86 protein-coding genes, 4 pseudogenes and 1 riboswitch are annotated in these 113,222 nt (G+C 71.2%); of the genes and pseudogenes, 60 read left to right on the top strand and 30 right to left on the bottom strand.

The window, feature by feature from the left end:
• Positions 1-1,084, bottom strand: a 1,084-nt coding sequence (locus ACZ5VD_RS18075) for a homocysteine S-methyltransferase family protein (protein WP_468682677.1), incomplete at its 3' end; no start/stop codon positions are given.
• Between the two features lie 527 nt (positions 1,085-1,611).
• On the opposite strand from ACZ5VD_RS18075, the gene ACZ5VD_RS18070 reads away from it, so the two are divergent.
• Both ACZ5VD_RS18070 and ACZ5VD_RS18065 read left to right on the top strand, forming a co-directional pair.
• Positions 1,612-3,669, top strand: a complete 2,058-nt coding sequence (locus tag ACZ5VD_RS18070) for an APC family permease (RefSeq protein WP_468548306.1) — start codon at positions 1,612-1,614, stop codon at positions 3,667-3,669.
• A gap of 57 nt (positions 3,670-3,726) precedes the next feature.
• Positions 3,727-5,079, top strand: coding sequence for a class I SAM-dependent RNA methyltransferase (locus tag ACZ5VD_RS18065; RefSeq protein ID WP_468682676.1), 1,353 nt, complete (start codon positions 3,727-3,729; stop codon positions 5,077-5,079).
• 17 nt (positions 5,080-5,096) lie between these two features.
• Here ACZ5VD_RS18065 and ACZ5VD_RS18060 read toward each other — a convergent pair.
• Positions 5,097-5,406 (bottom strand): annotated as a pseudogene (locus ACZ5VD_RS18060) (hypothetical protein); the annotation flags it as partial.
• Between the two features lie 154 nt (positions 5,407-5,560).
• On the opposite strand from ACZ5VD_RS18060, the gene ACZ5VD_RS18055 reads away from it, so the two are divergent.
• The 5 genes from ACZ5VD_RS18055 (at position 5,561) to ACZ5VD_RS18035 (ending at position 8,983) form a co-directional block, all read left to right on the top strand.
• Complete coding sequence (locus ACZ5VD_RS18055; protein ID WP_468548304.1) at positions 5,561-5,770, top strand: hypothetical protein; 210 nt, start codon at positions 5,561-5,563, stop codon at positions 5,768-5,770.
• Positions 5,771-6,202: 432 nt separating this feature from the next.
• Positions 6,203-6,406: a cold-shock protein gene (locus ACZ5VD_RS18050; RefSeq protein ID WP_023586116.1), complete on the top strand. Its 204-nt coding sequence runs from the start codon at positions 6,203-6,205 to the stop codon at positions 6,404-6,406.
• 276 nt (positions 6,407-6,682) lie between these two features.
• A complete protein-coding gene (locus tag ACZ5VD_RS18045; RefSeq protein ID WP_468548303.1) occupies positions 6,683-8,176 on the top strand; it encodes a DEAD/DEAH box helicase in 1,494 nt (497 codons plus the stop codon).
• 44 nt (positions 8,177-8,220) lie between these two features.
• Positions 8,221-8,625 (top strand): CBS domain-containing protein, encoded by a 405-nt coding sequence (locus tag ACZ5VD_RS18040; protein ID WP_468548302.1) that lies wholly within the window; start codon positions 8,221-8,223, stop codon positions 8,623-8,625.
• A 49-nt stretch (positions 8,626-8,674) separates the two neighbouring features.
• Entirely contained in the window at positions 8,675-8,983 is a 309-nt protein-coding gene (locus ACZ5VD_RS18035; protein ID WP_468548301.1) for an SCO5918 family protein, read from the top strand.
• A 108-nt stretch (positions 8,984-9,091) separates the two neighbouring features.
• On the opposite strand, the gene ACZ5VD_RS18030 is transcribed toward ACZ5VD_RS18035, so the two are convergent.
• Positions 9,092-9,451, bottom strand: coding sequence for a hypothetical protein (locus ACZ5VD_RS18030; RefSeq protein ID WP_468548300.1), 360 nt, complete (start codon positions 9,449-9,451; stop codon positions 9,092-9,094).
• A 46-nt stretch (positions 9,452-9,497) separates the two neighbouring features.
• Positions 9,498-9,665 carry a hypothetical protein gene (locus ACZ5VD_RS18025; protein WP_468682675.1) on the bottom strand — a complete coding sequence of 56 codons (168 nt, stop codon included), beginning with the start codon at positions 9,663-9,665 and terminating at the stop codon, positions 9,498-9,500.
• Positions 9,666-10,196: 531 nt separating this feature from the next.
• Here ACZ5VD_RS18025 and ACZ5VD_RS18020 point away from each other — a divergent pair.
• The gene (locus ACZ5VD_RS18020) at positions 10,197-10,400 is read left to right on the top strand and encodes a cold-shock protein (RefSeq protein ID WP_164320436.1); all 204 of its coding nucleotides are present in this window, start codon (positions 10,197-10,199) and stop codon (positions 10,398-10,400) included.
• A gap of 139 nt (positions 10,401-10,539) precedes the next feature.
• Here ACZ5VD_RS18020 and ACZ5VD_RS18015 read toward each other — a convergent pair whose 3' ends face one another.
• Positions 10,540-10,716, bottom strand: coding sequence for a hypothetical protein (locus ACZ5VD_RS18015; protein ID WP_468548298.1), 177 nt, complete (start codon positions 10,714-10,716; stop codon positions 10,540-10,542).
• Positions 10,717-10,982: 266 nt separating this feature from the next.
• Here ACZ5VD_RS18015 and trhA point away from each other — a divergent pair, with 266 nt between their 5' ends.
• Positions 10,983-11,813, top strand: a complete 831-nt coding sequence (trhA, locus tag ACZ5VD_RS18010; RefSeq protein WP_468548297.1) for a PAQR family membrane homeostasis protein TrhA — start codon at positions 10,983-10,985, stop codon at positions 11,811-11,813.
• Between the two features lie 148 nt (positions 11,814-11,961).
• On the opposite strand, the gene ACZ5VD_RS18005 is transcribed toward trhA, so the two are convergent.
• The 5 genes and pseudogenes from ACZ5VD_RS18005 to ACZ5VD_RS17985 all read right to left on the bottom strand — a co-directional run.
• On the bottom strand, positions 11,962-13,188 hold the full coding sequence (locus ACZ5VD_RS18005; RefSeq protein ID WP_468548296.1) for a PP2C family protein-serine/threonine phosphatase: 1,227 nt from the start codon (positions 13,186-13,188) through the stop codon (positions 11,962-11,964).
• Positions 13,189-13,663: 475 nt separating this feature from the next.
• On the bottom strand, positions 13,664-14,692 hold the full coding sequence (locus ACZ5VD_RS18000) for an L-idonate 5-dehydrogenase (protein WP_468682674.1): 1,029 nt from the start codon (positions 14,690-14,692) through the stop codon (positions 13,664-13,666).
• A 49-nt stretch (positions 14,693-14,741) separates the two neighbouring features.
• Entirely contained in the window at positions 14,742-15,512 is a 771-nt protein-coding gene (locus tag ACZ5VD_RS17995; protein WP_468548294.1) for an SDR family oxidoreductase, read from the bottom strand.
• A 266-nt stretch (positions 15,513-15,778) separates the two neighbouring features.
• Positions 15,779-18,097, bottom strand: a complete 2,319-nt coding sequence (gene metE, locus ACZ5VD_RS17990) for a 5-methyltetrahydropteroyltriglutamate--homocysteine S-methyltransferase (RefSeq protein WP_468682673.1) — start codon at positions 18,095-18,097, stop codon at positions 15,779-15,781.
• A gap of 178 nt (positions 18,098-18,275) precedes the next feature.
• A riboswitch (cobalamin riboswitch) is annotated at positions 18,276-18,473 on the bottom strand.
• A 102-nt stretch (positions 18,474-18,575) separates the two neighbouring features.
• Positions 18,576-18,725 (bottom strand): annotated as a pseudogene (locus tag ACZ5VD_RS17985) (3-hydroxyacyl-CoA dehydrogenase family protein); the annotation flags it as partial.
• On the opposite strand from ACZ5VD_RS17985, the pseudogene ACZ5VD_RS17980 reads away from it, so the two are divergent.
• Positions 18,721-19,002: pseudogene (locus ACZ5VD_RS17980) on the top strand (short-chain fatty acyl-CoA regulator family protein); the annotation flags it as partial. The pseudogenes ACZ5VD_RS17985 and ACZ5VD_RS17980 sit on opposite strands and share 5 nt — an antisense overlap.
• 94 nt (positions 19,003-19,096) lie before the next feature.
• On the opposite strand, the gene katG reads toward ACZ5VD_RS17980, so the two are convergent.
• Positions 19,097-21,313 (bottom strand): catalase/peroxidase HPI, encoded by a 2,217-nt coding sequence (gene katG, locus ACZ5VD_RS17975; protein ID WP_468682672.1) that lies wholly within the window; start codon positions 21,311-21,313, stop codon positions 19,097-19,099.
• An 82-nt stretch (positions 21,314-21,395) separates the two neighbouring features.
• Complete coding sequence (locus tag ACZ5VD_RS17970; RefSeq protein WP_468682671.1) at positions 21,396-21,839, bottom strand: Fur family transcriptional regulator; 444 nt, start codon at positions 21,837-21,839, stop codon at positions 21,396-21,398.
• Between the two features lie 235 nt (positions 21,840-22,074).
• Here ACZ5VD_RS17970 and ACZ5VD_RS17965 point away from each other — a divergent pair, with 235 nt between their 5' ends.
• The 3 genes from ACZ5VD_RS17965 (at position 22,075) to ACZ5VD_RS17955 (ending at position 24,947) form a co-directional block, all read left to right on the top strand.
• Entirely contained in the window at positions 22,075-23,385 is a 1,311-nt protein-coding gene (locus ACZ5VD_RS17965) for a phytase (RefSeq protein WP_468682670.1), read from the top strand.
• Positions 23,386-23,540: 155 nt separating this feature from the next.
• Positions 23,541-24,191: a hypothetical protein gene (locus tag ACZ5VD_RS17960; protein WP_468682669.1), complete on the top strand. Its 651-nt coding sequence runs from the start codon at positions 23,541-23,543 to the stop codon at positions 24,189-24,191.
• A 33-nt stretch (positions 24,192-24,224) separates the two neighbouring features.
• Entirely contained in the window at positions 24,225-24,947 is a 723-nt protein-coding gene (locus ACZ5VD_RS17955; RefSeq protein WP_468682668.1) for a YcnI family protein, read from the top strand.
• Between the two features lie 51 nt (positions 24,948-24,998).
• Here the strand turns inward: ACZ5VD_RS17955 and ACZ5VD_RS17950 are convergent, their stop codons facing one another.
• Positions 24,999-25,499, bottom strand: coding sequence for a MarR family winged helix-turn-helix transcriptional regulator (locus ACZ5VD_RS17950; RefSeq protein ID WP_468682667.1), 501 nt, complete (start codon positions 25,497-25,499; stop codon positions 24,999-25,001).
• A gap of 154 nt (positions 25,500-25,653) precedes the next feature.
• Here ACZ5VD_RS17950 and ACZ5VD_RS17945 point away from each other — a divergent pair, with 154 nt between their 5' ends.
• The gene (locus tag ACZ5VD_RS17945; RefSeq protein ID WP_468548286.1) at positions 25,654-26,169 is read left to right on the top strand and encodes a YceI family protein; all 516 of its coding nucleotides are present in this window, start codon (positions 25,654-25,656) and stop codon (positions 26,167-26,169) included.
• On the opposite strand, the gene ACZ5VD_RS17940 is transcribed toward ACZ5VD_RS17945, so the two are convergent.
• Together ACZ5VD_RS17940 and ACZ5VD_RS17935 are read right to left on the bottom strand one after the other, a co-directional pair.
• Positions 26,150-27,874, bottom strand: coding sequence for a hypothetical protein (locus ACZ5VD_RS17940; RefSeq protein WP_468682666.1), 1,725 nt, complete (start codon positions 27,872-27,874; stop codon positions 26,150-26,152). The two genes, ACZ5VD_RS17945 and ACZ5VD_RS17940, sit on opposite strands and share 20 nt — an antisense overlap.
• Positions 27,875-27,954: 80 nt before the next feature.
• Positions 27,955-31,995, bottom strand: a complete 4,041-nt coding sequence (locus ACZ5VD_RS17935) for a molybdopterin-dependent oxidoreductase (RefSeq protein WP_468682665.1) — start codon at positions 31,993-31,995, stop codon at positions 27,955-27,957.
• 193 nt (positions 31,996-32,188) lie between these two features.
• On the opposite strand from ACZ5VD_RS17935, the gene ACZ5VD_RS17930 reads away from it, so the two are divergent.
• The 4 genes from ACZ5VD_RS17930 to ACZ5VD_RS17915 all read left to right on the top strand — a co-directional run bounded on the left by ACZ5VD_RS17930 (position 32,189) and on the right by ACZ5VD_RS17915 (position 34,853).
• The gene (locus ACZ5VD_RS17930; RefSeq protein WP_468548283.1) at positions 32,189-32,584 is read left to right on the top strand and encodes a cell division protein SepF; all 396 of its coding nucleotides are present in this window, start codon (positions 32,189-32,191) and stop codon (positions 32,582-32,584) included.
• Between the two features lie 83 nt (positions 32,585-32,667).
• Positions 32,668-33,867, top strand: coding sequence for an AAA family ATPase (locus ACZ5VD_RS17925; protein WP_468548282.1), 1,200 nt, complete (start codon positions 32,668-32,670; stop codon positions 33,865-33,867).
• The gene (locus ACZ5VD_RS17920) at positions 33,864-34,190 is read left to right on the top strand and encodes a nucleotide pyrophosphohydrolase (RefSeq protein WP_468548281.1); all 327 of its coding nucleotides are present in this window, start codon (positions 33,864-33,866) and stop codon (positions 34,188-34,190) included. Before ACZ5VD_RS17925 ends, ACZ5VD_RS17920 begins: the two co-directional genes overlap by 4 nt.
• Positions 34,191-34,394: 204 nt before the next feature.
• Positions 34,395-34,853 (top strand): DUF6099 family protein, encoded by a 459-nt coding sequence (locus tag ACZ5VD_RS17915; protein ID WP_468548280.1) that lies wholly within the window; start codon positions 34,395-34,397, stop codon positions 34,851-34,853.
• 26 nt (positions 34,854-34,879) lie between these two features.
• On the opposite strand, the gene ACZ5VD_RS17910 is transcribed toward ACZ5VD_RS17915, so the two are convergent.
• Positions 34,880-35,074: a hypothetical protein gene (locus ACZ5VD_RS17910; RefSeq protein ID WP_468548279.1), complete on the bottom strand. Its 195-nt coding sequence runs from the start codon at positions 35,072-35,074 to the stop codon at positions 34,880-34,882.
• A gap of 248 nt (positions 35,075-35,322) precedes the next feature.
• Between ACZ5VD_RS17910 and ACZ5VD_RS17905 the strand changes: the two genes are divergently transcribed.
• The 7 genes from ACZ5VD_RS17905 (at position 35,323) to fxsT (ending at position 48,787) form a co-directional block, all read left to right on the top strand.
• Positions 35,323-36,246 carry an LLM class F420-dependent oxidoreductase gene (locus ACZ5VD_RS17905; RefSeq protein WP_468548278.1) on the top strand — a complete coding sequence of 308 codons (924 nt, stop codon included), beginning with the start codon at positions 35,323-35,325 and terminating at the stop codon, positions 36,244-36,246.
• 100 nt (positions 36,247-36,346) lie between these two features.
• Positions 36,347-37,273, top strand: a complete 927-nt coding sequence (locus ACZ5VD_RS17900; RefSeq protein WP_468682664.1) for a DUF4232 domain-containing protein — start codon at positions 36,347-36,349, stop codon at positions 37,271-37,273.
• 131 nt (positions 37,274-37,404) lie between these two features.
• Positions 37,405-38,883 (top strand): 3' terminal RNA ribose 2'-O-methyltransferase Hen1, encoded by a 1,479-nt coding sequence (locus tag ACZ5VD_RS17895; RefSeq protein WP_468682663.1) that lies wholly within the window; start codon positions 37,405-37,407, stop codon positions 38,881-38,883.
• Positions 38,880-41,432, top strand: a complete 2,553-nt coding sequence (locus ACZ5VD_RS17890; RefSeq protein ID WP_468548275.1) for a polynucleotide kinase-phosphatase — start codon at positions 38,880-38,882, stop codon at positions 41,430-41,432. The genes ACZ5VD_RS17895 and ACZ5VD_RS17890 overlap by 4 nt, the downstream gene beginning before the upstream one ends.
• 210 nt (positions 41,433-41,642) lie before the next feature.
• Complete coding sequence (locus tag ACZ5VD_RS17885) at positions 41,643-43,139, top strand: VMAP-C domain-containing protein (RefSeq protein ID WP_468548274.1); 1,497 nt, start codon at positions 41,643-41,645, stop codon at positions 43,137-43,139.
• A complete protein-coding gene (locus tag ACZ5VD_RS17880) occupies positions 43,136-44,218 on the top strand; it encodes an AAA family ATPase (RefSeq protein WP_468682662.1) in 1,083 nt (360 codons plus the stop codon). The genes ACZ5VD_RS17885 and ACZ5VD_RS17880 overlap by 4 nt, the downstream gene beginning before the upstream one ends.
• Complete coding sequence (gene fxsT / locus ACZ5VD_RS17875) at positions 44,219-48,787, top strand: FxSxx-COOH system tetratricopeptide repeat protein (protein ID WP_468548272.1); 4,569 nt, start codon at positions 44,219-44,221, stop codon at positions 48,785-48,787. It begins immediately after the preceding gene.
• Between the two features lie 371 nt (positions 48,788-49,158).
• On the opposite strand, the gene ACZ5VD_RS17870 is transcribed toward fxsT, so the two are convergent.
• A complete protein-coding gene (locus ACZ5VD_RS17870; protein ID WP_468548271.1) occupies positions 49,159-50,481 on the bottom strand; it encodes a cation:proton antiporter in 1,323 nt (440 codons plus the stop codon).
• Between the two features lie 150 nt (positions 50,482-50,631).
• On the opposite strand from ACZ5VD_RS17870, the gene ACZ5VD_RS17865 reads away from it, so the two are divergent.
• From ACZ5VD_RS17865 to ACZ5VD_RS17850, 4 genes are all read left to right on the top strand, one after another.
• Positions 50,632-51,813, top strand: a complete 1,182-nt coding sequence (locus ACZ5VD_RS17865) for a hypothetical protein (protein ID WP_468682661.1) — start codon at positions 50,632-50,634, stop codon at positions 51,811-51,813.
• The gene (locus tag ACZ5VD_RS17860; RefSeq protein ID WP_468682660.1) at positions 51,810-52,937 is read left to right on the top strand and encodes an effector-associated domain 2-containing protein; all 1,128 of its coding nucleotides are present in this window, start codon (positions 51,810-51,812) and stop codon (positions 52,935-52,937) included. The genes ACZ5VD_RS17865 and ACZ5VD_RS17860 overlap by 4 nt, the downstream gene beginning before the upstream one ends.
• 106 nt (positions 52,938-53,043) lie before the next feature.
• Positions 53,044-53,280, top strand: a complete 237-nt coding sequence (locus ACZ5VD_RS17855) for a hypothetical protein (protein WP_468548268.1) — start codon at positions 53,044-53,046, stop codon at positions 53,278-53,280.
• Between the two features lie 90 nt (positions 53,281-53,370).
• A complete protein-coding gene (locus ACZ5VD_RS17850; RefSeq protein ID WP_468682659.1) occupies positions 53,371-55,236 on the top strand; it encodes an aKG-HExxH-type peptide beta-hydroxylase in 1,866 nt (621 codons plus the stop codon).
• Between the two features lie 18 nt (positions 55,237-55,254).
• Here the strand turns inward: ACZ5VD_RS17850 and ACZ5VD_RS17845 are convergent, their stop codons facing one another.
• Positions 55,255-56,154 (bottom strand): NAD(+)/NADH kinase, encoded by a 900-nt coding sequence (locus ACZ5VD_RS17845; protein WP_468682658.1) that lies wholly within the window; start codon positions 56,152-56,154, stop codon positions 55,255-55,257.
• Entirely contained in the window at positions 56,151-57,155 is a 1,005-nt protein-coding gene (locus tag ACZ5VD_RS17840) for an SPFH domain-containing protein (RefSeq protein WP_468682657.1), read from the bottom strand. Before ACZ5VD_RS17840 ends, ACZ5VD_RS17845 begins: the two co-directional genes overlap by 4 nt.
• Before the next feature lie 130 nt (positions 57,156-57,285).
• On the opposite strand from ACZ5VD_RS17840, the gene ACZ5VD_RS17835 reads away from it, so the two are divergent.
• Complete coding sequence (locus ACZ5VD_RS17835; protein ID WP_468682656.1) at positions 57,286-58,509, top strand: arginine deiminase; 1,224 nt, start codon at positions 57,286-57,288, stop codon at positions 58,507-58,509.
• 95 nt (positions 58,510-58,604) lie between these two features.
• On the top strand, positions 58,605-59,612 hold the full coding sequence (gene argF / locus ACZ5VD_RS17830; protein ID WP_468548263.1) for an ornithine carbamoyltransferase: 1,008 nt from the start codon (positions 58,605-58,607) through the stop codon (positions 59,610-59,612).
• Positions 59,613-59,630: 18 nt separating this feature from the next.
• On the opposite strand, the gene ACZ5VD_RS17825 is transcribed toward argF, so the two are convergent.
• A complete protein-coding gene (locus ACZ5VD_RS17825; RefSeq protein WP_468682655.1) occupies positions 59,631-60,083 on the bottom strand; it encodes an ATP-binding protein in 453 nt (150 codons plus the stop codon).
• Between the two features lie 312 nt (positions 60,084-60,395).
• Here ACZ5VD_RS17825 and ACZ5VD_RS17820 point away from each other — a divergent pair, with 312 nt between their 5' ends.
• On the top strand, positions 60,396-61,223 hold the full coding sequence (locus ACZ5VD_RS17820; RefSeq protein WP_468682654.1) for an enoyl-CoA hydratase family protein: 828 nt from the start codon (positions 60,396-60,398) through the stop codon (positions 61,221-61,223).
• Positions 61,208-63,613: a bifunctional salicylyl-CoA 5-hydroxylase/oxidoreductase gene (locus ACZ5VD_RS17815; protein WP_468682653.1), complete on the top strand. Its 2,406-nt coding sequence runs from the start codon at positions 61,208-61,210 to the stop codon at positions 63,611-63,613. Before ACZ5VD_RS17820 ends, ACZ5VD_RS17815 begins: the two co-directional genes overlap by 16 nt.
• A gap of 379 nt (positions 63,614-63,992) precedes the next feature.
• On the opposite strand, the gene ACZ5VD_RS17810 is transcribed toward ACZ5VD_RS17815, so the two are convergent.
• A complete protein-coding gene (locus ACZ5VD_RS17810; protein ID WP_468548259.1) occupies positions 63,993-64,811 on the bottom strand; it encodes a PaaX family transcriptional regulator in 819 nt (272 codons plus the stop codon).
• A 15-nt stretch (positions 64,812-64,826) separates the two neighbouring features.
• On the bottom strand, positions 64,827-66,530 hold the full coding sequence (locus tag ACZ5VD_RS17805) for an AMP-binding protein (protein WP_468682691.1): 1,704 nt from the start codon (positions 66,528-66,530) through the stop codon (positions 64,827-64,829).
• Positions 66,531-66,591: 61 nt separating this feature from the next.
• Between ACZ5VD_RS17805 and ACZ5VD_RS17800 the strand changes: the two genes are divergently transcribed.
• Both ACZ5VD_RS17800 and ACZ5VD_RS17795 read left to right on the top strand, forming a co-directional pair.
• On the top strand, positions 66,592-67,956 hold the full coding sequence (locus tag ACZ5VD_RS17800) for an acyl-CoA dehydrogenase family protein (RefSeq protein WP_468682652.1): 1,365 nt from the start codon (positions 66,592-66,594) through the stop codon (positions 67,954-67,956).
• The gene (locus tag ACZ5VD_RS17795) at positions 67,953-68,351 is read left to right on the top strand and encodes a RidA family protein (protein ID WP_468682651.1); all 399 of its coding nucleotides are present in this window, start codon (positions 67,953-67,955) and stop codon (positions 68,349-68,351) included. Before ACZ5VD_RS17800 ends, ACZ5VD_RS17795 begins: the two co-directional genes overlap by 4 nt.
• A gap of 132 nt (positions 68,352-68,483) precedes the next feature.
• Here the strand turns inward: ACZ5VD_RS17795 and ACZ5VD_RS17790 are convergent, their stop codons facing one another.
• A complete protein-coding gene (locus ACZ5VD_RS17790) occupies positions 68,484-68,678 on the bottom strand; it encodes a DUF5999 family protein (RefSeq protein ID WP_468548255.1) in 195 nt (64 codons plus the stop codon).
• 226 nt (positions 68,679-68,904) lie between these two features.
• Between ACZ5VD_RS17790 and ACZ5VD_RS17785 the strand changes: the two genes are divergently transcribed.
• A complete protein-coding gene (locus tag ACZ5VD_RS17785; protein ID WP_468548254.1) occupies positions 68,905-69,351 on the top strand; it encodes a DUF6299 family protein in 447 nt (148 codons plus the stop codon).
• 76 nt (positions 69,352-69,427) lie between these two features.
• Here the strand turns inward: ACZ5VD_RS17785 and ACZ5VD_RS17780 are convergent, their stop codons facing one another.
• The 3 genes from ACZ5VD_RS17780 to ACZ5VD_RS17770 form a co-directional block, all read right to left on the bottom strand.
• On the bottom strand, positions 69,428-69,880 hold the full coding sequence (locus ACZ5VD_RS17780) for a flavodoxin family protein (RefSeq protein WP_468548253.1): 453 nt from the start codon (positions 69,878-69,880) through the stop codon (positions 69,428-69,430).
• Between the two features lie 393 nt (positions 69,881-70,273).
• Positions 70,274-71,803, bottom strand: a complete 1,530-nt coding sequence (locus ACZ5VD_RS17775; protein WP_468548252.1) for a helix-turn-helix domain-containing protein — start codon at positions 71,801-71,803, stop codon at positions 70,274-70,276.
• 84 nt (positions 71,804-71,887) lie between these two features.
• Entirely contained in the window at positions 71,888-72,085 is a 198-nt protein-coding gene (locus tag ACZ5VD_RS17770; RefSeq protein ID WP_468548251.1) for a DUF4236 domain-containing protein, read from the bottom strand.
• A 533-nt stretch (positions 72,086-72,618) separates the two neighbouring features.
• Here ACZ5VD_RS17770 and acnA point away from each other — a divergent pair.
• The 6 genes and pseudogenes from acnA to ACZ5VD_RS17740 all read left to right on the top strand — a co-directional run bounded on the left by acnA (position 72,619) and on the right by ACZ5VD_RS17740 (position 83,440).
• On the top strand, positions 72,619-75,336 hold the full coding sequence (acnA, locus tag ACZ5VD_RS17765) for an aconitate hydratase AcnA (RefSeq protein ID WP_468548250.1): 2,718 nt from the start codon (positions 72,619-72,621) through the stop codon (positions 75,334-75,336).
• A 180-nt stretch (positions 75,337-75,516) separates the two neighbouring features.
• Entirely contained in the window at positions 75,517-76,242 is a 726-nt protein-coding gene (locus ACZ5VD_RS17760; RefSeq protein WP_468682650.1) for a response regulator transcription factor, read from the top strand.
• Positions 76,239-77,813 (top strand): HAMP domain-containing sensor histidine kinase, encoded by a 1,575-nt coding sequence (locus tag ACZ5VD_RS17755; RefSeq protein WP_468682649.1) that lies wholly within the window; start codon positions 76,239-76,241, stop codon positions 77,811-77,813. The genes ACZ5VD_RS17760 and ACZ5VD_RS17755 overlap by 4 nt, the downstream gene beginning before the upstream one ends.
• Before the next feature lie 94 nt (positions 77,814-77,907).
• Positions 77,908-78,373 (top strand): annotated as a pseudogene (locus tag ACZ5VD_RS17750) (protein kinase domain-containing protein); the annotation flags it as partial.
• A gap of 279 nt (positions 78,374-78,652) precedes the next feature.
• On the top strand, positions 78,653-79,747 hold the full coding sequence (locus tag ACZ5VD_RS17745) for a lytic polysaccharide monooxygenase auxiliary activity family 9 protein (protein ID WP_468682648.1): 1,095 nt from the start codon (positions 78,653-78,655) through the stop codon (positions 79,745-79,747).
• A 363-nt stretch (positions 79,748-80,110) separates the two neighbouring features.
• Positions 80,111-83,440: a GH92 family glycosyl hydrolase gene (locus tag ACZ5VD_RS17740; protein WP_468682647.1), complete on the top strand. Its 3,330-nt coding sequence runs from the start codon at positions 80,111-80,113 to the stop codon at positions 83,438-83,440.
• A gap of 217 nt (positions 83,441-83,657) precedes the next feature.
• On the opposite strand, the gene ACZ5VD_RS17735 is transcribed toward ACZ5VD_RS17740, so the two are convergent.
• Positions 83,658-84,011, bottom strand: a complete 354-nt coding sequence (locus tag ACZ5VD_RS17735; RefSeq protein ID WP_468682646.1) for a DUF4333 domain-containing protein — start codon at positions 84,009-84,011, stop codon at positions 83,658-83,660.
• Between the two features lie 427 nt (positions 84,012-84,438).
• Here ACZ5VD_RS17735 and ACZ5VD_RS17730 point away from each other — a divergent pair, with 427 nt between their 5' ends.
• Genes ACZ5VD_RS17730 through ACZ5VD_RS17720 form a run of 3 tightly spaced genes read left to right on the top strand, consistent with a single transcriptional unit; the run spans position 84,439 to position 86,731 of the window.
• Positions 84,439-84,843, top strand: a complete 405-nt coding sequence (locus tag ACZ5VD_RS17730; protein ID WP_468682645.1) for a hypothetical protein — start codon at positions 84,439-84,441, stop codon at positions 84,841-84,843.
• Complete coding sequence (locus ACZ5VD_RS17725; protein ID WP_468682644.1) at positions 84,840-86,189, top strand: hypothetical protein; 1,350 nt, start codon at positions 84,840-84,842, stop codon at positions 86,187-86,189. Before ACZ5VD_RS17730 ends, ACZ5VD_RS17725 begins: the two co-directional genes overlap by 4 nt.
• A 44-nt stretch (positions 86,190-86,233) precedes the next feature.
• Positions 86,234-86,731 carry a hypothetical protein gene (locus tag ACZ5VD_RS17720; RefSeq protein WP_468682643.1) on the top strand — a complete coding sequence of 166 codons (498 nt, stop codon included), beginning with the start codon at positions 86,234-86,236 and terminating at the stop codon, positions 86,729-86,731.
• A gap of 91 nt (positions 86,732-86,822) precedes the next feature.
• Here the strand turns inward: ACZ5VD_RS17720 and ACZ5VD_RS17715 are convergent, their stop codons facing one another.
• Positions 86,823-87,812, bottom strand: a complete 990-nt coding sequence (locus ACZ5VD_RS17715; RefSeq protein WP_468682642.1) for an acetylxylan esterase — start codon at positions 87,810-87,812, stop codon at positions 86,823-86,825.
• Between the two features lie 248 nt (positions 87,813-88,060).
• On the opposite strand from ACZ5VD_RS17715, the gene ACZ5VD_RS17710 reads away from it, so the two are divergent.
• The 6 genes from ACZ5VD_RS17710 to ACZ5VD_RS17685 all read left to right on the top strand — a co-directional run bounded on the left by ACZ5VD_RS17710 (position 88,061) and on the right by ACZ5VD_RS17685 (position 94,638).
• Positions 88,061-89,047 carry an ABC transporter permease gene (locus ACZ5VD_RS17710; protein ID WP_468548244.1) on the top strand — a complete coding sequence of 329 codons (987 nt, stop codon included), beginning with the start codon at positions 88,061-88,063 and terminating at the stop codon, positions 89,045-89,047.
• Positions 89,048-89,049: 2 nt separating this feature from the next.
• Positions 89,050-89,922, top strand: coding sequence for a carbohydrate ABC transporter permease (locus tag ACZ5VD_RS17705; protein WP_468682690.1), 873 nt, complete (start codon positions 89,050-89,052; stop codon positions 89,920-89,922).
• A 97-nt stretch (positions 89,923-90,019) separates the two neighbouring features.
• Entirely contained in the window at positions 90,020-91,675 is a 1,656-nt protein-coding gene (locus ACZ5VD_RS17700) for an ABC transporter substrate-binding protein (protein WP_468548243.1), read from the top strand.
• Complete coding sequence (locus ACZ5VD_RS17695; protein ID WP_468548242.1) at positions 91,672-91,833, top strand: hypothetical protein; 162 nt, start codon at positions 91,672-91,674, stop codon at positions 91,831-91,833. The genes ACZ5VD_RS17700 and ACZ5VD_RS17695 overlap by 4 nt, the downstream gene beginning before the upstream one ends.
• Positions 91,834-91,933: 100 nt before the next feature.
• Positions 91,934-92,617 (top strand): hypothetical protein, encoded by a 684-nt coding sequence (locus tag ACZ5VD_RS17690; RefSeq protein ID WP_468548241.1) that lies wholly within the window; start codon positions 91,934-91,936, stop codon positions 92,615-92,617.
• Complete coding sequence (locus ACZ5VD_RS17685; protein WP_468548240.1) at positions 92,614-94,638, top strand: beta-galactosidase; 2,025 nt, start codon at positions 92,614-92,616, stop codon at positions 94,636-94,638. The genes ACZ5VD_RS17690 and ACZ5VD_RS17685 overlap by 4 nt, the downstream gene beginning before the upstream one ends.
• A 36-nt stretch (positions 94,639-94,674) precedes the next feature.
• Here ACZ5VD_RS17685 and ACZ5VD_RS17680 read toward each other — a convergent pair whose 3' ends face one another.
• Both ACZ5VD_RS17680 and ACZ5VD_RS17675 read right to left on the bottom strand, forming a co-directional pair.
• Positions 94,675-96,675, bottom strand: a complete 2,001-nt coding sequence (locus ACZ5VD_RS17680; protein ID WP_468548239.1) for an alpha-glucuronidase — start codon at positions 96,673-96,675, stop codon at positions 94,675-94,677.
• 33 nt (positions 96,676-96,708) lie between these two features.
• Positions 96,709-100,539 carry a GH92 family glycosyl hydrolase gene (locus tag ACZ5VD_RS17675; RefSeq protein WP_468682641.1) on the bottom strand — a complete coding sequence of 1,277 codons (3,831 nt, stop codon included), beginning with the start codon at positions 100,537-100,539 and terminating at the stop codon, positions 96,709-96,711.
• A 407-nt stretch (positions 100,540-100,946) separates the two neighbouring features.
• Here ACZ5VD_RS17675 and ngcE point away from each other — a divergent pair, with 407 nt between their 5' ends.
• The 9 genes from ngcE (at position 100,947) to ACZ5VD_RS17630 (ending at position 113,098) form a co-directional block, all read left to right on the top strand.
• The gene (ngcE, locus tag ACZ5VD_RS17670; RefSeq protein ID WP_468682640.1) at positions 100,947-102,401 is read left to right on the top strand and encodes an N-acetylglucosamine/diacetylchitobiose ABC transporter substrate-binding protein; all 1,455 of its coding nucleotides are present in this window, start codon (positions 100,947-100,949) and stop codon (positions 102,399-102,401) included.
• Between the two features lie 16 nt (positions 102,402-102,417).
• Positions 102,418-103,344: a carbohydrate ABC transporter permease gene (locus ACZ5VD_RS17665; RefSeq protein ID WP_468548236.1), complete on the top strand. Its 927-nt coding sequence runs from the start codon at positions 102,418-102,420 to the stop codon at positions 103,342-103,344.
• Between the two features lie 4 nt (positions 103,345-103,348).
• A complete protein-coding gene (locus tag ACZ5VD_RS17660) occupies positions 103,349-104,272 on the top strand; it encodes a carbohydrate ABC transporter permease (RefSeq protein WP_468682639.1) in 924 nt (307 codons plus the stop codon).
• A 183-nt stretch (positions 104,273-104,455) separates the two neighbouring features.
• A complete protein-coding gene (locus ACZ5VD_RS17655) occupies positions 104,456-105,655 on the top strand; it encodes an ROK family transcriptional regulator (RefSeq protein ID WP_468548234.1) in 1,200 nt (399 codons plus the stop codon).
• 132 nt (positions 105,656-105,787) lie between these two features.
• Positions 105,788-106,870, top strand: a complete 1,083-nt coding sequence (locus tag ACZ5VD_RS17650) for a sugar ABC transporter substrate-binding protein (RefSeq protein ID WP_468548326.1) — start codon at positions 105,788-105,790, stop codon at positions 106,868-106,870.
• A gap of 233 nt (positions 106,871-107,103) precedes the next feature.
• The gene (locus ACZ5VD_RS17645) at positions 107,104-107,892 is read left to right on the top strand and encodes an ATP-binding cassette domain-containing protein (RefSeq protein ID WP_468548233.1); all 789 of its coding nucleotides are present in this window, start codon (positions 107,104-107,106) and stop codon (positions 107,890-107,892) included.
• The gene (locus ACZ5VD_RS17640) at positions 107,889-109,208 is read left to right on the top strand and encodes a sugar ABC transporter permease (RefSeq protein WP_468548232.1); all 1,320 of its coding nucleotides are present in this window, start codon (positions 107,889-107,891) and stop codon (positions 109,206-109,208) included. The genes ACZ5VD_RS17645 and ACZ5VD_RS17640 overlap by 4 nt, the downstream gene beginning before the upstream one ends.
• Positions 109,209-109,498: 290 nt before the next feature.
• Positions 109,499-111,427 (top strand): 1-deoxy-D-xylulose-5-phosphate synthase, encoded by a 1,929-nt coding sequence (dxs, locus tag ACZ5VD_RS17635; protein ID WP_468548231.1) that lies wholly within the window; start codon positions 109,499-109,501, stop codon positions 111,425-111,427.
• A 147-nt stretch (positions 111,428-111,574) separates the two neighbouring features.
• Positions 111,575-113,098 carry an amino acid permease gene (locus tag ACZ5VD_RS17630; RefSeq protein ID WP_468548230.1) on the top strand — a complete coding sequence of 508 codons (1,524 nt, stop codon included), beginning with the start codon at positions 111,575-111,577 and terminating at the stop codon, positions 113,096-113,098.
• The last annotated feature ends 124 nt before the right edge of the window (positions 113,099-113,222 follow it).

Genomic DNA, 113,222 nt, shown 5'->3' with positions numbered 1-113,222 from the left:
ACCCGTTCGCGTTCGTCCGCTCACCGATCGCCATATACGCCGTGTCCTGACGGAACGACACCGTCTGATACAACGACGCCGCACCCGGCTCAGGGCGCGGATCACGTGGCGTCGGCGTCAGGTCCCGGACCCGCTCGACGACTTGGCGCAGGTGCTCCGGGGTCGTACCGCAGCAGCCGCCGACCAGGGACAGGCCGTAGTCACGGACGAACGTCTCCTGCGCGTCGGCGAGCTCGGGAGCCGTCAGCGGATAGTGGGCGCCGTCCTTGCCGAGGACCGGGAGGCCCGCGTTCGGCATGCAGGACAGGGGGATGCGGGAGTGGCGGGCGAGATAGCGCAGGTGCTCGCTCATCTCGGCCGGGCCGGTGGCGCAGTTGAGGCCGATCATGTCGATGCCCAGCGGCTCCAGCGCGGTCAGCGCCGCACCGATCTCCGAGCCCAGCAGCATCGTGCCGGTCGTCTCGACGGTCACCGAGACGATCACCGGCAGGTCGACGCCGAGGGTGTCCAGGGCCCGGCGGGCGCCGATGACCGACGCCTTGGTCTGCAGCAGGTCCTGCGTGGTCTCGACGAGGAGGGCGTCGGCGCCGCCCGCGATCATGCCTTCGGCGTTCTGCTGGTAGGCGTCGCGCAGGAGGGTGTAGGGGGCGTGGCCCAGCGTGGGGAGCTTGGTGCCGGGGCCCATGGAGCCGAGGACCCAGCGCTGCCGCCCGGTCGAGGCGGTGAACGCGTCGGCGGTCTCGCGGGCGATGCGGGCACCGGCCTCGGAGAGTTCGTGCACGCGGCCGGCGATGTCGTACTCGGCGAGGGCGGCGTGGTTCGCCCCGAAGGTGTTGGTCTCGACGCAGTCCACACCGACCTCGAAATAGGCCTCGTGGACGGAACGGACGATGTCCGGACGCGTCAGGTTCAGGATCTCGTTGCAGCCCTCAAGATTCTCGAAGTCCTCCAACGTCGGGTCCTGAGCCTGCAGCATGGTCCCCATCGCTCCGTCGGCCACCACCACACGAGTGGCGAGCGCGTCCCGGAGCGCGGACACACGGGTCCCGCTGTCGGCGGAAGGGGTCAGCGGCACAGAGGCCATGAAAAAGCTCCCTCGGATGCGACGGCTGTCGGCTTAGCTGCCGGGGCGGCCGGCAGACTCGGTGCCACGGTACTCGTCGCCCCCGACGGTGTCGCCAAGGAGATCCCCTCGGTGTCCCGGGGACGATCCGGTCGGTGGAGCGGCCCGATCCGGTCGATGCGGCCGGGCCGACCCGCGGTCGATCCGGGGCCGATCGTGGGGGGTCAGCGCCGGCTGATGCTTCTGACGCTGATGAGCGTGAGGATTCCGAGGCCGACGAGGGTGCCGGCGGCGCCGATCAACTCTGCGGTGGTGTGCATGGACCCTCCAGCGGGCGGCAACAGCCTGGGAAACGGTCGGGGTTTAGTCATATAGACACGACGACCGCACGGCCTGCGGAATCCGCAGCCGCCCCGCCCCCGATTTCACTCGGAGGGCAGACAGGGGCGTGCCGGGGAGCGGACAGACGCGTGCCCGGGACAGGCCCGCGCGCGGAAGTGGGGTGGCGGGTGGGCGAGCCCACGTTCGAACGCCTACGATCCTCTGTTGTGTCCAAACTGACCGACGTGCCCAAACGGATCCTGATCGGGCGCGCACTGCGCAGTGATCGGCTCGGGGAAACGCTCCTGCCGAAGCGCATCGCACTCCCTGTCTTCGCCTCCGACCCGCTCTCCTCCGTGGCGTACGCGCCGGGCGAGGTGCTGCTGGTCCTCTCCATCGCGGGCGTGTCGGCGTACCACTTCAGCCCCTGGATCGCGCTCGCGGTCGTCGTGCTGATGTTCACGGTGGTCGCCTCCTACCGACAGAACGTGCACGCCTACCCGAGCGGAGGCGGCGACTACGAGGTGGCCAACACCAACCTCGGGCCCAAGGCGGGCCTCACGGTGGCCAGCGCCCTGCTCGTCGACTACGTGCTGACCGTCGCCGTGTCGATCTCCTCCGGCATCGAGAACCTCGGCTCCGCGGTGCCCTTCGTGGTCGAGCACAAGGTGCTCTGCGCGGTCGCCGTGATCGTGCTGCTGACACTGATGAACCTGCGCGGGATGAAGGAGTCGGGCTCGCTGTTCGCGATTCCGACCTATGTCTTCGTCACGGGCGTCTTCGTCATGATCGCGTGGGGGGCGTTCCGCGGGCTGGTCCTCGACGACACCATGCGGGCACCGACGGCGGACTACCAGATCAAGCCCGAGCACCAGGGCCTGGCCGGGTTCGCGCTGGTCTTCCTGCTGCTGCGGGCGTTCTCGTCCGGCTGTGCCGCTCTGACCGGTGTCGAGGCGATCTCCAACGGAGTGCCGGCCTTTCGAAAGCCCAAGTCGAAGAACGCGGCGACCACGCTCGCGATGATGGGCCTGCTCGCCGTCACCATGTTCTGCGGGATCATCGCGCTGGCCACGGTGACCAAGGTCAGGATGGCCGAGAACCCGGCCGTCGACCTGATCCACAACGGTGTCGCGATCGGCTCCGACTACGTCCAGAACCCGGTGATCTCGCAGGTCGCCGAGGCCGTCTTCGGCAAGGGCAGCTTCCTGTTCATCGTGCTGGCCGCGGCCACCGCGCTGGTGCTGTTCCTGGCCGCGAACACCGCGTACAACGGCTTCCCGCTGCTCGGCTCGATCCTCGCCCAGGACCGCTATCTGCCCCGTCAGCTGCACACCCGCGGCGACCGGCTCGCCTTCTCGAACGGCATCGTGCTGCTCGCCGGCGCGGCCGTCCTGCTGGTGTGGATCTACGGTGCCGACTCGACGCGGCTGATCCAGCTGTACATCGTCGGCGTGTTCGTGTCGTTCACGCTCAGCCAGACCGGCATGGTCCGCCACTGGAACCGCCACCTGGCCAAGGAGAAGAACCAGGCCAAGCGCCGCCACATGGTCCGCTCCCGCGCGATCAACGCCTTCGGCGCCTTCTTCACCGGCCTGGTGCTCGTCGTCGTCCTGGCCACGAAGTTCACCCACGGCGCCTGGGTCGCGCTGCTGGGCATGTGCATCTTCTACGCGACGATGACGGCGATCCGTAAGCACTACGACCGCGTCGCCGAGGAGATCGCGGCCCCCGACATCTCCGAGCCGCCGGCCGACGACCTGGTACGGCCCTCCCGTGTGCACTCGGTCGTCCTGATCTCCAAGATCCACCGGCCGACGCTGCGGGCCCTCGCCTACGCCAAGCTGCTGCGCTCGGACACCCTGGAGGCGCTCAGCGTCAACGTGGACCCGGCCGAGACCAAGGCGCTGCGCGACGAGTGGGAGCGGCGCGGGATCGACGTACCGCTGAAGGTTCTCGACTCGCCCTACCGCGAGGTCACGCGGCCGGTCATCGAGTATGTGAAGAGCCTGCGCAAGGAGTCGCCGCGCGACGCGGTGTCCGTGATCATCCCCGAGTACGTGGTCGGCCACTGGTACGAGCATCTGCTGCACAACCAGAGTGCGCTCCGCCTCAAGGGCCGGCTGCTGTTCACGCCCGGTGTGATGGTGACCTCGGTGCCCTACCAGCTCCAGTCCTCCGAGGCGGCGAAGAAGCGGGCCCGCAGGCGACAGGAGTGGAACGCGCCGGGTGCGGTGCGGCGCGGGCCCGCCGAGGAGCGGGCGAAGGAGTCGTCGACACCGACGTAGACTGGTGGGCTGTTGTCCGGCCGTCCCACCCCCACTCGCATCTGGAGTCACCCCGCCATGCAGGCAGAACCGAACACATCGCAGGCGGGGCCGCTCGTGAAGTCGCTCGTGGGGGAGGAGTACGAGGTCGAGGTCGGCCCCGTCGCCCACGGCGGGCACTGCATCGCCCGGACCGACGAGGGCCAGGTGCTGTTCGTCCGGCACACGCTGCCCGGCGAGCGGGTCGTGGCGCGGGTGACCGACGGCGAGGAGGGGGCCCGGTTCCTGCGCGCGGACGCGGTCCGGGTGCTGGACGCCTCCAAGGACCGCATCGAGGCGCCCTGTCCCTACTCAGGACCCGGCCGCTGCGGCGGCTGCGACTGGCAGCACGCCAAGCCGGGCGCGCAGCGCCGCCTCAAGGGCGAGGTCGTCGCCGAGCAGCTCCAGCGGCTCGCCGGGCTCACGCCCGAGGAGGCCGGCTGGGACGGCACGGTGCTGCCCGCCGAGGGCGACAAGCTTCCCGCGGGGCAGGTCCCGCAGTGGCGGACCCGCGTGCAGTACGCCGTGGACGCCGACGGCAACGCCGGACTGCGCCGGCACCGCTCGCACGACGTCGAGCCGATCGACCACTGCATGATCGCGGCCCCGGGCGTCAGCGAACTGGGCATCGAGAAGCACGACTGGTCCGGCATGGAGTCCGTCGACGTGATCGCCGCGACCGGTTCCCAGGACCGCATGGTCATCCTGGAGCCCAAGCCCGGCGCCCGCCTGCCCCTCGTCGAACTCGACCGGCCCGTCTCCGTCATGCGCGTCGAGGAGCACGACGGCGGCATCCACCGCGTCCACGGCCGCGCCTTCGTCCGCGAGCGCGCGGACGGCCGTACCCACCGCGTCGGCAGCGGCGGCTTCTGGCAGGTCCACCCGAAGGCCGCGGACACCCTCGTGACGGCCGTCATGCAGGGTCTGCTGCCCCGCAAGGGCGAGATGGCGCTGGACCTGTACTGCGGCGTCGGCCTGTTCGCGGGCGCGCTGGCCGACCGGCTCGGCGACCAGGGCGCCGTCCTCGGCATCGAGTCCGGCAAGCGCGCGGTCGAGGACGCCCGGCACAACCTCGCCGCCTTCGACCGCGTCCGCATCGAACAGGGCAAGGTCGAGGCGGTGCTCCCGCGCACCGGCATCACCGAGGTCGACCTGATCGTCCTGGACCCGCCCCGGTCGGGCGCCGGCCGCAAGACCGTCCAGCACATGGCCTCACTGGACGCCCGCCGCATCGCCTACGTGGCCTGCGACCCGGCGGCGCTGGCCCGGGACCTGGGGTACTTCCGGGACGGCGGGTACCGGGTGCGGACGTTGCGGGTGTTCGATCTGTTCCCGATGACACATCACATGGAGTGCGTGGCGATTCTGGAGCCCGTGGCGAAGGGTTCCTGACCCGGAGTACCTCGCGATCAGCCGACGTCCGGCTCTTCGAACTCCTCAAGAAGCAGGGCCACAAGGGCATCGGCCCAATCCACGGCCCAGGTGCGCGGTGCGCTGATGGTGGAGTCATCGAGGCCGTAGGGGGGCGAACGCCTCGTCGTCGGTCCACTCGGCTCTTGTGAGGCTGGCCTGCAGGTCTTCCCGTTCACAGCGGCCACGGGCGTGCCGACGGCCGAACTCTTCGAGGTCGGCCGTACTCCAGCGGCGGGATGCCGCTGAGACGTCGATCAGGTCGCGGGGCGCTCCGCGGTCGGCGAGGGCGCGGACCTTGGTCCCAAGGGCGCGCAGGGGACACACGAGGCAATAGCGTTGTCGGCGCTCCGACGCGCCGCCATTTCGGCTGGTTCGGCCGGAGACGCACTGGCCGGGACGGAGGCCTTCCCGCTACTCACGGAGGCTTGGGCCGGGGAGCGGGGGTCCGATGCTGCTCGTCATGGCCTTGCTGGTGATCGGCGGCACCGCCCTGGTGTCGCGTTGTGGAGGTCCGGCAGTCTTCCACCGGCCGTGTCGGCGCAGGCGCAGGGGACGGCTCGCGCGCTGCCGGGACCACACCATCACCTTGATCACGGTCACTGACCTGGCGGGCCTCGCGCTGTACGGGCCGGCCTTCGGCATGTGGGCGCTCTTCGGCCCGGCCGCCTGACGCGGCGCAGGCGGAGTCAAGGAGGCCGGGCGGCCGGCCGGCGCCGGGCTGACCACCACACCGATGGTGTCCGTCACAGTGGAGCAAGCTCAGCCCTCGCCTGTGCGTCAGGGGGCGACACCGTTTTTCTGAAACAGTGCACTCCGAGTGAATTAATACCTGTGCCCGCGAGATGAGGGTTTCACGGTTCGTGGCGGTGAGAATTCCGCCGCTATGAGCGGAGTGGAATTAGGTGATGTGCGTGGACCGCTCCAGCGTGCTACTGTCGTTCTCGGTTGCGGTTGTGGTTCCCAAACTTCAAGTGCCCTCACTCGGCTTCTGTCGGTGGGAGCGCTTTTCTATTTCCGGTCATTTCCGGGCGGGGTAATCATCGCGGCGACACGGTGTCCGCGCAGTGCGGATTCCGATGTACTGCCCCAAAGGAGATATGACATGGCTGCTGGTACCGTCAAGTGGTTCAACGCGGAAAAGGGCTTCGGCTTCATCGAGCAGGACGGTGGCGGCGCTGACGTGTTCGCCCACTACTCGAACATCGCCGCTCAGGGCTTCCGTGAGCTGCTCGAAGGCCAGAAGGTGACCTTCGACATCGCGCAGGGCCAGAAGGGCCCGACGGCCGAGAACATCGTTCCGGCCTGACGCACACTTCGTAGCTGGGGCCCGCATCCTTCGGGGTGCGGGCCCCAGCTGCACGCATTTCCCGCAGCGGGTTCACCCGCCGGGCGACTCGGAGGAATCCGCAGTCGACGTTCTGGGGCACGTCCCCATCGCGTCCCCCATTTCGGCATCTGTGCCCGCGTGAATTTCCGTCGGCCAGATGTGATCTCTTTTGTCTTCGGTCCATACCTGTAATTCTCTGTGCTGCTCATCGCTGCGGGAATTCCTTGATATGCGCCGTATCGAGGAAGGCTCCACATGAACCGCACACGTACGAACGACCGCTTCGGCCGCACCCGTAACGGCAGTGCTGACGCCGGAAAGGGCGGCAGCCGCTTCGGCTCGTCGGCACCGCGCCGTTCCGGCGGGCCGGCCCGCTCCGGTGGTTACGGCCGCCGACCCGCCGCAGTGCAGGGTGAGTTCGCGCTTCCCAAGACGATCACCCCCGCGCTGCCCGCCGTCGAGGACTTCGCCGACCTCACCATGCCCGATCAACTGCTGGCCGAACTCGGTAAGCAGGGTGTGACCAGTCCGTTCCCGATCCAGGGCGCGACGCTGCCGAACTCCCTGGCGGGCCGTGACGTCCTGGGCCGCGGACGCACCGGCTCCGGCAAGACCCTCGCCTTCGGCCTCGCCCTGCTGGCCCGCACCGCCGGACAGCGTGCCGAGGCCCGCCAGCCGCTGGGCCTGATCCTCGTACCGACGCGTGAGCTGGCGCAGCAGGTGACCGACGCGCTCACTCCGTACGCCCGCTCCGTCAAGCTGCGACTGGTCACGGTGGTGGGCGGGATGTCGATCGGCAAGCAGGCCAGCGCGCTGCGAGGCGGGGCCGAGGTCGTTGTCGCGACCCCGGGCCGGCTCAAGGACCTCATCGACCGTGGCGACTGCCGGCTGAACCAGGTGGGCATCACGGTGCTGGACGAGGCCGACCAGATGGCCGACATGGGTTTCATGCCGCAGGTCACCGCACTGCTCGACCAGGTGCGTCCAGAGGGACAGCGGATGCTGTTCTCCGCGACCCTGGACCGTAACGTCGACCTGTTGGTGCGCCGTTATCTGACCGACCCCGTCGTGCATTCGGTCGACCCGTCGGCTGGTGCGGTCACGACGATGGAGCACCACGTCCTCCACGTCCACGGCGCCGACAAGCACGCCGCCACGACCGAGATCGCCGCCCGCGACGGCCGCGTGATCATGTTCCTGGACACCAAGCACGCCGTCGACCGGCTGACCCAGGACCTGCTCAACAGCGGAGTACGGGCCGCCGCGCTGCATGGCGGCAAGTCACAGCCGCAGCGCACCCGCACGCTGGCGCAGTTCAAGACGGGGCACGTCAGTGTGCTGGTGGCGACCAATGTCGCGGCCCGCGGCATCCACGTCGACAACCTCGACCTCGTCGTCAACGTCGACCCGCCGACCGACCACAAGGACTACCTCCACCGCGGCGGCCGGACCGCCCGCGCCGGCGAGTCCGGCAGCGTCGTCACCCTCGTCACACCGAACCAGCGCCGCGACATGGTCCGCCTCATGTCGAACGCCGGCATCCAGCCGCAGACCACCCAGGTCCGCTCGGGCGACGAGGCCCTGAGCCGGATCACCGGCGCCCAGGCCCCGTCCGGCATCCCGGTCGTCATCACCGCACCGGTGGTCGAACGCTCCAAGCGCGGTGCCACCTCCCGAGGCCGACGCCGCCCCTCGTCGGTTGCCCGGCGCGCGCCCGTACGCCGGCCCGCCCTCGATGCGGCGGCCTAGAACCCTCGTACTCAGGAAGCTGACCATCTCTGCAGGAGGCACCTTTGACGCTGGTTCAGACGCAGCCCCGCCCGGCGGGCGCCAACCCCGAGCACAGGACGGTGGTCGAGGTCATGGACGCGGCCGGACCGCAGGTCTGTGACGACATGAGCGTCGAGGTGGCGCTGGCCGTCATGGCCGCCGCCCGCACGGCCCGACTGGTCGTCTGCGACCAGGACGGCGAGTGCACAGGCCTGGTCACCCGGACCGACCTCAACGCCTTCCGCGACAGCTCTGCCTACACGGACCGCGTCCGCCTGCGCGACATCCTCGGCGGTCACGGGCCGTTCACCTCACCCGTGACCACCGCCTCCGAAGCCGAGCACGTGATGCGCTCCCGTCGGCTCGGTGCCCTGCCGGTCGTCGACGGGCAAGGCAGTGCCCTGGGCGTCCTCGCCCTCTCCCGCTGAGCAGCCTCACTCTGGTCGGAACGTTCTCCTCCTCTCCTTGTGAGGCCACATGCGCTGCGTCATCGCCCGCTTCCCCTTCGAGCTCACCAAGATCGGCGTGCTGGAGTCGATGAAGGGCATCAAGCCCGAACCGGTCACGGGCGAGTCGGTGATCATCGGCCGCCGCCACTACCCCATGAAGCAGGTCGGCCAGGTCGTCACCCGCCAGGACCGACGTGACTTCAGCGCCGCCGAAGTCCTCCGGGCCATGACTCGGCTCGGCTTCACCTGCCGTGACCTCCCCACGGCCGCGCCCGTACGCATCCTCGGCTCGCTCCAGGGAGCTGCCGCGATGCTCGGCGCCCCTGTATCCGTCTGACCGAGGAAACAGCGGCGCGAGCCGACACCTGAACAGCGGTAGGGGCCCGACCGGCGCGCGCCGGTCGGGCCCCTACCGCGTGCGGCGGGTTCCCGTCCTACTGGTTGCTCAGCGGTCGGAATAGCTGAAGTCGCCCACGGTCCAGGCACTGACGTCCTCGATCGCGGCACGGTACATCCCACCCGTCTCCGGGATGCCCACCGCGCCCTGCAGGATCCGGGCGACATGGAAGTGCAGATACGTAGGCGGCCCGTCCTTCTTCAGAGGGGTATCGAAGACGGCGGAGAACTCTCCCAAGCGATCCGAATCCGTCAGTACCTCCGACACCCTCTGCCTCCACACTGCTTCGGGAGCCAGCCGACCGGTGATGACAGCACCACCGGTGACCACGGTGAGGGACATCTGGTTGCTCTGCCCGGATTCCACCAGGGCAGCGAGGTCAACGAGCAGCTCGTCAGGCTTCGACATGAAGCAGATTGTATTCACCGGCCGTCCAGCTGCTCCAGCGGCGGTGCTACCGGGGAAGACGGGCGCTCACGGTCTTGCCGCCGCAGGCCCGGCGAGTGACCGTGGGCCGGAGGAGCCGATCCTCGTCGAGGCGCTGACGCGGCAGCAGGAACGCCGGTCCGGATGTCGCGGCAACAGCGCCGGTCTGTAGCGCTTCCAGGAGCTGCTCCGTCATCGGTCCGGGATCCTCAAGGCCGGTGCGGTCCCCCGTGCCACGCCCGTCACCGGCCGACCTGCCGGGTATCCGAAGTGCCACACCCGGAGGCGGGAATGCCCAGGGGCGGCCGGTACCCGACCGTAAGGGCTGTGCGGCTGTGGGTCACTCCGGGTACCTGACCAGTGAAGTGAGTGAGTGGTACCTCGGTGAAGGCGTCGGCTGCGGGCGCGCGCACCGGGAGGTTCGGCAGTGGGGTTCCAAGCCGGAGCAGACGCAGGACGGGCGACGGGGCCGGCCGCGGCGTGAGATGAGCGTGCCCGCCGGTCTCGACGGCCATCGCCCGCAGAGTCCCGGTGTTTGGTGTGATCGTTCCTCTGGTGACGTGGCGTGCGGACAGGTACCGTCTGTGTCAGCTGTCGTGGTTCGGAGTTCCCCTTTGCCCATGCTTTTGGCGTGGGCTTTTTTGCTGTGCTGTGCCGCAGGGACCAGGGCGATCACCTCTGCCTTCCACATGGAGTGGGAGGCCTTCATCGGTTGGAAGGCATGACTATGGCTACGGGAACTGTGAAGTGGTTCAACGCGGAGAAGGGCTTCGGCTTCATCGCCCAGGACGGCGGCGGCCCGGACGTCTTCGCGCACTACTCCGCGATCAACTCCTCGGGCTTCCGTGAGCTTCAGGAGGGCCAGGCCGTGACGTTCGACGTCGTCCAGGGCCAGAAGGGCCCGCAGGCCGAGAACATCACCACGGCCTGATCTCACCAGCCTTTCCCGAGGGCGCACACGCTCAGGGCCGTGCAGCAGTGGCTGCGCGGCCCTGAGCTGTTCGAGTTCTGGGGCGGGCGCGACCGCCCATGCCCAGTGCGGCTGTCGTGCAACTCGGAGGAGCCGACGTTCACACGCTGGTCCAGGCGTCGAGGAAGGCCTTCCGTCCGGCCGGATCGTCCGACCTGCGGTCTGCGTGCAGGACGCGCCAGGCGGTGAGCTCGAGATCTCGAATCCACAGTTCGCCGATGACCTGTGTCTTGAGGTCGGGAAAACGGTCGGACTCGGCGAGGGCTCGACCGGTCACCTCCCGGGCGGCGACGCGTTGGGGCGGACCTCAGGAAGCATCGGCGATCCTTGTGCGTAGGCGAGCGGAGATGCCAGTTCGGGAGCGCCCTGATCGTTCCCATGGCCAGCCGATCCACTCGGCTTCGGCAGGCCCCGATCGGCGGCCGGATCACCGGGGTCCCGAGTTCACCCGCCGACGGAACAGCCCATGGCCGGCGACTGGGCCCGGGCACCCGGACCGACCTCCCGTCATGCCGTCCGGGTGAGGTCTCCTAGCATGACCGCATGGTTGCCAGCGAAGCCCAGGAGTCCGAGGGAGGACGAGAAGCCGCGTCCCGCGACGCCGCTGAAGTCGAGAGCAGTCAGGTCACCTCAGCGCCTGGAGAGCGCCGTGAAGACGGGCTGCCCGGCGGATCACAAGGTGACGACGCGGGGGAGAAGGCTCACCCGGTTGCCGCTCTGATGGAGCGGGCGGCCGACCTGGCCGAACCGATCAAGCCGAAGTTGCGTGGCTGGCTCCATGCCGGAATGGTCCCCGCCGCACTGATCGCAGGCGTCGTACTCATCTACCAGGCCCGTACTCCGCAGGCGGTCCTGGCCTGCGCCGTGTACTCGGTCACCGCCTGGCTGCTGTTCGCCACGAGCGCGGTCTACCACCTCGGCACCTGGGGGCCGCTCGGTGAGGCTCTTCTACGTCGTCTCGACCACGCCAACATCTTCCTGATCATCGCCGGCACCTGCACCCCCCTGGCCGTACTCCTCCTCACGCCGGACCAGCGGTCCGTGCTGCTGTGGATCGTGTGGGCGGGCGCGTTGGCCGGCATCGCGTTCCGGGTCCTGTGGGTCGGAGCTCCGCGCTGGCTGTACACCCCGTGTTACCTGGCCCTGGGATGGGCACCGGTGCGTTATCTGCCCGACTTCCTGCACACCGGCGGAGCGGCCGTGCTCACTCTGATCGTTGTCGGCGGTCTCCTCTACAGCGCGGGCGCGGTGGTCTACGCCCTCCAGCGGCCCGACCCCGCACCCCGCTGGTTCGGTTTCCACGAGGTGTTCCACGCGCTGACCGTGGCGGCCTTCACCGCGCACTACGTCGCCATTTCCCTGGCCACCTACTGACCGCGACAACGTTCCGCCTCGCCCCGGACCTGTTTCACTCGTTGGTCATCGGCGTAGTGGTCCTGGTCGCCGGCCTCGGCCTGCTCGGCCCGCGCCTGCGCCGCCCGGCCAGGGGTTGGCCGTGGTGGGTTGCCGGAACACCCTCGAGTCATCGCCCGGGGGGCCGTGATGCTGCGGAGGCGTCGGCGAGGTCGGCGCCGGTGGCGGCGTCACGCCGGGAGTGGTTGACGCCGTGCCAGTCCAGGCACATGACGGTCGCGTCGTCCTGCAGATGGCCGTGGTTGGCGTCGACGATCGTCGCGATGAGTGCGCGGGCGGCCTCGCGGGGATGCAGCGCGCGGGTGCGCACGATCAGATCGGACAGGTCCAGGCTGTTGGCATTGCGTTCCAGCATCCCGTCGGTCAGCATCACCAGCCGGTCGCCCGGTTGCAGGTCAAGCGACTGGACCCGGTAGGTGTGTGGGGCATGGAAGCCGAACGGCATGTCGATCTCCGGGGTGATCTCCCGCACCTGTCCGTCGCGCATGCGCAGTGGCCAGGGGTGCCCGGCGTTGACGAACTCGGTCGTGCCGTCGATCAGGCTGATGCGCAGGAGCTGGCCGGTGACGTAGCTCTGGCGGCCGTGCTCGCGCATGGCCCGGTCGGCCTGGCGGGCCTGTTCGGCGAGGTCGGCACCGGCTCGCCGGGCCCGGCGCAGGGCGCCCACCAGGAGGGTGGCCAGCAGTGCGGCGTCGACATCGTGCCCCATGGCATCGGTGACGGAGAGCTGGACCGTGTCCCGGTCGATCACGTAGTCGAAGGTGTCACCCCCGACGTGGTCGGCCGGCTCCAGCGCCCCGGCGACCGCGAACTGCGCGGCCTCGCACGCCAGCGAAGCCGGCAGCAGACGGTGCTGGATCTCCGCGGCCAGGCTCAGCGGAATGGTCCGCCGACCCCACTGGTAGACGTCGGTGTAGGACCGGTTCGCGATGACGATGTACGCCAGGGCGTGCGCGGTCTCGCTGATCTCCCGCATCGCCTCCGCGTCCGGCGCCGCGGGCAGGAACAGTTCGAGGAGCCCGATGGCGTCCCCGCGGTTGGTCACCGGGGCGACGATCCGTACCAGCGCCCCCTCGCCCCTGTCCTCCATGCCCGGCCGCTGGGTACGGATCACGTCGTCGTACAGGGTGCCCCGCAGCGGGATACGCCGGGCGGGCTCATCGGTGTCGACACTGCCCGCCCTCCCCAGCCGCACGACCGAGCTACCGGTGAAGTCGACGATGAGGAACGACACCGACGCGGCCCCCAGACGCTCCCTGAGCATGGCCGCGACCACGTCCAGCGACTCCACGGGCGCCGAGGTCTCCGCCGCCTCCAACGTCCCGGCCAAGGTCATCGCCCGGCCCCGGCCACCCCCGTTCTCGGGAGTGCGAACAGTCGGTTCACTGGCCCCGTCAGGCCGACGCACGGTCACGGTGACTCCTCGCTCGCTGGTGCTCAGGGCTCCGTCCCAGGTGTGAGCGGCCGGCGCCAAGCCCGGTGCCGGGCATGTCATTGCATCACAGAGCCCCTGAACGGATGAGCTTGTCGGCCGACCGTTCGTCGAACGGCTTCGGTCACCGGCGCCGTGTGGTGCGCCCGGGCCTCGCCGTCGCCCCGCCATCAGGGTTGATCCCGCCGCCTGGCCGGCCCATCCGCCGTACGAGCGGGACCGCGACGTTCGCGAGCGGCCGACGCGTGTACCGCTGGGTGTACCGACCCGGTGGGGTCTGCCGCTTACGCCCGTTCGACGCCCAGGGGGCTTTCCGCGTGCGCTGGATACCTCGTTGAACGCGGTCTGAACCGGGCACCCCTGTCCCCCTTCCCTCTTCTCAGGCGTCGGTCAGGTCCAGGAGGACCTTGGAGGCGACGGTTCGGTCGTGGGCTGTGTCGAAGGCGGCCCCGGCCTCGGTGAGGGGGAACGTGTGGGTCACGATCGCGTCGACGGGGAGGTCCTGGGCCAGGAGGCCGAGGGCCTCGTCGAACTCGGTGTCGAAGCGGAAGGCGCCGCGGAGATCCAGTTCGCGGGTGACGGCGATGTTGCCCAGCAGGGGGACCTCGCCGGGGGGCAGCAGGCCGAGGAGGACGACGGTGCCGCCACGGTGCACGTGTTCGACGCAACTGCGCAGGCCCGCGGGTGCTCCGGACGCCTCTACGGCGATGTCGAAGGGTGCCGGCCATACGTCGTTGCCGGGGGCGTCCGCCCGGAGGGTCGAGGTGGCTCCGGAGGCGGCGGCGATACGCAGGGGTGTGTCGAGGAGGTCGCTCACGACGATCTCGGCGGCGCCCTTGTGGCGGAGTACGGCGGTGACCAGGCAGCCGATCGGGCCCGCCCCGGTGACCAGGACGCGCCTGCCCCGCACGTCACCGGCCCGGTGCACGGCGTGCAGCGCCACCGACAGGGGTTCGGCCAGGACGGCACGGCGGAGGGCGAGCTCCGGCGGCAGCGGGCGGAGTTGTGCGGTGGGCACGGTGACGAGTTGGGCGAAGCCGCCCTGGACGTGGGGCGTGCGGGCGGCGCTGCCGAGGTAGCGGGTGTCGGCGCAGAGGTTGCGGCGGCCGGCCGCGCAGTGCGGGCAGTGGTCGCACGGGGTGGCGGGGTGGACGGCCACCGGGGTGCCGACGGCCGGTCCCTCGCCGTCGGGGCCCAGGGTGGCGACATGGCCGACGACCTCGTGCCCGAGCACCATCGGCTCCCGGACGGTGAAGTCGCCGACCCGGCCGTGGCGGTAGTAGTGCAGGTCCGATCCGCAGATTCCGCCGAGGGCGACGGCGACCGTCACCTGCCCGGCTTCGGGCCGGACGGGGGAGCGCTGTTCGACCCGGAGGTCTCCGGCCGAGTGGACGACACAGGCTTGCATGGGGGCCTTCCGTTCCTTCTCCGAGGGCGTTGCGTGGTGGCCGGGTCCGTCACAGGACGGAGAGCATGCCGCCGTCGACGTAGAGCACCTGTCCGTTGACGAAGTCGGCCGCGGGGGAGGACAGGAAGATCAGGGCGCCCACCAGGTCGTCGACGTCGCCCCAGCGGCCGGCCGGGGTGCGCTTGCGGACCCAGGCGCTGAACTCCTCGTCGGCGACCAGGGCCGAGGTGAGTTCGGTGTCGAAGTAGCCGGGGCCGATGCCGTTGACCTGGATGCCGAGCGGGCCCAGGTCGGCGCACATGCCCTTGGTGAGCATCTTCAGGCCGCCCTTGGTGGCGGAGTAGGCGGCGATACCGGGCCGGACCGCCTCGCTCTGCAGCGAGCAGATGTTGACGATCTTGCCGCGGCCCCGGGGCGCCATGCGCCGGGCGACTTCGCGCCCCACGAGGAAGGCGCTGGTGAGGTTGGTGTCGAGCAGGCGGTGCCAGTCGTCGTCGGTGAACTCCAGGAACGGGCGGCGGTGTTGGACGCCCGTGTTGTTCACCAGGATGCCGATCGGCCCGTTCTCCTCCTCGGCCCGGGCGATGCCGGCGGTGACGGCCGCCGAGTCCGTGACGTCGAAGGCGGCCGTCCGTACCCGGTCCCCGAAGGAGGCCGAGAGTTCGGTGGCGGTCGCTCGCAGGGCCGTGGCGTTCCGGCCGTTGAGGACGACCGTGCAGCCGGCCTCCAGCAGGCCCTTGGCGAGTGCCTTGCCGATGCCCCGGCTGGAGCCGGTGACCAGGGCGGTCTCTCCGGTGATGTCGAACAGTGGGTGGCTCATGCGCGTACCCCCGGGGTGCTGATCGGAGTACCGGCCTCGGTGTCGACCGGCGTGCTGATCAGGATGCCCGGTACGGCCGGGCCGCCGGGGAGGGGGGTGCGGGCGGGCCGGACGGTCGTCGACCTTCGCGGTCTCGCGCCGCCGCTCGCGGCGAAGGGGCTGGTGATCGAGGAGCAGGGCCCGGAGGCGGTCGGCCGGCGGCCGGGAGAGCGGGACCGCGCCCGCTCTCCCGACCGGTCGTCGTGCGGATCAGGAGGTCGGGGCGGTCAGGACGCCGACAGTTCCTCGCGGACCGTCCGGGCCGCGAGGACCAGGTTCTCCAGGGATGCGCGGGTCTCGGGCCAGGCGCGGGTCTTCAGGCCGCAGTCGGGGTTGACCCAGAGGCGCTCCGGGGGGATGGCCTCAAGTCCCTTGCGCAGCAGGGCGGATGCCTCGTCCGTGCTCGGTACGCGCGGGGAGTGGATGTCGTACACGCCGGGGCCGGCCTCGCGCGGGTAGCCGTGGGCGGCGAGTTCGCGGGCGACCTGCATGTGGGAGCGGGCGGCCTCCAGGCTGATGACGTCGGCGTCGAGGTCGTCGATGGCCTGGACGACGTCGCCGAACTCGGCGTAGCACATGTGGGTGTGGATCTGGGTGTCCGGGCGTACACCGCCGGTGCTGAGGCGGAAGGCCTCGGTGGCCCACGCCAGGTACGCCGGATGGTCGGCGGCCCGTAGCGGCAGGGTCTCGCGCAGGGCGGGTTCGTCGACCTGGATGACCGAGGTCCCGGCCGCCTCCAGGTCGCCGACCTCGTCGCGCAGGGCGAGGGCGACCTGGCGGGCGGTGTCGCCGAGGGGCTGGTCGTCGCGGACGAAGGACCAGGCGAGCATGGTGACCGGCCCGGTGAGCATGCCCTTGACGGGCTTGGCGGTGAGCGACTGGGCGTACGTCGTCCAGCGCACCGTCATCGGTTCGGGGCGGGAGATGTCGCCGGCCAGGATCGGCGGGCGGACGTAACGGGTGCCGTAGGACTGGACCCAGCCGTGCTGCGTGGCGAGGTAGCCGGTGAGCTGTTCGGCGAAGTACTGGACCATGTCGTTGCGTTCGGGCTCGCCGTGCACGAGGACGTCGAGGCCGGTCTTCTCCTGGAAGGAGATCACCTCGCCGATCTCGGCCCTGATGCGCTCCTCGTAGCCGGCCGTGTCGATCCGGCCCGCCCTCAGGTCCGCGCGGGCGGTACGCAGTTCGGTGGTCTGGGGGAAGGAGCCGATGGTGGTGGTCGGGAGCAGGGGCAGGCCGAGGCGGTCGCGCTGGGCGGTGGCCCGCTCGGCGTACGGCCGGGAGCGGCGGGCGTCGGTGTCCGTGACGGCGGCGGCGCGGGCCCGGACGGCGGGGTCGCGGGTGAGGGGGGAGGCCGCGCGGGAGGCCAGGTCGGCCCGGTTGGCGGCGAGTTCGCCGGTGATGGTGTCGGTGCCGTCGGCGAGGCCCTTGGCGAGGGTGACGATCTCGGCGGTCTTCTGCCGGGCGAAGGCGAGCCAGCGCAGGATCTGCGGCTCGACGTCCCGCTCGGCCGCGGTGTCGATCGGGACGTGGAGCAGTGAGCAGGAGGCGGCCACGTCGACCCGGTCGGCGAGCCCGAGTAGCGTGCCGAGCGTGGCGAGGGACGCCGAGAGGTCGTTGACCCAGATGTTGCGCCCGTTGACCACACCGGCGACCAGGCGCTTTCCGGGCAGTCCGCCCACGGCGGCGAGCGCGTCGAGGTTGGCCGCGGCGGCCTCGGTGAAGTCGAGGGCGAGCCCCTCGACCGGGGCCTTGGCCAGTACCGGCAGGGCGTCGCCGAGCCGGTCGAAGTAGGAGGCGACCAGCAGCTTCGGTCGGTCGGTGCGGGTGCCGAGGTCGCGGTAGGCGCGGGTGGCCGCGTTCAGCTCGGCCGGTGTGCGGTCCTGGACGAGGGCCGGTTCGTCCAGCTGCACCCACTCGGCGCCCGCCGCGCGCAGGTCGGCGACGACCTCGGCGTAGACGGGCAGCAGCCGGTCGAGGAGCGTCAGCGGGTCGAAGTCGGCGGCCACACCGGGCGCGGGCTTGGCGAGCAGGAGGTAGGTGACCGGGCCGACAAGGACCGGGCGGGCGGTGAGACCGAGGGCGAGGGCTTCACGGAGCTCGGCGACCTGCTTGCCGGAGTCCGCCGCGAACACGGTGTCCGGGCCCAACTCCGGTACCAGATAGTGGTAGTTGGTGTCGAACCACTTGGTCATCTCCAGCGGCGCCACGTCCTGGGTGCCGCGGGCCATCGCGAAGTAGCCGTCCAGGGCGTCCGCTTCGACGGCGGCGCGGTGGCGGGCGGGGATCGCGCCGACCATGACACTGGTGTCCAGGACATGGTCGTAGTACGAGAAGTCGCCGGTGGGAACCTCGTGGATGCCGGCCTCGGCCAGCTGCGACCAGTTCGTCCGGCGCAGGCCGGCCGCGGTGGACCGGAGGGTGCCGGCGTCGACGCGGCCCTTCCAGTAGCCCTCGATCGCCTTCTTCAGTTCCCGGTGCTGTCCCTGGCGGGGGTAGCCGTACACGGTGGCCCGTGCTGCCGCGGCTGCGGGCTTCGCTGTCACGGAAATCTCCTTCGCGAGATATCTCCCTGGAATCCCGGGACGGGACGCGGGCGCGAAGGGGTGACGAACCGGACGGACCTCGTTCCGCGCGGTACAGCGCGCGATCGTCCGCCCGATAGGTACGCCGACCCGCCCACGAGGCCACCGGGATGTCCGCGCACGAGGGATCGCGCGCGGGCAACGGGCAGGTCTTCGGACTCGCGGGCACGCCCTCCGTACGGAGGACACCTACTGGCCGTCGCTTCCCAGGCCCTGTTCACCGGACCCAGTGCGTATGACGGCGGTCGTTCCCGCTCACCGCTGCGGGGCAGTCCCGGATTCCCACCGGGTTCCCTCTTACGACGCATCCCGTCTGGCGGACGGGGCGAACCAGCTGCGTCGGCCAGCCTAGGGGGCGCCGCCTCGGCACGGAGAACTCCGCTCACATGGCGGACCGTGAGATGGGACACGCGGCGGGTGCCCGCGCCGGCCGGGCCCCTCAGTCCTGGTCGTACACGTGGAATCCCCGGCCGCTCTTGCGCCCCAACAGCCCTGCCTGGAACATCCGTTGGAGCAACGGGGGCGGGGCGTGGAGCGGCTCCTTGAACTCCTCGTACAAGGATTCCGCGATCGCGCCGAGGGTGTCCAGGACGGCCCGCGCACTCACCCGCCACCGCGGCGGCTGGGGCGAACCCGGCAAGACCTTCGCCATCGGCCTGGGCTGCGAGATCCGCCACGCGCACCGGCTCGTCTACTCCGACGGCCTCGACCTCGACAACGCCTCCGCCGCCACCCCCATCGGCATGGGCTGCCGCGTCTGCGAACGCCTCGAATGCCCCCAGCGCGCGGCCCCGCCCCTCGGCCGGCCGCTCCGGATCGACCAGCACAGCAGCACGTTCGTCCCGTATCCGGTGGCGGACCGCTGAACCGGGCCCGCCGCGCAGGCCTGCGAGCGGCCGGAAAAAGGTGCTGCCCGGGCCGGCCCACAGAGGCCGGCCCGGGCAGCACCCGTGATCAGGATCAGACGAGGTCGAACCGGTCCAGGTCCGCGACCTTGGCCCAGGCGGCGACGAAGTCGTTCACGAACTTCGCCTTCGCGTCGTCACTCGCGTAGACCTCGGCGAGGGCGCGCAGCTCGGAGTTGGAGCCGAAGACGAGGTCGGCACGGGTGCCGGTCCACTTGACGTCGCCGGTGGCGGCGTCACGGCCCTCGAAGACCGTCTGGTCCTGCGAGGTCGAGCTCCACGTCGTCCCCAGGTCGAGCAGGTTGACGAAGAAGTCGTTCGTCAGGACCCCGGGGGTGTCGGTGAAGACGCCGTGCGAGGACTGCCCGTGGTTGGCGCCCAGGACACGCAGACCGCCGACGAGGACGGTCAGCTCGGGGGCGCTCAGGGTGAGCAGGTTCGCCTTGTCGAGCAGCAGGTACTCGGCCGGCAGGCGGTTGCCCTTGCCGAGGTAGTTGCGGAACCCGTCGGCGGTCGGCTCCAGCGCGGCGAACGACTCGACGTCCGTCTGCTCCTGCGAGGCGTCCACCCGGCCCGGCGTGAACGGGACCTCGACCACGTGACCGGCGTCCTTGGCGGCCTTCTCCACGGCGGCGGCACCACCGAGGACGATCAGGTCGGCCAGGGAGACCTTCTTCGCGCCGGAGTTGAACTCCTGCTGGACGCCCTCCAGGACGCGCAGCACCTGGGCCAGCTCGTCCGGGTTGTTGACCTCCCAGCCGCGCTGCGGCTCCAGGCGGACGCGGGCACCGTTGGCGCCGCCGCGCTTGTCGCTGCCGCGGTGGGTGGAGGCCGACGCCCACGCGGTGGACACCAGCTGCGAGACGGTCAGCCCCGAGTCGAGGAGCTTGGCCTTGAGGGCCGCGATGTCACCGGCGTCGATGACCTCGCCCTCGGCCTCCGGCAGCGGGTCCTGCCACAGCAGGGTCTCCGCCGGGACCTCGGCGCCGAGGTACAGGGACTTCGGGCCCAGGTCACGGTGGGTCAGCTTGTACCAGGCGCGGGCGAAGGCGTCCGCGAACTCGGCCGGGTTCTCGTGGAAGCGGCGCGAGATCTCACCGTAGATCGGGTCGAAGCGCAGCGACAGGTCGGTGGTGAGCATCGTCGGGAGCTTCTTCTTCGACGCGTCGTGCGCGTCGGGGATGATCGCCTCGGAGTCCTTGGCCATCCACTGGTTGGCGCCGGCCGGGCTCTGGGTGAGCTCCCACTCGTAGCCGAAGAGGATGTCGAAGAAGTCGTTGCTCCACTGGGTGGGCTTGGTGGTCCAGGTGACCTCCAGACCACTGGTGATGGCGTCGCCGGCCTTGCCGGTGCCGTAGGTGGACCTCCAGCCCAGGCCCTGCTGCTCGATGGAGGCGGCCTCGGGGTCGTCGCCGACGTTGTCCGCCGGACCGGCGCCGTGGGTCTTGCCGAAGGTGTGACCACCGGCGATGAGGGCGACGGTCTCCTCGTCGTTCATCGCCATGCGGCGGAACGTCTCGCGGATGTCGCGGGCCGCGGCCAGCGGGTCCGGGTTGCCGTTGGGGCCCTCGGGGTTGACGTAGATGAGGCCCATCTGGACCGCGCCGAGCGGGTTCTCCAGCTCACGGTCGCCCGTGTAGCGCTGGTCGTCGAGCCAGGTGGTCTCCGGGCCCCAGTACACGTCCTCGTCGGCCTCCCAGACGTCCGCGCGGCCGCCGGCGAAGCCGAAGGTCTCGAAGCCCATCGTCTCCAGCGCGACATTGCCCGTGAGGATCATGAGGTCGGCCCAGGAGATGGACTGGCCGTACTTCTTCTTGACCGGCCACAGCAGACGGCGGGCCTTGTCGAGGTTGCCGTTGTCCGGCCAGCTGTTCAGGGGCGCGAAGCGCTGCTGCCCGCGGCCACCGCCACCGCGGCCGTCGCTGATGCGGTAGGTGCCGGCGCTGTGCCAGGCCATGCGGATCATCAGCGGGCCGTAGTTGCCGAAGTCGGCGGGCCACCAGTCCTGCGAGGTGGTCAGCACCTCGGCGATGTCCTGTTTCACAGCCGCCAGGTCCAGGGCCTCGAACGCCGCGGCGTAGTCGAAGTCCGCACCGAGCGGGTTCGCCACGACGGGGTCCTTGGCGAGGATCTTCAGGTTGAGCCGCTCCGGCCACCACTGGCGGTTTCCGCCGCCCTGGGTCGGGTGCGCGGCGCGGCCGTGCGCGACCGGGCAGCCTCCCGTCTCCTCCGGCTTCGGGTCCGTGACGATCGCGTCATGGTTCTCGGTCATGGGGGAATCCTTCCGAACGGGGTGGATCACAAGCTCGGGAACGGGCTGTGGGGCTGGTTAACGAACTACTTCACGAACTACTTCACGAACTGGGGGAGGAAGCGGTGGAACAGGCGGGGCACAGGCCCCAGTAGATGACCTCGGCCTCGTCGACGGCGAAGCCGTGGTCCTGGGACGCGGTCAGGCAGGGGGCGTGGCCGACCGCGCAGTCGACGTCGGCGACGACACCGCACGACCGGCATACGAGGTGGTGGTGGTTGTCCCCGACCCGTCCCTCGAACCGGGCCGGGCTCCCCGGCGGTTCGATACGGCGTACGAGCCTCGCGGCGGTGAGCGCGTGGAGGGCCTCGTACACCGCTTGCAGCGATATGTGGCCCACCCGGTCGCGCACTCCGGAGGCGATGGCCTCGACACCGAGGTGGTCACCGCCCCGGACGGTCTCCAGCAGCGCGACCCGGGCAGCCGTCACCCGCAGGCCGGCACCGCGAAGCTCCTCGGCAGTGGTCGGGAGCTGGGGTGCAGTCATGGCCCCCAACCTACCCCCACAAAGACGAATGGTTCAAGAAAAGGAACGGTACAGGTTAGGTGTCGCGCAGGTTGAGGGCCCGACGGCTCGCGTTCTTCTGTCGGCAAGCTTTCTCCCGCACTATCGGCATGTCCTTGACACGGCCGAAGCCGCAACCGAAGTCACGGCCGAAGTCACGGCCGAAGCCGGAACCGAAGCCGCATCCGACGACACACTCGACGGTAAGGAAGCGCCTGTGAGAACGCCCCGCACCGCGCGAAGAGCCGCACTTCTCGCCTCGGGCACCGTCCTGACGACCCTCCTCGCGACGGCCCCCGCGAGCCCCGCCGACCTGCCGGTGGTGACCGCCGCCCGCGAGACCGCCGCCCTCTACGACGACGAGGCCGGCGGCGACGCCGACGCCGACGACCCGGCGATCTGGCGCAACCCCGCCGACTCCGGTCGCAGCCTCGTCGTGGCCACCGCCAAGGAGGGCGGTCTGCGGGTCTACGACCTGGACGCCCGCCCGGTGCAGTCGGTGACCGCCCCGCGCCCGCCCGCCACGGACGACGCCCCGGGCCGCTTCAACAACGTCGACCTCGCCCTGGGCCTGCGTACCTCGGCGGGCCGGGCGGACGTGGCGGTGGTGAGCGACCGGGGCGCGGACCGGCTGCGGTTCTACCGCATCGACCCGGCCCGGCCGGGCGGCCCGCTGACCGACATCACCGACCCGGCCGCCGCCCCCGTCTTCTCCGCCGACCAGGCCGAGATCAACGACCAGCGCACCGCGTACGGCCTGGCCACCTGGAAGGACCGGGCCACCGGCCGCACCTACGCGCTGGTGAGCCGGCGCGAACGCACCCGCCTCGCGCTGCTCGAACTCGTCCCGGCCACGCACGGCACGGTCGGCTACCGCAAGGTCCGCACCCTCGACCTCCCCGCCTCCTTCCGCCTGCCGAACGGCACGACGTGGAGCCCGTGCCTGGAGCCCGGCGAACTCCCGCAGGTCGAGGGCATGGCCGTCGACCCGGCCACCGGCACGCTCTACGCCGGTCAGGAGGACGTCGGCATCTGGCGGCTGCGCGCCGACCTCACCGGCAGACCGGCGCTGGTGGACAGGGTGAAGGAGTACGGCGTCCCCGGGACCTATGACGAGGCGACCGAGGAGTGCGCGCTGGGCGCCGACCCCGGCTACGGCGGCCGACGCCTGTCGGCCGACGTCGAGGGGCTCACGATCCTCCACGAGCCTGACGGCGACGGCCACCTGCTGGCCTCCGGCCAGGGCGACGACAGCTTCGCCGTGTACGACCGTGAGGTGGGCGAGGGCAACGCGTACGAGGGCGGTTTCCGGATCGGCGCCGCGACGGACACCCTCGACGGCGTCGAGGAGTGCGACGGCGCCGCCGTGCTGAACGCCCCGCTGGGCCACCGCTACCCGCGCGGACTGCTCGTCGTCCAGGACGGCCGGGAGACTCCCGCGGTGCCGGACGGCGAGGGCGGCACGCGCACGGCGACCGGCTTCAAGTTCGTGGACCTCGGAGCGGTGGTGGACGCCACCGGGATCTGAGGGGTGGGGGTGTGCCGCCGGCACACCCCCACCGCCTGTCCGTTCCTCCCCCTCCGCGCCGGTGGCCTCGGACCGGTCATGCCCGGGCAAAGATCGGTGCCCGAATTCCCTCGCCCGGGCGGGACGCCCCGGGGCGCGTGGCAGGATCGGGCCGCATGAGGGCCTCCCCTGCGGTACGCGGGCTGCGCGCGGCGGTGTTCGCGGCGCTGTGCGTGCTGCTGGCCGCCGGGGGACACGCGCTGGCGACCGGGATGGCGCCGCCGCCGTGGATCCAACTCGCGGCGTTCGTACCGCTGTTCGTGGGCGGGTTCCTGCTGGGCGGGCGTGAGCGGTCGCTCGTCGCCATCGGTACCGGGACGCTCGTGGCGCAGGCCGGGCTGCATGTCGCCTTCGGGGCGGCACGGCCGGACACCGCGGCGGCCGGACGGCGCGGCCTGCACGCCGTCGCCGCCCTGCACGGCATGCACGGCATGCACGGCATGAGGATGGCCGCTCCTTCGCTGTCCCCCGCGCATGCCCTCGCCCCGCACGCCACCGTGGCCCACGTCTCGGCCGCCGTCCTGCTGACCTGGTGGCTGCGGCGCGGCGAGGCCGCGCTGTGGTCGTTGCTGCGGCGGGCGGTCGCCCTGGTGCCGGGGCTCGCCGCGTGGTGGCGGACGGTGTGGGGCGGAGGGGGCGTACCGGTCACCGCCGGGGGCGTACGACGGATGGGGGACGGGCCGCGGGTGCCGCTCGGCCTCCTGCCGCGGCACCCGGTGCGGCGGCGCGGCCCGCCGCCGGGGATCCCGTACGCGATCCGACCCTGAACGCCCTTACCCAGTACGGAGATCCACCCACCCATGTCTGCACCCACCGCCCTGCGCCGCGCCGTCCTCGCCGCCGTCCTCGCCGCCGCCGGTGTCCTGGCCGCCGCGGGCGTCGCCTCCGCGCACGTCACCGTCCACCCCGACAACTACGCCAAGGGCGCCACCGACGGCGTCCTGTCGTTCCGGGTCCCCGACGAGGACGACGCGGCGAGCACCACCGAGGTGCGGCTCTTCCTGCCCACCGACCACCCCGTCCTCGGCGTCCTCGTCTCCCCGCACGACGGCTGGAGCGCCAAGGTGACCGACACCAGGCTGAAGACCCCGGTCAAGACGGACGACGGCACCATCACCGACGCCGTCTCCGAGATCACCTGGACCGGCGGCAGGATCGGCCCCGGCCACTACGAGGACTTCGACGTCGCGTTCGGTCAACTGCCCGACAACACTGCACAGTTGGCGTTCAAGACCCTGCAGACCTACTCGAACGGCAAGGTCGTCCGCTGGATCGAGGAGAGCGGACAGGGCGCGGACGAACCGGAGAACCCGGCGCCGGTCCTCAAGCTGACGGCGGCCGCCAAGGCCGACACGGCTCGCGCGACCGGCGTGACCGCCGCGCCGGTCGCCGCCAGGGCCTCGGCGAGTGACTCCACCGCGCGCGGGCTCGGTGTCGCCGGGCTGGTCGTGGGTGTACTGGGCCTGGCGGCAGGGGTGTTCGCCGTCGTGCGCGGCCGTGCCACCGGGACGCGTTCCGCCTAGCGGCTCTGTCGTCCGGGCCTGTCGTCCGGGCCCTGTCGTCCGGGCCTGGTCCTACTCGGCGCCCGTCTCCTGGGCCCGGTCCGGCAGCAGTGCGCGCATCGCCTCGCACTGGGCCGGCCCCATGAACCGCTCCAGCGCCTGGACGACCGTCTCGGCCAGCACGTCGGAGGACTCCTTCAGCAGGCGGCGGGCCTTGTCGGTGAGGGCGACCTCGACGCCCCGCTTGTCTCCGCAGACCGACCCCCGGGAGACGAGCCCGGCGTGCTGGAGGCAGGCGATCTGGTAGGTGAGCCGGGTCTTGGGGCGGCCCAGGAGTTCCGCGACCCGGGTCATGCGCAGGCCCTCGGGCTCCTCGGCCAGCAGGCAGATCACCAGGAACTCGTCGTGCGAGACGCCGAGCCGCTCCTTGACGACGGAACGCAGCCGCTGCTCGACGGCCCCGGTCGTGGCCAGCATGAGCATCCAGGCGCGCAGCTCGGCGGGCAGCAGTCCGCCGCCCTGCGCGGAGGGGCATTCGGGCTGGTCGGCGGGGCGCTCGTCGGGGTCGGCCATGGTGTCCAGTGTACCTGTTGTCCAATTTTGGATGAGGTGGTTGTTCAGATTTGGATAATGGGCTAGCGTAAGGGTTCTCCAAATTTGGACCATCGGCGTTCGGCCGTCGGCACCAAGTCATCGGCGTCAAGCCATCAGGATCAGGGGAAAGATCATGACCGTCGCTGTGGAAACCGGCCTCTGGAAGCTCGACCCGAGCGCCTCCACCGTCGCCCTCCGGCACAAGACGATGTGGGGTCTGGTCACCGTGAAGGGCACCTTCGCCGGTGTGACCGGCCAGGGCGAGGTGCGCCCCGACGGTTCGGCCGTCGGCACCCTCACCGTGGACGCCGCCTCCGTGGACACCGGGCACACCAAGCGCGACACCCACCTGCGGTCCGCGCACTTCCTCGACGTCGACCACCACCCCGACATCGTCTTCGTCGTCCGCAGCGCCGAACTCCGCGAGGGCGGGACGGTCCACGTCGTCAGTCAGCTGACCGTGCGCGGCATCAGCAGGCCCCTGTCCTTCACCGCCCGCCTCGCCGGCGCGGAGGCCGACGCGCTCACGCTGGACGCCGAATTCACCGTGGACCGCGAGCAGTTCGGGATGGGCTGGAACCAGCTGGGCATGCTGCGCGGCCGGGCCATGATCGCCGCCACGCTCCGCTTCACGAGGTCGGCAGCCTGAGGTAGGTGCTCGACAGCGTCTGCGGCGCGGACGTGAAGGCCCGCAGCCGGATCCGCGCGCCCGGCCGGGGCAGGTGGTACCGCCCGGTGGGCGGCCGGAGTTCGTAGGTGGCGGCCCGGTGGGCGGGCAGCGCGGCCGGGCCGTGCACGACGGTCCAGTACGGGTCCATGCCCTGGCCGGTGGTGAGCGTGAAGTGAGGAGTGAGCGCGCTGTCCCCCGTGTTGGTGACCCGCAGGGTCAGCCGGGACAGGGCGGTCGCCGAGATCCGGTGCACCGAGAGCGTCCGCATCCGCAGCGGCGGCGTTCCCGTCACCGCCAGCGCGGAACTCACCAGGGCCGGCACGAGGAGCAGGACGGCCGCCGCGATCCGCGCCGGACGCCGGTGCGGGCCGGACAGCGGACGCGGTCTCGGCTGCCAGGCGTCGGCGAACTCGGAGGCGGGCGCGGTCACCGCCGCCGCCAGCCACAGCGGCGTCATCAGCAGGTAGTAGCCGTCCTGCGAACGGGTCGCCAGGAAGAAGGCGCACCACGGCAGGACGGTCGCCGCGGGGCCGAGCCGCCGGACGAACAGCACGAACAGCGCGAGCAGGGCCGCGGCCAGCAGCAGGCTCGCGTGCCCGTACCAGTCGAGACGGTCGCTGCCGTTCGTGAAGTAGAGCGAGACGCCCACCAGGCCCTGCCCGTGCAGCACCGCGCCCTGGGTCAGCGGCAGGGCGATCCCGGTGAACCAGGCGGCCCCTTCGCTCACCACGAAGTACGTGTTGATCAGCAGCCATACGGTGCCGGCGACCCCGACGATCCGCAGCACCACCCGTGCCGCGGCCCGGCCGCCCAGCTCCCCGCGCCGCACCGCGTAGATCCCCGCCAGCAGGAACGGCCCGAGGAACCACGGCAGTTGCTGCGCCGCGCACGCCGCTCCCAGACAGGCGGCCTGCGCGAGCCCGGCCGGACCGAGCCGTCCGCCGCGGCCGATCCGCGGCCAGCGCACCACCACCGGCACCAGCAGGGCCAGGGCCAGGATCGCCGGGTAGCCGAGCCTGCCGTACACGGGCAGCATGCCGAAGCCGAGGCAGACCATGGTCGCCGCCGGCCGCCAGGGCCCGGGCAGCAGCCGCCACAGCACCACCGTGCCGACGAGCAGCGCGCCCGTCGCCACCACCGTGGCCGGGGCGCCGCCGTGGCCCAGCCACAGCAGGGGCGCGGTGAGCAGCGGGGCCAGCGGGGGATAGCCGTACGTGTAGTCGTAGCCGCCGGTCACCGTCGGGGTGAGGGCGACGCCGTGGCCGAACAGCCAGGGCCACGGGTGTCCGTAGACGGCGTGCCCGGCGACCAGCTCCCGGGCGGCCTGCGTGGTGAGGTCCGCCTCGTCGGAGCCGTGGTGGTAGAGCGCGAGCGCGCACAGGGCGAGGGCCAGCGCGGTCACCAGGACGCACAGGTCCACCCGCGCCAGCGACCGCTCCCGGCGCACCACCAGGGCCAGCACCCCGCACACCAGGATCGAGGCGTAGCACACGGAGATCACCGCGGCCACGGGAAGCCGGTGACCAGCCGCCTGCGCCCACACCGAGCGCGTGCCGATGAGGAGGCTGATGTCGGCGAGCAGCGTCAGGACGCGATGCCACTGCGCGGGGGGTCGGGGGGCGGCGGGCACCGCCGGCCGGGTTCGCCGACCGGGTGCCGGCAGCCGGGTATCTGCCAGGAGCACGCCACCGGACGCTAATGGGGCCCGGTGAGCGAGGTGCCGGTGGAGGTGAAGAGTCCGGTGTGAGGACGGTGCGGAAGCCCTCAGTACACGTCCCGTACGTACCGCTTCGCCGCCGCCAGCTGCTTCAGCCACGCCGACGCCTCGGTCTCGTCCAGGCCGCCGTGCGTGACCGCGATGTCCCGCAGGGCCCGGTCCACGTCCTTCGCCATCCGGGAGGCGTCGCCGCAGACGTAGAGGTGGGCGCCGTCCCGCAGCCAGCGCCACAGCTCGGGGCCGTGCTCGCGCATCCGGTCCTGCACGTACACCTTGTTGCGCTGGTCGCGGGAGAACGCGGTGTCCAGGCGGGTCAGGGTCCCCTCGTCGCGCAGCGCGGTCAGCTCGTCCTCGTAGTAGAAGTCGCAGGCGCGGTGCTGCTCGCCGAAGAAGAGCCAGTTGGGTGCCCGGTGGCCGAGCGCGCGCCGCTCCTGGAGGAAGCCGACGAAGGGCGCGACCCCCGTGCCCGGACCGACCATCACCATCGGCGTCGAGGCGTCGGCGGGCGGCCGGAAGTGTGGCGAGCGCTGGACGAACACCGGTACCTCGGTGTCCGGTTCGGCGTCGGCGAGGAAGGGCGAGCAGACCCCGCCGCGTGGCCGGCCGTGCAGGTTCTCGTAGCGCACCACGGACACCGTGAGGGAGACCAGGTGCGGGTCGACGAGCGGGCTGGACGATATCGAGTACAGCCGGGGTTGCAGTTTCCTCAGGGCGTCCGCCCAGTCCTGCGCGTCCGCCCGCACCGGGTGCTCGGCGAGCACGTCCACCGCCTGCCGTCCCCAACTCCACTGCGCCAGGCCGTCCTTGTTGTCCGGACGCAGCAGCCTGCGCAACTCCCGGTCGTCACGGACGCGTTCGGCGACGAAGCGGAGCAGGTCCGGGGTGATCCGCGTGATGTCCAGGTGCCGGTACAGGGCGTCGGAGAACGCCACCTCACCCACACCCTCCAACGACACGGAGGCCGACGCTCCCACGCCGGTCGCGGCGAGCCACTCCGCCACCAGCGAGGGCGAGTTGACCGGCCGGACCCCGAGGGCGTCCCCCGCCTCGTACGTCAACGAGGTGCCGCTCGTGTCGAAGGTGAACCGCCTGACCTCCTTGCCCGCGCCGGGCAGGCTGAGCAGCCGGTTGCCGACCAGCCGGGCGGCGGCGGGGGCGGGCCTGGGGGAGCGGGCGGGCCGGGGCGGGGTGTCCGTCGCGGGCTCGCGGACCTCCGTCCTGGTGTCGAGGGCGCTCAGCACGCCGTCCAGCCAGGCGTCCGCCGACGGCTCGAAGTCCGGCTCGCAGTCCGTGCGCGGCGCCAGCCGCACCGCACCCAACTCGTCGAGCCGGGCGTCCAGTCGGCGCCCGTGCCCGCAGAAGTCGTCGTACGAGGAGTCGCCGAACGCCAGGACGGCGTAGCGGACCCCTTCCAGGCGTGGGGCCCGCTCCCCGGACAGCGTCTCCCAGAAGCCGGAGCCGTTGTCCGGCGCGTCGCCGTCGCCGAAGGTGCTGGTGATCAGCAGCAGGTCGGCGCCGGACGGCAGGGTGCCCGGGTCGGTGTCGTCCATCCCGACGAGCCGGGCCGTGTGCCCGCTCGCGGACAGCCGGTCGGCGACGGACCCGGCGAACTCCTCGGCGTTCCCGGTCTGCGAGGCCCACAGGATGACGACCTCGCGCCCGGACGCGGACCGGGTCCGGGGTTCGGCGGCCGTGCGCGAGTACATGCCGGCCAGGACGCCGTTCACCCACAGCGCGTGCTCGGGACTGAAGGGGGCGTCCGCCGGGAGCACCGGGGTGCCGGGGGAGCCGGAGCCGATGCCCGCGAGGAAGCCGGTGAGATAGAGCCGTTCCTGAGCGGTGAGGACGGGCGGCGGGGAGGGGGTGAGCCCGAAGGGATCCGGGCCGCCGGGCGTGACGGCGGTCGGGACGACGACCTCGTCGACCTCGGCGGGCGTCGCCGGTGTCGCCACCCGCGTCAACGACACCGCGCACACCTTGAACTCCGGCTGGAACGACACCGGGTCCACCGCGTCGTTCGTGACGGCGTTGACGCTCAGGTACTCCCCGAACAGGTCGTTCCAGTGGAACGGCGCGAAACAGCCCCCGGGCCGCACCCGGTCGGTCACCACCGCGGGCAGCACCGCCCGCCCCCGCCGCGAGGCGACCTCCACCCGGTCGCCGTCCGTGATCCCCAACTCCCGCGCGTCCTCGGGATGCAGCTCCACGAACGGCCCGGAGTTCAGCTTGTTGAGCTTGGCGACCTTCCCCGTCTTCGTCAGCGTGTGCCACTGGTGCTGCACCCGCCCGGTGTTCAGCACGAACGGGTAGTCCTCGTCGGGCATCTCGGCCGCCGGCAGATGCGGCCGTGCGTGGAAGACGGCCCGCCCGCTGCCGGTCGGGAACCGCAGCCCGCCCTCGCCGTCGACGTACCGGATCGGATTGCGCTCGGGCCCGTCCTCGGCGGCGGCCGGCCACTGCACGGGCGTCGACCGCAGCCGCTCGTACGTCACCCCGCGCAGGTCCCACCCGGTCACCGGGTTCCAGAAGCGCCGGATCTCCTCGAAGACCTCCTCGGCGCTCTCGTAGGAGAACCCCTTCTCGTATCCCATCTCCCGGGCCACCGCGGCGATGAGCCGCCAGTCCGCCATCGCCTCCCCGGGCGGGTCGGCCGCCGCCCGGGTCAGGGTGAGGCTCCGCTCGCTGTTGACGAAGACGCCCTCGCCCTCGGTCCACATCGCGCCGGGCAGCACGACATCGGCGTACGCGTTGGTCTCGGTGTCACCGAAGACGTCCTGGGCGACGACGAACTCGGCGGCCTCCAGGCCCTCGATGACGGTGCGGCGGCCCGCGACCGAGGCGACCGGGTTGGTGCAGATGATCCAGCAGGCCCTGATCTCCCCGTCGGCCATCTTCCGGAACATCTCGACGGTGCCCTTGCCGACGCCGTCCTTCCGCAGGGCGCCGGGCGGCAGCTCCCACACGTCCTCGGCGAACGCCCGCTCCTCGTCGACCAGTACCGAGCGCTGCCCCGGCAGCCCCGGCCCCATATAGCCCATCTCGCGCCCGCCCATCGCGTTGGGCTGGCCGGTGAGGGAGAAGGGCCCGCTGCCCGGACGGCAGATCGCGCCGGTCGCGAGATGCAGGTTGACCAGGGCGTTCGTGTTCCAGGTGCCGTGCGTGGACTGGTTGAGGCCCATGGTCCAGCAGCTCATCCACTCCCCGGCCTCACCGATCAGCCGCGCGGCCTCGCGCAGGTCGTCCTCGGCGATCCCGGTGATCTCCGCGACCGTTCGCGGCGGGTAGTCGGCGAGGAACTCCGGCAGCGCCTCCCAGCCCTCGGTGTGCGCGGCGACGAAAGCGGGGTCGGTGTGCCCGTTCTCGACCAGCAGGTGCAGCAGCCCGTTCAGCAGGGCGAGGTCGGTACCCGGCCTGACCTGGAGGAACAGCTCGGCCTTGGCGGCGGTCGCGGTGCGCCGCGGGTCCACGACGATCAGCTTGGCGCCCGCCTTCACCCGCTCCATCATCCGCAGGTAGAGGATCGGGTGGCAGTCCGCCATGTTCGACCCGATGACCAGGAAGACATCCGCCCGGTCGAAGTCCTCGTAGGACCCCGGCGGCCCGTCCGCGCCCAGCGACAGCTTGTATCCGGCACCGGCGCTCGCCATGCACAGCCGGGAGTTCGACTCGATCTGGTTGGTCCGCACGAACCCCTTGGCCAGCTTGTTCGCCAGGTACTGGGCCTCCATGCTCATCTGCCCGGAGACATAGAAGGCGACCGCGTCCGGCCCGTGCTCGTCGACGATCGCGCGCAGCCGCCGCGCGGTCTCGGCGATCGCGTCGGCCACCGGCACCGGTACCGGCTCCTCGCCCCGGTCGTCCCGGACCAAGGCGGTGGTCAGCCGGCCGGGCGCGGCGAGCATCTCGGCGGTGGTCGCGCCCTTGGTGCAGAGCCGTCCCGCGTTCGCCGGGTGCGCCTTGTCCCCGGACGCCTTCAGGACCGTACGCCTGCCGTCCGGGCCCATGCCGACGTCGAGCAGGAGGCCGCAGCCCACACCGCAGTACGAGCAGACCGTGCGCACCTGCTCGGTCCGGGGTGTCGTCGTCATACCGACGACGGTACGAATTGCCCGTTACGCCGATGTCACACGGCTTGATCATCGGGCGTTACGCCCGTCACACAGCCGGGCCGGGGACGCTGTGAGGTGCGATGGGATCGCGGAGCGTGTCGTATTCGGCCGAACGGGTGACCATGCGTAAGAATTGCCCGATGCAGACAGCAGTGCGAGCCGAGAACGGAGCATGCCGGTGAACAGCCACGATGTCACCGACGAACAGTGGGAGGGGCTCGCCCAGGTAGTGCCGCTACGAGGCCGGGACGCCTGGCCGTCCGCGGTCGGACACCGGGCCCTGCCCGACGCGGAGACCGAGACCAGGCGCCACTTCGTCATCCTGCGCGTCAACGTGTTCGCGGACGCCCGCGAGGTCGCCGAGACGCTGATGGCGGGCATACCCGTGCTCCTCGACCTCACCGGCGCGGAGACCGACGTCGCCAAACGGGTCCTCGACTTCAGCACGGGCGTCGTCTTCGGCCTGGCGAGCGGAATGCACCGCGTCGAGCGGAACGTGTTCCTGCTCACTCCGGCCGACACCGAGGTGACCGGCCGGACGGACGGGGTGGAGGTGCCCGGCGGCTGAGACCGGAGAGGCCGGTCCCTCGATCGTAGGAAGGTGTCGGCGGCGGAACGGTTCGCCTGACGGCGGAGACCTACGGTCCGCATATGACCGTGTCCTGTACGTCCGCCGCGTCCCATCCCTCTTCCGCGTCCACCCCGTCCGCCTTACCCTCCCCGCCGGTCCGGGAGCGACCGGACCGGCCGTGTGTCGTCGAACTGCGGCTGTCCGCCTTCGCCGGACACCGCCGGGCCGGGTTCCCGCTCGGACCGCTCACGCTGTTCGCCGGCCCCAGCGGCTGCGGCAAGACGACCGCGCTCCGGGCGTACGAGGCTCTCGCCCGGCTCGGCGGCGGGGCGGCCGTCGACGAGGTCTTCCCCGACCCGGTCGCCTGCGTCCCCGACCGGGCCCGGCCCGACGCCCAGCGCCGACGGGGCTTCCGTATCGGCTGCACGGCCGACGGACCCGAGGGCCCGGTCCGGCTCGACCTCGCCGTCCAGGCCGAACCCCATCTGCGCATCGTGGGCGAGCGGCTGTCGGCGGACGGCCTGGTCCTGCTGCAGACCGCCCTGCGCGACCCCGCGCGGCGCACCGTGCAGGCCGCCTGGCACACGGCGGGATCCGCGCCGGTCACCCGCGCCCCGCTGCCCGACGACCGGCTCGGCACCGCCCTGCTCCCGCTGCGCGTGGCCGGCAAGACCGACGGACAGCGCCGGGTCCTCGCCGCCGCCGAGCAGATGGTCGTCGCCCTGCGCTCCGTGTTCGCCTGCGATCCACGTCCCGACCGGATGCGCGCCCCCGTCCCGACCGGCTCCGGGCGACTGCTCGGCGGCTGCGACAACCTCGCCGACGTGCTCTGGCGCACCCGCGCCGAGTGCACGCGACGACACGCCCAGCTCGTCACGGCGGTACGCGCCGGATGCGCCGGCCCCGTCACGGACCTGTTCGCCGAGCCGCTCACCGACGGGACCGTCCGCGCGCTGCTCGACCGGGGCGACGGCGTCCGCACCCGGCTCGGACGGCTGGGTGACGGGGAACTGAGGTACCTCGCCCTCGCGTTGGTGCTGTTCACCGGCCCCGGGGTGCTGGAGGTCGACCCGGCCGGCGAGGTACCGGCGGCCCTGCAGACCCTCACCGTGCTCACCGACAACCTCGACCGGGGCCTGGACCCGCGGCAGCGCACCGAACTGCTGGGGCTCGCCGCCCGGATGTGCGACCGCGGGCACATCCGGCTGGTCGGCACGGTCAGCGACGCGTCCTGGGCCGCCGGGCCGCCCGGGATCACGGTGGTACACCTGGACCCGTGACCGAACCTCTCGACGTGGCGACACTGCAGCGCAGGCTGGCCGAGTTCGCCGCCGCCCGCAACTGGCAGCAGTACCACACACCCAAGAACCTCGTCGCCGCGCTCAGCGTCGAGGCGTCCGAACTGGTGGAGATCTTCCAGTGGTTGACGCCCGAGGAGTCCGTCGGCGTGATGGCCGACCCCGACAGCGCACACCGTGTCACCGACGAGGTCGCCGACGTCCTCGCCTATCTGCTGCAACTGTGCGAGGTGCTCGGCATCGACCCGCTGGCGGCGCTGGACGCGAAGATCGACCGGAACGAAGGGAGGTTCCCGACGCCGTAGACGACGTCCTGTTGTAGACCAATTCGGGGAGCGGTCCCGTCCGTTATCACTCTCCGCAGTCAAAAGTCGGGTCGAAACCGATTCGTTGTCCGAAGATTTCGGCCTTCCTCTGGTTTTTCGTCTCAAGTACTCTCACTCTGGGTAATGAACAAGGGAGTTCGGGCGGACGTGCCACGGGCGCGTCGGGACAGACGGGGGCAGCGCATGGACGCTGTGCGGCTGATCGTGACGAGCAGACGCGCCCTGGCGGGAGGCGGTGAGGCATCGGAACTCCTGGCGGAGGTGTGGCAGGCGCAGGCCCTGGCCCAGGCGATAGGCAGCCGCCTCGCGGTCGCCGGACCGCCGGAACTGCGCGGCGAGGCACTGGGGTTGACGGAACTGGCGGGCCGGGGCTGCGGTGTCCTGGACCGCCCGGACATCGACACGGAACACCTCCGCGCCGCCCAGCTCACCGAACTGGGCGACGCCCGTCAGGCCCTGCTCTGCCTCGGCGGCCTCCTCGGCGAGGTCGGCATCGCGCTCGTCGGCCTCGCCTGCGCCGCGGACGACGAGGGCAGGTACTGGCAGTGCATGGAAGCCATCGACGCGGCGGACGAGTCGAGGGACCGGGTCCTGGAGATGCTGCGGAAACTGACCGACCGGGACGAGGCGTTACCGGCGTAGACCCGCCGCCGGTCCGCGGCGGTGGGTCAGACGGTCTCCCCGTCCGCCGCCGGTCCCCGCCCGCCGCCCGTGGCCGACTGCAGATCCGCGTCCAGCGCCGACAGATCCGCGTTCAGCGCCGCCATCAGCTCCTCCATCTGCTGAAGCAACCCCTTCGGCCGCCCCGCCTCGGAACCGGCTTCTGGCCCCCCACCCTGTTGCGGCACGGTTTCTTCGGACATGACGGCCTCCTCGGCCCAGGGCCTCCACAGGAGGCCGACGCGGGTCACGGACGACGCTCCGGCGGACGACCGTCCGGTGCGGGCGCCGGTCGGTCCGGCTCCGCCCGAGCCAACGATCACCGCCGTACCGGGTCACTGGCGAGAGCACACCCCGGGGGCGGCGCCGGCCGATTTTCACCCGACCGGGCAGGCGTGCGACCGCGGGGACCGGTGAGGTTGACCGCGGTCGCAGCGTGCAGGATGGAGACATGGATCTTCGCATCTTCACCGAACCCCAGCAGGGCGCCACCTACGACACCCTCCTCACCGTCGCCAAGGCCACCGAGGACCTCGGTTTCGACGCCTTCTTCCGCTCCGACCACTATCTGAAAATGGGCTCGGGGGACGGCCTCCCCGGCCCCACCGACGCCTGGATCACCCTCGCCGGCCTGGCCCGCGAGACCCGGCGCATCCGGCTCGGCACCCTCATGACGGCCGGCACCTTCCGGCTCCCCGGCGTGCTCGCCATCCAGGTCGCGCAGGTCGACCAGATGTCCGGCGGCCGGATCGAACTGGGCCTGGGCGCCGGCTGGTTCGAGGAGGAGCACACGGCGTACGGCATCCCCTTCCCGAAGGAGAAGTTCGGGCGCCTGGAGGAGCAGCTGGCGATCGTCACCGGACTGTGGGCCACCGAGGTCGGCGCGACCTTCGACTTCCACGGCACCCACTACGACCTCGCCGGCTCGCCCGCGCTGCCCAAGCCCGCCCAGGACCGGATCCCGGTGCTCGTCGGCGGTCACGGCGCCACCCGCACCCCGAAGCTCGCCGCGCGCTACGCCGACGAGTTCAACATGCCGTTCGGCTCGGTCGAGGACAGCGAGCGCCAGTTCGGCCGGGTGCGTGCCGCCGCGGAGGAGGCCGGCCGCAAGGCCGACGAGATCACCTACTCCAACGCCCTCGTCGTCTGCGTCGGCAAGGACGACCAGGAGGTCGCCCGCCGCGCCGCCGTCATCGGCCGCGAGGTCGACGAGCTGAAGGCCAACGGCCTGGCCGGCACGCCCTCCGAGGTCGTCGACAAGATCGGCCGCTACGCCGCGATCGGCTCCGAGCGCGTCTACCTCCAGATCCTCGACCTGTCCGACCTGGACCACCTGGAGCTGATCTCCGCGCAGGTGCAGTCGCAGCTGTCGTAGGCCCGGTGGCGGAGGCGGGCCGGTCACTGTGACAGGCCTGTGGCCGGAACTGTGGCCTCCGTCACGGCCCGGATGATCAGGATGCTGATGGGGTGGCCCGATGCGAAGAGCCGCCCCCTTCCTGCCGATCCTGGTCGCCGCCGCCCTGCTCGTGACGGGCTGCGGATCCGAACGTGCCGGATCCGAACGTGCCGGTTCCGGAGGCGCCGGAGCCGGCGCGTCGTCACCCAGCCCGGTCTCCGAGCCGGCCGTGGACGGCGTGCGGATCACCGGCCTGACCCTGCCGTCCCCCTCGACGCCCGGCAGCGTCTCCGCGTACTCCTCGCTCTCCGCGACCTACGAGATCGTCAACGACGGCTCCGAGGCGCTGACCTACACGATCCTGTTTGACTTCACGACGGCCACCGGCGAGGTGATGACCAACATCCGGCAGACCGTCCGCGACGTCGGACCCGGCCGGACCGTGCGGCGCACCGTCGACATGCCGCCCGCGATGGGTGGCCGAGACGCGAACGCGACCCGGGTGAAGGTCTCCGAGGTCACCGGCGTCCCCGCGGCCGAGGCACCGGCCGAGGCGGGCGACTGCCCGACAGACGGGATCCGCGTCTTCGCCGACGACGGCGACGCCGCCATGGGACTGCGGGTCGTGGGGCTGTGGCTGGAGAACTGCGGCACCGCCGACTACCACGTCGAGGGCTATCCGCAGCTCACCCTCCTCGGCGAGGACCGCGAACCGGTCGACGGGGTCGAGGTGCTCCGCGGCGCCGGTGACATCACCAGCGGTGCCACCGGCGCCGAGGGCCCGCCCCGGCCTCTCACCCTCAAGCCCGGCGAACGCGCCCGGTCCACCCTGGTCTGGCGCAACACGGTCGACCTCGGCCTCGACGCCGTCGACGCCCCCTACGTCCGGGTCCGCGCCAGATCCGGCGCCGCACCGGTCACGGTGACCCCCCACCTCGACCTCGGGACCACCGGAAAACTGGGCGTCGGACCCTGGAAGGCCGAGCGACCCCAGCGGCGCGAATAAACGAAAGCGCCGGTCGGCGGGGGTGTGGGATCGTGGGACGGTCGTCCTGCCGAGCCCTCGGGATCACCGTCCCTGGGGGCTTTCGCGTGTACGGCACACCACCACATCCACCGGCCGGAGAGGCCCTCCGCATGTTCCTGACGATCAGTACCACCGGCACCCCCGAACGCCCCGCCACCGACCTCGGTTACCTGCTGCACAAGCATCCCGAGAAGGCGCAGGTGTTCTCCACCTCCTACGGCAAGGCGCACGTCCTCTACCCCGAGGCCGACGCCGGGCGCTGCACGGCGGCGCTGCTCCTGGAGGTCGACGCGGTGGCACTGGTCCGGCGCGGCAAGGGCAAGGGACGCGGCGGCGCCCCCGACGCGGCACTCGCGCAGTACGTCAACGACCGTCCCTACGCCGCCTCCTCGCTGCTCGCCGTGGCGCTGAGCGGCGTCTTCTCCAGCGCCATGCGGGGCGTGTGCAACGCCAGGCCCCAGGCTCCCGCCCAGCCCAGGCCGCTGCGCATCGAGGTGCCCGCGCTCCCGGCCCGAGGCGGCCCGGAACTCGTACGGCGGCTCTTCGAACCGCTCGGCTGGACGGTGGGCGCCGAACCGGTGGCGCTGGACAGCGAGTTCCCGCAGTGGGGCGACTCGCGCTATGTGCGCCTCCTGCTGGAGTCGGACACGCTGACCGTCGCCGAGGCCCTGCGCCATCTGTACGTCCTGCTCCCCGTCCTCGACGACGCCAAGCACTACTGGGTGTCCCCGGACGAGGTCGACAAGCTGCTGCGGGCCGGCGAGGGCTGGCTGCCCGACCACCCGGAACAGAAGCTGATCACCAGCCGCTATCTGTCCCGCCGTTGGTCGCTGACCCGGCAGGCCATGGAACGCCTCGAACTGGTGCGGCTGGCCGAGGCCGACGACAGCGAGGTCGAGGAGATCGACAACGCCGTCGAGGCGGAGGCCGAGACCGAGGAGAGGCCGACCCCGCTCGCCGTGCGGCGCCGGGACGCGATCATCGCCGCGCTGCAGGCGTCCGGCGCCGCCCGGGTGCTCGATCTCGGCTGCGGACAGGGCCAGTTGGTGCAGGCGCTGCTCAAGGACGTGCGGTTCACCGAGATCGTCGGCACCGACGTGTCGATGCGGGCCCTCACCATCGCCTCCCGGCGACTGAAGCTGGACCGCATGGGGGAGCGGCAGGCCGCGCGCGTCCAGCTCTTCCAGAGCTCGCTGGCCTACACCGACAACCGGCTCAAGGGGTACGACGCCGCCGTGCTCAGCGAGGTGATCGAACACCTCGACCTGCCGCGGCTGCCCGCCCTGGAGTACGCGGTGTTCGGCTCGGCCCGCCCCCGGACCGTGCTGGTGACCACCCCCAACGTCGAGTACAACGTGCGCTGGGAGAGCCTCCCGGCGGGTCATGTCCGGCACGGCGACCACCGGTTCGAGTGGACACGCGCGCAGTTCCGGGCCTGGGCGGACGCGGTGGCCGAACGGCACGGCTACGGCGTGGAGTTCGCACCGGTCGGCCCCGACGACCCGGAGGTCGGGCCGCCGACGCAGATGGCCGTGTTCAGCATCAGGAACGAGAAGGACCGGAACGAGAAGGAGGCGAAGACGGCATGACCGAGACCCGGGTTTCCGAACAGCGGGGACGGGTGCTCCCCGTCACCGACCTCTCCCTCGTCGTCCTCGTCGGCGCCTCCGGCTCCGGCAAGTCCACCTTCGCCCGCCGGCACTTCGGTCCGACCGAGATCATCTCCTCGGACTTCTGCCGCGGCCTGGTCTCCGACGACGAGAACGACCAGAGCGCGACCAAGGACGCCTTCGACGTCCTGCACTACATCGCGGGCAAGCGCCTGGCGGCGGGCCGCCGTACGGTCGTGGACGCCACCAGCGTGCAGCAGGACTCGCGCCGGCAGCTCGTCGACCTCGCCAGGCAGTACGACGTGCTGCCCATCGCCATCGTGCTCGACGTGCCCGAGGAGGTGTGCGCCGAGCGCAACGCGGCCCGCACCGACCGGGCCGACATGCCGCGCCGGGTGATCGGCCGCCACATCCGCGAACTCCGCCGGTCCCTGCGCCAGTTGGAGCGCGAGGGGTTCCGGAAGGTACACATCCTGCGGGGCGTGGAGGAGGTGGAGCACGCCACCGTCGTCACCGAGAAGCGCTTCAACGACCTGACCCACCTCACCGGCCCCTTCGACATCGTCGGCGACATCCACGGCTGCGCCGCCGAACTGGAGACCCTGCTCGGCACGTTGGGCTACGCCGACGGCGTCCACCCGGACGGCCGTACCGCGGTCTTCGTCGGCGACCTCGTCGACCGCGGACCGGACAGCCCGGGCGTGCTGCGCCGCGTGATGTCCATGGTGGCCTCGGGCAACGCCCTGTGCGTGCCCGGCAACCACGAGAACAAGTTCGGCCGTCACCTCAGGGGCCGCCAGGTCCAGCACACCCACGGACTCGCCGAGACAGTCGAGCAGATGGCCGGCGAGAGCGAGGAGTTCACCCGGCAGGTACGGGAGTTCATCGACGGGCTCGTCAGCCACTACGTCCTCGACGGCGGCAGGCTGGTCGTCTGTCACGCCGGTCTGCCCGAGAAGTACCACGGCCGCACCTCCGGCCGGGTCCGCTCGCACGCCCTGTACGGCGACACCACCGGCGAGACCGACGAGTTCGGGCTGCCGGTGCGCTACCCGTGGGCGGAGGACTACCGGGGCCGCGCCGCCGTGGTCTACGGCCACACCCCGGTCCCCGAGGCCACCTGGCTCAACAACACCATCTGCCTGGACACCGGCGCCGTCTTCGGCGGCAAGCTCACCGCGCTGCGCTGGCCGGAGCGCGAACTCGTCGACGTACCGGCGGAGCAGGTCTGGTACGAGCCGGCCAGGCCGCTGCGCAGCGAGGCGCCGGGCGGGCAGGACGGACGCCCGCTGGCCCTCACGGACGTGCACGGACGCCGGGCCGTGGAGACCCGGCACGCGGGCCGGGTGTCGGTCCGGGAGGAGAACGCGGCGGCGGCCCTGGAGGTCATGAGCCGCTTCGCGGTGGACCCGCGGCTGCTGCCGTACCTGCCGCCGACCATGGCGCCGACGGCGACCTCGCAGGTGGAGGGCTACCTGGAGCACCCGGCCGAGGCCTTCGCGCAGTACCAGCGGGACGGCGTGGAGCGGGTCGTGTGCGAGGAGAAGCACATGGGCTCCAGGGCCGTGGCCCTGGTGTGCCGGGACGCGGAGGCGGCCCGCGGACGCTTTGGGGTCGACGGACCGACCGGCTCGCTGTACACCCGCACCGGCCGCCCCTTCTTCGACGACGAGTCGGTGACCGAGGAGATCCTCGGCCGCCTCAGGACGGCGGTCGACGAGGCCGGTCTCTGGTCCGAACTGGCCACCGACTGGATCCTGCTGGACGCCGAGCTGATGCCGTGGTCGCTGAAGGCCTCCGGCCTGCTGCGCAGTCAGTACGCGGCCGTCGGCGCCGCCTCCGGAGCGGTGTTCCCGGGCGCGCTGGCCGCCCTGGAGGGCGCCGCGGCCCGCGGCGTCGACGTGTCCGACCTGCTGTCCCGGCAGCGCGAACGGGCCGATGCCGCCGCGAGGTTCACCGACGCCTACCGGCGCTACTGCTGGACCACGGACGGCCTCGACGGCGTCCGCCTGGCACCGTTCCAGCTCCTCGCCGTCCAGGGCCGCAGCCTCGCCGGACTCCCGCACGACGAACAACTGGCCCTGCTGGACCGGCTCGTGGAGCACGACTCCACCGGCCTGCTGCAGACCACCCGGCGCCTGTACGTCGACACCGGCGACCCGGAGTCGGTGCGGTCGGGCGTCGACTGGTGGCTGGAGATGACCGGCCGCGGCGGCGAGGGCATGGTCGTCAAGCCGGTCGGCGCGCTCGTCCGCGGCGCGGAGGGGCGCCTGGTGCAGCCCGGCGTCAAGTGCCGCGGCCGTGAGTACCTGCGGATCATCTACGGCCCGGAGTACACCCGCCCGGACAACCTCGCCCGGCTCCGCGGCCGGTTCCTCAACCACAAGCGGTCGCTCGCGATCCGCGAGTACGCGCTCGGCCTGGAGGCCCTCGACCGGCTGGCCGAGGGCGAGCCGCTGTGGCGGGTCCACGAGGCCGTTTTCGGGGTGCTGGCCCTGGAGTCGGAGCCGGTGGACCCGAGGCTGTAGCCGGCCCCGGCACCCGTGAGGATCGATTTCCGGCCGAGTCGTCCAGCTCCTGGGCGCTCGGCCGGACTTCGCGCCCCACGACACCACTTGTCCCTGGTGAACCGTCAGTTGCCGTGCTAACTTCGCAGGTCGGTCAGGCAGGCATACCGGCTTCATGGGGGACAGTCGGTGGAGACAGGCGCGGGGTGGGACGGGCCCGGGAGCGGTGCCGTGCGCCCGCACGGACTCCAGCTCCTCCAGGACCTGACCGACGGCCTGTGCGAACTGAGCTGCACGGAGGACTCCGAAAGCCGCCGCCAGTTCGCCACCCTCCTCGGACAGCACCTCGGCCGGCCCGTCGACGTACGCGGTGTCCGACAGCGCGAGGACGTGGTGGCGCTGGTGCGCGTCGCACTGAACGTGGCGGGCGGGGAACGCGTACTGGTCGGGGTGGTCCGTCTCCTCGAAGGAAACCCGGCGGGCGACGAACTCGACCGGCTGATCGACCCCTTCCCGGCCGCCGCCGTCGAGACGCCGCTCGGCCCCCTCAGCCGCGACGACGAGAGCAGCGCCCGAGCCGTCCTCGCCAAGGGCGAGATCTCCGCGAGCCGGCTGCGCGACGACCTGGTCGGCGAGCTGGGCGGCCTCGACCTGCCCACCGGACTGCTGCCCGAACAGCTCCTCACCCACGTCCTGGAGTGGAACACCCAGCCCGACGGCCTGCCGCCCGCCGTCCTCCTCCTGGACCGGGCGGCCCGCCTCGCGCTCGCCCCCGGCCATCGCACCGCCCTGTCCGGCTGGGCCGACGACTGGGCGGGGCGGGCCGGCCTGGCCAAGGAACTGGAAGGGCGCAGGGCGGCGCGCGCCCGTGTGGTGAGCGACCCCGACATCCCGCGCTGCCTCATCGTCGCCGTCGAACCGGCCCGGGACGGCACCGGCGAGATCGTCGTACGCCGCTGGCTCAACACCGTTCCCGGCCACTGGAACCCCCAGCCCGGCGAACCCGCCGTCACCACCCTCGACGGCCTCGGCACCGCCGTCGAGCAGGCGCTCGAGCAGGGCTCCCGGCTCTGGGCGGCACCGCGCGAGCCCGACCCGGGCGGACGCGTGCAGCCGCCGCCGTACATCGAGTTCGTCCTGCCGTACGACCTCCTCAACCACGATGTGGCCGGGTTGACGCACCGGATCGGCGACGGGCGGCCACTGCCCCTCGGACTGAAGTACGGGGTGCACCTGCGGAGCCTGGAGCGCATGCGCAGCGCGGACGCCCTGGTCCGGGAGCAGTGGCGGGAGCGCTGGCGCACCCTGCGGGAGCACGGGGTCACGGTGCACGGCTGGAGTGAACCCGATGGTGGGCGCCTCGACGCATGGCAGGCGGTACTGGCTGGGGAGAACAGACATACGGCCGTGGTGCTGGACGCCCCGGCCGACCGCCTTGCTCTGGAGGCGCTCAAGGCCGCCATCGCGGAAGGGATCGGACTCGCGGTCTGGGACCGCCGAGGGGTTTTCGACGAGGAACGCCGGGAGGTGGTGACCGCCGTGTTCGCCGCCGTACCGACGCCCGCGCAGATTCCCACGGCCATCCACCGACTGCGGCAGAAGGCCGAGACGCACGCCCAGGGACCCAGCCGGCTCCTCGGCCGCCACATCGGCTTCTTCTGGGACGACCCCACCCGGCTCGTTGACATCGACCCCGGCGATCTCGCCGGCGAGGAGGCACCGGCATGAGCGCCCACGAGCGGACGTCCCCCGACGGCTGGCGCGTCTTCCACGCCACGGGCCACGCCCCGGCCACCCCGCCCCGGCTCCCCGAGCCGCCGCCCTGGCGCCGGTTCCGCGGCGAACCCCTCCAGCCCACCCCGCCGGACGACCCCGAGGCCGCCCTGCGCCGCCTCGGCCCCGGCGACATCACCCCGCAGCTCGGCCCGGACGAGATCGACACCGTCAACGCCGCCCTGCTGCTGCGCCGCCCCCTGCTCATCACTGGCCCGCCCGGCGTCGGCAAGTCCACCCTCGCCTACCTGATAGCCCGCGAACTGGGCCTGGGCCGGGTCCTGGAGTGGAACATCGTCAGCCGCGCCACCCTGCGCGACGGCCTGTACGTCCACGACGCCATGGGCCGCGCCCAGGCCATCGCCGCCTGGCAGGCCGGACTGCGGGACGCGGAGGCGGACGGTGAAGCGCCCGCCGAGGACGTCAACTTCGGTCCCACGTCAAGAGATCGTCAACTCCCGCCGTTCCTAGGCGACTTCATCACCCTGGGTCCCCTCGGCACCGCACTGCTGCCCTACGATCGTCCCCGGGTGCTTCTCGTCGACGAGCTCGACAAGAGCGACATCGACCTGCCGAACGACCTGTTGCACGTCCTGGAGAACGGAAGCTATGACGTCCCGGAGCTGGTCCGAGACGCCGCGGACACCGCGCGCGTGCACACCAGCGACCCCGGGGGCCACGCCCTGGTGCGCGGCGGACGCGTCGAGGCCCGGGAGTTCCCGGTGGTGGTGATCACCAGCAACGGGGAACGCGAGTTCCCCGCCGCCTTCCGGCGCCGCTGTCTGCCGCTGGAGATGCGCACCCCGACCCGGGAGCAACTCCTGGCCATGGTCGAAGGACACCTCGGAACCCGCCCGCAGGGCACCGAAGACCTCGTCGACCTGTTCGTTCAGCGGGTCCAGGCCGGCGGCACCCACTCCCTGGACCAACTACTCAACGCTGTCCAGATGACTACCGCGGGTGGTTTCCAGGCGGATGGTGACGGGCGTAAGCTCGTGGAAATGCTGCTCCGCGACCTCGCGAAGGGCCGCTGAATGACCGGCTTTCCCAGGGAGCGCGCGTCCGGGCTCGGCGACGGAGGTCCCGTATCGGGGTCGTCGCCCCCTTCGGCGTTCTCCGAGTACGTCGAGTACCCGCGAGAGCACGGAGCGACGTTCCCCGCCGCCCCGGACCAGGGCGCAGCGGCCCACCCGCCGTACACCGAGGAACAGGCCGCACCGCGCTGGCAGGAGGTCGCCGACGCCGTCTGGCTCGCCGCCCACTGGTCCCACCACGACCGCCCGGCCGACGAGGAGACACCACCGGACGCCGGCACGAGCGCCCCGCGCCCCGCCCGCACGGACGCGGAACCCGACGGCGCGGGACCCCCCGAGACGTCCGGGACCGACGAGGCGAGCCCCGCGACGCCGCCCGTCCCCGACGCCGTACGGCCACCGTGGCGGTCGCCCGCGGGCACCCCGGGCCCGCCGCCCGGAGACCCCGCGCACCGGCCCGGCCCGCACGACCCGGACGCGGGCGAACTCTCCGTGCCCGCCCGGCTGTTACCCGACCCCGAGGGCCCCTTCGCCCTGCACGTGGGACGGCCGCTGCTGCCCGACGACCGCCCGCAGCAGGGGCCGGGCCGGGCCACCGCGCTGCTCGCCCGCGCCCTGCACCGGCTCGCCCGGCGCATCCCCTCCCGGGACACCCTGGAACTCGACGAGGAGACCACCGCCGAACAGGGCCTGGCCGACGGCATGTGGCTGCCCTTCCTGCGGCCCGCCCGCACCTCCGCCTTCGACCTCGTCCTCCTCACCGACGACGCGCCCACCATGCGGATCTGGGAGGAGGCCGCCGGCCACCTCGCCCGCGCCGCCGAACACAGCGGCGCCTTCCGCGGAGTGCGCACGGTCCGGGTCAACGTGCCGCGCACCGGTGCCGCCACCCTGAGCTGGGGCACCGGCAGGACCGCCGCCGACCCCGCCGAACTCCTCGACGGACGCGGCGGTCGCATCTTCCTCGTCGTCACCGACGGCCTCGCCCACGGCTGGGCCGGACCCGCCGCCGACGACCTGCTCGGCCGGCTCGCCCACGCCGGGCCCACCGCCCTCGTCCACCTGCTGCCGCCCCACCTGCGCCACCGTTCCTCCCTGTACCCCTACCAGGCGGTCCTGGAGGCCGGCGGTTTCGGCGCCGCCAACGACGGCCTCGCCCACTGGGCGCCGCCCGGCGGCCCCGACCCGCTGCGCCCGCTGCCCGCCGCGGGCGACAGCTCGGTACCGGTGCCCGTGCTCTCCCTGAAGGCCGGCTCCGTCGCCGCCTGGGCCGACCTCGTGACCGGGGAACGCGGAGTACGCCGCGCCCTGCCCGTCGTCCTGGCCGGCACCCTCCGCAAGGGCGCCCCCGCGCCCGGACTGCGCGCCCCGCGCTTCCCGCGCGCCGCCACCGCCGCCGTCCGCCGGTTCTTCACCCTCGCCACCCCCGCCGCCCGACGGCTCGCCACCCAACTCGCCGCGATCCCCTTCGAGTTCGACCTCGTGGAACAGCTGCGCCGGCGCACCATGCCGGAGACCGGCCCCGACCACCTCGCCGAGATCCTGATGGGCGGGCTGATCGACTGGGACAGCGGCGGCGAGGGCCGTCCCGAGTTCGCCGACGGGGTGCGCGAGGCACTGCTCGCCACCACCACCCGCAGCCAACTCGCCCGCACCGTCAGCGTGGTGGGCGAACTGCCCGCCGCCGGCGCCCGGGGCCTCGCGCTGCGCGCCGCCCTGCGCGACCCGGTCGGCACCACCCTGCCCGACCCCGCCGAACACGGCTGGGTGCGCAGCGAACTGGCCGTGATGCGCGCGCTGTCGGGACCGTACTCCGAACGCGCCAAGCGCATCGAACCCAACCTCGCCAGGATCGGGGCCGGTGCGGCCGAACGGGTGCCTGCCCGTTTGCCGGACCGCTCACTCCCTGAGGTGAACCACGCGGGCGGCGGGGGGTCAGCGGGCGGCGGAGAAGGCAGGGATCCAGCTAACGTCCCCGACGGACCTGGAGAGCCCGTGCAGAGCCCGGTAACCGACCCACACGTAGCCCCGGAGGCTGAGCAGCTCATGCAGAGCACCACGACCGCAACACCGGCTCTTCTGGTGAACGTTCCCCTCAGGAACACGTCGTTCGTCGGCCGCCAGACGCTGCTGAGGTCCGTGGAGGAGCAGCTCGGCGCCCAGGACACCGCGGCCGTGCTGCCGCACGCACTGCACGGCCTCGGCGGCGTCGGCAAGTCCCAGCTCGCGCTGGAGTACATCTACACCCACCAGCACGACTACAAGGTGATCTGCTGGATCCCCGCCGAGCGCGAGAGCCTCATCCTGGCCGCCCTCGCCAGTCTGGCCGCCCAGCTGGGCGTCGCCCCGACCGGCCAGGACAGCCTCGGCGCCCCCGCCGCCAACACCGCGGTGCCCGCCGTACTGGAGGCACTGCGCGCCGGATCGCCGTACGACAACTGGCTGCTCGTCTTCGACAACGCGGAAGACGTCGAGGCGGTGCGCAACTACTTCCCCACCAACGGGCCCGGCAAGGTCATCGTCACCTCCCGGAACCGGGCCTGGGAACGTGTCGCGACCCCGCTGCCGGTGAACGTGTTCGAGCGCGAGGAGTCCATCGAACTCCTCCAGAAGCGCTCGCCCGACCTGAGCGCCGAGGACGCCGACCGGCTCGCCGAGGCCCTCGGCGACCTGCCGCTCGCCGTCGAACAGGCGGGCGCCTGGCGCGCGGTCACCGGCATGCTCGTCGACGAGTACCTCGACCTGCTCGCCGAGCGCAGCCCCGAGATCCTCGAACTCGACCCGGCCCCCGACTACCCGGTCTCCGTCGCCGCCGCCTGGGACATCTCGCTGGAGCGGATCCAGCAGAACAACCCCGGCGCCCGGCAGCTCCTCGACATCTGCGCCAGCATGGCGCCCGAGCCCATCCCGCGGGCCATGCTGCGCGGCAGCCGCGGCATCAGCATCACCCCCGAGATGGACCCCCTGCTGCGGGAGTCGATCCGGCTGAACCGTGCGGTGCGCGACCTCAGCCAGTTCTCGCTGATCAAGGTCGACCCGCGCGCGGACACCCTCCAGATGCACCGCCTGCTGCAGACCGTGCTCCTGGCCAAACTGAGCCAGGACGAGCGGCAGCGGATGCGGGACGCCGCCCACCAACTGCTGTCCGCCGCCAAGCCCGGCGCCTACGGCTCCTCCCTGGAATGGCGCGCCTACCAGGCGCTGCTGCCGCACGTACTCACCTCCCAGGCCGTCACCAGCACCGACACCTGGGTGCGCGAACTGGTCTACGACACCGTGTGGTTCCTCTACTACTGGGGCGACCACGAAGGCGCCGCCGACCTCGGCCGACAGGCCTGGAGCGCCTGGATCGCCGCCTCCGGCGAGGAGAACGTCCACGTCGTCCGGATGAGCAAGAGCTTCTCCTTCCTGTTGCGCCAGATCGGGCAGGTCCCCGAGTCGATCCCGCTCGCGGAGAAGGCCCTGGAGGTCTCCCGCCGGATGGAGGTCGAGCCGGAGGAGCTGATCGACTCCCTGTGCGAGATGGCCGACGCCTGCCGCTACCAGGGCCGGTTCCAGGAAGCGCGGGACCTCGGCAAGGAGGCCACCGACCTGGCCCGGTCCCTGTTCGGCACCGACGACCCCGCCACGCTGCGGGCCACCCACAGCTGGAGCGTCGACCTGCGGCTGTGCGGCCAGTTCAAGGAAGCTCTGCCGCTGGACCAGGAGAACGCCCGGCTGCGCGACCTCCTGTTCGGCCCGGCCAGCTTCTTCACCCTCAACACCCTCAACGGCCTCTCCATCGACATGCGGGAGAGCGGCGAATACCCCGCCGCCCGCGACTTCCAGGAGGACGTCCACCGGCGGGCGCGCACCGCGTTCGGCGAGGAACACCCCCTCACCCTGCGCATCGCCCGCAACCTCGCGGTGTGCCGGCGCCGTGACGGGGCGCTCGCCGAGGCCGCCAAGCTCGCCGAGGAGACCCTGCGGCGCTTCGTCGCCCGCTACGGGCCCGACCACTTCGACTCGCTGTCCACCGCGACCAACCTGGCCGTCGACCAGCGGCTCTCCGGAGACCTCGACAGTTCCCGTCAGCTCGCCGACGTGACCCTGCGGCGCTACGAGCAGCGCCTCGGCGAGGACCACGCGTACACGCTGCTGGCCCGGGCCAACCTGGCCGCCACCCTGCGGGCGCTCGGCTCCCTCGACACCGCACAGGAGCAGGAGGACGCCGCGGCCGAGCGGCTCGCCGAGACGGTGGGCGAGCACCATGTCATCACCCTGACCGTCGCCATCGGCCAGGCCAACACGGCCTACGCGCGCCTCGACTTCGAGCGGGCGCACGAGATCGACGCGGCCAACCTCCCCCTGCTCGCCGAGGTGGCGGGCGAGGACCACCCGCTCACCCTGTCCTGCACGGCCAACCTCGCGCTGGACCTGCGGGGCCTGGGCCGTGGCCCGGAGGCGGACGAACTCCAGCGCAAGGCCGTGGACGGCTTCGGCCGCGTCCTGCGCAACGACCACCCCTGGCTGCTGGCCGCCCGCCAGCGCCGCCGCATCGAGTGCGACATGGCACCGATGCCGCTGTAGCCGGCGGCGCTCGGGCGGTGGAATCCGCGGGGCGGTCGGGGCTCGCCGGGTGGAGTGCGCGCGGTGCGCGCATCCTGCCGGGCGGGGGAGAACCACGGTCGAGCGCGTCGTCGGGCGATACGGCCGTCGCCCGGCGGGGCCCCGGCGGGAACCAGAAGGGTAGGACTTCTCCCGGCATCCGGGAGGGTCCGCCATGCCGTGTGCCCGGCCCGTCACCGTGCTGCGAGGGCCGATCCTGCCAAGGCGCGCCCCGGACTCAGCCCGCCCGAGGTCAGGCCGGAGACGCGGGCTCGGCACACCGATCCGCCACGATGCCCCCGATCCGGCTCGGACCGACCGGCCGGAGAGGCCCAGGCCCGGGCCCCGTGCCGTCAGCCGAGGTCTGCCACTCGTGTGGTCGCCGGGTCGTCCTGGGGGCGGGGGATCATCGGTGCCCCGTCCTGGAGCCGGTGGCCAGGGAGGGACAGGCGGCGGACCAGGAGGAGCAGGGGTTGGGTCAGGAGGGTCGTGGCCAGGGCCATGAAGACCAGGACCGTGTAGAGCGGCTGGCTCAACAGGCCTGCCTGGAGGCCCGCGTTGAGGGCGATGAGCTCGGTGAGGCCGCGGGCGCTGAGCAGGACCCCCACGGTCCGCGCGTCGTCCCGGTCCAGCCCGCCCAGCCGCGCCGCCACCGTTCCGCTGCCGATCTTCGTGACGACCGCCAGCACTGTCACCACCAGCAGGACGACCCATCCCGTGGCGTTCATGTTGTTCAGCGCGACGGCCTGCCCGGAGACGACGAAGAAGAAGGGCAGCAGCAGTGAGCCGACGTCGTGCAACGGCCGCACCAGCTCCGGATCGAGCGTGCCGCCCTCCTCCCGGGGCACCACGACCCCGGCGAGCAGCGCGCCGAAGATGACGTGCAGTCCGATGGAGTGGGTGACCCAGGCCGACCCGAGGGCGAAGCCGATCAGCAGCGCGAGCCGCAGCGAGGGTTCCATCCGGGTCCGCGGCCCCCACAGCAGCCGGCGCAGCAGCGGCCGGGCCGCCACCAGCATCAGCGCGGTGAAGCCGACCGCGATCAGTACCCGCCAGGGCCAGCCCAGGGCGTGGTCGCCGCTGTCGCCGTCCATCATCGTCCCGGCCAGGACGGTCCACCCGATCACGTCGAGCAGCCCGGCCGCGGTCACGGCCACCACGCCGGGCACCGTACGGGCCAGGCCGTTCTCCCGCACTATGGCGGTCAGCACCGGCACCGCGGTGATCGACAGGGCGACCCCGGCGAACACCACCATGGCGGGGGAGAGGTGCCGGGGCATGCCCAGGTCCTGTAACTGTGCCTGGAACAGCAGCGCGCAGCCGCTGCCCACCGCCATCGGTACCACGAAGGCCGCCAGCGCGATGGTCGCCGCCGTGCGCGCCCGTGCGCCCAGGACCTTCAGGTCGAGTTCGTAGCCCACCGCGAACAGGAACACCACGAGGGCGAACTGCGCGAAGCCGGTGAGCGCCGGGCCGATGGCGTCAGGGAACAGCGCGTCGTAGGCGCCCGGTGCGAGGCTGCCGAGCAGCGAGGGGCCGAGCGCTATGCCCGCCGTCAACTGGCCGACGATATAGGGCTGCTTCAGCTTCCGTGCCAGCCAGCCGGCCGCGTGGGCGGCCACCAGGATCAGGGCCGAGGCCCCCACGAAGTGCATGATCATCGTGTCAGGGCTCACGGCGTCTCCCTGGTGTCCAGTTGTCGGGGCCGGGGTCCGGCCGCAGGGGGTCTTCGCATGTGTGCTCGACCCCAATGCTCCTTATGGTACTGATAACTTGACGGCGTAACGGAGTCGTACACAACGCTGCACGGGTGTCACGGGGGGCACATGACGGCGGTCGTCTTCATCCACGGCACAGGGGTGCGCGAACCCGGCTTCTCGAAGCTCGCGGGGCGCGTGGCGGCCGGGCTGACCGCCCTGCGCGGCGGACTGCGTGTCGTGCCGTACTACTGGGGCGGTACCTACGGTGCCACGCTCGCCGCGGGCGGAGTCAGCCTTCCGGCAGCGCCGGGAGGCACCACCCGCGGCCTCGGAGCCGGTCTCGTCGAGACGCCGGGCGTCCTCGACGACGACACCGCCGCCTGGGCGGTGCTCTACTCCAACCCGTTCGCCGAACTCGCCGTCGCCGCGGGCGGCGTCCGGCCGGTCGTGGAGCGCCCGCCCGGCTTCGTGCCGCCGGAGCAGCGGGCCCGGACGCGGCTGGCCGCACTCGCCGCCCAAGGGGACGCACCCGCCGCCGAGCTGGGTCCCGGGCTGGCCCGCGCCGCCACCGACCTCGCCGCCCTTCCGCTGCTCGGCCCCGCGGCGGCCGCCCTCGACGCCGACGACCTCTCGGTCCTCGCCGCCCGCAGCCTGGCCGCCCGGGTCGTCGCCGACGCCCTGGACGCCGACGCGCCCCTCGTCCCGGTCGGCGACACCCGGGACACCGTCGTCGACCGACTCGCCGAAGCGCTGGGCGCACCGCCCCGGGGCACGGAGCGCGGACTGCGCTCCCTGCTGCTGCGGACCGCCGGATCCGCCGCGTCCCGCGCCGTCGTACGCCGCCGACGGGTCCTCACCGAGGCCGCCCACCCCGCCGCCGGGGACGTCCTGCGCTACCTGAGCCGCGGCGAGGCCGTCCGCGCGGACCTGCGCGGGCTCGTCGCGGGCCTGGAGCCGCCGGTCGTGCTGGTCTGCCACAGTCTCGGCGGGATCATCGCCCTGGACACCCTGATCGCCGCCCCGCTGCCCCAGGTCCGCCTGCTGGTCACGGCCGGCTCCCAAGGACCCTTCCTGTACGAGTCCGGCGCCCTGCCCACCCTCGAACACCCCGACCCGCTGCCGCCGCACATGCCGGACTGGCTGAACCTGTACGACCCCCGTGACCTGCTCTCCTACCTCGGCGGCGGCCTGTTCCCGGGCCGTGTCACCGATGTCCGCGTCGACAGCCGCCAGCCGTTCCCGGCCGCCCACAGCGCCTACTGGACCAACCCGGCGGTGTACCGGCACATCGTGGACCGCCTGCCGTGACGGGGCCCGGACCGCGTGTGGATCCGGCCCGGGTGCACGCCCTCGTCGTCGGGGTGGAGCGGTACGACGCCGGAGCCGACTGGGACCTGGCGGGGCCCGCCCGGGACGCCGTCGCCTTCCACCGGCTGCTGCGCGACGCCGGGGTCCCGGAGTCCCAACTCCGCCTCCACCTCGCCCCCTTGCCGCCGTACGTCCCCGACCTTCCGTACGCCCCCGCCGACCACGCCACCCTGCGCCGCACCCTGGTCCGTGAACTGCCCCTGGCCCAGGGGGACGTGCTGTGGGTGTGGTGGGGCGGGCACGGCGTCCTCGACCGGTCGGGCCGGCTGCGGCTGTTCTGCTCGGACGCGAGCACCGCCGACAAGCTGGGCATCGACCTGGACTCCGCGCTCGCCCGGTACGCCGGCGACGCCGTGCCCGGCTTCGGCGAGCAGCTGTGGATCGTGGACGCCTGCGAGACCTTCGAGGAGAGTCTGGGGTTCCGGGAGGCCCTGCCGCCCGACGCGCTGCCCGTCGGGCGGCCCGACCTCGCCCATCGGCAGACCCTGCTGCGGGCCGCCGGGCGCGGCCGGGCCGCGGCCAACGATCCCGTGCGCGCCACGGGCCTCTTCTCCGAAGTACTGCTCGCCCTGCTGGCCGACCGCGCGGCCGTGCTGCCCGCCCCGCCCGATCCGGAGGAACTGTTTCCGGCCGTACGAACGCGTATCGCGGCCCTCAGGGAAGCGGGCCGTACTCTGCAGTATCCCGAGATCCGGCTGCAGAGCCCGGAACGCACCGAGATCGTTCCCGTGGCAGGCCAGGCACCCCGGCCGCGCCCGGTCTCCCCGCTGCTGCGGGCCGTGGAGGCGCTGCTGGCCTACCCGTTGATGCACGACCCCACCGAACGGCAGACCGTGGTCGCCGCGTTGAACCCCCGTGTCACCGGGACGCTGCCCCGTCACAGCAAGGCCCGCACGGATGCCACCGGCATACTCAGCGGGCTCGCCCGCCACCACCCGGAAGCCCTCGGGGAGCTGTTCCACGCCGTCCTGTCGCTCGACGACGACCCCGAACGGGGAGCGGAACTCGACGCCGCGCTGCGTGAGTTCGAGGCCTCGACGGGCCGCCGACACGATCGGAAATGATCGAGTGGCGTGATCGTACGGTTTTCGACCCGGGCAGGAATGGCCATGATGGAAAGGGACACGGGCACGGGGCATCGCGTGCCACCGTGCGAGAAGGGGGAGCATCTTGGACCAGCCGCCCGCACTGCACCACCCCGCGGCCACCGCCGGTGCGTCGGCCGCCACCCGGCATGCCGACGTCTGGGAGTCGGATCTCGCGGACCTCGCGGCGCTGCCCTTGTCCGCCGTGGACGGTCTCACTCCGCTCCACCCGAACGCCCGCCTGCTCCAGGAGGTTCTGCGCGCCCGCAGCAGCATGCGGGCCGGAGGTGAGGGAGGAAACGGGGGCGCCCGGGCCGAATAGGCAGCCCGCCCGACGGCCACACCCTGACGAGGCACCGTGCGCCCGTCGGGGCACCCGCATGCCCGCACCCGCGACCGGAGGTCCCCGCCCATGAGCAGTGAGCAGCGCCCCGCCCCGTTCCGCATGCCCGAGCGGCTGTTCGCGGAACTGGCCGCGGGCGGCGGCTCGGCGGCGGCCGTCGCCTTCCTCGAACGCGGCGAACGGGCCCGCCGGTTACTGCTCCTGCGCACCCTGCTCGACCGCCTCGACACCCTGCCCACCCCGCTGGCCCCGGCCGCCGAGGCCTGGCGGGTCCTGCGGGAGGCGGCCGCGTCCGCCCCCGGCCCGGTCGACCGGCTGCTCCTCGCCCCCACGACCGGCGGCTGGCTCGCCCATGTGCTGCGCCGGGCCCACGGCACCGCCTCCGGGCCCCCGCTGTGGGCCGAGGCGGGCCGGCTGTGCGCCCTGGCGGTCGCGGCATCCCTGCACGCGGGTACGAGCGCCGACCTGCGCGTCCCTCTGCTGGACGGAGCACTGCCCCTGCCCGGCCTGGGACTGGCCCGACTCCCGGACGCGGAAGGCGGGTTGACGGTCGGCCGGGCCCGCACCGGCGGGGGAGAGCTGACGCTCGCGGGACCGGGGCGGGACGGGGGCACGGCGTCCGTGACGGTTCGGCCCGGGACGGTGTCCGTGGACGCTGACGGGCCGGCGCCGGGTGATCGCGGCGAGGCCCCCTCGGCGGTCCCGGAGTCCACCTGGCTGCCGCTGCGCGCCCTCACCCACCGGACGTCCGCGGGCCCGGTGGCCATCCCCCTCGACGACCTCGACCCCTATCGCGACCTGGACGACCCCCTGCCGCCCGCCCGGCTCGACGCCGCCGAGGCGATGGCGTGGCAGCGGGTGTTCGACGAGGCCGTGGCCGTGCTCGCGGTGCCGGGCGGGACCGGCCCCGGGCGGCTCGACCCGGCCTGGATCCGGGCGATCGTGCCCTGGGGCCGTACGAGTACGGTCCCGCCCGCCCCGCCGACCGTCCAGGTCTCCGCGTCCAGCGGGGACTCCTTCGGCGCGATGGTCATCGCCCGCCCCTCCACCGGGACCGCCCTGGCCGAGACCTTGGTCCACGAGTTCCAGCACAGCAAACTGGCCGCCCTCCTGCACCTCTTCCCGCTCCTCGACGACGACCGGCAGGAGCGCTACTACGCCCCCTGGCGCCCCGACCCCCGCCACCTCACCGGCCTCCTGCACGGCGCGTACGCCTTCACCGGCGTCGCGGGCTACTGGCGGGACCGCATGACGGCCGCGCGGGACGGCAGGGCCGGGACGGGAGACGGCCGGCCGGATATCGGGGGCGGCGCCGGGGACGGGCGTAGCGCTACGCGGGTCGACCGGGCGGCCGCAGGGGTGGAGGCGGTCGAGGAGACAGCCGTCGAGCGGGCGGCCGTCGAGGAGGAGGCCGGGTACCACTTCGCGTTGCGGCGGCTGCAGAGCCGGCTCGTCGTGCGCACCCTGCTGGCGGAGGACCGGCTGACCGTCCAGGGCCGGGCCCTGGTGTCGGGGCTGGCCCGCACCCTGGACGACTGGCTCCGCGAGCCCGTCCCCGCGTCCGCCCTCGCCCGGGCCCGCACGGCCGCCGCCCTGCACCGCACCGAGTGGCGGCTGCGCAACGTGGCCCCCGTGGACGACCCGGCGCACCCCGCGGGCGCCCCCTGCTTCCGCACCGACCGCACCTCCTGGCCGGACCCGCGCACCCACGCCTTCGCGACCCGCCCCACCGCCCCGCTCACCGCCGACGAACACCTCGCCGCGGGCGACCCGGCCGCCGCGCTGGCCCGTTACGCCGACGCGCTGGCCGCCGACCCCGCCGAACCGCACACCCTGGCCGGCTGGATCGTCGCCCGCGCCGCCCTCGACCCCGGCCGCACGGCCCGCCGCATGCTGGCCCGCCCGGAACTCCTCCAACCCCAGCCCAGCAACTGACCTCACCCCGCGGGGAGTTCACCCCACCAGCCGCAACCGCTGCCCGCACACCCCCACCCGCAGCGACTGCCCCCAGGTCAACTCCACCGCGTCCGCCTCCATACCGTCCCCGAACGCGATCAGCCGTTCCGACTCGACGGTGAGGTGGAGACGGGCCGGGCCCGTGAGTTCACCGGAGACCAGGGACGTGCCGGTGGCCGGGGACGGCCAGGCCTCGCGGACGAACCAGAGGAGGCGCGACTCGGTGGGGGAGGGCAGGCGCCCGCGGGCGCCGCGCTCCTGCCACACCGACCGGATCCATCCGGTCGCCCCGGTGCCGGTGCCGACCAGCACCCCGGACGACGCCTGGGCCTCGACGACACCCCCGTCGCCCTCCAGACCCAGGCGGTAGCGGGCCGTCTGATGTCCGACGGCTCCCAGACAGATCTCGTTGAGCGCGACGACCCGCTGGGTGTCGTCGGCGACGGCCTCGACCATGGTGCGTTCCTCGACGCCGACGGACCGGCCGAGGACGGCCGGCAGCAGTGCCGCCGCGTCCCGTGGGCGATGCCGGACCAGCACGCCGGGGTTGCGGCCGGGATCGCTGTCGATGCCCAACACCGGTTGCCCGGCGAGGTACTTGGCCACGTTGGCCACCAGCCCGTCCTGGCCGACCACGACCACCACGTCCTCGGGCGCGAACAGGAAGCGGTCCAGGTCGCCCCGCTCCACCCGGGCCTGACGCCAGGTCAGGGGCACCGCGGAGCCCACCTCGGCCAGGGCCTGCCGGGTCCGGTGGTGGCGTTCGGCGAGTTCGGCGATGTCCCGGCCGCGACAGGACAGGAAGAACGCGGCCTGTCCGTGTGTGCCGTGCCGGGCCACCAACTCCTCGTACTCCGTGGTGCGATGGACGACCACGACCCGCGGCGCCAGGCTCACGCCCGCTCCTGCGCGCCCAGCTTGGCCAGCAGCCCCGTCAGCACGTCCGGCGACACCGTCAGGCTCTCGATGCGCGGCAGGTTCTCCGCGATCCGGGTCCCGGTGAGCGCGTGCAGGGTCGCCGTGTCCACCTCGGCGTGCACCCGCAGCCACGCGGCCTGCGCCTCCGCCCGGGCCGCGCCGACCTCCCGCGCCCCCGCGGCCTCCGCCCGGGACAGCCGTACGGCACGGGCGGCCTCCGCCTCGGCGCGTACCGCGTCCGCCGCCGCGTGCTCCTCGGCCTCGCGGCGGGCGTTGGTGCCGCGCTGGTCGACCAACTGCTCCTCGCGGCGGGCGAGTTCGATCTGACTGTCCAGCTCGTTCTCGGCGATGGCCCGCTCCCGCTCCACCGCCACGGCCCGCCGTTCGTACGTCGCCCGGTCGGCCTCCTGCTGGATCTGCTCGCGGGCGGGGGTGCGCAGCGCGCGCTCGACCTCCGGCTCGGGCCGCAGCGCCATCACGCGTACGGCCACCACCTCGATGCCGGTCGCGGGCAGCCGCGGCTCGGCGTCCAGTCCGGCCGCGATCCGCTCGCGCACCGCGGTCACGCCGTCGACCAGCGCCGCCGCCAGGGGCGTACGCGCCAGGACGTCCAGCGCGTGCTGCTGGGCCGTCTCGGTGAGCAGGGTGCCGAGCTGCTCCAGCGGTGTGCCCCGCCACACGCCGGTGTCGGGGTCGACGGAGAAGTCGAGGCGGGCGGCGGCGACGCCGGGGTCGCTGATCCGATAGGTGACGGTCGCCTGCACCGCCACGTCCTGGAAGTCGGAGGTGCGGGCGTGGAACGTCATCGCCAGTTCCCGGTCGTCGACCGGCACCTCCGACAGTGCGGCGGTCAGTGCCCGGAACCAGAAACTCAGGCCGGGACCGTCGTGCAGCAGTCTGCCGCCGCGGTGGTGGCGGATGTGCGCGGTCGGTGCGCCGCGCAGGTGGCGCCAGCCCAGGCGCCGGGTGATGTCAGCCATCGGATCCCCTCGTTCTCGTCTTGTCGACGATAAAGCAGAGGGTTGATTATCGTCAAGAGGACGAAAACAAGTGACCGGGGAAACACCTGATCGACGGGTCAACAGACCCGCCGATGGTCAAGATGAGGGCATGGGATTCCATGTCGACTCCGAGGCCGGGCGGCTGCGCCGCGTCATCCTTCACCGGCCGGATCTTGAGCTCAAAAGGCTCACCCCCGACAACAAAGACGCCCTGCTCTTCGACGACGTGCTGTGGGTGCGCCGGGCGCGCGCCGAGCACGACGGGTTCGCCGACGTGCTGCGCGACCGCGGGGTCGCCGTGCATCTCTTCGGCGATCTGCTCACCGAGACCCTGGGGATCCCGGCGGCCCGAGCGCTCGTCCTGGACCGGGTCTTCGACGAGAAGGAGTACGGCGTACTCGCCACCGACCACCTCCGGGCCGCCTTCGAGACCCTGCCCGCCCGGGAGCTGGCCGAGGCGCTGGTCGGCGGCATGACCAAGCGGGAGTTCCTGGACGCCTACGAGGAACCGACGTCGGTGCGCTTCCATGTCATGGACCTCGACGACTTCCTGCTCGACCCGCTGCCCAACCACCTCTTCACCCGCGACACCTCCGCCTGGATCTACGACGGCGTCTCCATCAACGCGATGCGCTGGCCGGCCCGGCAGCGCGAGACCGTGCACTTCGAGGCGATCTACCGGCACCACCCGCTGTTCCGCGAGGAGACCTTCCGGGTCTGGTCCCAGGGGCAGGCCGACTTTCCGTCGACCATCGAGGGCGGCGACGTCCTCGTCATCGGCAACGGTGCGGTACTCATCGGCATGAGTGAGCGGACCACCCCGCAGGCCGTCGAGATGCTCGCGCACAAGCTGTTCGACGCGGGCTCGGCGACCACCATCGTGGCCCTCGACATGCCCAAGCGGCGGGCCTTCATGCACCTCGACACCGTGATGACGATGGTCGACGGCGACACCTTCACCCAGTACGCGGGGCTCGGCATGCTCCGCTCCTACACCATCGAACCGGGCGTCGGCGACAAGGAACTCAAGGTCACCGACCACCCGCCGGAGCACATGCACCGCGCGGTCGCCGCCGCGCTCGGACTCGACGAGATCCGGGTGCTGACCGCCACCCAGGACGTGCACGCCGCCGCCCGGGAGCAGTGGGACGACGGCTGCAACGTGCTGGCCGTCGAGCCGGGAGTCGTCGTCGCCTACGAACGCAACGCCACCACCAACACGCACCTGCGCAAGCGGGGCATCGAGGTGATCGAGATCCCGGGCAGCGAACTGGGCCGGGGCAGGGGCGGGCCCCGGTGTATGAGCTGCCCGGTCGAACGGGATCCCGTGTAGGGCCGGAGTCCGCGCGAACTCGTGTCTGTATAGAAATGCTGATCGTCGTATAGACTTCCAGGGTCATTTGTTCTCGTATCCCTGGAGCGCGCCCCATGGCGACTGTCCCGACGGCCCTCGCCGGACGCCACTTCCTGAAGGAGCTGGACCTCACCGAGCAGGAGTTCCTCGGTCTGATCGAGCTGGCGGCCGAGCTGAAGGCCGCCAAGAAGGCGGGGGCCGAGACGCGGTACCTGCGGGGCCGCAACCTCGCGCTGATCTTCGAGAAGACCTCGACGCGCACCCGCTGCGCGTTCGAGGTCGCGGCCGCCGACCAGGGCGCCTCGACGACGTATCTCGACCCGTCGGGCTCGCAGATCGGCCACAAGGAGTCCGTGAAGGACACCGCGCGGGTGCTCGGCCGGATGTACGACGCGATCGAGTACCGCGGGGACAGCCAGGCCAAGGTCGAGGAACTCGCCGCATACGCGGGCGTGCCCGTCTACAACGGCCTCACCGACGAGTGGCACCCCACCCAGATGCTCGCCGACGTGCTGACGATGGTCGAGCACGGCGTGAGGCCCCTCAAGGAGACCGCCTTCGCCTACCTCGGCGACGCCCGCTTCAACATGGGCAACTCCTACCTGGTGACCGGTGCCCTGCTCGGCATGGACGTCCGGATCGTCGCCCCGAAGTCCTACTGGCCGGCCCAGGAGGTCGTGGACCGCGCGCGGAAGCTCGCCGAGAGCAGCGGTTCCCGGATCACGCTCACCGAGTCCCTGGAGGAGGGCGTGGCGGGCGCCGACTTCGTCGCCACCGACGTCTGGGTCTCGATGGGCGAGCCCAAGGAGGTCTGGGACGAGCGGATCACCGCCCTCGCCCCGTACGCCGTGACCATGGACGTCCTGCGCGCCACCGGCAACCCGGACGTGAAGTTCCTGCACTGCCTGCCCGCCTTCCACGACCTCGGCACCAAGGTCGGGCAGGAGATCTTCGCGAGCCACGGTCTGACCTCGCTGGAAGTGACGGACGAGGTCTTCGAGTCGGCGCACTCCGTCGTCTTCGACGAGGCGGAGAACCGCATGCACACCATCAAGGCCGTACTCGTGGCCACCCTCGCCTGAGCGGGGTCCGTCCGGCTCTCACACCGCGCGCCGCTGAGCCGGCACCGTCGGCAGTCTGAACCACACCGCCTTGCCGGACTCGGTGGGGCGGTGACCGCAGGACGAGCTGAGGGCGCGGATCAGCAGCAGCCCGCGCCCGTGCTCCTGCCAGGGGTCGGGCTCGGTGTCCACCGGCCGGGTCAGGTTGCCGGGCGGTTCCGGGTCCGGGTCGTGCACCTCGACCTGGCAGCCGCTCGGCAGCAGCTCCACCACCAGCTCTATCGGCGCGTCCCCCGCGGTGTGCTCCACGGCGTTCGCCACCAGCTCCGCCGTCAGCAGCTCCGCGGTGTCGCTGTCGGCCCCGTGCTCCAGCTCGGCCAGCGCGGTGCGCACCAGGGCGCGGGCCACGGGCACGGCCGCGGCGGAGTGCGGCAGCGCGATGCGCCAGGAGGCGGAGGAGGAGGGGCGTTCGTGCAAAGCGGTTCCGTTCATGAGCAGGCTGTCCTGCTTTCAACCTTACGAATGGTACGGCGCCGTCCGGCAGGGTCGTCCGACGGGCACCGCGCGGGACCTTCGATCCCGTTGCAGGCGGCTTACCCCTGGCAACGGCTTGCCTCGCACGACTGATCCCGTCGTTGCCGCTCTGTCGACGAGTCGTGACGGATGTGACCGGGCCAGGTCAGATCCGCACCGGCGTATCGCGCACTCCTGACGACAGTCATGAAACGGTGATAACTTCGAAGGCCGGGACTCGTGGAGTCCCCTGAGGCAGTGCCCGCCACCCGATCGAGGAGGCCGCACGTCGTGAGTCCCTTCACCGGCTCCGCCGCCCGCACGCCGCACTGGCGGCACCTGCGCGTCGACCTCGCCGACGGCGTCGCCACCGTCACCCTCGCCCGCCCCGACAAGCTCAACGCCCTCACCTTCGGCGCCTACGCCGACCTGCGCGACCTGCTCGCCGAACTGTCCCGGGAGCGGTCCGTGCGCGCCCTGGTGCTGGCGGGGGAGGGGCGCGGCTTCTGCTCGGGCGGAGACGTCGACGAGATCATCGGCGCCACCCTGGCCATGGACACCGCCCAGCTCCTCGACTTCAACCGGATGACCGGCCAGGTGGTGCGGGCCGTACGCGAGTGCCCGTTCCCGGTGATCGCGGCGGTGCACGGGGTGGCGGCCGGCGCCGGCGCGGTGCTGGCCCTGGCGGCGGACTTCCGGGTCGCCGACCCCTCGGCCCGCTTCGCCTTCCTCTTCACCCGGGTCGGCCTGTCCGGCGGCGACATGGGCGCCGCGTATCTGCTGCCCCGGGTGGTCGGCCTCGGCCACGCGACCCGCCTGCTCATGCTCGGCGAACCGGTCCGCGCCCCCGAGGCCGAGCGGATCGGCCTGATCAGCGACCTGGCCGAGGAGGGCAAGGCGGACGAGGCCGCCGCGACACTGGCCCGCCGCCTGTCCGAGGGCCCGGCCCTGGCCTACGCCCAGACCAAGGCCCTCCTGACGGCCGAACTGGACATGCCGCTGGCGGCAGCGGTGGAACTGGACGCGGCGACCCAGGCCCTCCTGATGAACGGTGCGGACTACGCGGAGTTCCACCAGGCCTTCAAGGAAAAGCGCCCTCCTCAATGGAGCGGACGGTGACCCCGCCGACCCAAGGGGCACGGGGCCGTGCCGACAGGCGGCTTCGCCGCGGGGCGCGACCAGCCCCAGCGGACCCGCACCCGCCGACGGCGACCAGCCGCCCCCCACGCATCGCCGTCATCGGCGGCGGCCCCGGCGGCCTCTACGCCGCGGCCCTGCTGAAACGCCTCCGCCCCGACCGCGAGGTCACCGTCTGGGAACGCAACGCCCCCGACGACACCTTCGGCTTCGGAGTGGTCCTCTCCGACGAGACCCTCGGCGGCATAGAACACGCCGACCCCGCCGTCTACGAGGCCCTCCAGCAGCACTTCACCCGCTGGGACGACATAGACATCGTCCATCGAGGCACCCGCCACACCTCCGGCGGCCACGGATTCGCGGCCCTCGGCAGAAAGCGCCTGCTGGAGATCCTCCATCACCGCTGCCGCGCACTCGGAGTGGAACTCCGCTTCCGCTCCGAGGCCCCGCCCCCGGCCCACCTCGCCGAGACCCACGACCTCGTCATCGCCGCCGACGGTGTGCACAGCACCACCCGCGAGGCCTACGCCCATGTGTTCCGCCCCCATGTGGCCACCCACCACTGCCGATACATCTGGCTCGCCGCGGACTTCGCCCTCGACGCCTTTCGCTTCGAGATCGCGGAGACCGAGCACGGCGTGATGCAACTGCACGGCTACCCGTACACGTCCGACGCCTCCACCGTGATCGTCGAGATGCGGGAGGAGGTCTGGCAGGCCGCGGGCTTCGGGGAGTGCGACGAGCGGGAGTCCGTGGAGCGCTGCGCCAAGATCTTCGCGGACGCGCTGGGCGGCCGGCCGCTCGGATCCAACAAGTCGGCCTGGACCACCTTCCGCACGGTCGTCAACGAACACTGGTCCCACGGCAACATCGTCCTGCTCGGCGACGCCGCGCACACCGCGCACTTCTCCATCGGCTCCGGAACCAAGCTCGCCGTCGAGGACGCCCTCGCCCTGGCCGCCTGCCTGGAGGAGCACGACGGTTCGGAGGAACACGGCGGTCTGGAGCGGGCGTTGACGGCGTACGAGGAGGAGCGGCGGCCCGTCGTCGCCTCCACCCAGCGGGCCGCCCGCGCCAGCCTGGAGTGGTTCGAGAACCTGGGGCTGTACCTCGACCAGCCGCCCCGCCAGTTCGCCTTCAACCTGCTCACCCGCAGCCGCCGTGTCACCCACGAGAACCTGCGGCTGCGCGACCCCCGCTTCACCGCGGCCGTGGAGCGCGAGTTCGGCTGCCCGGCCGGCACGCCCCCCATGTTCACGCCGTTCCGGCTGCGCGGACTGACCCTGCGCAACCGGGTCGTCGTCTCGCCCATGGACATGTACTCGGCCACCGACGGACTCCCCGGCGACTTCCATCTCGTCCACCTGGGCGCCCGGGCCCTCGGCGGTGCCGGCCTCGTCATGACCGAGATGGTGTGCGTGTCCCCGGAGGGGCGGATCACCCCCGGCTGCACCGGCCTCTACACCGGCGCCCAGGCCGAGTCGTGGAAGCGGATCACCGACTTCGTGCACACGCGGGCACCGGGCACCGCGATCGGCGTCCAGCTCGGCCACAGCGGGCGCAAGGGCTCGACCAGGCTGATGTGGGAGGGCATCGACGAACCCCTGGCGGACGGCAACTGGCCGCTCGTGGCCGCCTCCCCCCTCCCGTACCGGCCGGACAGCCAGACCCCCCGCGCCCTCACCCCCGCCCAACTCGCCTACGTGCGCGAGCAGTTCACCGCTGCCGCTCGCCGGGCCGGCCACGCCGGGTTCGACCTCCTCGAACTGCACTGCGCGCACGGCTACCTGCTCTCCGGCTTCCTCTCCCCGCTGACCAACCACCGCACCGACGCCTACGGGGGATCGCTCGCCGGGCGGCTGCGCTTCCCGCTGGAGGTCTTCGACGCGGTGCGCGAGGTGTGGCCGCACGAGAAGCCCCTGACCGTGCGGATCTCCGCCACCGACTGGGCGGCGGGCGGGACCACGGCCGAGGAGGCCGTGGAGATCGCCCGTGCCTTCGCCGCGCACGGCGCCGACGCGATCGACGTGTCGACCGGGCAGGTCGTGGCCGAGGAACGGCCGGAGTACGGGCGGTCGTACCAGACGCCGTTCGCCGACCGGATCCGCCACGAGAGCGGTGTCCCGGTGATCGCGGTCGGTGCGATCTCCTCCTGGGACGACGTCAACTCCCTGATCCTGGCCGGGCGTACGGACCTGTGCGCACTGGCCCGCCCGCACCTCTACGACCCGCACTGGACCCTGCACGCGGCGGCCGAGCAGGGCTACGACGGGCCGGGGGCCGGCTGGCCCACCCCGTACCGGGCGGGCAGCCGACGCCCGCAGACCGGACGCGCGGACGCCCCCAAACCCCGCCTGAAGCTGGGGACGTGAGGACGTACGCGAGAGAGGCCCGCCCGGGTGCCCAGGCATGCTCCGCCGTGCCCGTGGCGCTGTCCGGCGAACTCCACCACGGCCGCGGTGCTCTCAGGCGAGCTCCACCATGCCCGCGGTCAGGGGTCGCGCCGTCCGCCGGGTCGATCAGGACGAACGCGCCGGTGCGCCGGGACACCGCGTAGTCGTCCAGCGCCAGCGGGTCGGCGGTGCGCAGGGTGATCCGGCCAGGTCGTTCGCCGTCAACTCGGCCGCTCCGGCCAGGTCCTCGACGATCACCTTGATGGCCCTTACGACCCCAGGGGCGGTAGGCAAGGAACTCAAGAAGAGAGGTAGAGGAAGCTGAGTGTCGCGCGAGTGCCCTGCGATGTGAGTGAGGTCACACGCCGGCGAAGGTCGCCCCCGCGTCCCGCAGCCGCTCGTGCAGCCCCCGGAACACCGCGGCCGAGCGCGCGCCCGGCCAGTCGGCAGGGAGCAGTCCGGCGGGCAGCCCGGGATCGGCGTAGGGAAGGTGGCGCCAGCTGTCCAGGGCGAGGAGGTAGTCGCGGTACGCCTCCTCGGCCGGGGTGTCCGCCGTCGCGCGCGCCTGCCAGTCCCGCAGTACGCGCGCGTGGCGGTCGAGGAACGCCTCGTGCTCCTTGGCGATCGCCGCCAGGTCCCACCAGCGGGCGACCGCCTCGATCGTCGCCGCGAAACCGAGGTGCTCGCCGCGGAAGAAGTCGACGTACGGTTCGAGCCGCAGCCGCTGGAGGGTGTGCCGGGTCTCCTCGTAGAGCCGTGCCGGGGCGATCCACACACCGGGTGCCGCGGTGCCGAAGCCGAGCCCGGCCAGACGGGAGCGCAGCACGTGCCGCTTCTGCCGTTCGGACTCCGGCACGGAGAACACGGCGAGCACCCAGCCCTCGTCGTCCGGCGGGGTCGTGGCATAGATACGGCGGTCGCCGTCCTCCAGCATCTGGCGGGCGTCCGGCGACGGTTCGTACCCCGCCGCCCCCTGTGCCGTCCGGGCCGGCAGCAGGAGCCCGCGGCGTTTGAGCCGGGACACGGACGAGCGTACGGAGGGAGCGTCGACGCCGACCGCGGCCAGCAGTCGGATCAGCTCGGCGACGGGCACCGGGCCGGGCATGAAGCGGCCGTACGCGCCGTAGAGCGTGACGATGAGAGACCGTGGTGCATGCTGGTCGGACACGTTGATCATCTTAGGTCGTCGGCATCACTGCTGGTCACCATCGGTGTCACCTTCGTCGCCGGGAGCGGTGCGCAGTCTGAACCGCTGGAGCTTGCCGGTCGCCGTGCGCGGCAGCGCGTCGAGGAGGACGATCTCGCGCGGGCATTTGTAGGGCGCCAGTTCGGACCGGACGAAGGCGCGCAGAGCCTCGGTGTCCCGCTCGGCGCCCTCCTTGAGGACGGCGTAGGCCATCACGACCTGCCCGCGTGCCTCGTCGGGCCTGCCCACGACCGCCGCCTCCAGGACGTCCGGGTGGCGCAGCAGGGCGTCCTCGACCTCCGGTCCGGCGATGTTGTACCCGGCCGAAATGATCATGTCGTCGGCGCGGGCGACGTACCGGAAGTAGCCGTCGGGCTCGCGGACGTAGGTGTCGCCGGTGATGTTCCAGCCGCCGCGCACGTACTCCCGTTGCCGGGGGTCGGCGAGATACCGGCAGCCGACCGGCCCGCGGACGGCGAGCAGTCCGGGTTCGCCGTCGGGCAGCGGTTCGCCGTTCTCGTCCTGCACGCGCGCGTGCCACCCCGGGACGGGCACCCCCGTCGTCCCCGGCCTGATGTGCTCGTCGGCCGCGGAGATGAAGATGTGCAGGAGTTCGGTGGCCCCGATGCCGTTGATGATCCGCAGGCCCGTCCGTTCCTCCCAGGCCCGCCAGGTGGCGGCCGGCAGGTTCTCACCGGCGGAGACGCAGCGCCGCAGCGAGGAGACGTCGTACGCGTCGAGTTCGTCGAGCATCGCGCGGTAGGCGGTGGGGGCGGTGAACAGAACCGACACCCGGTGCTCGGCGACGGCGGGCAACAGCTGCCGGGGACCGGCCTGTTCGAGGAGCAGGGCGCTCGCGCCGACCCGCATCGGGAAGACCACCAGCCCACCGAGCCCGAAGGTGAAGCCCAGGGGCGGACTCCCGGCGAAGACATCGTCACCATGTGGCCGCAGCACATGGTGCGCGAAGGTGTCGGCGGTCGCCAGCACATCCCGGTGGAAGTGCATGCACCCCTTAGGGCGGCCGGTGGTCCCCGAGGTGAACGCGATCAGCGCGACGTCGTCGGCCGCGGTCTCCACCGCGGTGTACGGCTCCGCGGGCGCCGCCCGGTTCAGCAGGTCGCCCGGGGCGTCACCGCCGTACGTGGTGATCCTGAGCCCCGGTATCTCGGCCTTGGAGAGGTCGTCGACGGCCCGGATGTCGCACAGCGCGTGCCGTATCTCCGCCATCTCGCACATCGTGCTCAGTTCGTGCGGGCGCTGCTGGGCCAGCACGGTGACGGCGACCGCGCCCGCCTTCAGCACCGCCAGCCAGCAGGCCGCCAGCCAGGGGGTGGTGGGTCCGCGCAGCAGGACCCGGTTGCCGGGGACGACGCCTAGGTCACGGGTGAGGAGGTGCGCGATGTGGTCGACATGGGCGCGCAGGTCGCCGTACGTCCAGGTCCCGCCGGAGGGGGTGTGGAACACCGGTCGGTCCGCGGCCGGCCCGGTGAGCAGCTCGGCCGCGCAGTTCAGCCGATCGGGGTACTCCAGCTCCGGCAGGTCGAAGCGGAGTTCCGGCCACTGGTCGGGGGGCGGGAGATGGTCGCGCGCGAAGGTGTCGACGTGGGCCGAGGCGTTCATGGCGGTTCGCCCCCTTGCCTTGTGGGCATCGGTGGTGGGCATCCCGGTCGGGCTCGCGGAACGAGCGTATCGTGTTGGTGACGACAGTCAACGGGGCGCGATACCGTCGGGGGAGTGGCCGCGGGGCCGCGGGGAGAGAGGACCGGCCATGCCCGCATTCTCACTCGAACCAGCACAGACCGCCCGGTGCGCCGAGCTGCGCGCCCTGGCCGCGGACCGGCTACGGCCCCTCGCGGACCGGGGCGAACCGGGCCGCGTCAACCGCCCGCTCGTCGCCGAACTCGGCCGACTCGGCCTGCTGTCCCGGCTGTTCACCTCCGGCGCCCTCGACCTCTGTCTGATGCGGGAGTCCCTCGCCTACGCCTGCACCGAGGCCGAGACCGCCCTCGCTCTCCAGGGCCTCGGTGCCCACCCCGTCCACGCCCACGGCACCCCGGCCCAGCGCGACCGCTGGCTGCCCGGGGTGGCCGACGGCACGACGGTGGCGGCGTTCGCGCTGAGCGAGCCGGGGGCGGGGTCGGACGCGGCGGCGCTGTCGTTGCGGGCAGAAGCAGAAGCAGAAGCAGAAGCAGAAGCAGAAGCAGAAGCAGAAGCAGAAGCAGAAGCAGGAACGGAAGCGGCGAGTGTGGGGGCGGCCGGGGCACCGGGTGCCGGGCGAGTCGACGCGTGGACGGGTCTCTCTGGCGAGGCGGGGCCGGGAGCGGGGGGACTGTCGGTGGCCGCTCCGGGTGCCGAGCCGGGCGGCGCGCGCCCCGGAGGCCCCGTCGCCGCCGTGCCCGCCGGCACCGCCCGCTGGCGGCTCACTGGGGAGAAGTGCTGGATCTCCAACGCCCCCGAGGCCGACTTCTACACCGTCTTCGCCCGCACCACCCCGGGCGCCGGGGCCCGCGGAGTGACCGCCTTCCTCGTCCCCGCCGACCGCCCCGGCCTGACCGGAGCCGCCCTCGACATGCTCTCGCCGCACCCCATCGGCAGCCTCGCCTTCGACGCCGTGCCGGTGAGTGCCGACGACATCCTCGGCGAGCCCGACCGAGGGTTCCGGGTCGCGATGGGCACCCTCAACCTCTTCCGCCCCAGCGTCGGCGCCTTCGCGGTCGGCATGGCCCGGGCGGCGCTCGACGCGACCCTCGCCCACACCGCCCAACGGGACGCGTTCGGCGGCAAGTTGAGGGACCTGCAGACGGTCGCCCACCAGGTCGCCGAGATGGCCCTGCGCACCGAGGCGGCCCGCCTCATGGTGTACGCGGCGGCGACGGCGTACGACGAGCACGCACCGGACGTCCCGATGCGCGCGGCGATGGCGAAGCTCCTCGCCACCGAGACCGCGCAGTACGTCGTCGACACGGCCGTCCAACTCCACGGCGCCCGCGCCCTGCGCCACGGCCACCTCCTCGAACACCTCTACCGCGAGGTGCGCGCCCCGCGGATCTACGAGGGCGCGAGTGAGGTCCAACGGGGCATCATCGCCAAGGAGTTGTACACAGGCGTGGAATCCATGGGAGCCGAGGCATGACCGCCGAGCGGGTGAACCCGCCCGACCTCTCCCCGCCCACCGGCTTCTCCCACGCCGTCGTCGCCACCGGGTCACGACTGGTGTTCCTGGCGGGGCAGACGGCTCTCGATGCCGAGGGGAAGGTCGTCGGCGACACCCTGCCCGAGCAGTTCGAGCGGGCCCTCGCCAACCTCCTCGCTGCCCTGACCGCCACCGGCGGCACCCCGGCCGACCTCGCCCGCGTCACGGTCTACGCCACGGACATCGCCGCGTACCGGACTCATGCACCCGAACTGGGCCGCGTGTGGAGGGAGTTGGCGGGACGTGACTATCCGGCCATGGCGGTCGTGGAGGTCGTACGCCTGTGGGACGAGCGGGCGAAGGTGGAGATCGACGGCTTCGCCGTGCTGCCGTAGCCGCGACCGGGTAACGATCGGTCCGCGACGGGGTCGCGATCAGTCAGGCAGCGATCGTCGGTGACCAGTGACCAGTGACCAGTGACCAGTGACCAGTGACCGGTGATCACTGATTCAGTGATCGGTCGGCAGTCAGGCGGCGATCGTCAGCCGCTCGGCGGGCACCCGGTGCGGGGCGACGATCCGGCCGTCCGGCAGCAGCTCGCCCGTGTCGTCGAAGACGATCGCGCCGGTGCAGAGCAGGTTCCAGCCCTGCTCGGGGTGGGCGGCGACGATGTGCGGGGCCGGGCTCTCGGCTGCGTGACACGAGGTCTGGTGGGAACACACGGCGCACCTCCACGTCGGTAGGACCGTCGGATCGGGTCCGTATGGATAGACCATCCTCTCGCCGAGAACTCATCGGAACGGCCTGTCGAGAAGCGTGACAACACGCGGACAACACCCGGACGGTTCCACGACCGTCGGTGCGGACTCGCCACCGAAGGGGTGACGGTCACGGCGGTGGGCGCACGTGCCCGGTACCAGTGGAGGCCCCCACTCCAGGAGGTTTCCCATGTCCCTGCGCCCCGCTCTCGGCGCCGCCGCCGGTACCGCGCTGCTCCTGCTGGCCGCGCCCGCCGCCTCGGCGGCCCTCGCCGCGCCGGCCACCGCCGACCCGTACGAGACGGTGACGGTCGACCCGACGGGCCGTCTCGCGGCCGACGGCACCGTCACGCTCTCCGGCACGTACCGCTGCACCGGGGGCACCGGCCCGGTGTTCGTCAGTTCGTCCGTCGTCCAGAACTCCTCGACCACGCGGCACGGCATCGGCGGCACCCGCGCGGTGTGCGACGGCATGGAGCACCCCTGGCAGAACAGCGGCAAGCCGTCGCCGAGTTCGCTCGCACCCGGCGCGGCACGCGTCGAGGCGACCCTGATGGAGCTGAGCCCGCAGGGCGGCCTGCCACTGCCCCGCTTCCACGCGGCCGACCGGGAAGACGTCACCCTGGTCAACGGCTGACCACGGCTGACCACGGCTGCCCCGGTTGTCGGCGGCCGGCTGGACCGGCCACGGCCGCCCGCGGCTGATCGCGAGGTCAGTCCATCAATCCCGCGGCGACCGTGGCGCCCAGTTCCCAGCACGCCTCGACGTCCGTCTTGCCGGGTTCACCCGTCACGGTCACGGCCTCGGCGGCCCGCCGCCAGCCGAGGCCCGTCGTGATCGCCTCGATACCGCGCACCGCGCCGGTGACGTCGTTGCCGCCGTGGACGTAGTAGCCGAACGGGCGCCCCTGTGTCGTGTCGAGGCAGGGGTAGTAGACCTGGTCGAAGAAGTGCTTCAGCGCGCCGGACATGTAGCCGAGGTTCGCCGGCGTGCCGAGCAGGAACCCGTCGGCGGCGAGCACGTCGGACGCCGTGGTGTCCAGCGCCGCCCGCCGCACGACGCGGACACCCTCGATCTCCGGGTCCGTCGCTCCGGCGACCACGGCCTCGAACAGGGCCTGGCAGTTCGGCGAGGGCGTGTGGTGCACGATCAGCAAGGTAGCCACCCTCGTACCCTGCCACGAGAAACGGGGCGAGCCGTTTAGGGTCAGCCCCGTTGCCGGTCAGCCTCCGCTGCAGGGCTGCAGGGCTGCAGGGCTGCAGGGCTGCAGCCCTGCCGGACCGCCGCTTCGCCGGGTCATCGGCCCGCCCCAGCGCCCGGAGCAGCGGAGCCCGGTGGCGGACGCCCTCGCCGGTTCGTCCCGGGGACGGCGGCTGATCAGGATCGGCGACGGGGCGGACCCGGCGGTCACCGACCCCGATCCTCCCACCGCGACCCCGGCCCCCTGCGCGAGACGCCGATACACGCCGCCCCCGCTCCTGGTCGGCGCCTGAACCCGTGCACGGGTCGCTGCTCCGACCCACGCACCGGCCGCTGCTCCGCCCCGCAGGACCGTCGCTCAGATGTCCCGGAAGATCTCGATCTGCGCCCCGACCGAGTTCAGCCGCTCGGCGAGCTCCTCGTACCCGCGATTGATGACGTACACGTTCCGTAGTACGGACGTGCCCTCCGCCGCCATCATCGCCAGCAGCACGACCACGGCGGGGCGCAGGGCCGGCGGGCACATCATCTCGGCGGCGCGCCAGCGGGTCGGGCCCTCCACCAGGACCCGGTGCGGGTCGAGGAGTTGGAGGCGGCCACCGAGGCGGTTGAGGTCCGTCAGGTAGATCGCGCGGTTGTCGTAGACCCAGTCGTGGATCAGCGTCTTGCCCGACGCGACGGCCGCGATGGCCGCGAAGAAGGGGACGTTGTCGATGTTCAGACCGGGGAACGGCATCGGGTGGATCTTGTCGATCGGCGCCTCCAGCTTGGAGGGCCGGACGGTGAGGTCCACCAGGCGGGTGCGGCCGTTGTCGGCGGGGTACTCCGGGGTGCGGTCGTGGTCGAGGCCCATCTCCTCCAGGACCGCGAGCTCGATCTCCAGGAACTCGATGGGCACCCGGCGCACCGTCAGCTCCGACTCCGTGACGACGGCGGCGGCCAGCAGGCTCATGGCCTCTACCGGGTCCTCGGAGGGGGAGTAGTCGACGTCCACGTCGATGTTCGGCACGCCGTGCACGGTGAGCGTGGTGGTGCCGATGCCCTCGACCTCGACGCCCAGGGCCTCCAGGAAGAAGCAGAGGTCCTGGACCATGTAGTTGGAGGACGCGTTGCGGATGACGGTGACGCCCTCGTGCCGGGCGGCGGCGAGGAGCGCGTTCTCCGTCACGGTGTCACCGCGCTCGGTCAGCACGATCGGCCGGTCGGGCCGTACCGACCGGTCGATCGTCGCGTGGTACTGGCCCTCGGTCGCCGCGATGTCCAGCCCGAACCGGCGCAGCGCGATCATGTGCGGCTCGATGGTCCGCGTACCGAGGTCGCAGCCGCCGGCGTACGGCAGCTTGAAGCCGTCCATGCGGTGCATCAGCGGGCCGAGGAACATGATGATGGACCGCGTGCGTACGGCGGCCTCCGCGTCGATCGCCGCCATGTCCAGCTCGGCCGGCGGCACGAGTTCGAGGTCGACGCCGTCGTTGATCCAGCGGGTGCGGACGCCGATGGAGTTGAGGACCTCCAGCAGGCGGTACACCTCCTCGATGCGGGCGACCCGGCGCAGCACCGTGCGCCCCTGGTTGAGCAGGGAGGCGCACAGCAGTGCCACGCACGCGTTCTTGCTCGTCTTCACGTCGATGGCGCCGGACAGCCGACGGCCGCCGACCACCCGCAGGTGCATCGGGCCCGCGTAGCCCAGAGAGACGATTTCGCTGTCCAGCGCTTCACCGATTCGAGCGATCATCTCAAGGCTGATGTTTTGGTTGCCGCGCTCGATGCGGTTGACGGCGCTCTGACTGGTGCCGAGTGCCTCGGCAAGCTGCGACTGCGTCCAGCCTCGGTGCTGCCGGGCGTCACGGATGAGCTTGCCGATACGTACGAGGTAGTCGTCTGCCATGAGGGCGAGGTTATCTCAGATATGAGATGTCGCCTCTCGGGAAGTCTGTTCGGGTGACGACTCCGTGACGCGCCTGATGGGCCGTCAGTGACGCTTCGAGGTACGCGTCCGGCGCCATCCGAAGGGCCCGGGCAGATCGACCGATGTCGTACGGCGTCCCGTGCTGCTGTGGGTCTGCTTGGGGCCGTTGCGGCTGCCGGTGGTGATGGACCAGGAGCGCCGGTTGATGTTCAGGCGCACGCCGGGCAGGATCCGGAAGCTCTTGCGGAACGTGAGGGGCATGAGGGCCTTCCTTGAGGGTCGGTCAGGTACTCCCAACGCCCTTCGGATACCCCGACTTGACGAACTGATGGCCGAATGCGACTGCCTCCTTGAAGGTGGCCGACGCGACCGGCTCCGTGGCGTACGGCGGCACGGAGGTGTGGCGGTATGGCGGGGGCGATGCGGTACCGGTGTCGGGTGGCGCGACCATGGCCATGACGGTCACGGGCACTCGATGTCGACGTACGGGATGTCGTCGCAGGAGACCGGGTGAAGGTGGAGGGCGCTGACATGAATGCCGCCGTCGGCCCGCCCGTGGTGGGGGCGCTCCACCCGCACTGTGACGGAACAGCGGGGAGGCCGGGCATGACCAACCCGGCCCCATGTACTAGAGTTATCTCGACATCGAGATATCTACCTAGGCGCACCGCGGTCGCGCGCCATCAGCACTCTGGCGGTAAGGCATACCTAACTTAGCCTTACCTTAGCGGATTGGCCAAGAGGGCGTGGCGGCAGGATGCGGTGGTAGGCGCACAAAAATGAAGGAGACTGTCGTGTCGGCGAACAGCTTCGACGCCCGCAGCACGCTGCAGGTGGGCGACGAGTCGTACGAGATCTTCCGGCTGGACAAGGTGGAAGGCTCGGCTCGCCTTCCGTACAGCCTGAAGGTGCTGCTGGAGAACCTGCTCCGCACCGAGGACGGCGCGAACATCACCGCCGACCACATCCGGGCCCTCGGCGGCTGGGACTCGCAGGCGCAGCCCAGCCAGGAGATCCAGTTCACGCCGGCCCGCGTGATCATGCAGGACTTCACCGGCGTGCCGTGTGTCGTCGACCTCGCCACCATGCGTGAGGCCGTCAAGGAGCTCGGCGGCGACCCGGCGAAGATCAACCCGCTGGCCCCGGCCGAGCTGGTCATCGACCACTCCGTCATCGCCGACAAGTTCGGCACCCACGAGGCATTCGCGCAGAACGTCGAGCTGGAGTACGGCCGCAACCGCGAGCGCTACCAGTTCCTGCGCTGGGGTCAGACCGCGTTCGACGAGTTCAAGGTCGTCCCGCCCGGCACCGGCATCGTCCACCAGGTCAACATCGAGCACCTGGCGCGCACGATCATGGTCCGCAAGGGCCAGGCGTACCCCGACACCCTGGTCGGCACCGACTCGCACACCACCATGGTCAACGGCCTCGGCGTCCTCGGCTGGGGCGTCGGCGGTATCGAGGCCGAGGCCGCGATGCTCGGTCAGCCGGTCTCGATGCTCATCCCGCGCGTCGTCGGCTTCAAGCTGACCGGTGAGCTGCCCGCCGGCACCACCGCCACGGACCTCGTGCTCACGATCACCGAGATGCTGCGCAAGCACGGCGTCGTCGGCAAGTTCGTCGAGTTCTACGGCGAGGGCGTCGCCGCCACCTCCCTCGCCAACCGCGCCACCATCGGCAACATGTCGCCGGAGTTCGGCTCCACCGCCGCGATCTTCCCGATCGACGACGAGACGCTGAAGTACCTGCGCCTGACCGGCCGGGACGCGCAGCAGGTCGCGCTCGTCGAGGCGTACGCCAAGGAGCAGGGCCTCTGGCTGGACCCGAAGGCCGAGCCGGACTTCTCCGAGAAGCTGGAGCTCGACCTCTCGACGGTCGTCCCCTCCATCGCCGGCCCGAAGCGCCCGCAGGACCGCATCGTCCTCGCGAACGCCGCCGAGCAGTTCAAGGTCGACGTCCGCAACTACGTCGACTCCGTCGACGAGGCGGGCCAGGAGTCCTTCCCGGCCTCCGACGCCCCGGCCGTCGCCCCGAACGGCGCTCCGTCCAACCCGGTCACCGTGACCGCCGCCGACGGCTCGACGTACGAGATCGACCACGGCGCGGTGACGGTCGCGGCCATCACCTCCTGCACCAACACCTCCAACCCGTACGTCATGGTCGCCGCCGCGCTGGTCGCGAAGAAGGCCGTGGAGAAGGGCCTGACCCGCAAGCCGTGGGTCAAGACCACCCTCGCCCCGGGCTCCAAGGTCGTCACCGACTACTTCGACAAGGCGGGGCTCACCCCCTACCTCGACAAGGTCGGCTTCAACCTCGTCGGCTACGGCTGCACCACCTGCATCGGCAACTCCGGCCCGCTGCCGGAGGAGGTCTCCAAGGCCGTCAACGACCATGACCTGGCCGTGACCTCGGTGCTCTCCGGCAACCGTAACTTCGAGGGCCGGATCAACCCCGACGTCAAGATGAACTACCTGGCGTCCCCGCCGCTGGTCGTCGCGTACGCCCTCGCCGGCTCCATGAAGGTGGACATCACGAAGGACGCGCTCGGCGTCGACCAGGAGGGCAAGCCGGTCTTCCTGGAGGACATCTGGCCCACCGAGGCCGAGGTCAACGACGTCGTGGCGAACGCCATCGGCGAGGACATGTTCAACAAGTCCTACCAGGACGTCTTCGCGGGCGACGCCCAGTGGCAGGCGCTGCCGATCCCGACCGGCAACACCTTCGAGTGGGACGCGGAGTCGACGTACGTCCGCAAGCCCCCCTACTTCGAGGGCATGACGATGGAGACCACCCCGGTCTCCGACATCGACGGCGCCCGCGTACTGGCCAAGCTGGGCGACTCGGTCACCACCGACCACATCTCCCCGGCCGGTGCGATCAAGGCCGACACCCCGGCCGGCAAGTACCTCACCGAGCACGGCATCGAGCGGCGTGACTTCAACTCCTACGGCTCGCGCCGAGGCAACCACGAGGTCATGATCCGCGGCACCTTCGCCAACATCCGCCTGCGCAACCAGGTCGCGCCGGGCACCGAGGGCGGCTACACCCGCGACTTCACGCAGCCGGACGCGCCGGTGTCGTTCATCTACGACGCCTCGCGCAACTACATCGAGCAGGGCACCCCGCTGGTCATCCTGGCCGGCAAGGAGTACGGCTCCGGCTCGTCCCGCGACTGGGCGGCCAAGGGCACCGCGCTGCTCGGCGTCAAGGCCGTCGTCGCCGAGTCCTACGAGCGCATCCACCGCTCCAACCTGATCGGCATGGGCGTCATTCCGCTCCAGTACCCGGCCGGCCAGTCCGCCGAGTCCCTCGGCCTGACCGGCGAGGAGGCCTTCTCCATCGCCGGCATCACCGAGCTGAACGACGGCACCACCCCCGCCACGGTCAAGGTCACCACCGACACCGGTGTGGAGTTCGACGCGGTCGTCCGCATCGACACCCCCGGCGAGGCCGACTACTACCGCAACGGTGGCATCCTGCAGTACGTGCTGCGCAGCCTGATCCGCAAGTAGGCGGTACGGCAAGGCAGTTGAGGGCCGCATCCCCGTCACGGGGGTGCGGCCCTCCGCCGTACCCGTCCGCGGTGCCGTTCGCCGTCCCGTTCCTCGTGCCGGGGCCGGGAAATCGCAGGTCATCACCCATCCTCAGGTGGAACACAGGGTTCCCTCAGCGGACCGGGACACGATCGGGACATGACTGGCAGCTCCGGGTCCCGAACCGGCCGCGTCCGCGTGCTCATCGTCGATGACGAGCCCACGCTCACCGAAGTGTTGTCCGTGGCCGTCACCGAGGCGGGCTGGCGGCCCTACCCCGTCGTGGACGGACACAGCGCCCTGCGCGTGGCCCGCGGCTGCGCCCCGCACGCCGTGGTGCTCGACGGGATGCTGCCCGACCTCGACGGCCTCCAGGTGCTGCGCCGGCTGCGGCAGGAGAACCCGAAGCTGCCCGTCCTCATGCTCACCGCCCGCGACGCCCTGGAACACCGCCTGGACGGCCTGGAGGCGGGCGCCGACGACTATGTGACCAAGCCCTTCTCCCTGGAGGAGGTCGTGGTGCGGCTGCGCGGACTGCTGCGCCGGGCCGGCACCGAACACGGCCGCCGCGACGAGTCCGTACGCGTACTCGGCGACCTCGTACTGACCGAGGACAGCCGCGAGGTGCGCCGCGCGGACACGGCCGTCCCGCTCACCGCCAAGGAGTTCGACCTGCTCAGCCTGCTCGTCAACCACCCGGGCCAGGTACTGAGCAAGGCCCAGATCCTCGACCACGTCTGGAGCAGCTCCTTCGACGGCGGCGGCAACCTCGTCGAGGTCTTCATCTCCGGCCTGCGCCGCAAACTGGACAAGGGCCGGGCGCCGATGATCCACACCGTCCGCGGGGTGGGATACGCCATCCGGTCGGCGGAGGAGGGGAGATGACCACCCGGCCGAGCCTGCGGCTGCGCACCCGGTCCCTGCGCACCCGGCTGCTCCTCTTCGTCGGCGCCACCCTCGTCGTGGTGTGCGCCACGCTCGCGCTCACCACCGCCTACGTCCAACGCGCCTACCTGATGGGCAACCTGGACGACCGCGTCACCAACGCCGCCGAACGCAGCCTGGGCGGCGCCCTGCTCCACCCGGAACTGCCGGCCGACCTGGGCTTCCTCCACGAGTCCGGCCACCCCGCCGGCCTGCTCGCCGCCCGCCTCGACGGCGATGGCGCCCTCGTGTCCGCGGCGATCGTCGGCGAGGACGCCGCGCCCAGGGACCTGACCACCGCCGAGCGCACCGCCCTCGCGGGCATCGCGGCCGACGGCTCGAAGCACACCCGGACCGTCCCCGGCCTCGGCACCTACCGGGTCACCGCGCTCGACGACGGCGGCACCCGGGTCCTCGCCGGCCTGCCCATGGACGACGTCCAGGACATGATCAGCGGCCTGGTCGTGGTCGAGGTGGTCGTCGCCGGTGTGGGGCTGGCCGTCGCGGGCTGTTTCTGCGCGGTGGTCATACGGCGCCAACTGCGGCCCCTGGACCGGGTCGCCGCCACCGCCGCCGAGGTCTCCCTCGCCCCGCTCGGGCGCGGCGAGGTCACCGGCCTGACCCGGGTGCCCGAACCCGACACCGATCCGGGCAGCGAGGCCGGGCAGGTCGGCGCCGCCCTCAACCGCATGATCGACCACGTCGAGTCCTCCCTCGCCGAGCGGCAGCGCGGCGAGGAGCGGGTGCGCCGCAGCGAGGAGAAGATGCGGCGCTTCCTCGCCGACGCCAGCCACGAACTCCGTACGCCGCTCGCGTCCATCGCCGGATACGCGGAGCTGATGAACCGCGGCACCGACCGGATCGAGCCGGTGATCGCCTGGCGCCGGGTCTCCGCCGAGTCGGCCCGGATGACCGGCCTGGTGGAGGACCTGCTCCTGCTGGCCCGGCTCGACGAGGGCCGGCCCCTGCAGTCCGCCGAGGTGGATCTCGCCGCGCTGGTCGCGGAGGCGGTGTGGGACGCGCGTGCCGCGGGCGGCGGCCACCACTGGCAGCTGGAACTCTCCCTCGACGCCCCCACACCGGTCGTCGGCGACGAGGCCCGGCTCCACCAGGTCGTCGCCAACCTGCTGGCCAACGCCCGGATGCACACTCCCGTGGGCACGACGGTCGTGGCGTCCGTCGAGGCCACCCCGGAGCGCTGCGTCATCCGCGTCCGCGACAACGGCCCCGGCATCCCGCCCGCCCTCCTGCCCAGGGTCTTCGAACGCTTCACCCGGGCCGACACCTCCCGCTCCCGCACGGACGCGCGGGCGGGCGGCTCGGGGCTGGGCCTCGCCATCGTGGCGGCCATCACCTCCGCCCACGGCGGCCGTATCGACGTGCACAGCGTCCCCGGGCACACGGAGTTCACCCTCGACCTCCCCGTGGCGGACGACCCGCCAGGAGCGGGAGCAGGGACGGGTGCGGGGAGGGGGACGGGCGCGGGCGCGAGTGCGGTCCAGCCGGGCCGGAGCCGGTCGGCCTCGGTGTAGCCGACCGCGGGCATCACGTCCCTTCGACGAGGCACTGGTCCGATGTGCCTGAACAGCCGTGCGACGCAAGGGACTCGGGACGGGCGACCGGAACATGCCGATGGGCACCGGGGAATCGAAGCCCATCGGGTCCATGGGCGGTTACGACCTGCTCGAACGGCTGGGCAGCGGCGGCATGGGGGTCGTCCACCCGGCCCGCGCCGCCTCCGGACGCCAGGTCGCGGTCAGGGTCGTACACGCCCAGTACGCGCAGGACGAGGAGTTCCGCACCCGCTTCCGCACCCGCTGCCGACAGGAGGTCGCGGCACCCCGGCGGGTGAGCGGTGCCTTCACCGCCCCCGTGGTGGACGCCGACCCGGACGCCGAACTGCCCTGGATGGCCACGCTGTTCGTGCCCGGCCACACGCTGGAGGACATCGTTGCCGAGCAAGGGGGCCCTGAGCGGACGCGAGATGCGCACCCTGACCCTGGGGTCGGTGGAGGCGCTGCGGGACATCCAACGGGCCGGCGTGGTGCACCGGGACCCGAAGCCGAACAACGACCACCTTCGTGCGTCAGGCGTTTACAACTGAGCCATACGGCGCTAGCTTCCCCAGGAGGTGGGTGGGAGCGCTCCCATTCGGTGGACCGGAACCCGCTCCGTGGCCGCTTCCGCCCGCCGCATCCGCAACATGCAACGCCATCCGCACATCGGCATGCGTGCACCTGCACCTGTATCTGCATCCCTGCACCAGGATCCACTTCCACGCACCCGGGATCCAACGCACCCGCACCCCATGTCTGCGCACCCATACACGCGTAACCCCACGGCCCGTACCTCAGGAACGGACTGATCTGTCATGATCACGACAAGAACGCCGGGATCTCCCGACTTCCCGCGCCGGTTACTGTCCCCCACCCGCGCCAGAGCCCTCTTCCTCGTCCTCGTGGCACTGCTCGCGACGATCCCGGCGCTCAGCCTGGTCGTCACGGCCGGCGGCAAGGCGGAGGCCCACGGCACCCCGATGAAGCCCGGTAGCCGCACCTTCCTGTGCTGGCAGGACGGACTCACCGACACCGGCGAGATCAAGCCGGTCAACCCGGCGTGCAAGAACGCCCAACAGGTCAGCGGCACCACGCCGTTCTACAACTGGTTCTCGGTGCTGCGCTCGGACGGAGCCGGCCGCACCCGCGGCTTCGTGCCGGACGGACAGCTGTGCAGCGGCGGCAACGCCAACTTCACGGGCTTCAACGCGGCCCGCAGCGACTGGCCGCTCACCCACCTCACCTCGGGCGCGTCCGTCGACTTCTCGTACAACGCCTGGGCGGCGCACCCGGGTTGGTTCTACGTCTACGTCACCAAGGACGGCTTCGACCCGACCCAGCCCCTCACCTGGGACGACATGGAGGAGCGGCCCTTCCTCAGCGTCGATCACCCGCCGCTCAACGGCAGCCCGGGCACGGTCGAGGCCAACTACTCCTGGAACGGCCAACTTCCCACCGGCAAGTCGGGACGCCACCTCATCTACATGGTCTGGCAGCGCTCGGACAGCGCCGAGACCTTCTACTCCTGCTCCGACGTCGTCTTCGACGGCGGCAACGGCGAGGTCACCGGCATCCACGAGCCGGGCAACCCGAGCGAACCGGTGCCGGGCGCCTGCTCGGCCACCCGCAGGACCACGGGCAGTTGGAGCGGCGGCTACCAGTCCGAGGTGACCGTCACCAACTCCGGCGATGTGTCCATGCTGGGCTGGATGGTCGACTGGACGCTGCCGGGCGGCCAGAAGGTCGAGAGTCTGTGGAGCGGCAGCGCGACGTACAACGGCCAGGCGGTGATGGTCCACAACGCCGACTGGAACGGCTCACTCGATCCGGGGGAGAGCGCGACGTTCGGCTACGTCGTCTCCGGCTCCGGCGGTGATACGGCGACGACACTTCCCTGCCGGGTCGGCTGAGTCCGGACCGGCCGTCCTCACCCGCACCCGAACCCCTGCTCGGGGCGGACCCGGTGGCGTGTGCCACCGGGTCCGCGAGCCGGCCGGGCGAGGGGGGAGTCCGTCCGGCCGGGGGGTACGGCTTGTGGTGCGACCGCGTGGTGACGTTGCTTCGACAACGTTGTCCGAACAGCCCGCACCTGACTGTACCGCTCCGTCGGACAACGATGTCAATCGGGTGGGTCACTGGGCTGTGCGGGTGCCGTGACCGCGTGCCCCCGCAGCCGTACGCCCTCGTCCGTGGTACGGGTGGCGCACGCTACTGTCCCCGCGGCTTGTGCGACCTGTGGTGCGCGACCCGTCCGAAGGAGGAGGGGCCGCGTCATGCGTTTCCGTCCCGTGTCCCTGCTGTCCGCCGCGCTGCTCGCGGCGACCGGAGTCACCCCCGCACTCGCCGCACCCGTACTCGCCGCCCCCACTCTCCCCGCACCGGCGCTCGCCACCCCCGCCCCCGCCCCCGCCGCGCCGTCCGGCCTGGTGGGAGACCCCACCGGTCACGTCGACCCGCTCATCGGCACCGGGAACGGCGGCAATGTCTTCCCGGGGGCCGTCGTCCCGTTCGGCATGCTCTCCTTCAGCCCCGAGAACACCCGCGGTGACGCCACCCGGACCGCCGCCCCCGGCGGCTACCACTACGACGCCACCCGCATCCGCGGCTTCAGCCTCACCCACATGTCCGGCACCGGGTGCGCGGGCGGCAGCGGTGACATCCCGTTCTTCCCGTTCCCGGGCGAGGTCACCACGTCCCCGGCGAGCGACACCAAGGACGCGGTGTACGCCGCCGACTTCAGCCACGCGGACGAGACCGCTGAGCCCGGCCACTACAAGGTGGGCCTCGCCTCCGGCATCACCGCCGACCTCACGGCGACCGCCCGCACGGGCTCGGCCCGATTCACCTACCCGGACGGCAAGCCCGCCTCCCTGCTGATCCGCACCGCCAACTCCGAGGTGGGATCGACCGGTTCGGCGATCGAGATCGACCCGGCGACCCGCACGGTCTCCGGCTCCGTCACCTCCGGGAACTTCTGCGGGTATCTCGACCCGGAGGGTCGACGCGCCTACTACACCGTCCACTTCATCGCCCGCTTCGACCGCCCCTTCAAGGCGACCGGCACCTGGCAGGACGCCCGGCTGAGCCCGGGCTCGACCTCCGCGCGCGGCGGCACGGGCGGTTTCGCGAACGGGGGACGGCCCGTCGCCGGCAAGGGCGCCGGTGGATACGTCGAGTTCGAGCCGGGCGCGGGCCCCATCGGCGTCAAGGTCGGCATCTCGTACGTCGGCAGGGCCGGCGCCGAGGCCAACCTCGCCGTGGAGAACCCGCCGCGACGCTCCTTCGACTCGGTGCGGGACGCGGCCCGCCGGGCCTGGCGCGAGCGACTGGACGCGATCCGGGTGGGCGGCGGCACGGACGACGAACGCACCACCTTCTACACCGCGCTCTACCACTCCCTCCTGCATCCGAACGTCATCAGTGACGTCGACCGCCGATACCGGGGCGCCGACGGCCGCGGGCACGCCGTCGCCCACGGTCACCGCGCCCAGTACGGCACCTTCTCCGGCTGGGACGTCTATCGCGACCAGGTGCAACTGCTCACGCTGCTCGACCCGGACACCGGCTCCGACATCGCCCAGTCGCTGTACGAACTCGCCCGGCAGAACGGCGGAGTCTGGGACCGCTGGCTGCACGGCGCGGGCGGCACCCACGTCATGAACGGCGACCCCTCGCCCCTCGCCCTGGCCGGGATCCACGCCTTCGGCGGCACGGACTTCGACCTCGGCGGCGCCTTGGACTCGCTTGTCAGGGCGGCCACCGTACCCACCCGGCACGACCTGTCGCCGGCCGGGAAGCCGGTCCTCTCGGTCGGTCAACGCCCCTCCCTGGACAGGTACTTGGCGTCGCACTACATGCCGTCCGCGTCCAACGCCTGGGGCGGCGCCGCCGAGACGCTGGAGATGTCCGGAGCCGACTTCGCGCTCTGTGAACTGGCCCGTGCGGCAGGCCGCGAGGACACCGCCGAGACCTTCGCGGCCCGCGCCCAGTGGTGGCAGAACACCTTCGACATCGCCGCGCACCCGACCGGCGGCTACATCGCCGACCGCGGGGCGGACGGTGGTTGGGCCGCCGGATTCACCCCGGCCACCGGCAACGGCTTCGTCGAGGGGACGGCCGCCCAGTACACGTGGATGGTCCCGCACAACCCGGCGGGCCTGTTCGCGGCGATGGGCGGCCGGGAGAGGGCACTGACCCGCCTCGACGCCTTCTTCCACGACGGCGACGGCGACTGGGCCTTCACGGGCAGCGGCGGCGAGAAGGCCGAGCTGGACAACGAGCCGTCCCTCAACGTGCCCTACCTGTACGACTACGCGGGCGCCCCTTACAAGACGCAGGAGACGGTACGGGCGGCGATGCGCACCCTCTGGTCCACCGCACCCGGCGGCATCCCCGGCAACGACGACCTCGGCGCGATGTCGTCCTGGTACGTCTTCTCGGCGCTCGGCATGTACCCGCAGGTGCCCTCCCGTGCCGAACTCGCCCTCGCCTCACCGCTGTTCCCGCGCATCGAGATCGACCGCCCGAGCGGCGGCGACATCTCCGTCCACGCGGAGGGAGCGGGTGCGGCAGCCCCGTACATCCACTCCTTGAAGCTCAACGGCCGTTCACACGAACGGTCTTGGCTGCCCGGCTCCCTCGTGCGGGACGGCGGCAGGCTCGACTACACACTCTCCGAAACGCCCGACAAGGTGTGGGGGAGCACGCCGGCCGACGCCCCGCCGTCCTTCCGGGACGGGGAGCAGCCCTACCAGGTCAGCATCGACCCGGTCACGGCCACGATCGCGCCCGGGGAGAGCGCGAAGGTCCGCATCCGGACCCTGTCGATGAACGCCGGCCAGGGCCCCGAGGTCCGATTCCGTATCGAGGCACCCGACGGCATCACGGCAACTCCCCCCGAAGGAACGGTCGTCGACGGCACCCGGGAGATCACGCTGACCTCGGCCGCGGACGCCGCGCAGGGTTTCCACGACGTGAAGGTCACGGTGACCACGCGGGGCTCGTCGTACAAGCAACCGGTGTCCCTGAGGGTGGCCGCCCCCGGCACCCTCCTCGCCGCCTACGACACCGTCGGCGTCTCCGACGACTCCGGCGCCCCCACCGAGGCCGACTACGACGGCGGCGGCCGGAGCTACTCCCGCCAGGCGCTCGCCGCGGCCGGGCTGACCCCGGGCGCCCGGGGCGCGGCGGCCGGCCTGGCCTTCACCTGGCCGGCCTCGCCACCCGGCCGCCCCGACAACGCCTCGACGGCCGGACAACTCATCCAACTCACCTCGCCCACGCATGAGTTGTCCTTCATCGGGAGCGCGGTCAACGGCAGCCGCCGCGCCGAGGCCACCGTCACCTACAGCGACGGCAGCACCGACACCGTCGACCTCGCCCTCACCGACTGGACGCTCGGCGGAGGCGGCGGCAGCGTCCAGTACGGCAACCAGGTCGTCGCCCGGACCACACACCGGAACGTGGCCGGCGCGAACCAGGACCCGGTCCCCACATACGTCTTCGCGACCAAGCCGTTCACGGCCCCGCAGGGAAAGACCATCACGGCCGTCCGACTGCCCAAGGACCGAAACCTGCACGTGTTCACGGTGGCGGTGGGCTGAACGCCCCTGCTGACCCGTCGAGTCGGCGCCGGGACGTGTCTTTCGGGTACCGACGTCCGGCGCCGGACATCCTCCTCGACAACACCCGCGTCATGGACGTCCCGACGGCGTCGGCTGCCAGGGCACGCACCGTATCGCTGGTGTGCTCTGGGCGCTTGCTCGCAGTCACCCGCAACCGATCCTCACTCGTGTGACCGCGGGTCGAAAGAGGTCGCTGTCAGCTGGGCGCAGGGGAAGCGGCGCCGTCGGCCTGGAAGTCGAAGTTGATCTGGTCTTCCTCGACGGAGGTCACCTTGACAGTCACGCCCAAGGTGCTGCCGTCGTCCGCGGTGAGCGTGCAACGGGTGGTGGTGCCGACCTTCCCGGCGAGATCATCCGGGCAGGTGATGTCCGGCTTCGGTCGGCCCGTCGTGGCGGCGAGCTTCTCGGACAGCGTCGTGGCCAGCTTGTCCGAAGACATCTTCGGAGTGGACGTACCGACATGGACCGAGGCCGAGCAGCCGACGAGCAGCACGCCGACGGCCACGACCGAGAGGCACCACGTTGCAGCGGACGAACGGGCCGTGGCCATGAGGGCTCCATCAGTGGTGATCAAGGCAGAAAGACGCCGGACAGAATACGTGGCGGAACCGCGCCGGGTGGGTCGCCGATGGTCTCCCAGGACGTAGGCGGACGAGCCGAAGGCCGTAGCGGCGATTCCTCCCGGGTGCCCTTCGCCGGGCTCGGCCCCGGCGTCCAGGGGACTGCCTGCGCGTCAGCCCGGAGGGAGCAACCGGCGATGCCTCACGCTCCCTTCACTCTGCGTACTTCTGTTCGGTGGCTGATGGCGCCCCCGTTCCTCACCTGCGGGTGATCTCGCCCAGGTTCTGTGCGGGGGAGTGTCCAGGTCCGGAGGGGCCGGTAGGGGGCGGGAACGGTCGGTACCGTGCGCGGTGATCTTCTGTGGGGCGCCTGTCGGGCGTGAAGCGGACAAGACCTGAACGCAACGGGGGTTGCCCATGAGGTCCGGGAACGGCGGAGAGCGGACGCTCGCCAGCTCGCCGAGTGACAAGGTGCGCGCGGCGAAGTTCCTGGAAGAGCAACTGATGCCGGACACCCAGTCGGCCGGCCGTATGGCGGACGGTGGCGGAGCGTCGTCGTTGCCCGGCTTCTCCCCGGCGGCCACGGTGAGCCCCTTCACGAAGCGGGACACCGGGCTGCACGGATTCTCCGGCTGGGCCTCGGACCAAGGACTCTCCGATGCTCTGACCGTCTGGGAAGGGCAGGTCAATCGGCTGATGGGGCGGCTGCGGACGGAGTTGAGCGGGCTGCACGGCACGAGGAACATCCTCCAGAACCAGGACGCGGCCATCGGCGCGCAGGTCGCCGGAGTGCGGGCACCGAGCAGCCTCGACGGAATGTGACGGCTGCGACCGTGACGCTCAACTACCACGACGTGATGACGATCCGTCTGTCCCCGCTCGCGGACGTGTCCCAGGCGTGGAAGAGGATGGGGGAGCGCTTCGGTGAGTTGAGGACCGACTACGAGAAGCACGTGCGGTCCGTGTTGGACAACGGGAACTGGCAGGGTCTTGCCCACGGCACGCACCAGCAGTACGCCTCGGCCACGGCCTTCGAGTTCGGGGCGGCGAGGGCGGAGGCGGAGGCCGTCGCCAGTCTGCTCACGGATGCGCACATCGAGCTGACCCGTCTGCGCAAGGCGGTCAAGGACCTGGTCCGGGACGCTGAGGATCAGGACTACAAGGTCGATGCCTCAGGCAGGGCGAGCTACGTCGGGTACGAGAAGCTCTCCGAACAGGAGAAGCACGCCCTTCACCACGACCCCGGCCACTCCCGGCTGCTGGCTGCCGCCCGGGAGAAGGCGCGGGGCTGGACCGATGACATCGCCGAAGCGGTCAGGGCCGTCGACGCGGCCGACCAGAGCGTGAAGCGGGCACTGGCCCGTGCCACGAGCGATGTCTCGATGGACGGCATCGGCATCGGCGGGTTCAACGGCTCGGCCGTGGGTGATCTGGCGAAGGCCGGCATGCCGGACCCCCGAGCCACTGCGAAGACCGGTGGATGGATCTCCGAAGGCGGGTCCGAGGCATCCGGCCCCGGTGTCGGTACATCGGTCACCGGCCCTGACACCGGGGCCGGCAAGCTGGGCGAGGCCGAGGCGCACGCCGACCTCGGCCGTGCGACCGCTCAGGGCGCGCTCACGGACGGCCGGATGGAACTCGCGGGGGAGGCGGAGGCCTATGCGGGCGCCAAGGGCTCCGCGGCCGGCGGCATCACCAACGAGGGGATGCGGGGCGAAGCAGTCGCCATGGCGGGCGGAGAAGCCTCGTCCAAGGGACGCGTCGACCTCGGTCCCGTCGGGGTGTACGGGAGGGCGGAGAGTATGGCGGGCGGTCAGGCCGGTGCCAACGCGGGGATCGGTACCGATGGCGTGCAGTTGGGCGCCGGGGTGTTCGCGGGTGCGAAGGGAGGTCTCTCGGCCGGAGCGGACGTCGGGGGGATCGGGGTGGGCGGCACCGTCGAGGGATGGGCCGGTCCTGGCGCGGAGGCGAACCTGAACTTCAGCAAAGATGCCGGCGGAACATGGCGCTGGACCCCGAAGGTGGGTGCCTCCCCCGGCCTCGGCGGCGCTGCGGGCTTCGAGGTCACTGTCGACCCGGAGAAGATCGCCCACACCGCGGGATCCGCGGCCGACGCGGTGGGGGATGCCGCCGGGTGGGTAGCCGACGGGGTCACCAGCTTGTTCTGACGCACACTCCCGCGGAACCACCGCCTCAGCAAGGATGACCCGATATGCCCACCGTCCTGCCCGTGCCGATCCAGTTCGAACTGCCGGACGACTGGCGCCCCGAACCGCCGGACGACGTCGGAGCGCCGGGTGCCGCGTTCGTCGCGCGGCACCCGCGACCGGATGCCGGATTCACCGCGAACATCACCGTCGACGGCGACTACCGCCCGGACGCGGCAACGCTGTCGGAGATCGCCCGTGCGTCTGTGGAACGACTGGGCGAGGCCGCCAGGTCGGTCGAAGTCACCGACCACCGCGAGATCGGCTCGCCGGATGCACCCGGCCTCATCCAGACGCTGGCGGTCTCGACCGTCGTCGGCGGCGTGTACCGCGACCTCGTCCAGTCTCAGGTGTACCTGTCCATGCCGGATGTCGCCGATCCGCGCAAGCGCGTCGTGATGCGCCTCGTCCTGACCGCCACCGCGTCGCAGCACCCCCATGTCCTCGGCGACTTCCAGGACTTCGTGCGCACGGTCCGCCCGGACACCGGCACGGCTTCGTAGCGACTGGCCGGTCATTTCCGTCGCGTCGCAGTTGAAGGGCGCTGTCCCGGCGCGCCCGGCAGGCGCCCCGAAGCCTCCCGCATCAGACGCATCACCCACCCAACAGTGCCCCCAACCAGTCAAGTTGGCGGCGCACCTGCACGGCGTCTCCGCCCTCGTGGCCGTTGTGGGGATAGGCGTGGATCTCCTTGTGGGGGGCGGTGCCGGTCAGTTCGCCGTAGCGGTTGAACGCGGCGTACGTCCCGCTCGGTGGGCACACCGTGTCGCGCAGGCCCACGCCGAAGTGGGCGGGGGCCCGGGCGCGGCGGGCGAAGGAGATGCCCTCCAGGTAGGACAGGGTGCGGTAGGCGGCCTGTTCGGCGCCCCGGTGTACGGACAGGTACGCGGTGATCTCGCCGTAGGGCGCCGCGTCGGTGAGGTCGAGTGCGCGCCGGATGCCGCACAGGAAGGGCGCGGTGACCAGGACGGCCGCCAGATCCGGCACCAACCCCGCGACGGCCAGGGCGAGTCCGCCGCCCTGGCTGTTGCCGGCGGCGACGGTGCGGGAGGCGTCCACGCCCGGCAGCGCGCGTACGGCGGTCACCGCGCGGACCGCGTCCGTGACGAGACGGCGGTAGTGGTAGTCCTGCGGGGCGAGCAGGCCGCGGACAGCGGGGCCGGGGCCGCCGGGGGCGACCGGGTACGGGTCGGGGGTGTCGCCGCCGCAGCCGTACTGGTCGCCCTGGCCGCGGTTGTCCATGAGGAGATGCGCGTACCCGGCGTTTACCCAGGTCAGCCGCTCGTGGGGGAGGCCGCGCCCGCGCCCGTACCCGGCGTACTCGACGACCGCGGGCAGCGCCTCGCCCGCCCCGGTGGGCCGGCTGTACCAGGCGCGGACCGGATCGCCGGCGAAGCCGCGGAACGTCACGTCCCAGGTCTCGGTCAGCCGTAGACCGTTCTCCGTCTTCCGGGCCGACACCACCGGGTCCGATCGCGCGGCCTCCTTCAGGGTGCCGTGCCAGAACTCGTCGAAGTCGGCGGGCTCTTCGAGGTCCGGCCGGTAGTGCTCCAGCTCTCTCGGGGGCAGGTCGAACGCGGGCACGGCACACCTCGCAGGAGTCGGTCGATATCCAGAAACTTGCGACGCCGGGTGGGCGCGGATGAGGAGGGGACGGGTGCGGGTCACTGGGTCCTACCCAGAGCAAATGGGTTTCAACGTACGGCAGATGCGCCGACAGACTGCCGCAGCACCCATTGACAGCGCTTTCTGAGGGGCCTTAAGTTGCCGCGCAGTTACCGGTAAGAGCTCGAAAGTTTCGGTTCCGCGTATCCTCCCCGAGAGGACCGAGCATGAGCACCTCCACCACGTCGGCCCCACCGCCCGGCACCCAGGAGTCGCCGCCGGTGAAGGCGGCCCCCCGCCGGCCGTCCGCGCGTACCGGCTGGCGGCGCACCCTGCGCCGCGACTGGCAGCTGTACTCGCTGGCGGTCCTGCCGCTGCTGTTCTTCCTGGTCTTCCGCTATCTGCCGATGATCGGCAACGTCATCGCCTTCCGGCGCTTCGAGCCCGGCGGTTCGATCTTCGGCGAGCAGTGGGTGGGGCTGCGCTATGTGCGCATGTTCCTCACCGATCCGACCTTCTGGCAGGTGTTCCGCAACACCCTGTGGCTCGGCGGGCTCACGCTGGTCTTCTGCTTCCCGATCCCGATCGTGCTGGCCCTGCTGCTCAACGAGGTGCGCAGACGCTCGCTCAAGCGGTTCGTGCAGTCGGTGTCGTACCTTCCGCACTTCCTGTCGATCGTGATCGTCGCGGGCATCACCCTGCAGATGCTCGCCACCGACGGCCCGGTCAACCACGCGCTGGGCTGGTTCGGCCACGATCCGATCCGGTTCATCCAGGAACCGGACTGGTTCCGCGTGATCTTCGTCGGCTCGGAGGTCTGGCAGACCGCCGGCTGGGGCACGATCCTCTACCTCGCCGCGCTCACCACCATCGACGAGGACCTGTACGAGGCCGCGCGCATCGACGGAGCCAACCGCTGGCAGCAGATCTGGCACGTCACCCTGCCCGGCATCCGGCCCACCATGATCACACTGCTGATCCTCAACATCGGCACGTTCCTGGCGGTCGGCTTCGAGAAGGTCCTGCTGCTGTACAACCCGCTGACCTATCCGAAGGCGGACGTCATCTCCACGTACCTCTACCGCAGCGGTGTCGAGTCCAACAGCTTCAGCTACGCCGCCGCCATCGGCCTGTTCGAGGCGATCATCGGCCTGGTGCTGATCACGTCGGCCAACCAGCTCTCGCGGCGCACCGTGGGGACGAGCCTGTGGTGAGCGTGCACCGCCCCACCCGGGGCTACCGCGTCTTCCGGGGCGTCAACGGGGTGATCCTCACCCTGGTCGTGCTCGTGACCCTGTACCCGTTCGTCAACATCGTCGCGCGGTCCTTCAGCGGCGAACGCCAGATCCGGTCCGGCGAGGTGACGTTGTGGCCCAAGGGCTTCAACCTCACCACGTACAAGATCGTCTTTCAGGACGCGATGTTCTGGCGGAACTACGGCAACACCGTGCTCTACACGGTCGTATCCACCGTCGTCGCCATGGTTCTGACGACCTGTTACGCCTACGTCCTGTCCAAGAAGCAGTTGCGCGGGCGCGGTCTGCTGGTCGGCATCGCCGTGTTCACCATGTTCTTCACCGGCGGTCTGATCCCCAACTACGTGCTGATCAGCAGCCTCGGCATGAAGAACACCATCTGGGCGCTGGCGATCCCGAACGCGATCAGCGTCTTCAACCTGCTGGTGATGAAGGCCTTCTTCGAGAGCCTGCCCTCCGAACTGGAGGAGGCCGCGGAGATCGACGGCCTCAGTACGTACGGCATCCTGCTGCGAATCGTGCTGCCGCTGTCCAAGGCGGTCGTCGCGACGATGATCCTCTTCTACTCGGTGGCCTTCTGGAACTCCTGGTTCGCCGCGTTCCTGTACATGGACAGCACCGACCTGATGCCGGTCACCGTCTACCTCCGCAACCTCATCTCGGGCGCCACCGGAGGCGGCAACGCCGGCGCCGCGACGGAGCAGCTCAGCCAGGTCGGGGCGAACATCCAGGCGGTCACCATCGTGCTCACCGCGCTGCCGATCCTGTGCGTGTACCCGTTCGTCCAGCGCTACTTCGTCTCGGGCGTGATGCTCGGCGCGGTCAAGGGCTGAGGCCCCCGGGCAAGGGCCGACGCCCGTGACCCAGGGCCGGCGCCCGTGGTCGTGTGCTGACGCCTCCTCACATCGCTTACGGAACAAGGGAGTATCCGTGAAGAACGCAGGAGAGCTGTCGCGGCGTCAGATCCTGGCCGCCGCGGGATTCGCCGGTCTCGCCACCCTCACCGGCTGCGGCAGCGGTGACGACGGAGGGGACTCCAAGGACCTGTCCAAGAAGCGGAACGGCGCGATGAAGGAGTACCGCGCGGGCCAGCGGTTCAAGGCCGCCAAGCCGCTGTCCTTCTCGCTCCTGCACAACAACAACCCGGTCTACCCGACCAAGAGCGGCTGGCTGTTCTGGAAGGAGGTCGCCAAGCGGACCGGTGTCACCCTGAAGCCCGTGGACGTCCCGCTGGGCGACTACGAGAAGAAGCGCAGTGTCCTCATCGGCGCGGGCGACGCCCCGTTCCTGATCCCCAAGACATACCACCCCTCCGAGGCCGCGTTCGTGTCCTCCGGCGCGATCCTCCCGGTCAGCGACTACGTGCACCTGATGCCCAACTTCCGGGACAAGGTGAAGAAGTGGAGCCTGGAGCCCGAGCTCGACTCCTTCCGCCAGTCCGACGGCAAGTACTACCTGCTGCCCGGCCTGCACGAGAAGGCCAAGTCCGGCTACTCGCTGGCCTTCCGCACCGACGTCCTCGACCAGCACGGTCTGAGCCTGCCCTCCACCTGGGACGAGGTGTACGACGTCCTCAAGGCGCTCAGGGCGGAGTACCCCGACCGCTACCCCTTCACCGACCGCTGGAGCACCAACACCGCCTTTCCCGTCGGCGCGTTGATGAGCTACCTCGGCCAGTCGTACGGCGTCAAGGCCGGCTGGACGTACGACAACCTCAGCTTCGACAGCAAGGCACAGAAGTTCGTCTTCACCGGCGCGCAGGACGGCTACCGCCAGGTGGTCGGGTTCCTGAGGAAACTGGTCGCCGAGAAGCTCATGGACCCGGAGAGCTTCACCCAGACCGACGAGGCGGCGGTGCAGAAACTGCTGGCCGAGAAGTCCTTCGCGATCAGCGCCAACCCGCAGGAACTGGTCCAGAACTACCGCTACAACCTGGAGAAGCAGGTCAAGGGCGCGAAGATCGAGATGCTGCCGGTGCCGCTCGGCCCGGCGGGCCCGGTGGTGCTGGGCGGCACCCGGCTGGAGAACGGCGTGATGATCTCCAGCAAGGCGCTCAAGAGCGACACCTTCGTCGCGATGATGCAGTTCGTGGACTGGCTCTGGTACTCGGACGAGGGCCAGAAGTTCTGCAAGTGGGGTGTCCAGGGCGTTACTTACACCGAGTCCGGCGACCGGTACGAGCTGGAGCCCGGCATCAGCCTGATGGGCTCCGACCCGGACGCCCCGAAGGACCTGCAGAAGGACTACGGCTTCTTCAACGGCGTCTTCACCTACGGCGGCAGCTGGGCCTTGGTCTCCTCCTCGTTCAGCCCGGACGAGAAGGAGTTCCAGGCCGCCATGGCCCAGCGCGAACAGCTGCCCATCGACCCGGCCCACCCGCTCCAGTCCTTCGAGCAGGAACAGGCGACGCTCTGGGACACCCCGCTCAGGGATCACGTCACGCAGAACACCCTCAAGTTCGCCCTCGGCAAGCGCCCGCTGTCCGAATGGGACGACTACGTCGCCGAGTTGAAGGCGAAGAACATGGACCGGCTGGTCGACCTGCACAACAAGGCGAAGGACCGGTTCAAGAAGGAGAACGGGTGATCCGTGGGCCCGCCGGGTCGAGCGGCGCACTCTCCGACACCGGGCGGTACCGCGTCGGCGCCGCCCGCACCGGATCGACGTCCCGCACGAAGCCGCCGAGCCCGCCCGCCGGCACCACCGACTGCCCGCCGAGGACGGCCGGGTGGACCTGGACCTGACACTGAGCCGCCACGAGATCACGCTCGTCGAGGTGACCCCCGTCGAGGACGAGACACCGCCCCGGGCGGACGAACGGCGGCTGCTCGGAAGGGACCCACGATGAGCACGCACACGTCCGCCGGCTTCGGCGCGGGAACCCTCTCCCGGGCCGCCGCACTGATCCACACCCTCCTCACCGTCGAGGCACTGCTGCTGGCCGCCGCCTCGCCGGGCCTCGCCGGACTGCTGCTGGTGGGCCCCGACGCCGCCAACCTCCTGCTGGCCGCCGTATGCCTGTTGCCCCTCGGCCCGGCCCTGTCCGCCGCCCTGTATGCCCTCCACCACCGCGACCGGGACCTCACCGACCTCCATCCGGCCCGCGCCTACCGGCGCGGCTGGCGGCTCAACGCCCTCCCGGCGCTGGCCCTGTGGGCGCCGCTGCTCGCCTGGCTCACCCTCATCGCCTTCACCCTCACCCACTTCACCGCCACCGGCCTCCCCGGCTGGTGGGCGGTCCTGCTCGCGGCCATCGGCGCCGGCTCCCTCCTGTGGGGCGCGCACGCGCTGCTGCTCACCTCCCTCTTCACCTTCCGTGCCCGCGACACCGCCCGCCTCGCCGGGTACTTCCTGTTCCGGCACGGCCGCGCCACCCTCGGCGTCGCCTCGCTGCTGGTCCTGACCGCCGGACTCACCGCCCTGCTGACCGAGGCCCTGCCCGCCCTGCTGGCCGCCCCGCTGCTGCTGTCCCTGCTGCACAGTGGCCGCCAGGTGATCGCCGAGACCCAGGAGGACTTCACCGCATGACCCCGCCCCGCACCCCGAAGATCCCGTACGGCGGTGACTACAACCCCGAGCAGTGGCCGGAGCAGGTCCGGGACGAGGACCACCGGCTGTTCACCCGGGCCGGCATCGACACCCTCACCGTCGGTGTCTTCTCCTGGTCGCTCACCCAACCCGCCGAGGACACCTACGACTTCACGGTCCTCGACCGGATCCTGGACCGTGCCGTCGCCGAGGGCCGCCGGGTCTGCCTCGCCACCGGCACCGCCGCCCTCCCGCCCTGGCTCGCGAAGAAGTACCCCGAGGTCAACCGCACCGACTTCGAGGGCCGCGGACACCGCTACGGGCAGCGCCACAACTTCTGCCCCAGCGCACCGGCCTACCGTCGCCTCGCCACCGCCATGGCGAGGCGCCTGGCCGAACGGTACGCCGAGCACCCGGCGTTGCTCGCCTGGCACATCAACAACGAGTACGGCGGTACCTGTTACTGCGCCCTGTGCGCGGAGGCCTTCCGCGCCTGGCTGCGCGACAGGTACGTCACCCTGGACGCCCTCAACGACGCCTGGTGCACCGCCTTCTGGTCCCACCGCTACACCGACTGGGCCGAGATCGAACCCCCGAGCGCCCTCACCGAGCACTGGCGCGGCCCCGACCACACCGCCTTCCAGGGCACCACACTCGACTACTTCCGCTTCACCACCGACGCCCTCCTCGGCTGCTTCCTCGCCGAGAAGGAGGTGATCCGCGCCCACGACCCGGACACCCCCGTCACCACCAACTTCATGGGCATGTTTGGCCCCCTCGACTACCACCGCTGGGCGCCCCACCTCGACTTCGCGTCCTGGGACAACTACCCGCCCCTGGACGCCCCGCCGACCTGGCCCGCCCTCGCCCACGACCTGATGCGCGGCCTCAAGGGTGGTGCCCCGTTCTGGCTGATGGAACAGACCCCGTCCACCATGGCCTGCCGCGACGTCAACCCGCTGCGCCGCCCCGGCGAACTCCGCCTCGCCACCTTCCAGGCCGTCGCCCACGGCGCCGACGCCGCCCTGTACTTCCAGATGCGCGCCTCACTCGGCGCCAGCGAGAAGTACCACGGCGCGGTCATCGGCCACGCGGGCCGCGACGACACCCGCGTCTTCCGCGAAGTCGCCGAACTCGGGCGGGAGTTGGAGCTGCTCTCGGACGCGAGTCTGGGCGCCCGCACCCCCGCCCGCACCGCGTTGCTCTTCGACTGGGACAGCTGGTGGGCCCTGGAGATCTCCGACGGCCCCTCCCGCCTCGTCCGCTACCAGGACACCGTGCACGCCTACTACCGGGCCGCCCGCGAGGCCGGCGCCGACGTCGACGTGATTCCGCAGACCGCCGACCTCAGCGCCTACGACGTCGTGATCGCGCCCGTCCTCCACATGGTCAAGGGTGACCTCGCCGCCCGCCTCGAAGCGGTGGCCGCCCGTGGCGGCACCGTCCTGACCACCTTCCTCTCCGGCCGCGTCGACACCCACGACCGCGCCTTCCTCACCGACGTCCCCGGCCCCCTCGCCCCCCTCATGGGCATCCGCGTCGACGAATGGGACTCCCGCCCTCAGGACGTCGTACAGCCGATAGAACTCGGGGAGTTCCGGGCGGCGGCGCGCCTCGTCTTCGAGATCGTGCAGCCGCGCGGCGCCGAGCCGGTCGGGACGTACGGCGCCGACTTCTACGCGGGCACCCCGGCGGTGACCCGCAACCGGTTCGGCGCGAGCGGGGGCGAGGGCTGGTACGTCGCCACCGCCCTCGACCAGCCGGGCGTCGACTGGGTGGTCCGCCGCGTCCTGGCCCGGCACGGGCTGCTCGGCCCCTACGCCGACCAGCCGGGCGTGGAGACGGCGACCCGCGTGGCCCCCGACGGAAGCCGCCTGCACTTCCTCCTCAACCACACGGCCGAACCGGTCCGCCTGACCTCCCACGCCACCGCCACCGACCTCCTGACCGGCAAGCGGACCGAGGAGGGCGAGCCCCTGCCCCTCGACCCCCTGGGCACGGTGATCCTGCGGCTCCGGTAGCTGCGCAGCAGCACGGCCGATCCAGCACCTACCGCATCAGTGGATCCGGCGCCCATGTGCGTCGGGCACACCCGACTTGCGCAGGAAGTAGCTGTTGATCTGGTCGCGCCATTCGCGGGCGCTGCGGAGCTGCTCCTCGTAGCGCTCCGCGACCCGTGCGTGGCGCCCCGGATCGACGAGGCCCGCCAGGGACGCCCACAGCTCCCGGGCCGCCTCCACCTCCTCCACGCCCTCGAAGTGCGTGTCGTAGATGTGCTGGATCACCGTCTTCCCGCTGTGGAGCATGTGGTCGTACGACACGTGGTGGAAGAACAGCAGCAGCTCGTCGGGACAGGTGTCCGGCGACTCGTACACCTCGGACCAGGGCCCCGCGTACTGCGCCGCGTAGCCCGTGCCGGTCGCCGCGCTCCGGTCGACGCCGATGCCGTCCCGGTCGGCGAAGTGGTAGGTGCCCCAGGGGCTGTACTCGTAGCCGTCGACGCCCGGACCGTAGTGGTGGCCCGGCTGCACCATGAAGCCCACGCCGAGCGGGGCGGTGTACTTCTCGTACGTCTCCCAGGAGCCACCCAGCAGCTCGGCCAGCGAGGCCCCGAGCCGGGCGCCCTCCCCGCTCTCCGCCGGTGCGAAGGTCAGCCCGATCCACTCGCTCAGGAACCGGTGGGGGTCGGCGTCCGGCTGCCAGGCCAGTCGGCCGAAGGTGTACAGGTTGGCCTGGGCCAGCGGATGGCCGGTCCAGAACGGGTCGTCGCCGACGTTGGACACCGCCACCAGCCCGCCGTCCGCCAGAGCCCCGGCCTCCCTCCCGCCGTCCGGCCGGAACCGCAGCACCTCGCTCCACATCGGCCCCAGCCAGCACACGTGCCGCTGCTGCCCGGTGTACTCCTGGGTGGCCTGCACCTCGACCGCGAGCCGGGTCCGTGGCATCGCGCCGATGAGGGGTGATACCGGCTCCCGGACCTGGAAGTCCAACGGTCCGTGCTTGACCTGGAGCACCGCGTTCGCGGCGAACTCCCCGTCCAGCGGCACGAAATGGTCGTAGGCGGCCCGCGCCCGGTCGGTGCTCCGGTCCCGCCAGTCCTGCCGGTGGTCGTAGACGAAGGCCCGCCAGTGCACGGTCCCGCCGTACGGTTCGAGTGCGGCGGCCAGCAGGTTCGCCCCCTCGGCGTGACTGCGCCCGTAGGCGAACGGGCCCGGCCGGCCCTCCGAGTCGGCCTTCACCACGAACCCGCCGAAGTCGGGGATCGCCGCGTACACCCGCGCGGTCGCCTCGGCCCACCACGCCCGTACGGCCTCGTCGAGGGGATCGGCCGTCGCGAGACCGTCCAGCACCACCGGCGCGGCGAACGTCACCGACAGATGCGTCCGGATGCCGTACGGCCGCAACACCCCTGCGATCTCGGCGACTTCACCGATCCGGTCGGTGAGCAGCCGCGCCTCGGCCGCGTGCACGTTGACGTTGTTCACGGCCACGGCGTTAATCCCGCAGGCGGCGAGCAGCCGCCCGTAGGCCCGCACCCGCTCCACCTCGCCCCGCGCCCGCCCGTCCTCCCAGAACAGCGACCCGCCGGCGTACCCGCGCTCCACCTGGCCCATCACCGGGTGCACGGCCACGTTGTCCCAGTGGTCCAGCATCCGCAGCGCCACCGCGGGGCGGTGCGTCTCCCGCCGCCGGTCGTGGCGGAAGGCCCGCTCCCCGAGCCGCACGACATGGAACAGGCCGTACAGCAGCCCGGCCTGCCCGGACGCGGTGACCGCCGTCCGGCCGTCCCGGCGCAGGAAGGTGAACCCCTCGTCCCCCAGGTCCTCGGGGCCGGTCAGATCCAGCACCAGATCGTACCGGGAGTCGCCCGGCTCGGCGTCGCGTACGACACGACCACCGAACCGGGCGCAGGCCTGGGCCACTTCGCCGTGCACCGTCTCCACCAGCGGGCCCGATCCGCGGACCAGCACCCGCCGGGTGCCGATCGGCCGGAACGCCTCGTCCGGCAACCACGCCGGGTCGACACCCTCGGGCAGGACGGGCACGGGAAGCGGCATGAGACCCCCAACTCGGATTCCCGACTCGGCCGCTCAGCCGAGCAGTTCGACCTCCGACACCACCGCCTCGCCGTCGAGGACCAGACGGTACTTCCCGTACGTACCCGGTGACCCCACCGTGAACGCACGTGTCTGTCTGTCCCACGCGAAGGACTGCCCGGACCGTCTGTCGAGGGTCCGCCAGGTCTTCCCGTCGGCCGAGCCCTGGAGCCGCCAAGCGGCCGGCGCCTTCGTCCGGTCCGCCGACGAGGTCAACGTGTACTGGACCGCCCTGGCCCGCCCGGAGACCGGCAGTTCCACGGTCGCCGCCACGCCCGCCTCCGTCGCCGACGTGTCGTCGAACAGGGCTCCCTCGCCCTTCAACACGTCCGCGCGCGGGCTCGGCACCTCGTCGTCCCGGGTGATCGACACGGGCGCGGCCTTCCTGCCCGTGCCCCACGACGAGGGCTCGGGCCCCATGGCGAAGTCCAGGACCCCGCCCTTCGCCAGCAGCGAGTGGGGGAGCGAAGTCGACCTCCAGGAGCGGCCGTTGACCTTCAGTCCCTGTACGTACACGTTCTTCGCCGTGTTCTTCGGCGCCCGCACCACCAGGTCCCGGCCGTTCTCCAGATGGACGGTCGCTTTGGTGAACAGCGGTGATCCGACGGCGTATTCACCACTGCCCATCACCAACGGGTAGAAGCCCAGCGCGGAGAAGAGGAACCAGGCCGACTGCTCGCCGTTGTCCTCGTCACCGTGGTAGCCCTGCCCGATCTCGCTGCCGGTGTAGAGCCGCGACAGCACCTCCCGCACGTTCCGCTGCGCCTTCCAGGGCTGCCCGGCCGCGTCGTACATGTAATTGACGTGGTGGGCGACCTGGTTGGAGTGCCCGTACATGCCCATCCGGACGTCCCGCGCCTCGGTCATCTCGTGGATGACACCGCCGTAGGAGCCGACGAGGTCCGGCGAGGCGGTCTCCGGGGTGGCGAAGTACGTGTCGAGTTTCTCCGCGAGTCCGGCGCGTCCGCCGTAGAGGTTGGCGAGGCCCCGGCTGTCCTGCGGGGCGGTGAAGGCGTAACCCCAGCCGTTGGTCTCGGTGTAGTCGTAGCCCCACACCCGCGGGTCGTACGCCGAGGAGTCGACGCGCCAGTCACCCGCCGGGTCCCGGCCCTGGAAGAAACCGGCCTCGGAGTCGAACAGGTTCACGTAGTCCTGGGCCCGGTTGAGGAAGTACGCCGACTCCTCCCGGTAGCGCTTGTCACCGGTCTCCCTGAACAGGGCCTGCCCCATGCGCGCGATGCCGTAGTCGTTGAGATAGCCCTCCAGGGCCCAGGACAGGCCCTCGTGGGTGTCGGTGGCCGTGTATCCGAGGAACGGCGAGGTGGCCATGCCCTTGCGCCCCACACCGGACGACGGGGGCACGACCGTCGCGTTCTTCAGGGCCGCCTCGTACGCCGCCTTCGCGTCGAAGTCGACGCCCTTGACGTACGCGTCCGCGAAGGCCACGTCCGACGAGGTGCCGGTCATCAGGTCCGCGTACCCGGGCGAGGACCAGCGCGAGGTCCAGCCGCCGTCCTTGTACTGCTGCACGAACCCGTCGACCATCTCGCCCGCCTGACCGGGTGTCAGCAGTGAGTACGCCGGCCAGGTCGTCCGATAGGTGTCCCAGAAGCCGTTGTTGACGTACACCTTGCCGTCCACGATCTTCGCGCCGGTGTGCGTCGGGGTGTCCGGACCGGGCATGGGCGAGAACGGCGAGGCGTACTTGTACGTCGAACCGACCTTCTCGAAGCCGGAGTTGGGGTACAGGTACAGCCGGTAGAGGCTGGAGTACAGGGTGGTCAGCTGGTCCGGCGTGGCGCCCTCCACCTCGACCTTGCCGAGGATCCGGTCCCACTGCTTCTGGGCCCGGGACCTGACCGTCTCGAAGGAGGTGCCGTCCGGGATCTCCTGGCGCAGGTTGTCCTTCGCCTGGTCGAGGCTGATCAGGGAGGTCGCCAGACGCAGGGTGACGGTCCGGTCGGCGCCCGCGTCGAAGCGCAGACGGCCCTTGACCCCGCTGGACGCCCCGTCCGTCACCGGCTTGTCGAACACGCCGTACACGAAGAGCCGGGTGGCGCCGGTCGACAGCCCGGACTTCACGTCCGAGTAGCCGGTGACGACCCCCGCCGCCTTGTCGAGGGTCAGCCCCGCCTGGTCGGTCACGTTGTCGAACAGGACGCTCGTGTCGTCGCCGGGGTAGGTGAAGCGGAGCGCCGCCGCGTGGTCGGTCGGGGTCATCTCGGCCTTCAGGCCGTTCTCGAACCGCACCCCGTAGTAGTACGGCCGCGCGGTCTCGTTCTCGTGCCGGAAGGCCAGCTCCCGGGCCTCACGGGCGGTGTCCGGGGTGCCGGACGCGGCGGACGGCATCACCTGGAAGGTCTGCCGGTCACCCATCCAGGGACTGGGCTCATGGCTCGCGCTGAACGCCTGGACGGTCGGCAGGTTGTCCGCGTTGTTGCCCCGCGCGTAGTCGTACAGCCAGCTGAGCGAGGACGCGTTGGTCACCGGCGTCCAGAAGTTGAACCCATGGGGGACGGCCGTGGCGGGGAAGTTGTTGCCCCGCGAGAAGCCGCCGCTGGAGTGGGTGCCGCGGGTGGTGAGCGCGTAGTCGGAGAGGTGGGCCTTCGGCTTCTCGGGCGCGACCGACCCGATCGTCACGTCGTCCAGCCAGCCCCGGAACCTCGCCGGCCCCTTCGCCGAGTCGTACGCCACCAGGATCCGGTCGACGGTCCGGCCCGCCGCGACCGACCCGATCCGCGCGGCCACGTGGTTCCACTGGTTGACGTAGAGCACCTTCGAGGCGCCCTGCGCCCGCGGTGACAGCCCGAACCCGTGCTCGTCGGTGGCGCCCAGGTCGCTGAGGTGGGTGCCGTCGGTGAAGGCCAGGTCCACCGACACGTGGGTGGCGTCGTAGTCCAGGTCGCCGTCCGCCATCGAGGGGAAGATCCGGTACGACAGCCGGGTGTCCCGGCCGACCGCCACATCCACGTCGAAGATCTTGTTGTACGAGTACGCCCGCCCCTCGGCGGTGTGCCGGCCGGCGTACCGCAGGGCCCGCTTGCCGGTGAAGCCGGCGCCCGCCTTCGCGGTGGGCGAGCCGCTCGGGCCGCGGTCGACCAGCGAGAGCATGTCCTGCGGGACCGGGCCGTCGTCGCCGCCCGTGGAGAACTGCACGTCGGCGAGTTGGAGGATGCCCGAGGCGCCGTTGTTCGCGGTGACGTCCAGCCGGAAGTGCCGGAACGCGGCCGGCTCGGCGAGGTCGTACGTCTTCGTCTGGAACCGCTCGGCGAAGGTCTCCCCGGTGCGGGTGTCGAGGGTCTTCCAGTCCTTGCCGTCGGCGGAGCCCTGGAGGGTCCAGTCTCTCGGGTCGCGCTGGGCGGCGTCGTTCGCGGAGGTGAGCGCGTACCGGACCACCGCGGCCGGCTTGTCGAGCTCGAACTCGGCCCACCCGGTGGCCGCGAAGGTCAGCCACTTGGTGCCCGGTTCGCCGTCGGTGAGGTTCTCCTTGACCTCGCCGCCACCGGTGTTCTCGCCACTGGCCCGGACATCTGTGACATGGTCGGTGACGTTGCCGGGGATGCCGGTGCTGTAGCCGCCGTCGACGCCCGAGGCGCGCGGTGTGCCGTCCGGTGCGGTGTCCACGGTGTTGATCCAGTCGGGCGCCGGATCGCCCGCCTCGAAGGAGGACGCGAAGGACCGGTCGGCCGCGGCGGGTGCCCGGGGCAGTGCCACCGCCGCCCCCTGGGAGCCCACCGCCATCACCCAGGCGGCCGCCACCACCATGACCACCGAACCCCGCCCGCCCGACGAGCCCCGTCTGAGCCGAACCCTGTGCTGCTGCATACGCGAGCACTCTCCCTGCGCAGTGGACAACGTTGTCAACTTCATGGCGCAAGGATCAGTAGTTACTCAAGTGGACTGTGATGTCAAGGGTGTTGACTGTGGCATTCGAGCTCTATGTCAGGGATTTTTCCGGCAAGGCGCACACAGGGCACTCATATTTCCGGGAGGTCTCAACTCGGAAAAGACCCACGGTCAACCTTGCATTCGATCTTGCTCCATTGACGTGAAGTGGACTATACCTGTCGGCGATTCACCCGATGCGCACGGCATGATCGAAGTTCACGATCCGCACGTCACCATCCGCACGTCACGATCCGCACTTCCTGCACGACCCTGCTTGACCTGACCGCGGTGCCCGGGAGGATCCGGTACACCGCCTGAGTCCTGGAGAAGGCGAGGACTTGAGCATGGGATCCACTTCCGCCGAGAACAACGGAACCGGTGGCGTAGGCCGCCGCGATCTGATCAAGCGGTCCGCCGCGCTGGGCCTGATCTCCGTTCCCACCATGAGCTTCCTGTCGGCCTGTGCCAGCAGTGGCGGCGACGACGACGGGGACAAGGCCAAAGCCGGCAAGAAGACCGCGAAGAACCCGCTGGGCGTGAACGACACCGCCGGGATGGAGTTCGTCCTGTTCGACGGCGGTTTCGGCAAGGAGTACGCCGAGGACGCGGTGAAGATCTACGAGAAGAACTTCCCCAAGGCCAAGGTGAAGTTCTCGGCCACCCAGAAGATCCAGTCCACCCTCCAGCCCCGCTTCAACCAGGGCACCCCGCCGGACCTCATCGACAACTCCGGCGCCGAGCAGATGGACATGGGCGTCCTGGCCGGCAAGAACCAGCTCACCGACCTCACCCCGCTGCTGGACTCCGCGTCCTACGACGACCCGAACAAGAAGGTCCGCGACACGCTGCGCCCCGGCATCGTGGAGATGGGCCAACTCGACGGCGACCCGGTCTGGATCATGTACTACGCCTACACGGTGTACGGCGTCTGGTACTCGCAGAAGGCCCTGGACTCGCTCGACGCCACGTATCCCGAGACGTGGGACGAGATGCTCGCGGTGTGCGAGAAGGCCAAGAAGAAGGGCATGGCGGGCTGGACGTACGCGGGCAAGTACCCGTACTACCTGCCCTTCTCGCTCTACCCGATGATCGGCAAGGTGGGCGGCGTCGAGGTCCTGGACGCGATCGACAACCTGGAGCCGAACGCCTGGAAGCACCCGGCGGTCAAGGCGTGTTTCGAGGCCTACTACGAGCTCTACAAGAAGGGCTACATCCTCAAGGGCACGCCCGGTCTCGACCACATCCAGTCGCAGACCGCGTGGGCCAAGGGCAAGGCGCTGTTCATCCCGAACGGCTCCTGGGTGGAGAACGAGTCGGCGAACGTCATGCCCGCCGACTTCGACCTCGCGGTCTCCGCGCCCACCGGCATCGACTCCTCCGACAAGCTGCCGTTCGGCACGATCTGGGCCTCCGGCGGCGAGCCCTTCATCGTCCCGGCCAAGGCGAAGAACGGCGTGGGCGGCATGGAGCAGCTGCGCATCATGCTCAGTGAGGCGTCCTCGAAGAACTTCACCAGCAAGGTCAAGTCGCTCACCGCGTACAACGGCGGCACCGACGGCATCACCCTCACCCCCGGTCTCAAGTCCGGTGTCGCGGCGCTCGACAAGGCGGGGGACAACGTGGTGAATCCGCGTCTGCAGGACTGGTACGTGCAGTTGCAGAAGGAAAAGATCGGGGTGTCCGGACTCGGCGAGATGATGGCCGGCCGGCTCACTCCGGCCGAGGCCATCAAGAAGATCCAGGCCTTCGCCGACGAGACCGCCAAGGACACGTCGATCAAGCACTACAAGCACCAGTAACAGAACCGGAGAAGCGATGCAGCACGGCAAGTACCGGTTCATCGTGGGGTTTCTGGCGCTGCCCCTCGGACTGTACGCGCTTTTCGTGATCTGGCCGTTCATCCAGTCCATCTACTACTCGTTCACGGACTGGACCGGTCTGAGCCCCGAATTCAAGATGGTCGGCCTGGACAATTACCGGAGGATGCTGGACGACGAGATCTTCTGGAAGTCCTTGCAGCACAGCTTGATGTTCGCGGTCGTGCTGCCGCTGCTGACGATCAGTCTGGCGCTGTTCTTCGCTTTCATGATCAATGTCGGCGGACGGAGAAGGAAGGGCGGCCCGGTGATCTCCGGTGTCCGGGGCTCTTCCTTCTACAAGATCGTCTACTTCTTCCCGCAGGTGCTCTCGATCGCCATCGTCGCCCTGCTGTTCGCGTTCGCGTACAACCCGGACAGCGGAGCGATCAACTCGCTGCTGCGCGGGATCGGGCTCGACAGCGTCCAGCCCCTGTGGCTGGGCGACCCGAGCCTGGCCCTGTGGTGCGTGATGGCGGTGCTGGTGTGGTCCACGGTCGGCTTCTTCGTGGTCCTCTTCTCCGCCGGTATGGCCTCCATCCCGGCGGACCTGTACGAGGCGGCGCTGCTCGACGGGGCGGGCCGCGCCACCACGTTCTTCCGGATCACCCTGCCGCTGCTCTGGGACACCGTGCAGTCCGGCTGGGTCTACATGGGCATCCTCGCCCTCGGCGCCGAGTCGTTCGCGGTCGTACAGATCATGACGACCGGGCCGGGCGGTCCCGACTACTCGACCACCGTCCTGGTTCTGTACGTGTACCAGAAGGCGTTCCGCGACGGACAGGCCGCCTACGCCACCACGATCGGTGTCGCCCTGCTCGTCGTCACGCTGGCCTTCGCGGCCCTCGTGATGCGACTGGGCCGGCGCGAGCGGCTGGAGTACTGATCAGATGAAGACGACCGAGACCTCCGCCTCCGTACCGGCCCAGCCCGGTTCCCCCGTCGACAAGGTCGGCTCCGCGGCCGGCCCGCCCCGGAAGGAGAAGAAGGAGGGCACCACCCTCAACGTCTTCTCGCACGGGATCCTGGTCATCTGGGCGATCCTCGTCGTCATGCCGCTGCTCTGGGCGGTGATGACGTCCTTCAAGGACGACAGCGCCATCTTCGGCTCGCCCTGGTCGCTGCCCGACAAGCTGCACTTCGACAACTGGTCGCGGGCCTGGACCGAGGCCAACATGAGCGACTACTTCCTCAACACCATTCTGGTGGTGGGAGGTTCACTCGTCGGCACCCTGGTGCTCGGTTCGATGGCGGCCTATGTGCTGGCCCGCTTCGACTTCCCGGGCAACCGGTTCATTTACTACCTGTTCATCGGAGGCATGAGCTTCCCGATCATGCTCGCGCTGGTCCCGCTGTTCTACGTCGTGAACAACATGGGCCTGCTGAACACGATCCACGGGCTCATCCTGGTCTACATCGCCTACTCGCTCCCGTTCACGGTGTTCTTCCTCACCGCGTTCTTCCGCACCCTGCCCAGCTCGGTGGCGGAGGCGGCCTTCGTGGACGGGGCCTCGCACTCCCGGACGTTCTTCCAGATCATGCTGCCGATGGCCAAGCCCGGCCTGATCAGCGTGGGCATCTTCAACTTCCTCGGGCAGTGGAACCAGTACATGCTGCCCACCGTGCTCAACACCGACCCGGACAAGCGCGTCCTCACCCAGGGACTGGTCCAGCTGGCGGTCAGCCAGGGCTACAAGGGTGACTGGTCCGGCCTGTTCGCGGGCCTGGTCATGGCCATGCTGCCGGTACTCGCGGCGTACATCGTCTTCCAGCGTCAGGTGGTGCAGGGACTCACCGCGGGGGCGCTCAAGTAGCGCCCGGCGGCCCGTACGGACACCGCTCCCGGCAGTGCCGGGAGCGGCCTTCGGCATGGTGTTCAACAACCCGGATGCGGTTCAACCTCTTGACGGGAGGCGACCCGAACGGCTCAGCTTAGAGTTCACTAGTTGGACATAGACGGGGCCTCATCGATGCGGTCCCGCGCGCAGGAGGTCGTCGTGGAGACTCCGGGGTCGCAGTCGTCACTGCACCGAGCCAACCTGGAACGCGTGGTGCGGGCCGTCCGACTGGCCGGGTCGCTCACACAGGCGGAGATCGCCCGGTCCACGGGCCTGTCCGCGGCAACCGTCTCCAATATCGTGCGCGAGCTCAAGGACGGCGGAACGGTCGAGGTCACCCCCACCTCGGCGGGTGGCCGCCGGGCCCGCAGCGTCTCCCTGAGCGGGGACGCCGGCATCGTCATCGGCGTCGACTTCGGGCACACCCATCTGCGGGTCGCGGTCGGGAACCTGGCCCACCAGGTGCTGGCCGAGGAGTCCGAGCCGCTCGATGTCGACGCCTCCTCGGCGCAGGGCTTCGACCGGGCCGAACAGCTGGTCAATCGCCTGATCGCAGCAACGGGCGTCGACCGTTCCAAGATCGCCGGCGTGGGTCTCGGTGTCCCCGGACCCATCGACCTGGACTCCGGCTCGCTCGGCTCCTCCGCCATCCTGCCGGGCTGGATCGGCACCAAGCCGGCCGAGGAGCTGGGCGGGCGCCTGGGCGTGCCCGTGCACGTGGACAACGACGCCAATCTCGGCGCCCTCGGGGAGCTGGTGTGGGGCAGCGGCCGGGGGGTGCGCGACCTGGCGTACATCAAGGTCGCCAGCGGTGTCGGCGCAGGTCTGGTGATCAGCGGCAAGATCTACCGCGGTCCAGGTGGCACGGCGGGAGAAATCGGGCATATTACGCTTGATGAATCCGGCCCCGTCTGCCGCTGCGGCAACCGCGGCTGCCTGGAGACCTTCGCGGCGGCGCGCTATGTACTGCCGCTCCTCCAGTCCAGCCACGGGACGGATCTGACGATGGAAGGCGTGGTGAGGCTGGCGCGGGACGGAGACCCGGGCTGCCGTCGGGTGATTGCCGACGTCGGCCGACACATCGGCAGTGGAGTCGCCAATCTCTGCAATCTGCTGAACCCGAGCCGGGTGGTCCTGGGCGGTGATCTCGCCGAGGCCGGCGAGCTGGTGCTCGGGCCGATCAGGGAGTCTGTCGGTCGCTATGCGATCCCCAGTGCGGCACGCCGGTTGTCGGTGCTGCCGGGGGCGCTCGGAGGCCGTGCGGAGGTGCTCGGAGCACTGGCCCTCGCGCTCAGCGAGATGGGTGATTCGACCCTTTTGGACGGCACGCTGCACGCTGCGACGCCTGCCTTCACTTAGAGAACGCAGGACGCCGTTGCCATCTCGTTAAGTATTTACTTCTTGACGTCGCACGCGTGGCCGAGTTGACTTCCAGCCACCTCGGCCGCAACGACGCGGCCTCGTCAGGGAGGTTCAAAAGTGAACACGCTTATGCGTCGTACTGCCGTTGCCGTCGCGATCGGGGCGCTCTCCGTCTCCGTCGCCGCTTGTGGCAAGGCGGGCGACGACGACTCGGACAGCGGCGGCAGCTCGGACAGCAAGTCGATCGGCCTGCTTCTTCCCGACAGCGTCACCGCTCGTTACGAGAAGTTCGACAAGCCGTACTTCGAGGACAAGGTCGCCGAGCTCTGCTCCGACTGCAAGGTCGAGTACGCCAACGCCGCGGCCGACTCGGCCAAGCAGGCGCAGCAGGTCAGCAGCATGATCACCAAGGGCGTCAAGGTCATCGTGATCAGCGCCCAGGACTCCGCCGCGATCAAGTCCTCGATCCAGAAGGCCGTCGACAAGGGCATCAAGGTCATCGCGTACGACCGTCTGGCCCAGGGCCCGGTCTCCGCGTACGTCTCCTTCGACAACGTCAAGGTCGGCGAGCTCCAGGGCCAGGCCCTGATCGACTCCCTCGGCGACAAGGCGACCACCAAGTCCAAGGTCGTCATGATCAACGGTGACGACGCCGACCCGAACGCCGCGCAGTTCAAGGAAGGCGCCCACAAGGCCCTCGACAACAAGGTGGACATCGCCTACGAGCAGTCGGGTCTGTGGAAGGACACGGTCGCCGCCCAAAAGATGTCGGCCGCCATCACCCAGATCGGCGCCAAGAAGATCGCGGGCGTCTACGCCGCGAACGACGGCATGGCCGGCGGCATCGCCACCGTCCTCAAGGGCGCCGGCATCAGCGGCATCCCGCTGACCGGTCAGGACGCGGAGCTCGCCGGTATCCAGCGCATCGTCGCCGGTACCCAGTCCAGCACCGTCTACAAGGCCTTCAAGCCGGAGGCCGACGCGGCCGCCCAGCTCGCGGTCAACCTGCTCGAAGGCAAGAGCATCGACTCCCTCGCCACCGAGACGCTGACCAGCGGCTCCGGCAACAAGGTGCCCTCGCAGCTGCTGACCCCGGTCTCGGTCACCGTCGACAACATCAAGGACACGGTGATCAAGGACAAGCTCTACACCGTCGCCGACATCTGCACCGCGGAGTACGCCGCCAAGTGCAAGGCCGCCGGTCTGGAGTAGCAGTCGCCGCCCCTCGGCGGCAATCACAGCCTGTCCGGCGTCCGCCCCACCTTCATACCCCGCTGCGGGGCGGGCGCCGGACGGAAGCACGCCACGAGCGACCTCAGGGCCGCTCAGCCGTTGCCAAGTGGCGTCGGCCGTGCGCATGTTCATCTTGTAAATCGGTGCCTTGAGCACCACCCTCCGCGCCTTTCGACAAGCGCGGCATCCCCGCCGGTCAGGCGGCGAAGGAGATGGTTCACGTGTCCGCTACGCCCGTGCTGGCGTTGCGCGGAGTCTCCAAGCGATTCGGTGCGGTGCAGGCCCTCACCGAGGTCGACCTGGAGGTTCACGCCGGAGAAGTGGTCGCCCTGGTGGGCGACAACGGCGCAGGAAAGTCCACGCTGGTCAAGACGATCGCCGGCGTGCATCCCATCGACGAGGGCGTCATCGAGTGGGACGGCCGGCCGGTCAGCATCGACAAGCCGCACGACGCCCAGGGACTCGGCGTCGCGACGGTCTACCAGGACCTCGCCCTGTGCGACAACCTCGATGTGGTCGGCAACCTCTACCTCGGACGCGAGCTGCTGCACCGCGGCGTCATCGACGAGGTCACGATGGAGAAGAACGCCCGCGAGCTGCTGAGCACCCTCTCCATCCGCATCCCGAGCGTGCGCATCCCGATCGCCAGCCTCTCCGGCGGCCAGCGTCAGGTCGTCGCCATCGCCCGCGCGCTGATCGGCGACCCCAAGATCGTCATCCTCGACGAGCCCACCGCCGCCCTGGGCGTCGAGCAGACCGCCCAGGTCCTCGACCTGGTCGAGCGGCTGCGCGAGCGCAACCTCGGCGTCATCCTCATCAGCCACAACATGGCTGACGTGAAGGCGGTCGCGGACACCGTCGCCGTCCTGCGCCTGGGCAGGAACAACGGTTCCTTCCCGGTGAAGGACACCACCCACGAAGAGATCATCGCCGCGATCACCGGTGCCACGGACAACGCCGTGACCCGTCGCGCGGGGCGCACCACGGAGGCGGCAAAGTGAGCGAAACGTCCAAGACCGTGAAGCAGGATCCGGAGCCGGCGGCCCAGAAGACCGTCGCCCCGGCGGACGACCCCACGGCCGCGCCCGTCACCGTCGTCGACCCGCGGCTGCTGATCCGCGAAGAGGGCTTCAAGGGCTACTGGACCGAGTTCAAGCGGAAGATGAAGGGCGGCGAGCTCGGCTCCCTGCCCGTCGTCATCGGGCTGATCGTCATCTGGACGATCTTCCAGCTGCAGAACGACCGGTTCCTCAGCGCCGACAACCTCTCCAACATCAGCTACTACCTCTCGGCCACCGGCATGCTCGCCATCGGCCTGGTCTTCGTGCTGCTGCTGGGTGAGATCGACCTGTCCGTCGGTTCCGTCAGCGGTCTGGCCTCCACGCTGTTCGCGGTGTTCGTGGTCGACCACGGCGTGAACTCCTGGCTGGCCCTGCTGCTGACCGTGATCACCGGTGTCGGCATCGGCGCCCTGCACGGCTGGTTCTTCGCCCGGATCGGCGTACCGGCCTTCGTGGTGACCCTGGCGGGCTTCCTCGGCTGGAACGGTCTGATGCTGTGGCTGCTCGGTGAGAGCGGCACCATCAACATCCCGGACGAGGGTCCGGTGCACCTGTTCGGCCAGAGCTCGTTCTTCATGAACCAGGCCATCGTCGGCGCCTACCTGCTGGCCGCCCTCGGTGTCGTGGCCATGCTCGCGGGCTCGCTCATCGAGCAGCGCCGCCGTCGCGAGGCCGGTGTGCCCTACCGGCCCACCAGCGAGATCGCGCTGCGGGTCGGCGCCCTCGCGGTGGCCGCGTTCGTCGCCGCGTACGTGCTGAACTCGTCCGCCGGTGTCTCCAACGCGCTGGTGATCTTCCTCGCCTCGCTGGTCGTCGTGGACTTCGTGCTGCGGCGTACGACGTACGGCCGCAAGATCTTCGCGGTCGGCGGTGGCATCGAGGCGGCCCGCCGTGCCGGTATCAACGTGTCGATGGTCCGGATCACCGTCTTCGCCATCGCCGGTGGCTTCGCGGCGGTCGGCGGTATGTTCTTCGCCGGCCAGACGCAGAGCGCGACGCTGAACGCCGGTGGCGGCAACACGCTGATGCTGGCCATCGCGGCGGCGGTCATCGGTGGCACCAGCCTCTTCGGCGGGCGGGGCACCGTGTGGTCCGCGCTGCTGGGCATGCTGGTCATCCAGTCGATCCAGACCGGCCTGGACCTGCTGAACATGAACACGTCGATCCAGTACATGATCACGGGTGCGGTTCTGCTGGGTGCGGTCGTCATCGACTCCGTCTCGCGTAGGAGTCAGAAGGCCGCGGGTCGCGCGTAGCGCGGTCGCGCCGATTCGCCGTTGGGGTGCGGGGCGCACTGCGGGTGCCGGTTCGTCGTAACTGGTCGCGCCCACGCGGCGGAGCCGCACATGTCACAGCCCCGCGCCCCTTGCAGGGTGCTCCTGTTGCCCGGTGCCTCTGAGGTGCCGGGCACAGTCATGTCGTAGGAACGGTACATATTGGGTACAGCCGATCGCGTGACGTATCACGCACCGCCCGGGCGCGGTCTCCGAAGACGGAACATTAGACTCGACAAGCCCGGCAACAGCTCTACTGCAAGGAGGCACGGGTGCCGCTGCTGACCCGCATCAGGGGACCGCGTGATCTGGACCGGCTCAGCCTGGAGCAGCTGGACCAGCTGGCCGAGGAGATCCGGACCTTCCTGGTCGACGCCGTCTCCAAGACCGGCGGCCACCTCGGCCCCAACCTCGGTGTGGTCGAGCTCACCATCGCCCTGCACCGGGTGTTCGAATCGCCCAGGGACAAGGTGCTCTGGGACACCGGCCACCAGTCCTACGTGCACAAGCTGCTCACCGGCCGCCAGGACTTCTCCCGGCTGAAGATGAAGGGCGGCCTCTCCGGCTACCCCTCGCAGGCCGAGTCCGAGCACGACGTCATCGAGAACAGCCACGCCTCCACGGTCCTCGGCTGGGCCGACGGCATCGCCAAGGCCAACCAGATCCTCGACCGCGACGACCACGTGGTCGCCGTGATCGGTGACGGCGCCCTGACCGGCGGTATGGCCTGGGAGGCGCTCAACAACATCGCCGACGCGAAGGACCGCCCGCTGGTCATCGTCGTCAACGACAACGAGCGCTCGTACGCGCCGACCATCGGCGGCCTCGCCAACCACCTGGCGACCCTGCGGACCACGGACGGCTACGAGAGGTTCCTGGCCCGCGGCAAGGACCTCCTGGAGCGCACCCCGGTCGTCGGCAAGCCCCTCTACGAGACCCTGCACGGCGCGAAGAAGGGCCTCAAGGACTTCATCGCCCCCCAGGGCATGTTCGAGGACCTCGGCCTGAAGTACGTCGGCCCGATCGACGGCCACGACATCGAGGCCCTGGAGTCCGCGCTGGCCCGCGCCAAGCGTTTCGGCGGCCCGGTCATCGTGCACTGCCTCACCGAGAAGGGCCGCGGCTACCAGCCCGCCCTCCAGGACGAGGCGGACCGCTTCCACGGCATCGGCCCCATCCACCCCGACACCGGCCTGCCCATCAAGGTCTCGGGCGCCGACTGGACCTCGGTGTTCGGCGACGAGATGGTCGCGCTCGGCAAGGAGCGCGAGGACATCGTCGCGATCACGGCGGCGATGCTCCAGCCGGTCGGCCTGAAGAAGTTCGCGGAGGCCTTCCCGGACCGGATCTACGACGTCGGCATCGCCGAGCAGCACGGCGCGGTCTCCGCCGCGGGCCTCGCCGCCGGCGGGGTGCACCCCGTCTTCGCCGTGTACGCGACCTTCCTCAACCGCGCCTTCGACCAGGTCCTCATGGACGTCGCCCTGCACAAGTGCGGTGTCACGTTCGTGCTGGACCGGGCCGGGGTCACCGGCACCGACGGCGCCTCCCACAACGGCATGTGGGACATGTCGATCCTCCAGGTCGTGCCGGGCCTCAGGCTGGCCGCCCCACGCGACGCCGACCAGGTCCGCGCCCAGCTGCGCGAGGCCGTCAAGGTCGACGACGCGCCGACCGTGGTCCGCTTCTCCAAGGGCGCCGTCGGCCCCGCCGTACCCGCCGTGGGACGCGTCGGCGGCATGGACGTGCTGCGCGAGCCCGGTACCGACACCCCGGACGTGCTCCTCGTCTCGGTGGGCGCCCTCGCGCCCATGTGCCTGGAGATCGCCGGACTGCTCGACAAGCAGGGCATCACCACGACCGTCGTCGACCCGCGCTGGGTCAAACCCGTCGACGAGGCCATGGCCCCGCTCGCGGAGCGGCACCGGGTGGTCGTCACCGTCGAGGACAACTCCCGTGTCGGCGGCGTCGGTTCCACGATCGCGCAGGCCCTGCGCGACGCGGGTGTCGACATCCCGCTGCGCGACTTCGGCATCCCGCCGCGCTTCCTCGACCACGCCACCCGCGCCGAGGTCATGACGGAGATCGGGCTGACCGCGCCCGACATCGCCCGCCAGGTCACCGGCCTGGTCTCCAAGCTGGACGGCAGGTACGGCAGTACGGCGGCCGAGGTCGACTCGGTGGAATCCGCCCGCGACTGACGGCTCCCGGGCTCCGCCGAATGGGCCGGTCGTACCACTCTTCGCGGTGGAACGACCGGCCCGTTCGCGTGAATACGCCCGCGCCGGGGCATACGACCTACGCCCCCTCTCGATCATGTCGAGGACGACAAAGCGTGGGAGGTATCCGTGAGCAGCACCCTCTTCCGGACGAAGAAGGTCGAGCAGTCCATCCTCGATACCGAGGAGCCAGAGCACGCGCTCAAGAAATCCTTGTCCGCGCTGGATCTGACCGTCTTCGGCGTCGGCGTCATCATCGGCACCGGCATCTTCGTCCTGACCGGCACGGTCGCGAAGAACAACGCCGGTCCCGCCGTCGCCCTGGCCTTCGTGGTGGCCGGGGTCGTCTGCGCGCTCGCCGCGCTCTGCTACGCCGAGTTCGCCTCCACCGTCCCGGTGGCCGGCTCGGCCTACACCTTCTCGTACGCCTCCCTCGGGGAGATGCCCGCCTGGATCATCGGCTGGGACCTGGTCCTGGAGTTCGCGCTCGGCACCGCGGTGGTCGCCGTCGGCTGGTCCGGTTACATCGCCTCACTGCTCGACAACGCAGGCTGGCATCTGCCCGCGGCGCTCAGCGGCAGGGACGGGGCCGACGGCTTCGGCTTCGACATCCTCGCCGCCGCGCTCGTGCTGGTGCTCACCGGCGTCCTGGTGCTCGGCATGAAGCTGTCGGCGCGGATCACCTCGCTCGTCGTCGCCATCAAGGTGACCGTCGTCCTCGTCGTGATCATCGCGGGCGCGTTCTTCATCAAGGGTGACAACTACGACCCGTTCGTCCCGAAGGCGCAGGAGGTCTCGGCGGGCAACGGCCTCGACTCCCCGCTCATCCAGCTGATGTTCGGCTGGGCGCCCTCCAACTTCGGTGTGCTGGGCATCTTCACCGCCGCCTCGGTCGTCTTCTTCGCCTTCATCGGCTTCGACGTCGTGGCCACGGCCGCGGAGGAGACCAGGAATCCGCAGCGGGACATGCCACGCGGCATCATCGGCTCGCTGATCATCTGCACCGTGCTCTATGTGGCGGTGTCGATCGTGGTCACCGGCATGCAGCACTACACCGAGCTGTCCATCGACGCCCCGCTCGCCGACGCCTTCAAGGCCACCGGGCATCCCTGGTACGCGGGCTTCATCAGCTTCGGCGCCGCCGTCGGCCTGACGACCGTCTGCATGATCCTGCTGCTGGGCCAGACCCGCGTCTTCTTCGCGATGAGCCGCGACGGACTGCTGCCGCGCTTCTTCTCCCAGGTCCACCCGCGCTTCCAGACCCCGCACCGCCCGACCATCCTGCTCGGCGTCATCATCGCGGTCGTGGCCGGCTTCACCCCGCTGAGCGAGCTGGCCGAGCTGGTGAACATCGGTACGCTGTTCGCCTTCGTGGTCGTCGCGATCGGCGTCGTCATCCTCCGCCGCACCCGCCCCGACCTGCCCCGCTCCTTCCGCACCCCATGGGTCCCGATCCTGCCGATCGTCTCGGTGGCCGCCTCGCTGTGGCTGATGCTCAACCTGCCCGCCGAGACCTGGCTGCGGTTCGGCATCTGGATGCTGCTCGGCTTCCTCGTGTACTTCGTCTACGGCCGCTCCCACAGCCGTCTCGGCCTCCAGGAGAAGGCCGCGGCAGCCGAGACGGGCCGGCCCTCGAACAACACCGAGGGCTGACCCACCGCCTCGCCCCACCCCACCGGCTCGCCCGGGCTTCCACCTATGGAGGTCCGGGCGCGGCTGTAGCGGGGCGGGTGGTGGACAGCACCGAGGGCTGGCCTACCGGCTCGTCTCACCTCAT

The sequence above is a fragment of the Streptomyces sp. NPDC032822 genome, assembly GCF_055578825.1.
Note: the sequence above shows the minus strand (reverse complement) of the source record. Positions and strands in the feature narration are given on the sequence as shown.

Coding starts and splice junctions, on each gene's coding strand:
- ACZ5VD_RS18025 (WP_468682675.1), bottom strand. CDS start 9,665: ATGACGGAGCAGCTCCTGGAAGCGCTACAGACCGGCGCTGTTGCCGCG.
- ACZ5VD_RS17935 (WP_468682665.1), bottom strand. CDS start 31,995: ATGACGACGACACCCCGGACCGAGCAGGTGCGCACGGTCTGCTCGTAC.
- ACZ5VD_RS17785 (WP_468548254.1), top strand. CDS start 68,905: ATGTCCCTGCGCCCCGCTCTCGGCGCCGCCGCCGGTACCGCGCTGCTC.
- ACZ5VD_RS18005 (WP_468548296.1), bottom strand. CDS start 13,188: ATGACCTTGGCCGGGACGTTGGAGGCGGCGGAGACCTCGGCGCCCGTG.
- ACZ5VD_RS17950 (WP_468682667.1), bottom strand. CDS start 25,499: ATGGCCGACCCCGACGAGCGCCCCGCCGACCAGCCCGAATGCCCCTCC.
- ACZ5VD_RS17960 (WP_468682669.1), top strand. CDS start 23,541: ATGAGGGCCTCCCCTGCGGTACGCGGGCTGCGCGCGGCGGTGTTCGCG.
- ACZ5VD_RS17810 (WP_468548259.1), bottom strand. CDS start 64,811: ATGATCAACGTGTCCGACCAGCATGCACCACGGTCTCTCATCGTCACG.
- ACZ5VD_RS17745 (WP_468682648.1), top strand. CDS start 78,653: ATGATCACGACAAGAACGCCGGGATCTCCCGACTTCCCGCGCCGGTTA.
- ACZ5VD_RS17865 (WP_468682661.1), top strand. CDS start 50,632: ATGACGGCGGTCGTCTTCATCCACGGCACAGGGGTGCGCGAACCCGGC.
- ACZ5VD_RS17775 (WP_468548252.1), bottom strand. CDS start 71,803: ATGGCAGACGACTACCTCGTACGTATCGGCAAGCTCATCCGTGACGCC.
- fxsT (WP_468548272.1), top strand. CDS start 44,219: ATGACCGGCTTTCCCAGGGAGCGCGCGTCCGGGCTCGGCGACGGAGGT.
- ACZ5VD_RS17710 (WP_468548244.1), top strand. CDS start 88,061: ATGAGCACCTCCACCACGTCGGCCCCACCGCCCGGCACCCAGGAGTCG.
- ACZ5VD_RS17690 (WP_468548241.1), top strand. CDS start 91,934: ATGAGCACGCACACGTCCGCCGGCTTCGGCGCGGGAACCCTCTCCCGG.
- ACZ5VD_RS17970 (WP_468682671.1), bottom strand. CDS start 21,839: ATGACTGCACCCCAGCTCCCGACCACTGCCGAGGAGCTTCGCGGTGCC.
- ACZ5VD_RS18000 (WP_468682674.1), bottom strand. CDS start 14,692: ATGCAAGCCTGTGTCGTCCACTCGGCCGGAGACCTCCGGGTCGAACAG.
- ACZ5VD_RS17795 (WP_468682651.1), top strand. CDS start 67,953: ATGACCGCCGAGCGGGTGAACCCGCCCGACCTCTCCCCGCCCACCGGC.
- ACZ5VD_RS18045 (WP_468548303.1), top strand. CDS start 6,683: ATGAACCGCACACGTACGAACGACCGCTTCGGCCGCACCCGTAACGGC.
- ACZ5VD_RS17735 (WP_468682646.1), bottom strand. CDS start 84,011: ATGGCCACGGCCCGTTCGTCCGCTGCAACGTGGTGCCTCTCGGTCGTG.
- ACZ5VD_RS17645 (WP_468548233.1), top strand. CDS start 107,104: ATGGTTCACGTGTCCGCTACGCCCGTGCTGGCGTTGCGCGGAGTCTCC.
- ACZ5VD_RS17755 (WP_468682649.1), top strand. CDS start 76,239: ATGACCACCCGGCCGAGCCTGCGGCTGCGCACCCGGTCCCTGCGCACC.
- argF (WP_468548263.1), top strand. CDS start 58,605: ATGGCGACTGTCCCGACGGCCCTCGCCGGACGCCACTTCCTGAAGGAG.
- ACZ5VD_RS17995 (WP_468548294.1), bottom strand. CDS start 15,512: ATGAGCCACCCACTGTTCGACATCACCGGAGAGACCGCCCTGGTCACC.
- ACZ5VD_RS17675 (WP_468682641.1), bottom strand. CDS start 100,539: ATGCAGCAGCACAGGGTTCGGCTCAGACGGGGCTCGTCGGGCGGGCGG.
- ACZ5VD_RS17925 (WP_468548282.1), top strand. CDS start 32,668: ATGACCGTGTCCTGTACGTCCGCCGCGTCCCATCCCTCTTCCGCGTCC.
- ACZ5VD_RS17815 (WP_468682653.1), top strand. CDS start 61,208: ATGGAGCGGACGGTGACCCCGCCGACCCAAGGGGCACGGGGCCGTGCC.
- ngcE (WP_468682640.1), top strand. CDS start 100,947: ATGGGATCCACTTCCGCCGAGAACAACGGAACCGGTGGCGTAGGCCGC.
- ACZ5VD_RS18065 (WP_468682676.1), top strand. CDS start 3,727: ATGCAGGCAGAACCGAACACATCGCAGGCGGGGCCGCTCGTGAAGTCG.
- ACZ5VD_RS17800 (WP_468682652.1), top strand. CDS start 66,592: ATGCCCGCATTCTCACTCGAACCAGCACAGACCGCCCGGTGCGCCGAG.
- ACZ5VD_RS17730 (WP_468682645.1), top strand. CDS start 84,439: ATGAGGTCCGGGAACGGCGGAGAGCGGACGCTCGCCAGCTCGCCGAGT.
- ACZ5VD_RS18055 (WP_468548304.1), top strand. CDS start 5,561: ATGGCCTTGCTGGTGATCGGCGGCACCGCCCTGGTGTCGCGTTGTGGA.
- ACZ5VD_RS17905 (WP_468548278.1), top strand. CDS start 35,323: ATGGATCTTCGCATCTTCACCGAACCCCAGCAGGGCGCCACCTACGAC.
- ACZ5VD_RS17840 (WP_468682657.1), bottom strand. CDS start 57,155: ATGGCTGACATCACCCGGCGCCTGGGCTGGCGCCACCTGCGCGGCGCA.
- ACZ5VD_RS17955 (WP_468682668.1), top strand. CDS start 24,225: ATGTCTGCACCCACCGCCCTGCGCCGCGCCGTCCTCGCCGCCGTCCTC.
- ACZ5VD_RS17770 (WP_468548251.1), bottom strand. CDS start 72,085: ATGCCCCTCACGTTCCGCAAGAGCTTCCGGATCCTGCCCGGCGTGCGC.
- ACZ5VD_RS17760 (WP_468682650.1), top strand. CDS start 75,517: ATGACTGGCAGCTCCGGGTCCCGAACCGGCCGCGTCCGCGTGCTCATC.
- ACZ5VD_RS17910 (WP_468548279.1), bottom strand. CDS start 35,074: ATGTCCGAAGAAACCGTGCCGCAACAGGGTGGGGGGCCAGAAGCCGGT.
- ACZ5VD_RS17650 (WP_468548326.1), top strand. CDS start 105,788: ATGCGTCGTACTGCCGTTGCCGTCGCGATCGGGGCGCTCTCCGTCTCC.
- ACZ5VD_RS17680 (WP_468548239.1), bottom strand. CDS start 96,675: ATGCCGCTTCCCGTGCCCGTCCTGCCCGAGGGTGTCGACCCGGCGTGG.
- ACZ5VD_RS17850 (WP_468682659.1), top strand. CDS start 53,371: ATGAGCAGTGAGCAGCGCCCCGCCCCGTTCCGCATGCCCGAGCGGCTG.
- ACZ5VD_RS17825 (WP_468682655.1), bottom strand. CDS start 60,083: ATGAACGGAACCGCTTTGCACGAACGCCCCTCCTCCTCCGCCTCCTGG.
- trhA (WP_468548297.1), top strand. CDS start 10,983: ATGGTTGCCAGCGAAGCCCAGGAGTCCGAGGGAGGACGAGAAGCCGCG.
- ACZ5VD_RS17915 (WP_468548280.1), top strand. CDS start 34,395: ATGGACGCTGTGCGGCTGATCGTGACGAGCAGACGCGCCCTGGCGGGA.
- ACZ5VD_RS17900 (WP_468682664.1), top strand. CDS start 36,347: ATGCGAAGAGCCGCCCCCTTCCTGCCGATCCTGGTCGCCGCCGCCCTG.
- ACZ5VD_RS18030 (WP_468548300.1), bottom strand. CDS start 9,451: ATGTCGAAGCCTGACGAGCTGCTCGTTGACCTCGCTGCCCTGGTGGAA.
- ACZ5VD_RS17660 (WP_468682639.1), top strand. CDS start 103,349: ATGAAGACGACCGAGACCTCCGCCTCCGTACCGGCCCAGCCCGGTTCC.
- ACZ5VD_RS17740 (WP_468682647.1), top strand. CDS start 80,111: ATGCGTTTCCGTCCCGTGTCCCTGCTGTCCGCCGCGCTGCTCGCGGCG.
- ACZ5VD_RS18035 (WP_468548301.1), top strand. CDS start 8,675: ATGCGCTGCGTCATCGCCCGCTTCCCCTTCGAGCTCACCAAGATCGGC.
- ACZ5VD_RS17930 (WP_468548283.1), top strand. CDS start 32,189: ATGCCGGTGAACAGCCACGATGTCACCGACGAACAGTGGGAGGGGCTC.
- katG (WP_468682672.1), bottom strand. CDS start 21,313: ATGACCGAGAACCATGACGCGATCGTCACGGACCCGAAGCCGGAGGAG.
- ACZ5VD_RS17835 (WP_468682656.1), top strand. CDS start 57,286: ATGGGATTCCATGTCGACTCCGAGGCCGGGCGGCTGCGCCGCGTCATC.
- ACZ5VD_RS17890 (WP_468548275.1), top strand. CDS start 38,880: ATGACCGAGACCCGGGTTTCCGAACAGCGGGGACGGGTGCTCCCCGTC.
- ACZ5VD_RS17895 (WP_468682663.1), top strand. CDS start 37,405: ATGTTCCTGACGATCAGTACCACCGGCACCCCCGAACGCCCCGCCACC.
- ACZ5VD_RS17945 (WP_468548286.1), top strand. CDS start 25,654: ATGACCGTCGCTGTGGAAACCGGCCTCTGGAAGCTCGACCCGAGCGCC.
- ACZ5VD_RS18020 (WP_164320436.1), top strand. CDS start 10,197: ATGGCTACGGGAACTGTGAAGTGGTTCAACGCGGAGAAGGGCTTCGGC.
- ACZ5VD_RS17665 (WP_468548236.1), top strand. CDS start 102,418: ATGCAGCACGGCAAGTACCGGTTCATCGTGGGGTTTCTGGCGCTGCCC.
- ACZ5VD_RS17720 (WP_468682643.1), top strand. CDS start 86,234: ATGCCCACCGTCCTGCCCGTGCCGATCCAGTTCGAACTGCCGGACGAC.
- ACZ5VD_RS17880 (WP_468682662.1), top strand. CDS start 43,136: ATGAGCGCCCACGAGCGGACGTCCCCCGACGGCTGGCGCGTCTTCCAC.
- ACZ5VD_RS18050 (WP_023586116.1), top strand. CDS start 6,203: ATGGCTGCTGGTACCGTCAAGTGGTTCAACGCGGAAAAGGGCTTCGGC.
- ACZ5VD_RS17685 (WP_468548240.1), top strand. CDS start 92,614: ATGACCCCGCCCCGCACCCCGAAGATCCCGTACGGCGGTGACTACAAC.